We start from the raw sequence: 115,343 nt of genomic DNA, 5'->3' as shown, positions 1-115,343 counted from the left end.
TGGGTGGATTAATCCGCGGCGGTCGCTAAGCGCCACTTCAGGCTATTTTATTTGCCATTCTGGTCCCGGGCAGTGCTCACACAGGCTGCTTTAGCAACCTGAACGCCCGTCAGGGCGGCCCTGAAGGGGCGAGCACAGCGAGTAATCCTCACGTACTACGTGTACGCTCCGGTTGTTGCGCGCTGTCCGTGACCAGTCTGGCTGCAACAATGTACGCCTGACGGGTCAGACTCTGGGCGTTATCCGCGTTTACATTTGCGGGACAATTCACAAAACCGGCTGTGCTATGATGCGCAGCCTTAATTTATGTGCCTGACAACACCCCTTTTCAGGGTAGAAAAATAGACGGTGAATGATGAATAACGGCTATATTGCATTTCCGCAGTTCGATCCGGTGATCTTCTCGATTGGACCGGTTTCGCTTCACTGGTACGGTCTGATGTATCTGGTGGGCTTTGTTTTCGCCATGTGGCTGGCTGTCCGCCGCGCCAATCAGCCGGGCAGCGGCTGGAAAAAAGAGGAAGTGGAGAACCTGCTTTATGCCGGTTTCCTGGGGGTCTTCCTGGGTGGACGCATCGGCTATGTGCTGTTCTACAACTTACCGCTGTTCCTGGAAAATCCACTCTATCTGTTCAAAGTCTGGGATGGCGGCATGTCGTTCCACGGTGGCCTCATCGGGGTGATTGTCGTCATGCTGGTCTTTGCCCGCCGCACCCGACGTAATTTCTTCCAGGTGGCTGATTTCATCGCGCCGCTGATCCCGTTCGGTCTGGGTGCCGGTCGTCTCGGCAACTTCATTAACGGTGAGCTCTGGGGCCGTGTCGATCCGGGCTTCCGCTATGCCATGCTGTTCCCTGGCTCCCGCAGCGAAGATGTCGCGCTGGCCGCCACCAATCCGCAATACCAGGCGCTGCTCAACACCTACGGCGTGCTGCCGCGTCATGCTTCGCAGCTCTATGAACTGGTGCTGGAAGGGATAGTGCTGTTTATCATCCTGAATCTGTTTATTCGTAAGCCACGCCCGATGGGCAGCGTCTCTGGCCTGTTCCTGATTGGCTATGGCGCCTTCCGTATTATCGTTGAGTTCTTCCGCCAGCCGGATGCCCAGCTTGGCCTGTTTGAAGGCGGAATCAGTATGGGACAGATCCTCTCTGTGCCGATGATTATTGCCGGTATTATTATGATGATCTGGGCGTATCGTCGTCGCCCGCAGCCACAATTTCGCGAGGAAAAATGAAACAGTATCTGGATTTAATGCAACATGTGCTGCACGAAGGCACGCCAAAAGCTGACCGTACCGGCACCGGTACGCTTTCAATTTTTGGTCACCAGATGCGTTTCAATCTGCAGGATGGTTTTCCGCTGGTCACCACCAAGAAATGTCATATCCGCTCGATTATTCATGAGCTGCTGTGGTTTCTGAAAGGCGATACCAACATCGGTTATCTCAAAGAAAACAACGTCTCCATCTGGGATGAGTGGGCGGATGAGAATGGCGATCTCGGCCCGGTGTATGGCAAACAGTGGCGCAGCTGGGGAACGGCCAGCGGCCAGGAGATTGACCAGTTAAGCCAGGTGATGGAGCAGCTGAAGCGCGATCCCGACTCACGCCGGATTATCGTTTCTGCCTGGAACGTCGGCGAGCTGAGCGAGATGGCGCTGGCTCCTTGCCACGCGTTCTTCCAGTTCTACGTGGCGGACGGCAAACTCTCCTGCCAGCTCTATCAGCGCTCGTGCGACATCTTCCTGGGCCTGCCGTTTAACATCGCCAGCTATGCGTTGCTGGTACATATGGTGGCGCAGCAGTGCGATCTGCAGGTGGGTGACTTCGTCTGGACCGGCGGTGATACCCACCTCTACAGTAACCATCTGGAGCAGGCGCGCCTGCAGCTGACCCGCGAACCGCGTCCGCTGCCATCACTTGTTATCAAACGCAAACCGGCGTCGCTGTTTGACTATCAGTTCGAAGATTTTGAGATTGAAGGCTACGATCCGCATCCCGCGATCAAAGCCCCTGTCGCCATCTGATTCGCGATAAAAGATAACGCCCTGGCACTTCGCCGGGGCTTTTTTTTGCCCGCAAACCGGTAAATCTGCGGCAACGCTCGCACGCTTCTGCCAATTCATGCTGTTGGGGAAGATTCTCTGCGACGTGCTTTCCAGCCTGCCAAACCGCACCTTGTTTCATCTGTTCATCACCCGCATTCTGACGCTATGAAAACAGCATACTTACGCGGTTTTACCCTGCCGGAACTGCTGCTGGTGATGGTGATTGCCGGCATGCTGAGTCTTGCCGCGCTGCATGGCTGGCAGCGCTGGCAACAGCGGCTGCAACTGCGCGACAGCGTCCAGCAACTGCAGGGATTCCTGCTTCGGCTGCGTGCCCAGGCCAACCGGCAAAATAGCGATCTGGTTTTATGGTCACGGCCTGGCGATCCCTGGTGCATCGGTGCCGGAAGTCCCCCCGTTGCAGGGTGTGATAGCCGAAAACGGCTGCAATTCGTGGCGCCGCACGCTGGCGTTTCGCTCTATGGCATCCGGGGTGAACCGGGCTTCTATGGCCGACGTAATGTGGCCCGGGCGGGCAGCATTGAGCTGGGTAACAGCGCCGGACGAATGCGGCTGATTATCTCGGCCAGAGCCCGTATTCGCCTCTGCATGACGGATGAGGAGACGTGTCGTTGAAAATGGCCGGATTCAGCCTGCTGGAGATGCTGATCGCCCTGGCAATCAGCGCCGTCGTGATGTTAAGTGCTGGCCGTTTTCTGCCGCTGCTGCTGGCAGAGAACGCCGGCGTTATGCAACGGGCGCAGCTGCGTCAGGAGTTACAGCAGATGATGGCGACGCTGGAAAAAGCGGTGCGGCGTGCCGGTTATTGTCACGGTGAGTGTGGCAGTGGGGCGCTGCAAATCAGAGAGAACTGCCTGCTGCTGCGCTGGGATGAGAACAGCAACGGTAAATGGGAAGGGGTGAGCCATGCAGAGAGTGACTATTACGGTTATCGCCTGCGACAACAGCAGCTTGAGATGCAGCGAGGTGTTGACCAGTGTCAGTCAGCGGGCTGGGAGCGGCTCTCCGACCCCGCGTTTATGACGCTGGAGCAGTTCAGCGTCAGCCAGCAGGGCACGCAGGTCAGATTAGTGCTGCAGGGACGGGCCGGACGCTGGCTTGAAACGATGGAGAGCTGGATTGAGGCAGAGAACCTGTGAAGCAGCGAGGCAGCAGCGCTCTGGGCATGGTGTTGATGATTATGGTCATTGGCAGCTTTACGCTGCATGCCAGCCGTAAGATGTCTGAGCAGGGAATGCGACTGCTGGCGGATGAGCAGCAGTTTATTCAGGATTTCTGGCGGGCGCAGTCTGCGCTGCAATGGGGCTTCTCCCTGAGCTGGTCAGCCAGTGAGGCGACCAGCTGTCAGCAGGATGATCGCCAGGGCTGGCGCAGCTGTTTACAACGAGGTGAAAAGGATGAAGGTCTGCTTAAAGGGGAGGCCAGCGGCAGTGGCATGGCAGTCTGGCAGTGGGTGCGGTTACGGGGCAATCAGATTATCGCGTTGCCGCACGGCTGGATTGACTACTGCCCGCTCACGCCCCCGGCCACCTGCCAGTAAGCGCGGTGGATTCAGCCTGCCGGAAGTGTTGTTTGCTCTGCTGTTAATGGCATTAAGCAGCAGCACGCTGTTGCACTATCATCGCGCACTGGCACTGGGATTCAGCCAGCAGTGGTATCAGCGTGAGGCATGGCGGGTGGCTGAGCAGCAACTGATGGGACATGAGAGTCCCGGCTGGACTTCAATACTGCAACAGCAGAGCGGTCCTTCAGGCTGCACCCTGGATCGGGCTGACGTGACGGGACCTTATCAGCGCCGTGCCACCCTGACGCGGCTGCGATGTTAACTCTCCCCGGTCGCCCTTTTGATGGGTTTCAACCGCGATACGCGGTAAAGTGACAGAGCCGCAATACCGCAGTCACGTTCTGAGTTATCACAGGAGTTTTCATGTTTCACGTTTATCACTCAAATCAGCTTGATGTGCTGAAGATTCTGGCGGCTGCGGTGATTAAACATGACCCTCTTGATGATCCTTTCGCCTCAGAAATGGTGCTGGTGCAGAGTCCGGGTATGGCGCAGTGGCTGCAGATGGAGCTGGCGCAAACTTTTGGAATTGCTGCCAATATCGAATTCCCGCTGCCTGCCAGTTTTATCTGGGAGATGTTCGTCCGCGTACTGCCCGATATCCCGGTAGAAAGTGCTTTCAGTAAGGCCAGCATGGGCTGGAAGCTGATGCACCGGCTGCCGGAGATGCTGAAGCATGAAGAGTTTACCTCTTTACGCCACTATCTCCATGACGATGGCGACAAGCGTAAACTGTTTCAGCTCAGCTCCCGCGTGGCCGATCTGTTCGACCAGTATCTGGTCTATCGTGCCGACTGGCTCAACAGCTGGGAGCGTGGCGAAACCATTGAGGGGCTGGGCGAGGCGCAGCGCTGGCAGGCCGCCCTGTGGCGCGATCTGGTGAGTTATACCCAGGCCCTGCGCCAGCCTGAATGGCACCGCGCCAACCTCTATGCGCGATTTATCCAGACGCTGGATCAGGCGAAAAGCACGCCGGAAAATCTGCCCAAACGGGTCTTTATCTGTGGCATCTCTGCGCTGCCGCCGGTCTATCTGCAGGCGTTGCAGGCGCTGGGACGTCACATCGACATTCATCTGCTGTTCACCAATCCCTGCCGCGATTACTGGGGCGATATTCAGGATTATGCGTTTCTGGCGAAACTGCAAAGTCGTCAGCGCCGACGTCATGGTGCTGATGAATCACGCGGACTCTTCCGGGATGCAGAGCAGGCACCGGCGCTGTTTAACGACGCCGGTGAACAGCAACTGACCAATCCTTTGCTCGCCTCATGGGGCAAGCTGGGACGTGACAACCTGTTTCTGCTCAGTCAGATGGAGTCAAACGACGACATCGATGCTTTTGTCGATGTGGAGCCGGACAACCTGCTGCACTGTATGCAGCACGATCTTCTTAATCTGCAGGATAACGCCATCATCGGACTGAATGCGGCGGAACTGGCACACAGCGATCAGAAGCGCTGCCTGGATCCGGAGGATCGATCAATCGCGGTGCAGGTCTGCCACAGTGCCCAGCGCGAAGTTGAAGTGTTGCAGGATCATCTGCTGGCGATGATGGAGGCCGATCCGACGCTGAAAGCGCGTGACATCATCGTCATGGTGGCGGATATCGACGCCTACGCCCCTTTTATTCAGGCTGTGTTCGCCAATGCACCTGCCGATCGCTATCTGCCGTTTGCGATTTCAGATCGCCGTGCCAGTCAGGCTCATCCGGCCATTGTGGCGTTTTTGCATCTGCTGGCACTGCCGGACAGCCGTTTTGTCTCGGAGGATGTGCTGGCGCTGCTCGATGTCCCGGCGCTGGCTTCCCACTTTGCCATTGATGAAAGCGGCCTGCGTTTACTGCGGCGCTGGGTCAGCGAATCGGGGGTACGCTGGGGGCTGGATGATGCCAGCGTAGAAGCCCTGTCACTTCCGGTTACCGGCCAGCACACCTGGCGCTTTGGCCTGCAGCGTATGCTGCTGGGTTATGCGATGGAGAGCCACAACGGTGACTGGGAAGGGATTCTGCCTTATGACGAGTCGGGTGGTCTGGTGGGGGAGCTGGCGGGACATCTGGCTGAGCTGCTCTCCCGGCTTAATCACTGGCGGCAGCTGCTTGCCGAACCCCGGCCACTGGCGGCCTGGCTGCCCATGTGCCGGGAACTGCTCAATGCCTTTTTCAGCCCCGATGCAGAAACCGAGGCCGCCTTACTGCTGGTGGAAGAGCAGTGGCAGCAATTGATTGAATATGGCATGGATGCGCGGTTTGAAGAGGCGATTCCGGTGGCGCTGTTGCGTGATGATCTGCGTAGCCGGCTTGATCAACAGCGCATCAGTCAGCGTTTCCTGGCGGGGCAGATTAACTTCTGTACCCTGATGCCGATGCGCTCCATTCCTTTTCAGCTGGTCTGTTTGCTGGGCATGAACGACGGCGTCTATCCACGGACCTTAGCGCCGTTAGGTTTTGATCTGATGCAGCAGCAGTCCCGCAAAGGCGACCGCAGTCGCCGCGATGATGACCGCTATCTCTTCCTGGAGGCGATGATCTCGGCGCAGCAGCAGCTCTACATCAGTTATATCGGCCGGGCGATTCAGGATAATACGGAACGCTACCCCTCGGTGCTGGTCACAGAACTGCTGGATTACATTGGACAGAGTTTTTATCTGGACGGTGATGGCCATCTTGAACTGGATGAGAGTGCCGAACGAGTGCGGATGCACCTGCAGCACCTGCACAGCCGGATGCCGTTTGCTGCCGAAAACTTCCAGCCTGCTGCCAGACTGCAAAGTTTCGCCCGTGAGTGGTTGCCTGCCGCGCGGGGTGCGGGGCAGCCCCAGCCCGATTTTGTGCAGCCGCTGGAGGCGCCGTTAATTGATGCGCTCACGCTGGAGGCGTTCCTGCGCTTCTGGCGACATCCGGTCCGTGCCTGGTTCCACCAGCGGCTTGGCGTGAGTTTCTGGCTGGAGGAGAACGAACTGCCCGACAGCGAGCCGTTTGCGCTCGACAACCTTGAGCGTTATCAGATCAACGCGCAGTTGCTGAATGCGCTGGTCGAAGGCGAGGATACTCAGCGGCTTTATGCGCACCATCGTGCGGCCGGTAATCTGCCTTATGGCGCGTTCGGTGAGCTGTTCTGGCAGGCGCAGCGCGATGAAATGCAGGAAGTGGCGGCAGAAGTGGTCACCCAGCGCAGCGACGGCGAGAGCTGGGAAGTGAATCTGCAACTGGAGCAGGTCAGCTTAACCGGGTGGCTGACACAGGTACAGAGTGATGGATTGCTGCGCTGGCGGCCTGGCGTACTCAACATGAACGACGGACTGCTACTCTGGCTGGAACATCTGGTCTACTGCGCGCTGGGCGGCACCGGCAGTAGCCGGATGTTTGGCCGGCAGCAGAGCCGCTGGTGCTTCCTTGCCGTGCCGCAGGCAGAGGCGATTGCTGCGCTGAATGAGTATGTCACGGGGTATCTCGCGGGTATGCGTCAGCCGCTGATGCTGCTTAATAAAAGTGGCGGCGCATGGCTGACCGCCAGCTACGACAAAAAAAGTCAGCAGTTACTGACTGATGAGGCAACCCAGCTTAAGGCGCGTAATCGCCTGCTGACGGCCTGGTCAGGCAACTATCAGCTTGAGGGTGAAGGCAGCGATCCCTATCTGCAACGTCTTTGCCGGGTGCTGGATGAGCCACAACTACAGCAGATAACTGAGGCGGCACAGCGCTGGTATTTACCGGTGCTGGCTGCACATCAGGATGATGAATAGCCGATCAGAAGGCGTTTTTGCTGACTGACTCATTACACAGAAATTTTGCTCTGCTTTGAGCCGCCGCGTCCGACATTGGCGGTTTATCGGGAAACGAGAGGGGTTTACATGCGGGTACACGCACGCTGGATAGCGGCGCTAATGTTAAGCCTGATGGCTTGCACAGCGCAGGCGCAGGAGCAGGCATCATCAGGCTGGCAGCCGGTTAACGACACCATTCGCAAAAGTGAACAGGATCCCCGCCACTATCAGGCTATCCGGCTTGATAATGGGATGACGGTATTACTGGTTTCCGATCCCGTGGCACCGAAATCGCTGGCGGCGCTGACGCTGCCGATAGGATCGCTGGACGATCCCGATCAGCAGGCGGGACTGGCGCACTACCTTGAGCATATGGTGCTGATGGGTTCAAAGCACTACCCGCAGCCCGACAACCTGGCTGAATTCCTGAAAAAGCATGGCGGCAGCCACAACGCCAGCACAGCCTCTTACCGCACCGCCTTTTATCTGGAAGTGGAAAATGACGCGCTGGAACCGGCGGTTGATCGCCTGGCGGATGCGGTGGCTGAGCCGCTGCTGGATCCGGTTAACGCTGACCGCGAGCGCCACGCCGTGAATGCCGAGCTGACCATGGCGCGCTCGCGCGATGGCCTGCGTATGGCCCAGGTCGGCGCAGAAACCCTGAACCCGGCGCATCCGGCGTCACGTTTTTCGGGCGGCAATCTTGAGACCCTGAAAGATAAGCCAGGCAGCAAACTGCACCAGGCGCTGCAGGACTTTTATCATACGCATTACTCCGCCAATCTGATGAAAGCGGTGATCTACAGCAACAAACCGCTGCCGGAGATGGCGTCGATTGCGGCTAAAACCTTTGGCCGGGTACAAAATCATGACGCCAGCGTGCCGGAGATTACGGTGCCGGTGGTGACCGATGCGCAGCAGGGCATCATCATCCATTACGTTCCGGCTCAGCCGCGCAAGCAGCTCAAAATTGAATTCCGCATTGCCAACAACAGCGATCGGTTCCGCAGTAAAACCGACACGCTGATCAGCTATTTAATCAGTAACCGCAGCAAAAACACGCTGACTGACTGGTTGCAAAAACAGGGGCTGGCCGACGGGGTGAATGCGGGTGCTGACCCAATGACCGAGCGTAACAGCGGCGTGTTTGCGATTACCGCGTCACTGACTGATAAAGGGCTGGCGCAGCGCGACCAGGTCGTGGCGGCGATATTCAGCTACATCAATCTTCTGCGTCAGCAGGGGGATGATAAGCGCTATTTCGATGAAGTTTCGCATGTGCTGGCGCTCGACTTCCGCTATCCCTCAATTACCCGCGATATGGATTACATTGAATGGCTGGCCGACACCATGCTGCGCGTACCGGTTGAACATACGCTGGATGCACCCTATCTGGCGGATCAATACGATGCCGCCGCGATTAATGCCCGGCTGGAAGAGATGACCCCGCAGCATGCGCGTATCTGGTACATCAGCCCGCAGGAGCCGCACAACAAAAAAGCCTATTTTGTGGATGCGCCTTATCAGGTTGAGAAGATCACCCCACAAACCTTTGCAGACTGGCAGCAGCGCGCCAGCCAGATTACGCTGGCGATGCCCGTGCTGAACCCCTATATCCCGGACGACTTCACCCTGTTACCGTCAGACGGCAAAACGTATCAGCATCCGGTGAGACTGGATAACCAGGATGATATGCGTATTTACTGGATGCCCAGTCGTTATTACGCCAGCGAGCCAAAAGCGGCGATCACCCTGGCGTTACGCAATAAGCACACCATCAGTGATGCCCGTCAGCAGGTGCTGTTTGGCCTGAATGACTACCTTTCCAGCCTGGCGCTGGACGAGCTAAATTCACAGGCTTCAGTGGGCGGCATCAGCTTCTCAACGGGTGAAGATGAAGGGCTGGTGTTCAGCGCCAACGGCTTCACCCAGCGTCTGCCGACACTGCTGAAGAAACTGGTGGAAGGTTATGCCACTTTCCAGCCGACAGAACAGCAGCTGGAGCAGGCGAAATCCTGGTATCTGGAGCGGCTGGACGCGGCGGAAAAGGGCAAAGCGTTTGAACAGGCGATTCAGCCGATGCAACTGCTGTCGCAGCTGCCATATACCCAGCGCGAGGCTCGCCGCAAGCTGGTAAGCACACTCTCACTTAAGGATGTTACTGACTATCGCGATACGCTGTTCCGCGACGCGACGCCGGAGATGCTGGTAGTGGGCAACCTCAGTGCTGACAGCGTGACGCAGCTGGGGCATGAGCTCAAACAGCAGATGCAGAGTCATGCGACCCGCGACTGGCATAGTCAGTATGTCTCGATTAAAAAACCGCTGAAAGCCAACCTGCAACAAAAAGGCAGCAGCACCGACTCCGCCCTTGCCGCGCTCTATGTTCCACTGGGATACAGTGAATATCAGAGCATGGCGCACAGCTCCATGCTGAGCCAGATTGTGCAGCCGTGGTTCTACAATCAGCTGCGGACCAAAGAGCAGCTCGGCTACGCGGTTTTTGCCTTCCAGATGCCTGTGGGTCGCCAGTGGGGGATCGGCTTCCTGCTGCAAAGTAACAGCAAACAACCGGGCTGGCTGTTGCAGCGCTATCAGGCCTTCTACCCGCAGGCGGAAAAACGTCTGCGCAGTATGAGCCAGGCAGACTTTGCCCAGTATCAGCAGGCGATGATCAATGATTTGCAGCAGCGTCCTCAGACGCTCTTTGAGGAAGCGGATCGCTTTAGCCGCGACTTTGATCGGCAGAATGATCAATTTGATACCCGGCAAAAAATGACAGAGCAGGTTCAGCGGTTAACCCCGGCGAGCCTGGCAGACTTTTTCCGGCAGGCCGTGATCGAACATAAGGGCATGGTGATGACCTCGCAGATTGCAGGCACCGGCAATGGCAAAGTTGAGTTTGCCCGTCAGCCTGGCTGGAAAACCTGGAGTGAAGTGGCACAACTGCAGCAGTCGCTGCCGGTAAAGAGTGAGACCCAATGACGCAGTTACCTCCCGTATCGCTGAATCCTTTAACGCTGCCGCTCAGAGGCGAGCGGCTGATTGAGGCGTCAGCGGGCACCGGAAAAACCTTTACCATTGGTCTGCTCTATCTGCGCCTGCTGCTGGGGCTGGGCGGTGAAAACGCCTACAGCCGGCCGCTCTCTGTCGAAGAAATTTTAGTCGTGACCTTTACCGAGGCCGCGACCGCCGAATTGCGCGGGCGCATCCGCGAGAATATTCATCAGCTACGTCTGGCCTGTATCCGCGGCAAAAGCAGCAATCCGATGCACCAGTTACTGCTGGAGCAGATGCCTGAACTGGCTCAGGCCGCCGCGCAGCTGCTGGCTGCCGAGCGGCAGATGGATGAAGCCGCCATTTTTACCATTCACGGCTTCTGTCAGCGGATGCTGAATCTCAATGCCTTTGAGTCGGGCATGCTGTTCGAGCAGGAGTTGATTGAAGATGAGCAGGCGCTGCTGAAGCAGTCGACCGCCGATTTCTGGCGTCGTCAGTGCTATCCACTGAGTCTGGATGTGGCGCGGGTCATCGCCGCAGAGTGGAGCGGGCCGGACAGTCTGCTGGCCACGCTGCGCCCCTGGCTACAGGGGGAGTCCCCGGGGCTGAAACGTCCGCCTGCCGCCGATGAGACGCTGGCATCACGGCACGCCCGCAATCTGGCGCGCATCGAGGCCATCAAGCAGCAGTGGCAGGCGCTCAGCGCCGATGTTGAGGGCATTATCACTGCATCTGGCGTTGATAAGCGCAGCTACAGCAGTAAACATCTGCCCAACTGGGTCGCCCGCGTCACGCAGTGGGCCAGCAGTGACACGCTGGATTATCAGCTGCCCAAAGAGCTGGAGCGCTTTGGACAGCAGGTGCTGGAGGAGAAAACTAAAAAGGGTGAAGCGCCGCGTCATTCGCTTTTTGAGGCGATCGATCAGTTTCTGGCAGAACCGCTGTCGCTGCGGGATGTCATCATTGCGCAGGCGCTGACCGATGTGCGCGCCACGGTGCAGCGCGAGAAACGGTTACGTGCGCTGTTAGGCTTCGACGATCTGCTTAGTAAACTGGATGAAGCGTTGCAGCAGCCAGGTGGCGTTTTGCTGGCAGAAACCATCCGGGCGCGTTACCCGGTGGCCCTGATTGATGAATTCCAGGATACCGATCCGCAGCAATACCGCATCTTCCGCACGCTCTATATTAATCAGCCTGAACAGGCACTGTTTCTGATCGGCGATCCCAAGCAGGCGATCTATGCGTTTCGCGGTGCGGATATTTTTACCTATCTGCGGGCCAGAAACGAAGTCAGCGCTCACTACACGCTGGATACCAACTGGCGTTCATCACCTGAGATGGTCGGGAGCGTCAACCGCCTCTTTTCTCAGCTCGATTCGCCTTTTCTGTTCTCGGCGATCCCCTTTCAGCCGGTTAAGCCTGCTGCGCCCAATCAGTCGCTGAAACTGATTTTTGACGAGCAGCAGCAACCGGCTTTACGGTTCTGGCTGCAGCCTGGCGAGGGCGTGGGTAACAGCGATTACCAGCAGTTTATGGCACAGCAGTGTGCGGCCGATATCAGCCGCTGGCTGGTGGCCGGACAGCAGGGGCGCGCCCGCCTGGGCAAAGGCGAGGCGCTGCAGCCGGTGCGGGCTTCCGACATCACCGTGCTGGTGCGCAGTCGCAATGAGGCCGGTTTAATCCGCGACGCGCTGAATGCGCTGTCGATCCCTTCGGTCTATCTCTCCAGCCGGGACAGCGTCTACACCACGCCGGAAGCGCGCGAACTGCTCTGGTTACTGCAGGCGATACAGGCACCTGAGCAGGAACGTCTGCTGCGCAGCGCGCTGGCGACCTCAATCTTTGCTATTGATGCAGCAACGCTCGACGCGCTGACACAGAATGAACGCGAGTGGGATGCGCTGGTGGAGCAGTTTGCCGTCTGGCAGCAGCTGTGGCATCAGCGCGGCGTGTTACCGATGCTGCGTGATGTGATGATCAGGCGGCAACTGGCGGAGAATATGCTGGCCTCGGAGAACGGTGAACGTCGCCTGACTGACCTGATGCATCTGGGTGAACTGCTGCAGGAGGCTTCGGTGCAGCTGGAGAGTCCGCACGCCCTGGTGCGCTTCCTGGCGCAGCAGATTGCCCGGCCAAACAGCCAGGCCTCCAGCCAGCAGCTGCGTCTGGAAAGCGACCGCCATCTGGTGCAGATCATCACCATCCATAAATCGAAAGGACTGCAATATCCGCTGGTCTGGCTGCCATTTGCTGCCGGGTTCCGCGAGGCGGCCAGCGCGCTTTATCACGATCGCGACACCTTCACGGCACTGCTGGATGTGCAGGGTGATGCACAAAGTCTGGCGCTGGCCGAAGAGGAGCGCCTGGCGGAGGATCTGCGTCTGCTCTACGTGGCGCTGACCCGTTCGGTCTATCACTGCAGCGTCGGCATTGCGCCACTGATCAAAGGCACCCGCAAAAAAGAGGGCGAAAGCGATCTGCACAAGAGCGCGCTGGGCTACCTGGTGCAGCAGGGTGAGGCGGCGGATGCGCAGCAGCTCAGTCAGCGATTGAATGCGTTAACCGGTGAAGGGATTGCGCTGGTTGAAGAGGCTCTGCTGCCGGGAGAAATGTGGCAGGATGCGCAGCAGGGCGATGAGGTTTTAAGCAGCCGCGACATTACGCGCGCGCTGGCTGACGTCTGGCGGGTAACCAGTTATTCAGGCCTGCAACAGCATCACAGCTCGCCGCTGCTGGATGCGATGCCCAACTTTGATATTGATGCCGCGGGCGAAGAAGAGAAGGGTGAAGAGGCTGCATTAACACCCCACCACTTTCCGCGCGGAGCGGCACCCGGTACGTTTTTGCACGGTCTGTTTGAGTCGATCGACTTTACCGAACCGCCGGACAGCGTCTGGCTGGAAGATCAGCTGCAGCATAATGGCTATCCGCTGACCTGGTTGCCGGTTCTGGAACAGTGGATTGACCGGGTCTTACATACGCCGCTCAATGCTGAGGGGCTGACGCTGTCGGCGATAAAAAGCAGCGAACGCCTGATTGAGATGGAGTTCTATCTGCCGATCAACAATCTGCTGACTGCGGCGGATCTTGACGCTCTGCTGCGCCGGCACGACAGCCTCTCTCAGCAGGCCGCCCCCCTGGATTTTCGTCAGGTGCGGGGCATGCTGAAGGGCTTTATCGATCTGGTCTTCCGCTGGCAGGGAAAATATTATCTGCTCGACTACAAATCGAACTGGCTGGGGGATAGCCACGCCGCTTACACGCCAGAGGCGATGGCGCAGGCGATGATTGGCCACCGCTACGATCTGCAATATCAGCTCTATACGCTGGCGCTGCATCGCTATCTGCAGCATCGCCTGCCGGACTACGACTATCAGCGTCACTTTGGTGGGGTGTTTTATCTGTTTTTGCGCGGGATGGATGGCAGCTCGCCGGACAACGGCATTTTCGCCACACGACCTGCTGAAGCCTTTGTGGAAGAAATTGATGCACTGTTTGGTGAAACCGGGGAGATGTTATGAGTGACATGCTGAGTCTGCTGCTGCAGGCGGTAGAGAAGCGTCTCCTGCGACCGCTGGATATACAGTTTGCCCAACTGGTGGCCCCGGAATCACAGCCTGGGCTGCTGCTCGCTGCGGCCTGCGTCAGCGCTGACGCGGGTGAGGGGCACGTCTGTTTACCGCTGAGCAACCTCTGCGAAGCGAATCTGTTCGCTGGTCGCCAGCCTGCGCTGGCTCAGGCGATCTGGCACGCCGCTGGTGCGCCGGAAGACTGGACAGCACGCTTTGCTGACTGGTCGGCTGTCAGTGATGGCAGCCTGGTTACGCCGCTGGTGCTGAGCAACCAGCGTTTATATCTGCATCGGCTGTGGCAAAGCGAAGGCCGGGTCGCCGACTTCTTCGTTGCGCAGGAAGTAAAAACTGCGTTTGATATGCATGCTGCAGGCGACGTGCTGAACAGCCTGTTTGACGACCAGCCGGAGAACTGGCAGAAAATTGCGGCGGCCGTGGCGCTGACCCGCAAGACTGCGGTTATTTCCGGCGGGCCGGGTACCGGTAAAACCACCACAGTGGCGAAACTCCTCGCTGCCCTGATTCGCCTGAATCCCGGTGCACTGCGGATTCAGCTGGCGGCACCGACCGGCAAAGCCGCCGCGCGACTGACCGAGTCACTGGGCAGTGCACTGCAGGAACTGGCGGTCAGCGACGAAGAACGTCGGCGTTTTCCTGCCGAAGCCACCACGCTGCATCGCCTGCTGGGCGCACAGCCCGACACCCAGCGGCTGCGCTACCATGCCGGTAACCCACTGCACCTTGATGTCCTGGTGGTTGATGAAGCGTCGATGGTCGATCTCTCAATGATGGCAAAACTGATCGCCGCGCTGCCTGCCCATGCCCGCGTCGTGTTTCTGGGCGATCGCGATCAGCTGGCCTCGGTCGAAGCCGGTGCGGTGCTGGGCGACATCTGCCGCTGCACCGAAAGCGGTTACAGCCTGGCACGGGCTGAACAGCTTGCCCTGCTGACCGGCTGCACACTGCAGGGCAGTGACGATGTGCAGGCACCCGCAGTCCGCGACAGTATCTGTCTGCTGCAGAAGAGTTATCGTTTTGATGACTCATCTGGCATCGGCCAGCTGGCAAAAGCGATCAACCGTGGCGATGCAGAGCAGGTCAGAGCGGTGTTTGCTGCGGCTTATGAGGATATCAGTTACCAGCCGCTGAACAGCGCTGACGCTTATCAGGCGATGCTGGATGAGGTAGCCCAGGGTTATCAGCCCTTCCTGCAGCTCATCAGACAGCAGGCGCCGCCCGCAGAAGTGATTGCCGCTTTTGGCCGTTATCAGCTGCTGTGTGCATTACGTGACGGGCCATTTGGCGTGCAGGGTCTGAACCAGCGTATTGAGCAGCGACTGATGCAGCTGCAGCGCATCCGTCGTCCTGGCATGGGCAGCCGCTGGTATGAAGGGCGTCCGGTGATGATCACCCGAAATGACAGCGCGCTCGGCCTGTTTAATGGCGATATCGGCATGACGATGCGGGATGAAGAGGGCAACCTGAAGGTCTTTTTCCCGCTGCCGGATGGATCGATCAAGGCGATTCAGCCGAGCCGGTTACCCTCACATGAAACGGCCTGGGCGATGACGGTGCACAAATCACAGGGCTCGGAGTTTGATCATACCGCGCTGGTGATGCCCACGCAGTTTCTGCCGGTGCTGACCCGTGAACTGGTCTATACCGCGATTACACGTGCACGGCGGCAACTGACCATCTACAGCGAACCCGGCGTATTTCAGCGTGCCGTGCAGCTGCAAACGCAGCGTCGCAGCGGTCTGGTGGAGCGACTGGGGGAATCTGGCTGAGAAGAGAGGGGACAGACCACGCAGGGGGTGCCTGTCCCTTACGGATTGAATCAGGTGAGATCGGCCATCAACACTTTTGAACGGCGCTGATAGTTATACATCTCTTTTTTACTCTCGGGCAGGGACTCAATATCTACCGGCGTAAAGCCGCGTTCCTGGAACCAGTGGATGCTGCGGGTGGTTAACACAAACAGTTTTTCCAGCCCCATCTGGCGTGCCTGAAGTGCCACGCGCTGCAGCAACATCTCACCGCGTGAAGAGCTGCGATAGTCAGGATGAACCGCCACACAGGCCATTTCGCCAATCTTCTCATCCATAAACGGATAGAGTGCTGCACAGGCGATGGTCAGATTATCGCGCTGAATGATGGTGAACTTATCAATTTCCATTTCCAGCTGCTCGCGCGAGCGACGCACCAGAATACCCTGCTGCTCCAGCGGACGGATCAGTTCGAGGATGCCGCCGATATCATTGATATTGGCGCGACGGATCTGCTCTGCCGACTCCATAACGATCTGGGTACCGATACCGTCGCGTGAGAAGAGCTCCTGCAACAGCGCGCCATCTTCCTGATAACTGATTAAATGGCTGCGGCGTACACCACTGCGGCAGGCTTTCACCGCCCCACGCAGGAAGCGGACAGTCCCGGAAAGATAATCGCCTTCCTTTTCAATCTCATCGATACGGGCCTGCGCATCATTCGGGAAAAGCTCGGAGATGATTTCACCTTCGCTGTTCAGCACGCCCTGCTCAGAGCAGAAGCCGATCATTTTTTCCGCTTTGAGTTTAATCGCCAGCTGGGTAGCCACTTCTTCCGAAGTCAGGTTAAAGCTTTCGCCGGTAACAGAAACCGCAACCGGGCCCATCAGCACAATCGCATCGTTATCCAGCTGACGATGAATGGCCTCTTCATCAATACGACGGATACGGCCGCTGTGACAGTAATCCACGCCATCATCCACGCCCAGCGGCTGTGAAATAATGAAGTTGCCGCTGACCACGTTGATATGCGCGCCCTGCAGCGGCGTGTTGTTGAGACTCATTGAGAGGCGGGCCGTGATATCTAACTGCAGCCGGCCGGCGGCCTGCTTCACTAACTCCAGCGATTGCGCGTCGGTGACCCGGGTAAACTTATGATAAACCGGCTCCAGCTGCTGCTGAGCCAGGCTGGCATCAATCTGCGGGCGTGCGCCATACACCACGACGAGGCGAATGCCCAGGCTGTGCAGCAGGCCGATATCATTAACGATGCCAGAGAAGTTCTCATGCTCAATCGCTTCGCCACCCAGCATGATGACAAAGGTTTTACCCCGGTGGGCATTGATATAGGGAACGGTATGGCGAAAACCCTGAACCAGTTCGGTACTACGTTCCTTCACGGCCAACCCTCAGTGAATGTTTATTCGTATTTTTTGTATTTTTATGCTTTTACGCCCGGTTTTGCAAGTCTTAATCCTGACGAAAATTTACGTTTTTCTGGGTGTCAAAGCCGCTAACAGCCTGCATTATTTAGGGTTTCCGGGGTGACATCATGCTGCGGATTGGATAAAGTTTTCGCCGCCATTTTAGTAACTGGCGCTTTTTTAGACATTACACAGCAGCTGGAGCGGCATGTCAGACGTTAATTCCCATTTTTCACGCAGACGATTTTTACAGGGGACGGGCGCCTTACTGCTGTTAAGCGTCAGCCGGACAGGGTTGGCGGCGAAGAACCACATTGTGGCGGTGCGTATCTGGCCCTCATCGACCTACTCGCGGATGACGCTGGAGTCCAATGTTGCGCTGAAGTACAAGCAGTTTGCGCTGAGCAATCCCGAACGCCTGGTGATTGATATTCAGGGCCTACATCTCAATCCGGTTCTGAAAGGGGTAGATAAGCAGGTTCGGGTCGACGATCCCTTTATTAAAAATGCCCGTGTCGGCCAGTTCGACAGCAACACAGTGCGCGTGGTACTGGAATTAAAGCGCAACGTCGCGCCGAAGATCTTTAATCTCTCGCCGGTCGCCGGGATCAATCACCGGCTGGTGGTCGATCTCTATCCGAGCCAGAACCAGGTTGAGGATGATCCACTGCTGGCTCTGCTGAAAGATTATAACCAGGGCGATCTGGAGAAAGATGAAGGGGTGCAGGCGCCCTTACCCGGCAAAGCGGGGCGCGATCGTCCAATCATTATCATGATCGATCCCGGTCACGGCGGGGAAGATCCGGGCGCGCACGGCAAATATAAGACCCGCGAGAAAGATATTGTGCTGAAGATTGGACGGCGACTCAAAGCGCTGATCGATAAAGAGTCCAATATGAAAGCCTATATGACGCGCAATGAAGATGTCTTTATTCCGCTGCGCGTCAGGGTTGCCAAAGCCCGTAAACAGCGTGCCGACCTCTTTGTGTCGATCCATGCGGATGCCTTTACCAGCCGCGCGGCACGCGGCTCTTCAGTGTTTGCCTTATCAACCAGCGGTGCCACTTCGGCGGCGGCTCGTTTCCTGGCTCAGACTCAGAATGAATCAGACCTGATTGGCGGCGTCAGCAAAAGCGGTGACCGCTATCTCGATCACACCATGTTCGATATGATGCAGCGTCAGACGATTCATGACAGCCTTAAATTCGGCAAAGAGGTGCTGCATCGCATGGGGCGCATCAACCATCTGCACAAACGCACCGTGGATCAGGCCGGATTTGCGGTGCTGAAAGCGCCTGATATCCCGTCAATTCTGGTAGAGACAGCGTTTATCAGTAATGTGGAGGAGGAGCGCAAGTTGCGAACCACCCGTTACCAGCATCAGGTGGCAGAGGCGATTCTGAACGGCATCAAAGCGTATGTGGAGAGTGGGGCGGCGCTGGCCCATCGGTAAGGGAGTGCGGGTAGCCGGGCTATCCGCGCGCTTTTCAGGGCAGAGAGAGGCTGAAGCGGCTTTTGGGAACGTCAGAAACAAAAAAACACCCTTTCAGGTGTTTAAATGATTGGTTGCGGGGGCCGGATTTGAACCGACGACCTTCGGGTTATGAGCCCGACGAGCTACCAGGCTGCTCCACCCCGCGTCCGTATCATACTTTTTTCACATTGTGACTTCTGTAAAACAACTGCAGAAGTATTGGTTGCGGGGGCCGGATTTGAACCGACGACCTTCGGGTTATGAGCCCGACGAGCTACCAGGCTGCTCCACCCCGCGTCCGTATTGCTTCTATTACTTCTCACATTGTGACTTCTGTAAAACTGCTGCAGAAGTATTGGTTGCGGGGGCCGGATTTGAACCGACGACCTTCGGGTTATGAGCCCGACGAGCTACCAGGCTGCTCCACCCCGCGTCCGTGGAAGCGCACTATACTCTCCGCGCTAATTCATGCAACCCCTTTTTGCAGATAAAAGCCAAATTAACAGCCAGTTGCTGAAGGATTCAACCATCTGGTTAATTATTAAACTGATATGCGTGACGTCTGAGCGGATGCATTTCATTCTGTCGGGGGCTTTGCTATCGTCGCGGGGCGAACAGTTATAAAAAGAGAAGATAATGAAATCACATTGGGTGAAGTATGCACTCACTGGCGCGTTAATTACGCTGCTGGCGGCCTGTAGCTCCAAACCGACCGATCGCGGTCAGCAATATAAAGATGGCAAACTGGAACAACCGCTGGCGCTGGTGAATCAGCCCAATGCCAAAGGCGCACCGGTTAATGGCAGAGACTTTGGCGAGCAGGTCCGTCAGATTCAGTCCGCCTCATCCGCCCTGTATAGCCGTCAGAACGGCACCTATAGCGCGATTGAGAGCTGGCTGATGGCGGGTGCCGATACCCGACAGCTTCGTCAGTATGGGCTTAACGCCTGGCAGATGGAGGGTACGGATAACTACGGTAACGTGCAGTTCACCGGTTACTACACGCCGGTAGTGGAAGCGCGTTACACCCGTCAGGGTGAATTCCAGTATCCCATCTACCGCATGCCACCGCGCAAACGCGGAGAAAAATTACCGAGCCGCGCCTCTATCTATAGTGGCGGACTCGATGACCGCTACATCATCGCCTACAGCAATTCCCTGATTGATAACTTCATGATGGATGTGCAGGGCAGTGGTTATGTCGACTTTGGCGATGGCCGCCCGATGACCTTCTTTGGTTACGCCGGTAAAAATGGCTGGGGTTATCACAGCATTGGCAAAGAGCTGATCGATCGCGGTGAAGTGAAGCGCGAAGATATGTCGATGCAGGCGATTCGTCAGTGGGCGCAGGAGCACTCACCGCAGGAGGTCCGTGCGCTGCTGGAAACCAACCCATCATTTGTCTTCTTTAAGGCTGAGCCATTTACGCCGGTGCGCGGTGCCAGCGCAGTTCCGCTGGTGGCGAAAGCCTCCGTTGCGTCTGACCGCTCAATTATTCCGGCGGGCACCGTGCTGCTGGCTGAAGTGCCGCAGTTAAATGAGAAGGGCAAATTCAACGGCAAATATGAGATGCGCCTGATGGTGGCACTCGATGTGGGTGGCGCGATTAAAGGCCAGCACTTTGATATCTATCAGGGTATTGGCCCGGACGCTGCGCATCTGGCGGGCTTCTATAATCACTACGGACGCGTCTGGGTAATTAAAGCCGCGCCGGGTGCCGGACAGCCGCTGTTCTCCAGCCCGCAAAACGGTAATAATGGTTCACTGCTTCTCGGCGCTAACTAATTTCTTCTCTGCGGGCCTTCGGGCCCGCACGACGTAACAGGTTCAACTATGAAAGTGTTAAATGACGCCTGGCATCAGCGCTTTGGCGGCACGGCGCGTCTCTATGGCCAGGATGCGCTGCAACGTTTTGCTGACGCACACTTCTGCGTCATCGGTATTGGCGGTGTCGGATCCTGGGCGGCGGAAGCGCTGGTGCGCACCGGGATTGGTAAAATCACCCTGATTGATATGGATGATGTCTGTATTACCAACACCAACCGGCAGCTTCATGCGCTGCAGGGCAACGTCGGCAAAGCTAAAACGGACGTGATGGCAGAACGGCTGCGTGCGATTAATCCTGACTGCGAAGTGATCTGCATTGATGACTTTATTACGCCAGAGAACACCGCCGAACTGATGGCAGCCGGTTTCGACTATGTGATCGACGCTATCGACAGCGTGCGACCGAAAGCGGCGCTGATCGCCTGGTGCCGCCGGAATAAGATCCCGCTGATCACCACCGGTGGCGCGGGTGGGCAGATCGATCCGACTCAGATCCAGGTCGCCGATCTGGCGAAAACCATCCAGGATCCGCTGGCGGCGAAGCTGCGCGAACGACTGAAAAGCCTGGGCGTGGTGAAAAACAGCAAGGGCAAACTTGGCATCGACTGCGTCTTTTCTACCGAAGCGCTGGTCTATCCGCAGGCTGATGGCAGCGTCTGTGCTTCACGCAGCACAGCGGAGGGGCCGAAGAGAATGGATTGCACATCCGGCTTTGGCGCGGCCACCATGGTAACCGCCACCTTCGGCTTTGTTGCCGTCTCGCATGCGCTGAAGAAGTTTCTGGCGCGTGCTGCCCGTCAGGACGCCGTCAGCGCCTGACGCGCGGCGTGCTCCACTGCGGCGGCCAGCGCCTGCAGGCCGCTGCTGCGGGAGGCACTGAGCTGGGCGCGCAGGCCCAGTTCATCAAACAGTTTTAAGGGATCCATCGCCAGCAGCTGTTGCGGCGTCTGGCCCTCAGCGGCGGTCAGCAGCACGGCCAGCAGGCCGCGCACAATACGTCCTTCACTGTCACCATAGAAATGCAGCGTGCCATCTTCGCGTAACTGGCTGCCCAGCCAGACCCGATTTTCACAACCGCTCAGTTCAATTTCTGCTGTTTTCAGTTCCCCGGGTAAGGCAGGCAACTGGCGGCTCAGCTGGATCAGCTGACGATAACGATCTTCCCACTGATGAAAGCGGCCAAAGCTCTCTTTCAGGCTGGCAACGGTAATCTCTTCGCCAAACGGGTGTGGCGCTAACGGCGATGAATGCATAATCAAAACTCCGATAACAGCGAGATGGCGCTCTTCATAGCGCGCACCAGCGCATCAACATCCTGCAGATTATTATAGGGTGCAAAAGAGGCCCGCAGCGTGCCGCTGACGCCCAGCGCCGCCAGCAACGGCTGCGCGCAGTGCTGGCCAGCGCGCAGGGCGATTCTCTGCTCAGCCAGCAGCGTCACCAGATCGCTGTGATGCAGGCCAGCGAATTCAAATGCCAGCAGGCTGGCATTTGAACAGCGGAAGCTGCGGAAACCGGGTAATTCCGCCAGCTGCTCTTCCGCCAGCGTCGCAAGCTGCTGACTCCAGCGCTCCGCTTCGGGCAGATCGTACTGCGCCAGCCAGCTCAGTGCTGCACTCAGGCCCACCACGCCCGCCACATTCGGGGTGCCAGCCTCAAAACGCCACGGCACCGGCTGCGGCGTGAATCCGCTGAAATCGACATCCGTTATCATCTTACCGCCGCCCTGCCAGGGCTCCATCGCCTCCAGCAGTTCCGCTTTGCCATATAACGCGCCAATGCCCATCGGGCCGTAAATCTTATGTCCGGAAAAGGCGTAAAAGTCGATATCCAGCGCCTGTACGTCAGGCGGACAATGCACCACGCCCTGTGCGCCATCGACCATCACTTTCGCGCCCACGGCGTGAGCGAGCGGGATCGCCTGAGCGAGTGCGGGACATCCGCCGGTGACGTTCGACATCTGTCCGACCGCCAGCAGGCGGGTACGGCTGTTGAGCAGGGCGGGCAGCTGGCTGATATCCGGCAGGCGATCCGCGCCTAACGGCCATTTTACGACGCGGGCACCGCACGCCTGCGCGGTCATCAGCCAGGGCACCAGGTTGGCGTGGTGTTCTGCCTCGCTGACCACAATCTCATCACCAGGCTGTAAGCGCGGGCGCAGCCAGCTGTTTGCCACCAGGTTTATCGCTTCGGTGGTGCCGCGCGTCCAGACAATCTCACGATCGTCAGCGGCGTTAAGCCAGCGGGCAACCTGGTTGCGCGCCTGCTCATAGCGATGGGTTAAGGCCTGGGCGGCGGCAAACTGGCTGCGATGGACTGTACCCGCGCTGAGGCTGTAAAACTGCTGCGTGCTGTCAATGACGGCCTGCGGCTTCAGCGTGGTCGCTGCGCTGTCGAGATAAACGCCTGCGTCGGCGAGTGCGGGAAACTGCTGGCGAAATGCGGTGGGATTGAATGCGGTCATGCCTGGTCCATGATAAGAAAAATTAGGACCACACTGAAAGAATGGTCTGCGTCTGGCAAAGCTGGAAAAGCGCGTTATGCTGAATATTGCAAGGTTTGAACCAAACCCGCATAACGATCGGACGTTTACTAGTCGATCTCACTTATCGGCTGCCTCTGGTTAGCGTAACGCGGGTGGTTTGATGCAATCAATCTACAAGGAGATAGCAGATGAAAAAATTAACCGCAGTACTGGCCGTGTGTACCCTGGCTTTTACCCTGAGCGCCTGTTCAAGCAATTACGTGATGCATACCAATGATGGTCGCACCATTGTGGCTGCCGGCAAGCCTAAAGTCGATAACGATACCGGCATGATCAGCTATAAAGATGCGAATGGCAACGAGCAGCAAATCAACCGCTCTGATGTCAAAGAGATGGTAGAGTCTGGCAACTAAGCAGCAAAAAAAAAGCACCGCAATTTGCGGTGCTATTTAAAAATCACTATGGACAGACAGGGTAAATCTACAGGAATTAAGAGTTCGATCCGCAATCGTCGGATCAAAAATTGCAAACACAACATCACGACCACAAGCCAAAAGCTTTCAGAAAATCTGCGAACTCACTCACAAATCTAAAAACTTTTCGTTCCGGCTCAGGAAGTGCGGCAACTATAGGTATTTGCTGGAGGTTCCTCAACGGACAAATTATAATGCCTCGGATTAAAAATTCTAATACGTAAACGCTTTGTATAAGCCAGCGTGTTTTTTGCCGATCCGGATACGGAAAACCATGTCGAAACGCCTTCCTCCTCTCAACGCACTGCGTGTTTTTGATGCAGCTGCACGCCATTTAAGCTTTACCAAAGCCGCAGAAGAGCTGTTTGTCACCCAGGCTGCTGTAAGCCATCAGATTAAATCTCTGGAAGATTTTCTGGGGTTAAAGCTATTTCGCCGGAGGAATCGTTCGCTATTACTGACCGAAGAAGGACAAAGCTACTATCTCGATATCAAAGAGATTTTCTCGGCAATCAACGAAGCGACCCGCAAACTGCAGGCACGCAGTGCCAAGGGTGCGCTGACCGTTAGTTTACTGCCGAGCTTTGCCATTCAGTGGCTGGTTCCCCGCCTCTCCAGCTTTAATATGGCTTATCCGGGAATCGACGTGCGTATCCAGGCGGTTGACCGCGACGAAGAGAAACTGGCCGACGATGTCGACGTGGCGATTTTTTACGGCCGGGGTAACTGGCCCGGCCTGCGGGTTGAAAAACTCTACGCCGAATATCTGCTGCCGGTCTGTTCACCGTCGCTGATGACCGGGGATAATCCGCTGAAAACGCCGATGGATCTGTCGCGTTTTACTCTGCTGCATGATGCCTCCCGCCGGGACTGGCAATCTTATATCCGGCAACTGGGCCTGCAGCATATCAATGTGCAGCAGGGGCCAATCTTCAGCCACAGCGCCATGGTATTGCAGGCGGCGATTCATGGTCAGGGCGTGGCGCTGGCGAATAACGTCATGGCGCAGAGCGAAATAGAAGCCGGGCGATTAATCTGCCCGTTTAATGATGTATTAGTCAGTAAAAACGCTTTTTATCTGGTTTGTCATGACAGTCAGGCAGAACTGGGTAAAATAGCCGCCTTCCGACAGTGGATCCTGGAAAAAGCTGCAACCGAACAAGAAAAATTCCGCTTTCGCTATCAACAATAACATATTGATTTATTTGCATTCAGATGCAAAAGGACTCTGAGGATCGGTTAATGTCCAGTCGTGCCATGTTTGTTTTTTCGGCTATCAGCGGATTTCTGCTGGTGGCTTTTGGCGCATTTGGTGCCCACGTTTTAAGTCAGTCGCTTGGTGCGGCTGAAATGGCCTGGATTCATACCGGGCTGGAATATCAGGCTTATCACACCTTAGCGGTGATGGGGCTGGGTGCTGCGATGTTACGCCGCGCCAATATCTGGTTTTACTGGAGCAGTGCGCTGATGGCTCTCGGCACCGTGCTGTTTAGTGGCAGCCTCTATTGTCTGGCGCTGTCACATCTGAAGTTTTGGGTTTTTATCACACCCGTGGGCGGGGTCTGTTTCCTCGCCGGTTGGGTATTGATGTTGATTGGCGCGCTGCGTCTTAAACGAAAGGCAGAACGCCATGAATAAAGTTTTACTCTATTGTCGCCCCGGTTTTGAAAAAGAGTGTGCGGCGGAAATCAGCGCCAAAGCGGCTGAACGTGAAATCTACGGCTTTCCACGGGTTAAAGATGACTCTGGCTACGTGCTGTTTGAGTGCTATCAGTTTGAAGATGCCGAGCGGCTGGCACGTGAGTTGCCATTTGACGAGCTGATTTTTGCCCGTCAGATGCTGGTCGTCGGCGAAATGCTGCGTGACCTGCCGCAGGAAGATCGCATTACTCCGATTGTCGGCATGCTGACCGGCGTAGTGGAAAAGGGCGGCGAACTGCGTGTTGAAGTGCCAGACACCAACGAAGCCAAAGAGCTGACTAAGTTCTGCCGCAAGTTCACCGTGCCGCTGCGCTCGGCACTGCGGGAAAGCAAAATCCTGTTGAATTATGAGAGCCCGAAACGCCCGGTCGTGCATGTGTTTTTCATCGCGCCGGGCACCTGTTACGTCGGCTACTCCATCCGGGAAAACAGCTCGCCGTTTTACATGGGTATTCCACGCCTTAAGTTCCCCTCCGATGCGCCAAGCCGTTCCACCCTTAAGCTGGAGGAGGCTTTTCACGTCTTTATCCCTGCGGATGAGTGGGATGAGCGTTTAGCCAGCGGCATGTACGCCGTGGATCTCGGTGCCTGTCCGGGCGGCTGGACTTATCAGCTGGTGCAGCGCAGCATGATGGTATATGCGGTGGACAACGGACCGATGGCACCGAGCCTGATGGATACGGGCCAGGTGATGCACGAGAAAGCGGATGGCTTTAAATTCCGTCCGCCACGCACCAACATCAGCTGGCTGGTGTGTGACATGGTGGAGAAGCCGGTGCGCGTGGCTAACCTGATGACCGACTGGCTGGTTAACGGCTGGTGCCGTGAAGCGATCTTCAACCTTAAGTTGCCCATGAAAAAGCGCTATGAAGAGGTGACGCAGAATCTGGCCATGATGCAGGAACGATTCGATGATAATGGTATTAACGTGCAGATTCGCGCTCGTCAGCTTTACCATGACCGCGAAGAGGTGACCGTACATGTGCGCCGAATCTGGGCGGCTGCCGGTGGTCGTCGCGACGAACGTTAATCGCCGGGCTGAGTGCAAGGGCACTCAGCCGGTATAACGCAGCGTATTCAGATTGCCCTGCAGCACCAGATCCCGCTTCAGGGTTGCGACCTGACGGCTGGTCTCTGCCATCTGCCGACCCTCAGCGAGCTTCTCCCGCCATCTGGCTGGCACCTGATCCAGTTGCTGATAGATTCCCTCAAGCGTGTGAAACTCTGTCAGCAGCTGTTTCGCGCTTTTCGGACCGATGCCGGTGATGCCCGGAATTTTACTGCTGCTGATGCCGCACAACCCCCAGTAGTCGGGTAACCGCTGTGGCGCCACACCAAATTCAGCCTCAATAAAAGGCAGATCAAGCCAGCGTTTCTGGAAGTAGTCGCGGATGCGGATCTCGGGTGCCAGCAGCTGACAGTAGCCTTTGTCGGTTGAAACAATGGTGGCCTGATGTCCGGCCTGAGCCATTTTCACCGCCAGCGTCGCCGCTAAATCGTCCGCTTCATCCTCGCCCGCTATCCAGCAGCTTACGCCTGCGGCGCGAAAGGCCTCCTGTAACGCCGGCATCTCTGCCTGTAAATCGTCTGGCATCGGCGGGCGACCACTTTTGTAATCGGGTAGCAGCTGATGACGCCAGCCCTGATGACGTGCTTCGCCATCAAACACCGCCACCGCATGAGTCGGATGGGCGTGACCCAGTATCTGGCGCAGCGCGGCCACGCAGCCTTCGACACAGGGTGAGCCCTGTACCGCATGCAGACGGCGAATCAGATTCAACGCGTCAACAATAACAAGATGAAGAGCCATGAGAGTATGGGCAGCCCGGGGGCTGCCTCCTGGTTTATTTGATAATTTCGTAGCAGGGAATGTAGGCGGTGCCTGGCAGTTTCATGCGTTGCTGTGCAACGAATCCCTGAAGCAGCTCATCCATGCGGTGCATGATGTCGGGGTCGCCATGGAGTTTGTAGCGTCCCTTCTCACGGATTTCGCGGATGCCCATCTCTTTAACGTTACCGGCTACGATACCTGAGAAGGCGCGGCGCAGGTCAGCAGCCAGCTTTTCGGGTGGCTGATTGGTGTAGAGATTGAGATTCGCCATATTTTCATGGGTTGGCAGGAACGGCACCTGCAGATCGGGTTCAATGCGAATCGACCAGTTAAAGCTGTAAGCATCGCCGGTTTCGCGACGATTCTCTTTTACCTGTGGCATCGCTTTCTTCATCAGACGCGCCACTTCGGCTGCATCGTTGATGATGATCTGATAATGCTTACGCGCCTGTTCGCCCAGCGTGTTAACGATGAAATCATCCAGTACGCGGAAGTAGTCGGCGCTCTCTTCCGGCCCGGTCAGGATCAGCGGTAATACCTGATCGCTGTTCTGCGGATTCATCAGGATGCCCAGCAGATAGAGCAACTCTTCTGCGGTCCCTACGCCGCCCGGGAAAATGATGATGCCATGGGCAATGCGCACAAAAGCTTCCAGACGTTTTTCGATGTCCGGCATGATGATCAACTCATTCACCAGCGGATTCGGCGGTTCTGCCGCAATGATGGAGGGTTCGGTCAGGCCGATAAAGCGGCTGTCACGATAGCGCTGCTGAGCATGGCCTACGGCGGCCCCTTTCATTGGCGCTTCCATCACGCCCGGCCCGCAGCCGGTACAGATGTTCAGTTCACGCAGTCCAAGCTGAGTTCCGACATTGCGGCAATACTGGTACTCAACGGCGTTGATCGAGTGACCGCCCCAGCAGACCACGGTGTTGGGATACTCGCCGATATGCAGCGCCCGCGCGTTACGCAGAATGGAAAACACGGTGTTGGTGATAGTGGCGGAGTCATTTTCTTCAGCCGCAGTGAACCGACCCGGCATGTTGAGCTGACCGCTGACAAACAGGATGTCACGCAGCACCGCAAACAGGTTAGCCTGCAGTGAACGGATGATGCGGCCATCCACAAACGCCTCCTCCGGTGGATTGATCAGCTCCAGTTTGACGCCGCGCTCACGGCGCAACACATTGATGTCGAAATTTTCAAAGCGGGAGAGCAGCTCCTGGCTGCTGTCAGTCTGGCTGCCGGAGTTAAGCACGGCAAGAGAGCAGTTGCGAAACAGCTGGTAGAGGTCGCTGCTGGCTGTGCGCTTGAGCATATCGACTTCCAGCTGTGAAAGCAGATCCATTGAGCCAAGAGGGCTGATATGGGTAATCAAATGAACTCCTTTACACCCGCCTGGGTGCGTGTTGGCACTGCAACGGCAGTGACGAAAATCCCTGGTCGGCCACCCGCAGGTAGCCGCCATCACCAGAGTAGCCTTGTCGGCCCGCACAGCTCAAGCGGAACTGCGCTTAGTGCATGCAGCCTGCGAGAAGTCTCGCAAACTACTGACGGACCAGCCGCGAAAAACCGGGCGAGAAGGGCACATTAGTGCGCCATGGATTGATATCCAGTCCGCCACGACGGGTGTAGCGTGCATACACCGTCAGCGCTTCCGGATGGCAGAAACGCATCAGATCATTAAAAATGCGTTCGACACACTGCTCGTGAAATTCGTTGTGCTGGCGGAATGAGACCAGATAGCGCAGCAGCGCTTCACGGTCGATACGCCGGCCTTTATAACGAATCATCACGGAGCCCCAGTCGGGCTGATTGGTAATCAGACAGTTTGACTTGAGCAGGTGGCTGACCAGCGTCTCTTCTACGATTTCGCTGCCCGCAGCATCGGCCAGATAGTCAGCATTGAAGCGGTAATCCTCTATGGCGATATCCTGCTCATCAATACAAACCCCCTCAAAATGGCCGATGGGCTGACCTTCCACTTCATTGAGACGGAACAGCGCGACCCGCGCTTCACCTTCAGCACAGGCACTCAGGTCCCGCTCCAGCGTCTGACGAACCTCGCCCCAGTCGGCAAAGCGGGTCTGGTTGAAACTGTTAAGGTAGAGCTTGAAGCTTTTTGACTCGATAAGGTTGCGGCTCTGCGCATCGAGCACCACTTCGCCAACGGCAACCTGTGGCAGACCTTTGCTGTTGAGCCACGAGAGTTCATACAGGGTCCAGATATCACTGCCGGTAAAGGGCAGGCTGTCGGGAAACAGGCCAAGGGGTTCACGATTCAGGCTGCGCGGTACCGCCTGCAGTAAGCTGTTGTCATAATGATCGTGATAGGCTGTGGGTTTGCCCAGCGTCAGGTTGCTGAGTGCCTGATCCTGTTCGTGAGTAGTCATTGCGGTTACCACCAAAATTAATCAAAGTGGCTAAGTGTAACCCATCAGAAGTGAGAATATGAATGATGCAGCAAACTGCCGCCGCGTTGCGCGACTTTACCACCCGATACTGCCAGCACTGGCTTCAGCAGGCCGGGCATGCGCCGGCCAGCAGCGATCTCTTTGGCGTACCTTCGCCCTGTGCCCTGGAGGATCGCGATCAGCGGGTCGTCTGGCAGCCGCAGCCTTTTACTCTGCCACAGACGCTGGATGCGGTTGAGCGGGCGATCGACATCCAGCTCCAGCCGCAGATCACGGCTTTCTATACCACGCAGTTTGCCGGCGATATGCAGGCCAGTTTTGGTGAGAATCAGCTGACACTCTTACAGGTCTGGAGTGAGGATGATTTCCTGCGTTTACAGGAGAATCTGATCGGGCATCTGGTGATGCAGCGCCGCCTTAAGCAGTCGCCTACGCTGTTTATCGCCACCACCGAGTCAGAACAGGAGATCATCTCGCTTTCTAATCTCAGCGGGGAAATGATTCTGGAGCAGCCCGGCGGTAAACAGCGTGTGAAATTAGCGGAAACGCTTGAGATATTTCTTAAGTCATTACAACCGGTTATCATCTGAGTTGCAGTGATTTGCCTCTGACCTTGTGAGACATCTCTTACATGTGCTGTGAGAGATCGCTATATAACAGGTGAGACTTCCGGAAGGCTGAGATGTAAAAATATTGTGAATCATCAACTTAATGGCGTTTATCTGAATTTACGCCGCACATTTCGTAAAGTTCTGCTGTGAGTACCTTGTGCGCGTAACGAGTTCTGTCAAAATGTTTCGCACTGCAGGAGGCTCAGGAAAAAGATATCGTCAGGATGATGATAAGCCATGAGGCAGGAACGTAACGGAGCTTACGGCACACGGAAGGTTTCAGGACGAAACAGGATCGCTCAGGATTGAGCAAGGGACACCTCCAGGATGGAGAATGAGAACCCCCTCAGAAGAGGTGGTGGGCCAGGATGCTAAGGATACATCAGGACGATGCGCGACAGGAGTTCGCACTGGACAAGTTGTCATGGAAGAGCAGGGAGCATTAACGTGGCGGGATGGCTGCAAACGAACCGGGAGCACTGTTTATACAGTGCTCCCTTTTTTTGTGCCTGTGCCAACAAGTGATATGCTTGCCGCCCATTTTTGACTGCTCGCGGAGGTGGCGCATGACGCCTGAACAATTGATTACGCAACGGCTGGAACAACTGGAAGCGGTGATGCGTGAGCATCATCTCTGGCAGAGTACCCCGCCGGCCGAGGGGGCGCTCGAGAGCCGCGAACCCTTTTGCCTGGATACGCTGGAGCCGCTGCAGTGGCTCCAGTGGGTGTTAGTCCCGCGGATGCATGCCCTGATTGCGGCCCGACATCCGTTACCACAAAATTTTGCCGTGGCCCCCTATTATGAGGTGGCTCTGGTGCCTGACCAGCCGGGTATTGCACCGCTGTTGCTGACCCTGCGTCAACTTGATGCGTTAATCACGGATGCTGCCCACTGATGCTGGAGATACTCTATCAGGATGAGTGGCTGGTTGCCGTCAACAAGCCCAGCGGCTGGCTGGTTCATCGCAGCTGGCTGGATCGCCATGAAACGGTGTTTGTGATGCAGACCGTTCGTGATCAGATTGGACAGCATGTGTTTACGGCGCATCGTCTCGACAAGCCCACGTCAGGGGTACTGCTGATGGGGCTCTCCAGTGAAGTCGGACGTCTGCTTTCCCTGCAGTTTGAACAGCACCAGATGCAGAAAACCTACCACGCTGTGGTTCGCGGCTGGCTGGAGAGCAGCGGGACGCTCGATTATCCGCTGGTGGAAGAGCTGGATAAGATTGCCGATAAACACGCCACGGAAGCGCGCACCGCACAGCCCGCGGTCACCGATTATCAGTCACTGGCAACGGTCGAGATGCCGGTCGGCATTGGCCGTTATCCCACTTCGCGTTATAGCCTGGTTGAACTGGCTCCTAAAACCGGTCGCAAGCATCAGCTGCGTCGTCATATGTCACACCTGCGTCATCCGATTATTGGCGATTCGGCGCACGGCGATCTGCGTCAGAACCGGGGTGCTGCCGAACATTTTGGCGCTAACCGCCTGATGCTGCACGCCAGCAGCCTGGCATTAACTCATCCGGTAACCGGTGAACCGTTGCTGCTTCGCGCCGGACTGGATGGCGTCTGGCAGAATCTGATGAACCAGTTTGGCTGGCAGGATCGCATTCCTGAGGTGCCGCGGGTTGAGTTTGACGCAGCGCCAGGACAGGATAACGTTTCAGAATAAGGGAGAAAGCAGATGGCAAAGATTGGCATTTTTGTAGGTACGGTATATGGCAATGCGCTACTGGTCGCGGAAGAAGCAGAGCCCATTCTGCAGCAGCAGGGGCACAGCGTAACGGTGTTTGACGATCCGACGCTGGCTGACTGGCAAAACTATGCCAGCGACGTGGCGTTAATTGTCACTTCTACTACCGGGCATGGCGATTTTCCCGACACGATTTCAGGTCTGTTCCATGCGATTAAAGATCAGCTCGGTCATCAGCCCGCGCTGCGCTATGGCGTGATTGCGCTGGGTGACAGCAGCTATGACCATTTCTGTGGCGCGGGTAAAACCTTTGACGCGCTGCTGCAGGAGCAGGGCGCTCAGCGGGTTGGTGAGGTGTTACTGGTTGATGCCACTGAAAATCCGGAACCGGAGGCGGTAACCTCGCCGTGGGTTGAAGCCTGGGGCACGCAGCTCTGATTGCAAGGCCAGGCTTATCTCTGCCTTACAGAGATAAGCCTGTAGTGTGCGCACGGCGATGTCCGTTGAGTGCACTGTCAGGTGACAGGCGCCGGGTTAAACACCGCCAGCTGATTACGAATGCCCCAGCGATCGGACCAGGTCTGCTTTCTGCCACTGGCGATATCCAGAATCAATTCAAACAGTCGCCAGCCCACCTGCTCAATACTCTCTTCACCGGTAGCAATCGTCCCGGCATTGATGTCCATCAGATCGTGCCAGCGCTCTGCCAGCGCATTACGCGTCGCCATCTTGATCACCGGAATCGCGGCCAGACCGTAAGGCGTACCGCGACCAGTAGTAAACACCTGCAGGGTGATACCGGATGCCAGCTGCTGTGTACCGCAGACAAAATCGCTGGCGGGCGTCGCTGCGTAGATCAATCCGCGTCGCGTGGGCCGCTGGCCGGGCGAGAGCACTTCAACAATGGCGCTGCGTCCCGATTTTGCGATCGAGCCAAGCGCTTTTTCCACCACGTTCGCCAGCCCGCCTTTCTTATTGCCCGGCGACGGGTTAGCGCTGCGATCGGTCTGGCCCTGGTCGAGGTAATTATCATACCAGGCCATCTCCTCCAGTAAGCGCTTACCGACTTCCTGATTAATCACCCGCGGCGTCAGCAGGTGAATCGCATCACGCACTTCAGTGACTTCGGAGAACATCACGGTGGCACCGCAACGCACCAGCAGATCAGAGGCAAAGCCCACTGCAGGATTTGCCGTCACGCCCGAAAACGCATCGCTGCCACCACACTGCATGCCGACAATCAGTTCTGCTGCAGAGCAGGTTTCGCGCTGGCGCTGATTCAGCCGCTGGAGATGACGCTCCGCCACCTGCAGAATCTCATTGACCATCGCGCCAAAGCCCACCAGCTTTTCATCCTGCAGACGCACGATGTCATGGTCGTCCAGCGAAATCGCCTGCACGTCGGGGGTGCCAGTCAGCAGACGCTCTGGCTGTAACTTTTCACAGCCGAGGCTGACGATCATCACTTCGCCGCCGAAATTTGCATTCAGCGCCAGGTTATGAATGGTGCGAATCGGCACGACCGCCGCCGGTGCGTTGATCGCCACCCCACAGCCATAAAGGTGGTTCAGGGCAACCACACCATCCACGTTCGGATAGCGCGGCAGTAAATCCCGTTCAATGATCTGTACGACATGATCCACCACACCGGCCACGCAGTGGACGCTGGTGGTGATGCCGAGCAGGTTACGCGTGCCTACGCTGCCATCCGCATTGCGGTAACCTTCAAAGGTATAGCCCTCCAGCGGCGGCAAATCAGGCGGAACCTGAGTGGCTAACGGCAGACTCTCCAGCGGAGGGGCTTCCGGCAGCGCAACCAGTGATTCATCAATCCAGCTGCCCTGGGCAATATCCCGCAATGCATAGCCAATGACTTCGCCATAACGCACGATCTCTGCACCCTGATTAATCGCGCTCAGCGCCACTTTGTGGCCCTGCGGCACATGCTCTGTGAGGGTCAGGCCATCCGCAAACTGCGTACCGGCTGGCAGACCCAGGCTGTTAACCACAATCGCCACATTGTCGTGCTCATGGACTTTGATATAGAGCGGTTGTTCATCTGTTTTTGGGTTCATCGCTCACCTTCCCGTCTGTCGTACCGTACTTGTGCGGCACGCTGTAATGATCTGACCTGTCACGCCCTTGTTTGCCAGCTTCAGTATAGGGAGGCGGGGCGGGTCGCGCATTGTGCAAATGACCACCATTAAGGCAATTCGTCTCGCTGTTTTGGGTCGATTATCCAAAAGCAAGTGAAGACCCTCACAAACAGCGTGGGAAAGCGTTATCCGGGGCGGATTTTGCACGGGTATTTGCCACTTTCGTGAGCTATACCGCAGGCTTTTGTGCATTCGCCAGACAATCACTTCTATAAGGCGATTATTCCAGGGCGATGCGCCAATGTGATCGCCTCAGGCTGTTCTTATACTGAGTTCCGTTAGCCAAAGTCAGGTTATCTGTCACGACGTATTATTCATCCGAAAGAGGTTGCCTGGAGTTATTACCGGCCGCGGCTGCCAGACGCCGGATGGATAAATAAAGTTTGCCAAAACAAAAAGATCGCCGTGTTTAACCCAACTTCTCTCTGATACCCAACGCGATGTGTATGCAGTCAGAGCGAATGTAGCTCACGCTATATTTCAGGAGTGCATCATGAATAGTTTCAGCCAGACCGCGGAAACGGTGCAGAAACGCACCAATGCCCGTTACTGGATTGTGGTGATGTTATTTATCGTCACCTCATTCAACTACGGTGACCGCGCAACGATTTCGATTGCCGGTTCGGCCATGTCAAAAGATATTGGCCTCGATTCGGTCGGACTCGGCTATATCTTCTCAGCCTTCTCATGGGCGTATGTTATTGGTCAGATTCCGGGCGGCTGGCTGCTTGACCGCTTCGGCTCAAAACGCGTCTATTTCTGGAGCATCTTTACCTGGTCGCTCTTTACCTTTTTGCAAGGGTTCGTCGATCTGTTCAGCGGCTTCGGCATCATCATGTCGCTGTTTATTCTGCGCTTCCTGGTGGGACTGGCCGAAGCGCCCTCTTTCCCTGGCAACAGCCGCATCGTCGCGGCCTGGTTTCCGGCGCAGGAGCGCGGCACGGCCGTGGCGATCTTCAACTCGGCCCAATACTTCGCCACCGTTATCTTCGCGCCCATCATGGGCTGGCTGGTCTCTTCCGTGGGCTGGGCGCACGTGTTCTGGTTTATGGGCGGCCTGGGCATCATCCTCAGTTTCATCTGGCTGAAAGTGATCCACGATCCCACCGATCACCCTGGCGTGAATAAAGCCGAACTGGAGTACATGGAGCAGGGCGGTGCGCTGATCAACATGGATGTCAAAAAGGATAGCCGCAAAGTGAGCTGGAGCGAGAAGTGGTTCCAGATCAAACAGCTGCTGACGTCACGCATGATGCTGGGTATCTACCTCGGTCAGTACTGCGTTAACGCCTTAACCTACTTTTTTATCACCTGGTTCCCGGTCTATCTGGTACAGGCGCGCGGCATGTCGATTCTCAAAGCGGGCTTTATTGCCTCGATTCCGGCGGTGTGCGGCTTCCTCGGCGGCGTACTGGGCGGGGTGATCTCCGACTGGCTGATGCGTAAAACCGGCTCGCTGAATATCGCGCGTAAAACGCCGATCGTGCTCGGCATGCTGCTCTCTATTTCGATGGTGATGTGTAACTACACCGATACCGAATGGGTGGTGGTGTTCTTCATGGCACTGGCGTTCTTTGGTAAAGGCATCGGTGCGCTGGGATGGGCGGTGATGGCAGATACTGCGCCGAAAGAGATCAGTGGCCTGAGCGGCGGTCTGTTCAACATGTTCGGTAACTTCTCTGGCATCGTGACGCCTATCGCCATCGGTTACATCATCGCCACCAGCGGCTCCTTTGAAGGCGCGCTGATCTATGTCGGTATTCACGCCTTTGTCGCCGCATTCAGCTTCCTGGTGATCGCGGGCGATATCAAACGTGTCGAACTGAAAACCTGGCCCGGTAAGGATGCATTATGAATACGCAAAGTTCGCCGGTGATTACTGAGATGCAGGTCATCCCGGTCGCCGGCTATGACAGCATGCTGCTCAATATTGGTGGTGCGCACAACGCCTGTTTTACCCGCAATATTGTGGTTCTCACCGACAGCGCCGGTCACACCGGCGTCGGTGAAGCCCCCGGCGGCGACACCATCTATCAGACGCTGGTAGAGGCGATTCCGCAGGTGCAAGGCCAGCAGATTGCGCGAATGAACCGTCTGGTACAACAGGTGCACAAAGGCAATCAGTCGGCTGACTTCACCACCTTCGGCAACGGTGCCTGGACTTTTGAGTTGCGGGTCAACGCGGTAGCGGCGCTGGAAGCGGCGCTGCTCGATCTGCTGGGACAGTGTCTGGGCGTACCGGTGGCTGAACTGCTGGGGCCAGGTAAACAGCGTGATGAAGTGACGGTGCTGGGCTATCTGTTCTATCTCGGCGACCGCCGCAAGACCGATCTGCCCTATCTGAGTGGTGAGCAGGCCAGCCACGACTGGTATCACCTGCGTCATCAGGAAGCGCTGACCAGCGATGCCGTGGTTCGGCTGGCTGAGGCGGCTGCGGATAAATATGGCTTCAAAGATTTTAAGCTCAAAGGCGGCGTGTTGCCGGGCGAGCAGGAGATTGCCACCGCGGCGGCGCTGAAGCAGCGCTTTCCCGACGCCCGCATTACGGTCGACCCGAACGGCGCCTGGCTGCTGGACGAGGCGATAGCGCTGTGTAAAGGGATGCAGGATGTGCTGAGCTACGCCGAAGATCCGTGCGGCGCGGAGCAGGGCTATTCGGGACGTGAAGTGATGGCCGAGTTCCGGCGCGCAACCGGCTTACCGGTGGCCACCAATATGATCGCCACCAACTGGCGCGAGATGAATCACGCGGTGATGCTCAATGCGGTCGATATTCCGCTGGCGGATCCTCACTTCTGGACGCTGAGCGGTGCCGTGCGGGTCGCGCAGCTCTGCGATGAGTGGGGCCTCACCTGGGGCTGCCACTCCAATAACCACTTCGATATTTCGCTGGCGATGTTTACCCATGTGGGTGCGGCGGCGCCAGGTAATCCTACCGCGATTGATACCCACTGGATCTGGCAGGAGGGCGATCAGCGCCTGACGAAAAATCCGCTGCAAATCCGCAACGGGAAAATTGCCGTACCGGATGCGCCGGGTCTGGGCATTGAGCTCGACTGGGAGCAGGTAAACAAAGCCAATCAGCTTTATCAGTCACTGCCCGCCGGCGCGCGTAACGACGCCACGGCGATGCAATATCTGGTCCCCGGCTGGACATTTGATCGCAAACGCCCGGCATTTGGCCGTGCAACAGCATAAGGAGCAGGAGATGAGTTCAACACCGAAAGTCACCGCCATGCAGGTTATTCCGGTCGCAGGCTACGACAGCATGCTGCTGAACCTCAGCGGCGCTCACTCGCCATTCTTTACCCGCAACATTGTGATTATCAAAGATAACGCCGGACACACCGGCGTCGGCGAAATCCCGGGCGGCGAAAAAATCCGCCAGACGCTGGAAGACGCAGCGTCGCTGGTGATTGGCAAAACCGTGGGCGAATACAAAAACATTCTCAGCCTGGTGCGCAGCACCTTCGCCGACCGCGATGCCAGCGGGCGCGGCACCCAGACCTTCGATTTGCGCACCACTATTCATGTGGTGACCGGCATTGAAGCGGCGCTGCTCGACCTGCTGGGTCAGCATCTGGAGGTTAATGTGGCCTCGCTGCTGGGCGACGGACAGCAGCGCGACCGCGTTGAGATGCTCGGCTATCTGTTCTACATCGGCGACCGCCGCAAAACGTCCCTCTCTTACCAGAGCCAGGAGAGCGATCCCTGCGACTGGTATCGCCTGCGCCACGAAGAAGCGCTAACCCCGGAGACGGTGGTGCGGCTGGCGGAAGCGGCGTATGAGAAATATGGCTTCAACGATTTCAAACTCAAAGGCGGCGTACTGCGCGGCGGCGAAGAGGCCGAAGCGGTTACTGCGCTGGCTAAACGTTTTCCTGAAGCCCGTATCACCCTTGATCCCAACGGGGCCTGGTCGCTCAACGAGGCGATCATGCTCGGCAAACAGCTCAAAGATGTGCTCGCCTACGCAGAAGATCCCTGTGGCGCAGAGCAGGGCTACTCCGGCCGTGAAGTGATGGCGGAGTTCCGTCGCGCCACCGGCATGCCAACCGCCACCAATATGATCGCCACCGACTGGCGTCAGATGGGCCATACCCTGTCGCTGCAGTCGGTGGACATTCCGCTGGCGGATCCGCACTTCTGGACCATGCAAGGTTCGGTGCGGGTAGCACAGATGTGTCACGACTTCGGCCTGACATGGGGCTCGCACTCCAATAACCACTTCGACATTTCGCTGGCGATGTTCACCCACGTCGCCGCTGCCGCGCCGGGCGCGATCACCGCCATTGATACCCACTGGATCTGGCAGGAGGGCAATCAGCGCCTGACCAAAGAGCCATTCCAGATCAAAGGCGGCATGGTGCAGGTACCGCAGAAGCCCGGTCTCGGCGTCGAGCTGGATATGGATCAGGTGATGCAGGCCAACGCGCTCTATCAGAAGCAGGGGCTGGGCGCGCGTGACGATGCCGAAGCGATGCAATTTTTAGTGCCGGGATGGACCTACGACAACAAACGTCCCTGCCTGGTACGTTAACCTTTTCGGCTCCCCACGGGGAGCCATCGTCACAGGAGTTTAACCATGAGTAATGCAGCCTGGCCAAATGGATTTCGTCGTCGTTTGTTAGCGGGTGAAACCCTGATCGGCAGCTGGTGTGCGCTTGCCAGCCCGATCTCAACCGAGATTTTAGGGCTGGCCGGTTTTGACTGGCTGGTCCTGGATGGCGAACACGCGCCCAACGATATCACCACGTTTGTGCCGCAGCTGATGGCGCTTAAAGGCAGCCACAGTGCGCCCGTGGTGCGTCCGCCCTGCAACGAGCCGGTGATCATTAAGCGTCTGCTGGATATCGGGTTTAACAACTTCCTGGTGCCATTTGTCGAGACCGAAGAGGAAGCAGTGCGTGCCGTCGCCTCAACGCGCTATCCGCCAGCCGGCATTCGCGGTGTCTCGGTTTCGCATCGCAGCAACATGTACGGCACCCTGCCGGATTACAACAGCACCATCAATGACAACATCACGGTGCTGGTGCAGATCGAAACCCAGCAGGCGGTCGACAACATTGACGCCATCGCGGCGGTGGACGGTGTCGACGGTATTTTTGTCGGGCCGGGCGATCTCTCTGCTGCGCTGGGCTATCTCGGTCAGCCCGCCCATCCTGAAGTGCTGAAAGTGATTAAACACATTTTTGAACGCGCCAAAGCCGCCGGTAAGCCGAGCGGCATTCTGGCACCGGTGGAAGCGGACGCGCGTCGTTATCTGGAGTGGGGGGCCACTTTTGTCGCCGTCGGCAGCGATGTCGGTATGTTCCGCAACGCCTCTCAGGCGTTATGCGACAAATTTAAGCGCTAATCAATCAAGGGGAAACGCAATGAAAATTGGATTTATCGGCCTGGGTATTATGGGCAAACCAATGAGTAAAAATCTGGTGAAAGCCGGTTATTCGCTGGTGGTGCGCGATCATAACGCTGACAACGAAGCGGAACTGACTGAACTGGGCGCGACCGTGGCGAAATCGCCAAAAGAGGTGGCTGAGCAGTGCGATGTGGTGATTACCATGGTGCCCAACTCGCCGCAGGTCATCGAAGTCTGTCTGGGTAAAAATGGCATTATCGAAGGGGCGAAGCCAGGCCTGGTGGTCATCGACATGAGCTCCATTGCGCCGCTGGCGAGCCGTGAAGTCCACGATGCGCTGGCAGAAAAAGGGATCAAAATGCTGGATGCGCCGGTCAGTGGCGGTGAACCTAAAGCGATTGAAGGCACGCTCTCTGTGATGGTCGGCGGTGATAAAGCGGTGTTCGATACCTGCTACGACATCATGAAATCGATGGCGGGATCGGTGGTGCATACCGGCGACATCGGTGCGGGTAACGTGACTAAGCTGGCCAACCAGGTGATTGTGGCGCTGAATATTGCGGCGATGTCCGAGGCGTTATCACTGGCGACCAAAGCGGGTGTGAATCCGGATCTGGTCTATCAGGCGATTCGTGGCGGCCTGGCCGGCAGTACGGTACTGGATGCCAAAGCGCCCATGGTGATGGATCGCAACTTCAAACCCGGCTTCCGCATTGACCTGCATATCAAAGATCTGGCGAACGCGCTGGATACCTCGCACAGCATCGGCGCGCATCTGCCGCTAACGGCGGCGGTGATGGAGATGATGCAGGCGCTGCGTAACGACGGACAGGGTAGCGCCGACCACAGCGCGCTGGCCTGCTATTATGAGAAGTTAGCGAAGGTTGAAATCGCCCGCTAAAACCCGGTGTCGGTCTCTGCGGAAACCGGACTGGTTCAGAGCCGTTTCAATTACTCAACTGCGCTCGGATTGCCTATGAAAATCGTAATCGCACCGGATTCATATAAAGAGAGTTTATCCGCCCTGGATGTGGCATCGGCGATTGAAGCGGGTTTCCGTGACATCTTTCCCGATGCGCATTACGTGAAAATACCGGTCGCCGACGGCGGTGAAGGAACGGTAGAAGCGATGGTGGCGGCGACGAAGGGAAAAATCGTCAGTCTGAAGGTGACGGGGCCGCTGGGAACAGAGGTCGACGCCTTCTATGGCCTGTCCGGCGATGAGTCCACCGCCTATATCGAAATGGCAGCGGCCAGTGGACTGGAGCGGGTGCCTGCATCGCAGCGTGACCCGCTGATAACGACCTCATTTGGCACCGGCGAGTTGATCAGACATGCGCTGGATAAGGGGGTCGGCCACATCATCATTGGTATCGGCGGCAGCGCCACCAATGATGGCGGAGCCGGCATGATGCAGGCGCTGGGCGCCCGGCTGCTGGACGACCAGGGCTGCGAGATCGGTCACGGTGGCGGTGCACTCGCCGATCTTGCCAGCATCGATATTGACGCGCTGGACGCCCGCATTCATCAGTGCCGCATTGAAGTGGCCTGTGACGTCACGAATCCGCTGACGGGCAAAGAGGGTGCATCGGCCATTTTCGGCCCGCAAAAAGGGGCGACACCGGCGCTGGTGCAGCAGCTCGATCAGGCGCTGGCCCATTACGCCGCGATTATTCACCGCGATCTCGATATTGATGTGCTGCATATTCCGGGCGGCGGCGCAGCGGGCGGTATGGGGGCGGCGCTGCACGCCTTCTGTCAGGCAGAGCTGCGGCGCGGCATTGAGATTGTTACTGAAGCGCTGGGGCTGGCGGAAGAGGTAAAAGATGCTGACCTGGTAATTACCGGTGAAGGGCGTATCGACAGCCAGAGTATTAATGGCAAGGTGCCGATCGGGGTCGCCAGCGTGGCAAAGCGCTTTAATAAGCCGGTGATTGGCATCGCCGGAAGTCTGACGGCCGATGTCGGCGTGGTGCATCAGCACGGGATCGATGCGGTATTCAGCGTGCTCTACAGCATCTGTACGCTGGATGAGGCTCTCGCCAGCGCCGGAAAGAATGTTGAGATGACGGCGCGTAATGTGGCAGCCACGTTAAAGCTGGCCGGGTTTAACTAACCACCAGCATTACCCGGCCACTCCACATCGGCCGGGTTTAATTCACCGCCAGCCTTATCCAATCCCTAACAGCTGGCGGGCTTCTCGGGCGACGTTCTCCATCTCATCCTGCAGCTCCAGCAGTTCCGGCTCCAGCGCAGCGATATCGCTGGCCTCCAGCAGCTCTCTTTCCAGCTGATGGCAGAGTTGCTTCATGCGCGGCACGCCGCTGTAGCTGGCACTGCCGTGCAACTTGTGAATAATCTCACGCAAGGCGTTGACCTCATTGGTCGACATAAACTGCGCCATCTTCGCATGCACTTCCGGTAAAAATTCCAGCAGCATCCGCAGCAGATCGCGCGCCAGATCGGCTTTGTTCGCCGCCTGTCGCAGCGCCAGTTGCCAGTCCAGCGTGGGTAATATTGGCAGCAGTTCCGGCACGGTGACCACCGGTGGTGGCGTATAGCGCGCCAGCAACTGTCTTAACTTGCTCTCATCAATCGGTTTGGCAAGATAGTCATTCATGCCCGCCTTGATCAATTGCTCACGCTCGCCATCAATTGCATGGGCGGTGACCGCCACAATCGGTGTACTGGCATGATGCGGCATGCTGCGGATAATTTCGCTGGCGCGAATGCCATCGATGTCCGGCATCTGAATATCCATCAGAATCACATCCAGCGACTGCTGACGTGCTTCGCGGATGGCGTGTTCGGCGCTGCTGCACAGCAGGATGTTCTGCACCTGCTCCTCCAGCAGCGCGCCAATCAGCTTGAGGTTGGCGGGATTATCATCCACCGCCATCACCGTCAGCGGCAGCCGGGGTGAAAGCGGCAGTTCACTGATCTGACGGGTATGCAGATCCAGTAACATCGGCAGGAGTCGCGTCAGGGAGATCGGTTTAGCGATGCAACCGTCAATGCCGCGTACCTTCAGTTCATCCGCCAGCAACATCATCGGGCTGGGGAGCGCCATCAGCACGTTGTCGGCCCGATCCAGCAGCGCATTAATCATGCGTTCATTGAGCAGCTCGGGCTGACTGATGTCGACCGGCATCGCCATCAGCAGCAGCGGATAGTGAGACGCTTTTAAACCCTCCAGCGTTTCGCTGTAATCGATCTGCAATGGTGTGGCGCTCAACATCTCCAGTGCTGCGCTGGCAACGTTAGCATCCGCTTCAACATAGGCAATGCGCGCATGTGACAGCGCATCCAGCACGCGTGGCATGCCGGGCGCATTGGGATTGAGATCCAGCTGCACGCGAATCACAAAGGTGGAGCCCTTGTCCGGCTGGCTGCTGAAGGTGATTTCGCCGCCCATCTCCCGCACCAGTTTCTGGGTGATCACCAGCCCCAGCCCGGTGCCGCCATGACGGCGCGAAATGCTGGCGTCAGCCTGACGGAACGCCTGGAACAGCTGTGTCTGTTGCTGCTCAGAGATGCCGATACCGCTATCTTCAACCTGAATCTCCAGCTCGACGCGCGACTGCGTAATCACCCGCTGTCCGACACGCAGGCCGATATACCCTTTCTCGGTAAACTTGATCGCGTTACCGATCAGGTTAATCAGAATCTGTTGCAGGCGCAGCGCATCGCCAATCACGTTGTCCGGCACGCTGCTGTCACACACCACCGTCAGCTCCAGCCCTTTGTCATGCGCCGACGGGGCCAGCAGCACCAGCGTTTCATCCAGTGTGGCACGCAGCGGGAAGGGGATCGCCTCCAGCATCAGTTTGCCCGCTTCCAGCTTCGAGAAATCGAGCACGTCATTGATAATACTAAGCAGGTTATTGGCTGAACGTTCAATGGTCTGCATATAGTCGCGCTGGGTGGTGCGCAGCTGGGTTTTCAGCATCTGCCGGGTAAAGCCCAGCACGCCATTAAGCGGCGTCCGCAGCTCATGCGACATATTGGCCAGAAACTCAGATTTGATACGCGCCGCTTCCTGGGCGCGTTTCTTCGCCAGATCCAGCTCAACGTTCTGAATCTCCAGCTGTTCCAGCGTCTCTCGCAGATCGTAGGTCGCCTGATCGATATTGTGCTGCATCTCTTCGTGATAGGCGGTCAGCGACATCGCCATCGCATTAATCCCGTTTTTCAGAATGCTGAGTTCACCCAGCATGTATCCCTCAACGCGGCTGTCGAGCTGGCCGCGACGGATGCGGTCAACGGTGGTGACCATATTGCGGATCGGGCCGGTGACATCACGCATCAGACGATAGGCAAATAGCATGGCCAGGCAGAGGCAGAAGAGCAGCATCAGCGTGGCAACAAACACCTCTTTGTACTGCTGCAGGCGCACCGACTGCAGATCCAGCTCTATCGCCACATAGCCCAGCGGATTGCCCGACGGCTTGGCATCTTCGTCCGGCAATTCATCCACATCGTAACGCTCGGTGGTGATCGGTGTGCGCAGAATCAATACGTTGCCGTGACGCTCCATGGAGACATCGTCGGGCAGGGCGCGGATATCATCCTGCTGCAGCAGGCTGAGGTTCTGCTTGTGATTGGAGGTGACGTAGAGTTGGTTGTGATTATCAAACACCGAGATCGCCCGGACGATGCCCGAATGGCGGCGGTGCAGCAGGCTGACCAGTTCACGCATGGCGTCACGGTTGTGCCAGGTCATGCTGTATTCGCTGGAGATCGCCAGCGGTTCAATGATATTGGCTCCGGCATCGATAACCTGGCGCTGCAGTTCATTGTAGCGGTGCACCACAAAAAATGAGCTGAGCAGCAGGCCAACCATCAGCGTGGGTGCCAGAATTAAAATCATCATTCGCGCCCGCAGGCTGTATTTGGTCATAATAGTCGCCTGGCTACTCCGGCATTAACGTCCCTGTGCATGCTATCGACAAAAACAATGCAGGTCGTTTTCGATAAAGAGAATTAATAACACTATGGCGCAATTTTACGTTGCAAAACAGCGCGTGACGACGCAACAACGGATCACCGTCACCATTGAGGCGCTCGATCCGTTCGGACAAGGGGTGGCGCGTCACAAGGGCAAAACCCTTTTTGTCGCCGGTGCCCTGCCTGGGGAACAGGCGGAGGTCATGCTGACAGAGGATAAACGTCAATTTGCCCGGGCGAAAGTGACACGACTGATTAGCCGCAGTCCGGCGCGCGTCACGCCGCGCTGCCCACATTATGAACGCTGCGGCGGCTGCCAGCAGCAGCATGCCGATGTGGCGCTGCAACAGCAGAGCAAAGCCCAGGCGCTGAGCCGGATGCTGCGTCAGGCCGCCGCACAAGACGTGGCGGTGGATGAGGTGATCGCCGGTCAGCCCTGGGGCTATCGTCGTCGCGCCCGTCTGGGGCTGCAATGGCAAAATAAGGCGCAGCGGTTGCAGATGGGCTTCCGTCAGGAAGCCAGCAACGATCTGGTTGATATTCAGCAATGCCCCATTTTAGTGCCCGAACTTGAGGCTTTACTGGTTCCATTGCACCAGTGTCTCAGTGACTTACGCGCCGTCAGGCGTCTCGGGCATGTGGAGCTGGTGCTGGCAGACAACGGGCCGCTGATGATTCTGCGCCATCTTGATGCGCTGCATGCGGATGACCGTGAAAAACTGGAACAGTTTTCGCATAAGCATCAGCTGATGCTGTTCCTGGATGCGGGCGAGGAAGAGTTGAGTGCGTTAAATGAGTCGACGCCGTTTTATCAATCTCACCAGCTTAAGCTAACCTTCAGCCCACAGGATTTTATTCAGGTTAACGATGGTGTTAATCAGCAGATGGTCGCGAAGGCAATTGCCTGGCTCGATCTGCAGCCGGAAGACCGGGTGCTGGATCTGTTTTGCGGCATGGGAAACTTCACACTTCCTATAGGAATCTTCGTACATAATGTGGTTGGTGTGGAGGGGATTGCAGCATTAGTGCGGCAGGCAGCGTATAATGCTGATTTGAATAATCTTAAAAATGTCAGTTTCTATCAGCATAATCTGGAAGAAGAAGTGTCGCGCCAGCCGTGGGCGGCACAGGGATTTAACAAGGTATTACTCGATCCGGCACGCGCCGGGGCTGCGGGCGTAATGGCGCATGTGGTTAAACTTGCACCAGATCGCGTGGTCTATGTTTCGTGTAATCCCACCACACTCGCCCGCGACAGCCAGACATTGCTGTCGGCAGGCTACCAATTGGAAAGGGTCGCGATGCTGGATATGTTCCCACATACCCGTCATCTCGAATCCATGGTGCTGTTCAGAAAAACATAAGCGATGTATGTCGTTGTGCAGGAGAGGTTATGGTTGCGGTCAGAAGTGCGCATTTAAATACTGAGGGGGATTTCGCCCTCGACCAGTGGATCGCCAGTCTCGGTATTGCCAACCCGCAATCATGTCAACGTGTGGCCGAGACCTGGCGCTACTGCGAAGCGCAGACGCAGGGCCATCCTGATCAGTCGCTGCTGCTGTGGCGCGGTATTGAGATGGTTGAAATCCTCTCAATGCTCAGCATGGATATCGAAAGCCTGTGTGCGGCGCTGATTTTCCCGCTGGCTAACGATGAAGTGGTGAGTGAAGAGGAGCTGGAAACCGCCGTCGGCAAAGGCATTGTCTCGCTGGTACACGGCGTGCGCGATATGGACGCTATCCGCCAGCTGAAAGCGATCCACAACGACTCCATGGCCTCTGAACAGGTGGATAACGTTCGCCGCATGCTGCTGGCGATGGTGGAAGATTTCCGCTGCGTAGTGCTGAAGCTGGCTGAACGCATCATGAACCTGCGCGAAATGAAAGATGCGCCGGAAGATGAGCGGGTACTGGCCGCCAAAGAGAGCACCAATATCTATGCGCCACTGGCCAACCGTCTCGGTATTGGTCAGCTCAAATGGGAGCTGGAAGATTACTGCTTCCGCTACCTGCATCCCGACGAATATAAGCGCATCGCCAAATTACTGCATGAGCGGCGTATTGACCGTGAGCAGTACATCGAAAACTTCGTCAGCAATCTGCGCAAAGAGATGGTCAAAGAGGGCGTGCGCGCCGAAGTCTATGGCCGTCCGAAACATATCTACAGCATCTGGCGCAAGATGCAGAAAAAATCGCTGGCCTTTGATGAGCTGTTTGACGTGCGGGCGGTGCGCATCGTCGCCGATCGCCTGCAGGATTGCTACGGTGCGCTGGGTACGGTGCATACGCTCTATCGCCATCTGCCCAGCGAGTTTGATGACTACGTCGCTAACCCCAAACCCAACGGCTACCAGTCGATTCATACGGTGGTGTTAGGGCCGCAGGGCAAAACGGTGGAGATCCAGATCCGTACCCGCCAGATGCATGAAGATGCCGAGCTGGGCGTGGCGGCGCACTGGAAATATAAAGAGGGGCCAACTTCCAGCAGCGCGCGTGGCGCGGCCGGTCATGAAGAGCGGATCGCCTGGCTGCGTAAGCTTATCAGCTGGCAGGAAGAGATGGCGGACTCCGGCGAACTGCTGGAAGAGGTCCGCAGCCAGGTGTTCGATGACCGGGTCTACGTCTTTACCCCGAAAGGCGACGTGGTGGATCTGCCCGCTGGATCGACGCCGCTCGACTTTGCCTATCATATTCACAGCGACATCGGTCACCGCTGCATCGGCGCGAAAATCGGTGGCCGCATCGTGCCGTTCACCTACCAGCTGCAGATGGGCGATCAGGTTGAGGTGATCACCCAGAAGCAGCCGAACCCGAGCCGCGACTGGCTCAATCCGAATCTGGGCTACATCACCACCAACCGTGGACGCTCGAAGATCCACAACTGGTTCCGCAAGCAGGATCGCGACAAGAATATTATCGCCGGACGGCAGATTCTGGATAACGAACTGAATCAGCTGGATATCAGCCTGCGCGAAGCCGAAAAACTGCTGTTGCCGCGCTATAACGTGACCTCGCTTGAAGAGCTGCTGGCGGCGATTGGCGGCGGCGATATTCGTCTTAACCAGATGGTTAACTTCCTGCAGGCGAAGCTGAACAAGCCGAGCGCCGAAGAGGAAGATCGCGAAGCGCTGCGTCAGCTGACCCAGAAATCGTACACTCCCTCTTCACGCAAAGAGAGCGGACGCGTCGTCGTGGAAGGCGTGGGCAACCTGATGCACCACATTGCCCGCTGCTGCCAGCCGATTCCGGGGGATGATATTGTCGGCTTCATCACCCAGGGGCGCGGCATCTCTATTCACCGCGCCGACTGCGACCAGCTGGCTGAACTCATTTCGCATGCGCCGGAACGTATCGTCGATGCGGTGTGGGGCGAAAGTTACTCCAGCGGCTATTCGCTGGTGGTGCGCGTGACCGCCAACGATCGCAGCGGCTTACTGCGTGACATCACCACCATTCTCGCCAACGAGAAAGTGAATGTCCTGGGCGTCTCAAGCCGCAGCGACACCAAAAAACAGCTGGCGACCATCGACATGGATATCGAGATCTACAACCATCAGGTACTGGGACGTGTCCTGGCGCGTCTGAACCAGGTCTCTGATATCATTGACGCCCGTCGCCTGCACTGATATTCAGGCAGGCACTGAGGCAACCGGCAGCTGGAGGTTGCGCAGGCGTTTTCTGCACCACCAGACACGGCCGGACGCGGTGAATAGCGTCCTGCCGTGTTGTACGCTTTGCCTCTTCGCCCGTTGCCTGTCATCTCACTAATCAAGGATCCTCCTGAATGAACGCTATTGAGCGCCTGCTTGGCATAATGAAAACCCTGCGCGATCCACAACATGGCTGTCCGTGGGATCGTGAACAGACCTTCGCCACCATCGCGCCCTATACGCTGGAAGAGACCTACGAAGTGCTGGACGCTATCCAGCGCGAAGATTTTGACGATCTGCGCGGTGAGCTGGGCGATCTGCTGTTTCAGGTGGTGTTCTATGCGCAGATGGCCAGCGAACAGGATCGCTTTAATTTTGAGGATGTCTGCCACGCAATCAGCGACAAGCTGGAGCGCCGTCATCCACACATTTTTGGCGATGCCACAGCAGAAACCAGCAGCGAAGTGCTGAAAAACTGGGAAGCGATAAAAACCGCTGAGCGGGCTGACAAAGCCCAGCATTCGGCGCTGGATGATATCCCTAAGGCACTGCCCGCACTGATGCGCGCCCACAAGATTCAGAAGCGTTGTCACAATGTCGGATTCGACTGGACCACGCTGGGGCCGGTGGTGGCTAAGGTGCATGAAGAGATTGATGAAGTGATGCACGAGGCACAGCAGAGCGTGGTGGATGGTGAGAAGCTGGAAGAGGAGATTGGCGACCTGCTGTTCGCCACGGTTAACCTGTCGCGCCATCTGGGCAGCAAAGCGGAAACTGCGCTGCAAAAGGCCAACGACAAGTTTGAGCGCCGCTTCCGCGAAGTCGAAGCGATCATCGCTGCACAGGGGTTAAGTATGCCGGGTGCCACGCTGGAGCAGATGGAGGCCGCCTGGCAGCAAGTGAAACGGGGCGAGAAGCGCTGATTATTCCAGCGCTGTGCATAAAGTCACCGCTTTCGCTTACTCGATTCAGCCTGACGGCAACTTTGTGACGCACGTCAACATTTCATTGGCGGCTATCGGCTATGTTAGCCGCAGCAATGCGTTGGAGGATGGCGGTGATTCATCAATTGTGGCTGATAGCGGTTTCCAGTATACTGTTTTCCCGTCCTGGTTATTCCACCGTCTTTAAACCTAAACTCTCAGGTTCAGCATGACAACGAATTATATTTTTGTGACCGGCGGGGTCGTTTCCTCTCTGGGTAAAGGCATTGCCGCAGCCTCCCTCGCAGCCATTCTCGAAGCCCGTGGTCTGAACGTGACCATCATGAAGCTGGACCCGTATATCAACGTGGATCCAGGCACCATGAGCCCGACGCAGCACGGTGAAGTTTTCGTCACTGATGACGGCGCTGAAACCGATCTGGATTTGGGTCACTACGAGCGCTTCATCCGTACCAAAATGTCGCGTCGTAACAACTTCACCACTGGCCGTATCTACTCAGAAGTCCTGCGCAAAGAGCGCCGTGGCGACTATCTGGGCGCAACCATTCAGGTTATTCCGCACATCACCAACGCCATCAAAGAACGCATTATTGAAGGCGGTGAAGGTCATGATGTGGTACTGGTCGAAATCGGCGGCACGGTCGGGGATATCGAATCACTGCCGTTCCTGGAAGCGATTCGCCAGATGGCCGTTGATGTGGGCCGCGAACACACCATGTATATGCACCTGACGCTGGTGCCGTATATGGCGGCTGCCGGTGAAGTGAAAACCAAACCGACCCAGCACTCGGTGAAAGAGCTGCTGTCGATTGGTATTCAGCCAGACGTGCTGATTTGCCGTTCTGACCGTGCCGTACCGGCCAACGAACGCGCTAAAATCGCCTTGTTCTGTAACGTCCCTGAAAAAGCGGTTATCTCGCTGAAAGACGTTGATTCCATTTACAAGATTCCTGGCATGCTGAAATCGCAGGGCCTGGATGACTATATCTGCAAGCGCTTCAACCTGAATGCACCGGAAGCCAACCTGGCCGAATGGGAGCAGGTGATCTACGAAGAAGCCAATCCGGGTGGTGAAGTCACCATCGGTATGGTGGGCAAGTATGTGGAATTGCCGGATGCCTACAAGTCGGTCATCGAAGCGCTGAAACATGGCGGCCTGAAAAATCGCGTCACCGTGAACATCAAACTGATCGATTCGCAGGATGTTGAATCACGCGGTGTCGAATTACTGAAAGATCTGGATGCGATTCTGATCCCGGGTGGCTTCGGTTACCGTGGCGTGGAAGGCAAGCTGATGACCGCGCAGTATGCACGTGAAAATAACGTGCCGTACCTGGGCATCTGCCTGGGCATGCAGGTTGCGCTGATGGAGTTCGCCCGCAATGTCGCCGGGATGCCGGGCGCAAACTCCACGGAATTTGTGCCAGACTGTAAATATCCGGTGGTGGCATTAATCACCGAATGGCGTGACGAAGATGGCAACGTCGAAGTCCGCAGCGAGCAGAGCGATCTGGGCGGCACCATGCGTCTGGGCAGCCAGCAGTGTCAGTTAACGCCGGGCAGCCAGGTTCGCCAGCTCTACGGCTCTGACACTATCGTTGAGCGCCATCGCCACCGCTATGAAGTGAACAATATGCTGTTAAAGCAGATTGAAGCAGCCGGTCTGCGCGTAGCAGGTCGCTCTGGTGATGATCAACTGGTTGAGATTATTGAGATCCCGAACCATCCGTGGTTTGTGGCCTGCCAGTTCCATCCTGAGTTTACCTCGACCCCACGCGACGGCCATCCGTTGTTTGCCGGCTTTGTTAAAGCCGCACATGAGCATCAGAAGCGTTTAGCGAAGTAAGTTTCACAGGCAGCGCGCGAACTTTTCGCGCGTTGCTTGTCTTAGGATTGACTAACTTGTACTGAGGAAAATCGTAATGTCCAAAATCGTAAAAGTCATCGGTCGCGAAATTATCGACTCACGTGGTAACCCGACTGTTGAAGCTGAAGTGCATCTGGAAGGCGGTTTCGTAGGCCTGGCAGCTGCGCCATCAGGTGCCTCTACCGGTTCACGCGAAGCGCTGGAACTGCGTGACGGTGACAAATCACGTTATCTGGGCAAAGGCGTAACCAAAGCCGTTGCTGCAGTAAACGGTCCGATTGCTGAAGCGGTAAAAGGCAAAGACGCGAAAGATCAGGCGAACATCGATAAGATCATGATCGACCTGGACGGTACTGAGAACAAATCTAACTTCGGTGCTAACGCCATTCTGGCTGTTTCACTGGCAGCTGCTAAAGCCGCTGCAGCCTCTAAAGGTCAGCCGCTGTACGAGCACATCGCTGAACTGAACGGCACCCCAGGCAAATACTCTATGCCACTGCCAATGATGAACATCATCAACGGCGGCGAACATGCCGACAACAACGTCGACATCCAGGAATTCATGATCCAGCCGGTTGGTGCTCCGAACCTGAAAGAAGCCATCCGTATGGGTTCTGAAGTGTTCCACAGCCTGGCAAAAGTGCTGAAAAGCAAAGGCATGAGCACTGCAGTGGGTGACGAAGGCGGCTACGCGCCTAACCTGGGTTCCAACGCCGAAGCGCTGGCTGTTATCGCTGAAGCGGTAAAAGCAGCAGGCTACGAGCTGGGCAAAGACATCACTCTGGCGATGGACTGTGCGGCATCTGAGTTCTACAAAGATGGCAAATACGTTCTGGCCGGTGAAGGCGGTAAATCGTTTACCTCTGAAGAGTTCACCCACTTCCTGGAAGATCTGACTAAACAGTATCCGATCGTTTCTATCGAAGATGGCCTGGACGAATCTGACTGGGACGGCTTCGCTTACCAGACCAAAGTACTGGGCGACAAAATCCAGCTGGTGGGTGATGACCTGTTCGTTACCAACACCAAAATCCTGAAAGAAGGTATCGATAAAGGTATCGCTAACTCCATTCTGATCAAATTCAACCAGATCGGTTCTCTGACCGAAACTCTGGCTGCGATCAAAATGGCGAAAGACGCGGGCTACACTGCCGTGATCTCTCACCGTTCAGGCGAAACCGAAGATGCGACCATCGCTGACCTGGCGGTAGGTACTGCAGCGGGCCAGATCAAAACCGGTTCAATGAGCCGTTCTGACCGTGTTGCTAAGTACAACCAGCTGATCCGTATCGAAGAAGCGCTGGGTTCTAAAGCGCCATTCAACGGTCTGAAAGAAGTTAAAGGTCAGTAATGACTGTGCGTTGATGTCGCGCTAAGTGACATCATCGACCCCTGAAGCCCCGCCTTGTGCGGGGCTTTTTGTTGGTGGCGGTGTGCAGACGCAGATGGCAAGGCCCGATCGTATAAGCGGCATCTCTGCCGGCCCGGTCCGCGCGATTACATACCTCATCCCTGAGGTGCGACCATTACCGGGCCAACGCTTTGCGTTGTTCAAAAACGCTCCCGGCGTTTTTTTCCTGAGCGCGGGACGCTTTGCTCTTCGGTCCTGGCCATCCACGTTCTGAGCCTGTCAGCCGTCTGAAGCCCCTCTTTTGTGTTTTGTCCGGCGCGGAGAAAAGGCACAACGCGTGGTTGAGCTGCGCGGCAAATCTGCCATAATCAGCGCCCTGTTTTTTTCAAGCGAGTCCGTAATGCAATACCCGATTAACGAAATGTTCCAGACACTGCAGGGCGAAGGTTATTACACCGGCGTGCCTGCCATTTTCATTCGTTTGCAGGGATGCCCGGTGGGCTGTAGCTGGTGCGATACCAAACACACCTGGGAAAAGCGGACAGATCGGGAAACGTCGCTGGGCGATATTTTGATCAAGACGGTGGAAAGCGACGCATGGGGGGATGCCGACGCGGCGACCCTGGTGAGTGCCATTGCGCAGCAGGGCTGGACGGCACGTCATGTGGTCATCACCGGTGGTGAACCGGCGATTTACGATCTGCGTCCGTTAACCACTGCGCTGGAGCAGCACGGTTTCCAGTGCCAGATTGAGACCAGCGGAACCCACGAGATTCACTGTTCTGAACGGACCTGGGTGACCGTCTCGCCGAAGGTCAACATGCGCGGCGGCTACGATGTGCTGCCCCAGGCGCTGAGCCGGGCCGATGAAATCAAGCATCCGGTGGCGCGCGAGCGTGATGTGGAAGCGCTGGATCGGCTGCTGGCAGGCATTGATGACACCAAAGCGCGTATCATCGCCCTGCAGCCAATCAGCCGCAAAGATGATGCAACCCGGCTCTGTATTGAGACCTGCATTGCCCGTAACTGGCGTCTGTCGATGCAGACCCATAAATATCTCAATATCGCCTGATCCTGATAACGCGGCACGCAATGAGCCGTTAACCACAGGGAAGCGTTGAGCGTCAGAGGCGGGATGGAGAGAAGAGCCGTGTCGGATCGAAGGGTTCGATCCGACAGGGTTAGCCGCGGTAAACGCAGCCTGCGGTGCAGGTTTCTTTGATCATCACCGCGCTAAGCAGCGGCAGTTGCGGCTTCATCTGATCCCAGATCCATTTCGCCAGCACTTCGCTGGTGGGATTTTCCAGGCCGGGAATATCATTCAGATAGTAGTGGTCCAGCCGATTGTAGACAGGCTTAAACGCCGCCTTCAGCTCAGCAAAATCCATAACCCAGCCGGTATGCGCATCCACTTCGCCGGTAATCTCCAGACGAACCAGGAACGAATGACCGTGCAGACGGCCACATTTGTGTCCGGCCGGCACATTCGGTAGATGATGCGCGGCTTCGAACTGGAACTCTTTAAACAAGGTGGTAGACATAATGGTTCTCAGACATTAAAAAACCGCTGAATTCTACCTGATTACCGCTTTTTTCGCACCCGAACCGCACAAACCGATACTTTTCCTGCGCGTTTATACAGTGTCGTCCAGCTAATTAACTGATATATCACCGCTTTGCTTACCACTTTTAACGATTATTCCTACCTGGAAAACCATTTAGTCATTTTGGTTATTTGATATGTCGAAGGTGTATTTAATCGTTAATATACGGACCGGTAACCTACGCACTCTTCCGCCATTTTACGGTCCGGACTTCTGATACTGGAATTTTTAACGCAATGACGACTCAGGCACCTGGTTCAATGCTTCCGCTCTCCCCGGAACAACTCGCTCGCTTACAGGCGGCGACGACAGATTATTCCCCGACTCAACTGGCGTGGCTGTCAGGCTATTTCTGGGGCAGGGTGGAACAGACCCCGGGTAGCGCCGTCGCCAGCACTGCATCTGCTCCGGCTCCGGCTCCGGCTCCGGCCGAAGCGCCCGCCATTACGCTGCTTTCCGCTTCCCAGACCGGCAACGCACGTCGTCTGGCTGAGCAGTTGCGTGATGACCTGCTGGCCGCAAAGCTGAACGTAAACCTGGTGAATGCCGGTGATTACAAGTTCAAACAGATTGGCCAGGAAAAAATGCTGGTGGTTGTAACCTCCACCCAGGGCGAAGGCGAACCGCCAGAAGAGGCGGTGGCGCTGCATAAATTCCTGATGTCAAAAAAGGCACCGAAAATGGAGGGTGCCGCCTTCGCAGTGTTTGGCCTGGGCGACACCTCTTATGAATTCTTCAGCCAGGCGGGTAAAGATTTTGACAGCCGACTGGCGGAGCTGGGCGGCGAGCGTCTGCTGGATCGCGTCGATGCAGATGTTGAGTATGCAGAGCAGGCCGCCGCCTGGCGCAATGCACTGACGGAAATTATCAAGAAACGCGTGCCGACCGAATCCCCGGCGCAGGCTGCGGCGACAGCAGCCGGCAGCGTCAACGAAGTCACCACCAGCCCCTATACTAAAGAGTCGCCGCTCAGCGCGAGTCTGGCGGTGAATCAGAAAATTACCGGACGGGATTCAGATAAAGATGTGCGCCATATCGAAATCGATCTGGGCGATTCCGGTCTGCGCTACCAGCCTGGCGATGCGCTGGGCGTCTGGTATGAGAACGACGCGGCGCTGGTCAGCGAACTGCTGGAGCTGGTCTGGCTGAAAGGCGATGAGCCGGTAGAGGTTCAGGGGAAAACCCTGCCGCTGGCGGAGGCGCTGCAGAAGTATTTCGAGCTGACGGTTAACACCGCGCAGATCGTGGCGCAGTATGCCCAGCTGTCACGCAACGCGGAGTTGCTCTCACTGGTGGATGATAAAGCCAGGCTGCAGCACTATGCGCAGCACTATCCGATTGTGGATATGGTGCGCCTGGCACCGTCCGAACTCAGCGCTGAACAGCTGACCGGACTGCTGCGACCGCTGACGCCGCGACTCTACTCTATCGCCTCTTCGCAGGCTGAAACCGATACCGAAGTGCATATCACCGTCGGTGCCGTTCGCTTTGATATTGAAGGTCGCCAGCGTGGCGGCGGTGCATCGACCTGGCTGGCCGATCGCATCGAAGAAGAGGGCGAAGTCCGGGTCTTCATCGAACACAACGACAACTTCCGCCTGCCGGCTAATCCGGATGCGCCAGTGATCATGATTGGTCCGGGCACCGGCATCGCGCCGTTCCGCGCCTTTATGCAGCAGCGCGACAACGACGATGCCAGCGGCAAAAACTGGCTATTCTTTGGTAATCCGCACTTCACCGACGATTTCCTCTATCAGGTGGAGTGGCAGAAATATGTGAAGGATGGTCTGCTGACCCATATCGACCTCGCCTGGTCACGCGATCAGGCAGAGAAGATTTACGTACAGGATAAGATCCGCGCGAAAGGGGCCGAAGTGTGGCGCTGGATTGAAGAGGGCGCGCATCTTTATGTCTGTGGCGACGCGAATCGTATGGCAAAAGACGTCGAGCAGGCATTGCTGGATGTGGTGGTCGAACACGGCGGAATGGATCGTGAAACGGCCGACGAATTTTTAAGTGAGCTGCGCATTGAGCGCCGTTATCAGCGAGACGTTTACTAATGAGCGATAAACACCCTGGACCGCTGGTTGTAGAAGGCAAATTAGCAGACGCTGAGCGTCTGAAGAAGCAGAGCAACTATCTGCGCGGCACCATTAAAGAAGATCTGGAAGAGGGTCTGACCGGCGGTTTTACCGGCGACAACTTCCTGCTGATTCGTTTTCACGGCATGTACCAGCAGGACGATCGCGATATTCGTGCCGAACGTGCGGAGCAGAAGCTGGAGCCGCGCCACGCCATGATGCTGCGTTGCCGGTTGCCGGGCGGCATCATTACGCCGACTCAGTGGCTGGCCATCGACAAATTTGCCACCGATAAAACCATCTATGGCAGCATCCGTCTGACTAACCGTCAGACCTTCCAGTTTCACGGCATTCTGAAGAAGAACGTCAAGCCGACGCATCAGATGCTGCATGAGGTGGGGCTGGATGCGCTGGCGACCGCCAACGACGTTAACCGTAACGTGCTCTGTACGTCGAACCCGGTTGAGTCGGAACTGCATCAGGAAGCGTATGAGTGGGCGAAGAAACTCTCTGAGCATCTGCTGCCACGCACCCGAGCCTATGCGGAGATCTGGTGGGATAAAGAAAAAGTCGCCACCACCGACGAAGAGCCGATCCTCGGTGAAACGTATCTGCCGCGTAAATTCAAAACTACCGTGGTGATCCCGCCGCATAACGACGTGGATCTGCACGCCAACGATCTGAACTTTGTCGCTGTCGCCGAGCACGGCAAGCTGGTGGGCTTTAACCTGCTGGTGGGTGGCGGGCTGTCGATTGAGCACGGTAACAAAGCGACCTATGCGCGCACCGCCAGCGAGTTTGGCTATTTCCCGGTGGAGAAGATCCTCGACGTTGCCGAGGCGGTGGTCACGACGCAGCGCGACTGGGGCAACCGTACCGACCGTAAAAACGCCAAAACCAAGTACACCCTGGAACGCGTTGGCGTCGAGACCTTTAAAGCAGAAGTTGAAAAACGGGCAGGCGTGACGTTTGAGCCGATCCGTCCTTATGAGTTCACCACCCGTGGCGATCGCATTGGCTGGATTAAAGGCATCGACAACAAATGGCACCTGACGCTGTTTATCGAAAATGGTCGCCTGCTCGACTATCCGGGCCGACCGCTGAAAAGCGGCATCGCTGAAATTGCGAAAATCCATCAGGGCGATTTCCGCCTGACCGCTAACCAGAACCTGATTGTGGCCGGCGTGCCGGAAAGCGAAAAAGCGCAGATCGAAGCAATCGCGCGCGAACATGGTCTGATGGATCACGTTACGGCACAGCGCGAAAACTCGATGGCCTGCGTGGCGTTCCCGACCTGTCCGCTGGCGATGGCAGAAGCCGAGCGCTTCCTGCCTGCCTTCGTGACCAAAGTGGAAGGGATCATGCATGCGCATGGCGTTGGCGATGAGCACATAGTGTTACGCGTTACCGGTTGTCCCAACGGCTGTGGCCGTGCCATGCTGGCTGAGCTGGGGCTGGTGGGTAAAGCGCCAGGTCGCTACAACCTGCATCTGGGTGGAAACCGCAGCGGAACGCGTATTCCCCGCATGTACCGTGAAAACATTAACGAAAGCGAAATTCTCGCCACCATTGATGAGCTGGTGGGACGCTGGGCCACTGAGCGCCAGGCCGCTGAAGGCTTTGGTGACTTCACCATCCGCGCGGGCATTGTTGCGCCGGTGCTGGACCCGGCACGCGATTTTTGGGAGGAAGCAAAATGAGTCACCCCGACCTCGCAGCACTGAATGAGATGTCCAAAGTCCAGCGTGCTATGGCGCTGGCCGCGACCAATGCGCAGCTGGAGAAGTCATCAGCGGAAGAGCGGGTCAGCTGGGCACTGGAGAATCTGCCGGGTGCCTACGTGCTCTCCTCCAGTTTCGGTATTCAGGCCGCGGTGTCGCTGCATCTGGTGACGCGTCAGCAGCCCGATATTCCGGTGATCCTGACCGACACCGGCTATCTGTTCCCGGAGACCTATCGTTTTATTGATGAGCTGGCGGACCAGCTCAATCTCAACCTTAAAGTGTTCCGCGCCGAAACCTCACCGGCCTGGCAGGAAGCGCGCTACGGCAAACTGTGGGAGCAGGGCGTCGAGGGGATTGAGAAATATAACGAGATCAACAAAGTTGAGCCGATGAATCGCGCCATTGAAACCCTGGGCGCACAGACCTGGTTTGCCGGATTGCGCCGCGACCAGTCGGGCAGCCGGGCGAATCTGCCGGTGCTGGGCGTCCAGCGTGGCGTCTTTAAGCTGCTGCCGATTATCGACTGGGATAACCGCCAGATTCATCAGTATCTGGAGCAGCATAAGCTGAAGTACCATCCGCTGTGGGATGAAGGCTATCTCTCGGTGGGCGATACCCATACCACCCGCAAGTGGGAGCCGGGTATGGCAGAAGAAGAGACGCGCTTCTTCGGCCTCAAGCGCGAGTGTGGTCTGCACGAAGGCTGACGCAGGACTTCTCTCCCCGCACACAGGGAGAGAAGTTTTTGGCTGCAGTCAGGCGGAAAGCTAAGCGCCTTTTAATCCGGCAAACGCCTCTGCTGCACGGGTCACATTCACTTTCGTCACCTCATACTCTGCCACCGTGACAAACGGATCTTCCGCTAAAATTGCATCCAGCTCTTCTCGTTCCATCTCCCTGACCAGTAACATGCCGCCCGTGCGCGGATCTTTACGTCCCGCTGCAATAAAAAAGCCCGCGTCAAAATAGCGATCCAGCCATTCGATATGGGCTGCCAGCAGCGCTTCAACTTCTTCTACCGGACGAACGTAATTCAGAAAGACCACGTACATGTCAGATCCTTACACTTTGGGGTTGGTCAGTTCACTGAGCAGCGGCAGTAGCACGCGAACGCTGTCGCGGGTTCGCAAGGTTATCTGCCCCGGCAGCCAGCGGTCGAGATAGCTCAGATTATCCAGGTCAGTCTGATGGCGGGTAACGCCATCAGGAAAGTGGGGACTACGATGACGCTGCAGCGCACCATCTTTATTACCCAGCGTCCAGTTGCTGGCGGTCACATCCAGCAGCGGAAAGCCCGCCTTGTCGAAGGCATTAAGAGCGTCAAAATCTTTACGGTTCAGCTGATGACTGGCGGCGGGAATGCCCTGCTGGCGTGCCAGTAACAGGGCTCGTTCGCTGGTCTGCTTGCGCACCGCCCGGGGCGTATTCATGCCGCTGTTAAAATAGAGATGATCGCCGGTGATCAGGCTATTCAGATCGATGACCAGCAGGGTATTCTTCTTCTCACGCGTGCTCATCCGCTCAACATAATCATCCATGCCGTGCAGATCTGCCTCTCCGGCGCTCAGCGCCACAAAGCGTATGCCGTAGTGCAGCGGTTTGCGGCTCAGCTGCTGCGCCAGCTCCAGCATCACGCCAAGACCCGATGCATTATCATCGACGCCCTGCAGGCGTAAGCCGCCCAGGTTGTGCTGGGCCTGGCTGCTATTTTGCGGCGTCCAGGTATCCAGATGTGCCACGATCAGAATCTCCTGCGGCACGCTGCCTGCACGCGCGGCAATCACCGAGGTTGCCGTGAGCTTATGCCAGCGCTGCGTGCCGTCCTCTTCCTGCCACTTATAGCCGGTCCTGAACTGGCGGGTATTGGTCTTATACCCCAGCGCGGTAAATTGCTGTTGCAGGTAGTCGGCTGCCATCAGCTCAGCCGGGCTGCCGCTCATCCGGCCAGGAAACAAGGTGGCGATGTGCCGGACCTGCTGTTCGGCAAACTGGCCAGGCGGAGTGGCCAGAGCCAGCGGAGAAATGAGTGCGCCAAATAAAATTGTCGCTACCCTCAAGCGGAGGGAATAAAACATAGTGCATCCTTTTTCATTATTCGGGAGCCGTTCCGCATGGGGGCCAGGGCCAGCCATGCCGCGCGCATTATATCCTTTTTGTCCCGTGACTTTGTTAGTGGAATCGGGCGCTGTCACTACCGAAAGGCGTAACGGACCATTATCGCTGGCACTTATCTGCTTTTGCTGCCGCAGGTGTGGCTTTCAATATGTGAGCCTGTTCACGAAAAAGCCATTAAATTTCATCTGTTAAGACCAAATTGTTCTGTGCTTTGCGGCGTCGTTATTCCATTCGGTAACTACTCATTCCAATTCGTAATTTCATCTGGATAAACTCAGCGACGTATAGTCGCGTTAATACAAAGTTAAAACATCAGGGTTAACGTGGACTATTTGCCTCTTTTTGCCGATCTTTCTGGCCGCCCGGTTCTGGTTGTCGGCGGGGGAGATATTGCGGCGCGAAAAATTGAACTGCTGCGCCGTGCACGCGCGCGCATTCTGATCGCATCTCGTGAACTCTGCCCTGAACTGCAGGCACTGCTGGATAAGCAGGAGCTGGAGTGGCTGGCGACCGAATTTGACCCGGCCCAGCTGGATGGCGTTTTCCTGGTGATTGCCGCCACCGACGACAACCATCTCAACAGCCAGGTGTTTGAAGCCGCCAACGCGCGGCATAAGCTGGTTAACGTGGTGGATGACCAGCCAAAATGCACCTTTATCTTCCCCTCGATTGTTGACCGCTCACCGCTGGTGGTGGCGATCTCCTCCAGCGGCACCGCACCGGTGCTGGCACGCATGCTGCGCGAAAAAATCGAAACGCTGCTGCCTGCCAGTCTGGGTCAGATGGCTGAAGTGGCCGGACTCTGGCGCGATAAAGTCAAACAGCGCTTCAGCCGCATGTCTGACCGTCGGCGCTTCTGGGAACGCGCTTTCGACGGCCGGTTCGCCAGTGAGATGTCTGCCGGTAACGTCGAAGAGGCGAAACGCACGCTGGACCGCGAACTGCAGGAAGAGCCGACCCGTCAGGGCGAGATCTTTCTGGTGGGCGCCGGGCCGGGCGACAGCGGTCTGCTGACGCTGCGTGGCCTGCAGGTGATGCAGTTAGCCGATGTGGTGCTCTACGACCATCTGGTCAGCGAAGAGGTGCTGGATCTGGTGCGCCGCGATGCCGATCGCATCTGCGTCGGCAAACGGGCCAGCGCGCACACGTTGCCGCAGGAAGAGATCAATCAGATGCTGGTTTCACTGGCGCTGAAAGGCAAGCGCGTCGTGCGCCTCAAGGGCGGCGATCCCTTTATCTTTGGCCGCGGCGGCGAAGAGCTGCAGGCGGCTCAGCAGGCGGGTGTGCCGTTCCAGGTGGTGCCGGGCGTCACCGCGGCTGCCGGTGCGACGGCCTATGCCGGTATTCCGCTGACCCACCGCGACTACGCGCAGAGCGTGATGTTTATTACCGGTCACTGCCGTCCCGATGGGGATGACATTGACTGGCCATCGCTGGCGCGTGCGCGTCAGACGCTGGCTATCTACATGGGAACCGTTAAAGCCGCTGCCATCAGCGAGGCGCTGATTCAGCACGGTCGCGCGCCATCAACGCCGGTGGCGGTGATCAGTCGCGGCACCCGTCAGGATCAACAGGTGCTGACCGGCACCTTGGAACAACTTGAGGCGCTGGCCGCCTCGGCACCCACTCCGGCGCTGCTGGTGATCGGAGAGGTGGTTAATCTGCACGGGCAACTCGCCTGGTTTAAACATTCAGCACAGCAGGGGGCTCGCGAGTCCGCCGTTGTCAATCTGGCTTGAGGGAAAATCATGGACCAAAAACGACTCACTCATCTGCGTCAGCTGGAGGCGGAGAGTATCCACATCATTCGCGAAGTGGCGGCGGAGTTCAGCAATCCGGTGATGATGTATTCCATCGGCAAAGACTCCTCGGTCATGCTCCATCTGGCGCGTAAAGCCTTCTACCCAGGCACGCTACCCTTCCCGTTGCTGCATGTGGATACCGGCTGGAAATTCCGTGAAATGTACGAATTTCGCGACCGCACCGTGAAAGCGATGGGTGCAGAGTTGCTGGTTCACCGCAACCCGGAAGGCGTGGCGATGGGCATCAACCCCTTTGTTCACGGCAGTGCCAAACACACTGACATCATGAAAACCGAAGGGCTGAAGCAGGCGCTGAACAAATATGGTTTTGATGCAGCCTTTGGCGGCGCACGTCGTGATGAAGAGAAGTCACGCGCCAAAGAGCGTATCTACTCATTCCGTGACCGCTTCCATCGCTGGGATCCGAAAAACCAGCGCCCTGAGCTGTGGCACAACTACAACGGTCAGATCAACAAGGGTGAAAGCATCCGCGTCTTCCCGCTGTCGAACTGGACCGAACTGGATATCTGGCAGTACATCTTCCTGGAAAACATCGAGATTGTGCCGCTCTATCTCGCCGCACCGCGTCCGGTGCTGGAGCGTGATGGCATGCTGATGATGATCGATGACGATCGCATCAACCTGCAGCCGGGTGAAGAGATCACCGAACGGATGGTCCGTTTCCGTACGCTCGGCTGCTGGCCGCTGACCGGCGCGGTAGAGTCCGAGGCGCAGACGCTGCCGGAGATCATCGAAGAGATGCTGGTTTCCACCACCAGCGAGCGTCAGGGCCGCATGATCGATCGCGATCAGTCCGGTTCGATGGAACTGAAAAAACGTCAGGGTTATTTCTAAGGAGACGCCAGATGAATACCGTAATTGCACAACAGATTGCCGACCAGGGCGGCGTTGAAGCCTGGCTGACCACGCAACAACACAAGAGCCTGCTGCGTTTTCTGACCTGCGGCAGCGTTGACGACGGAAAAAGTACCCTGATTGGACGTCTGCTACACGACACCCGTCAGATCTATGAAGATCAGCTCTCGTCGCTGCACAACGACAGCAAACGTCACGGCACCCAGGGCGAGAAGCTCGATCTGGCGCTGCTGGTAGATGGTCTGCAGGCTGAGCGTGAGCAGGGCATTACCATTGATGTGGCCTACCGCTACTTCTCGACCGAAAAGCGTAAATTTATTATCGCCGACACGCCGGGACATGAGCAGTACACCCGTAACATGGCGACCGGTGCGTCAACCTGCGATCTGGCGATCCTGCTGATCGATGCGCGTAAAGGCGTACTGGATCAGACCCGCCGCCACAGCTTTATCTCGACGCTGCTGGGGATCAAACACCTGGTGGTGGCGATCAATAAGATGGATCTGGTGGAGTACAACCAGGAGCGCTTCGAGCAGATCAAACAGGATTACCTCGACTTTGCTGCGCAGCTGCCGGAAGACCTCGATATCCGCTTTGTGCCGATGTCGGCGCTGGAAGGGGATAACGTCGCCTCTGCCAGTCAGACCATGCCGTGGTATAGCGGCCCGACGCTGCTGGATGTGCTGGAGACCGTGGAGCTGAAGCGCGTCGTCGATCATCAGCCGATGCGTTTCCCGGTGCAGTATGTCAACCGTCCGAACCTCGATTTTCGTGGCTATGCCGGCACTCTGGCGTCGGGCAGCGTGCAGGTAGGCCAGCGCGTTAAAGTGCTGCCTTCTGGCGTGGAGTCGACCATTGCCCGCATTGTGACCTTCGATGGCGATCTGCAGGAAGCGGGTGCAGGCGAAGCGATTACCCTGGTGCTGCAGGATGAGATTGATATCAGCCGTGGCGATCTGCTGGTGGATGCCAGTGAAGAGCTGGCAGCGGTTCAGTCTGCCAGCGTTGACGTGGTCTGGATGGCAGAGCAGCCGCTGCAGGCCGGTCAGAGTTATGACCTGAAAATCGCCGGTAAGAAAACCCGTGGCCGGGTAGAGAAGGTGCTGCATCAGGTCGAGATCAACTCACTGGAGACGCGCCAGGTCGATACGCTGCCGCTGAACGGTATCGGTCGCATTGAGATCACCTTTGACGAACCGATGGTGCTCGACAGCTATCAGCAGAACCCGGTAACCGGCGGCATGATCTTTATCGATCGCCTGAGCAACGTCACCGTGGGTGCCGGCATGATCCATCAGCCAAACCATGATGCCCCGGTTAATACCGGCGAGTTCAGCGCGTTTGAGCTGGAACTGAATGCGCTGGTGCGCCGCCACTTCCCACACTGGAATGCGCGCGACCTGCTGGGCGGTCAGTAATGGCTCAGCACGACGATAATGTGGTGTGGCATGATCATCCGGTGACACGCGCCTCTCGCGAACAGCAGCATGGCCATCAGGGCGTGGTGCTGTGGTTCACCGGGCTTTCGGGCTCGGGGAAATCCACCGTTGCCGGTGCGCTGGAGCAGGCGCTGCACCGCATCGGCGTCAGCACCTATCTGCTGGATGGTGATAATGTGCGTCACGGCCTCTGTCGTGACCTCGGTTTCAGCGATGATGACCGTAAAGAGAATATCCGTCGCGTCGGTGAAGTGGCGAAACTGATGGTGGATGCCGGACTCGTGGTGCTCACTGCCTTTATTTCGCCGCATCGCGCCGAGCGTCAGATGGTGCGCGATCTGCTGGAGCCGGGACAGTTTATCGAGGTATTTGTCGATACGCCGTTAGCCGTGTGTGAAGCGCGTGATCCGAAAGGGTTGTATCGCAAAGCGCGGGCCGGTGAACTGCGTAATTTCACCGGCATCGACAGCGTCTATGAGGCGCCCGATAGCCCGGAAATCCAGCTGGATGGCGAACAATTGGTTACAAAACTGGCCGCCCAATTGTTAGACCTGCTGCGTGACCGCGATATCATCAGATCCTGAAGAGACAGCGGCAAATCGTTTCTGATTTGCCGCCCTCGCGCCAACAGGATGCCTATGCAGAACATTACCCCAATGCTCGCCCGAAAAGATGACTCCTCCCCGGATGAGCCGCGCTCATTGCTGCCGGGCGGCGTTATCGGCTTTCTCGCTTACTGGTGCGCGCTGGCGATTCCTTTCCTGCTGTTCGGCTCTAACACGCTGTTCTTCTTTCTTTATACCTGGCCATTCTTTCTGGCGCTGCTGCCGGTTGCGGTGGTCACGGGTATCGCGCTGAATACGCTGCTGAGTGGACAGTGGCTGTGGGCCGCGCTCGCCACGGTGATCATGGTGGTCACGCTCTTCTGGTTAATGTTCTCTTTTCTCTCTGGCTGGTAAGCCCTCAGTGCGCCCGCGCTGATGTGCAAACGCATCGGCAGGTTACAAATCTTTTCCCGTCTGAATCGGTACTGATTCATATTTTGCGCAGACGCGCAGCAAAGCGCGCCATTTTCTCCGCTGGTGTGGAGTCCTGTGCAAAGTTATGGGATGATTGGGCCGTTTTTAGGGGGCGGGATGGGAAAACTGACGTTACTGTTATTGGTGCTGCTTGGCTGGCTGCAATATTCGTTGTGGCTGGGGAAAAATGGCATCCATGACTATACGCGCGTCAATGATGATGTCGCGGTGCAACAGGCAAACAATGCCAAACTGAAATCGCGAAACGATCAGCTGTTTGCCGAAATTGACGATCTCAATGGCGGCTCGGAAGCGATCGAGGAGCGTGCACGCAATGAACTGGGCATGATTAAGCCCGGTGAGACTTTCTATCGTCTGGTGCCTGACCAGAACAAACGCAACGCGCAACAAGCAGCGCTTAACCAACAACGATAAAACATGAACACTCTGGCCTCCCTTGCGGATGTGATTGCCGTGGTGCCCGCTGCCGGGATCGGCAGCCGCATGCAGGCAACCTGTCCGAAGCAGTATCTGACGATTGGTCAGCACACCCTTCTGGAACACAGCATTGCGCGTCTGTTTTCCCATCCCGCTATCAAACAGGTGATTGTCGCCCTCAGTCCTGATGACCAGCACTTCGCTTCACTGCCGCTGGCACGCGATCCGCGCGTGCTCAGGGTGACAGGCGGAGAGACCCGCGCCGAATCGGTGCTGGCCGGATTGCAGGCTGCACAGGGTTCCGCCTGGGTGCTGGTCCATGACGCCGCGCGTCCCTGTCTGCATCCCGACGATCTCCAGCAACTGCTCAACGTGCGTGAAAAGAGCCACGTTGGCGGGATTCTGGCCGCGCCAGTGCGTGACACCATGAAACGGGGCGAGCCGGGCAAAGCCGCGGTGGCCCATACCGTAGAGCGCGACGATCTCTGGCACGCCTTAACGCCGCAATTTTTCCCTCATGCGCTGCTCACCGCCTGCCTGACGCGGGCGCTGGCAGAAGGCGCGACCATCACCGATGAAGCCTCGGCGCTGGAGTATTGCGGCTACCACCCGCTGTTAGTCAGCGGACGCAGTGATAACATCAAAGTCACCCGGCCAGAAGATCTGGCGCTGGCGGCTTTTTATCTGAGTCAGATTCAATTAAAGGAGAGCGCATGATGCGTATCGGTCACGGTTTTGACGTTCACGCCTTTGGCGGAGAGGGTCCGTTAGTGATTGGCGGTGTGCGGATCCCGTTTGAGCAGGGTTTTATCGCCCATTCGGATGGCGATGTGGCGCTGCATGCGCTGACTGACGCGCTGCTGGGCGCAGTGGCGATGGGCGATATCGGCAAGCTGTTTCCTGACACCGATCCGGCCTTTAAAGGGGCGGACAGCCGCGGCCTGCTGCGTGAGGCCTGGCGCCGTATCGAAGCCAAAGGCTATCGCATCGGTAATGTCGACGTCACGATTATTGCTCAGGCACCGAAAATGCTGCCGCACGTGCCACAGATGCGGATCAATATTGCAGAAGATCTGGGCTGCCATATGGATGCGGTCAACGTCAAAGCGACCACCACCGAGAAGCTGGGCTTTACCGGGCGCGGCGAAGGCATCGCCTGTGAAGCGGTGGCGTTAGTCCTGAAAGCTGACAGCCAATGATGCTGAATTACCTGCACGGCACACCCGTGGCCTCCGGCGTGATCAAAGCCAATCCGGAAGATTTCGTGGTAGTTGAAGATCTCGGTTATGGCGCGGATGGTGAAGGTGAGCACCTGCTGGTGCGCATCCGTAAAGTGGGGGCCAATACCCGCTTTGTGGCTGAGGCACTGGCGAAGTATCTCGGTATTCATCAGCGCGACATGAGTTATGCCGGAATGAAAGATCGCCATGCGGTGACGGAACAGACTCTCTGTTTTCGCCTGCCGGGTAATGCGATGCCCGATCTGCGCGGTTTTGAGCTGGAAGGGGTCGAGATTCTGCAGGCAGTGCGTCACAAACGTAAGCTGCGCATCGGCGCACTGGCGGGGAACGCGTTCCGGCTGATCATCCGCCAGATCAGTGACCGTGATGCGGTTGAAACGCGTCTGGCGCAGATTCGCGATGCGGGCGTGCCGAACTATTTTGGTGAACAGCGTTTTGGTCGCGGCGGCAATAACCTGGTGATGGCAGAAAAGTGGGCGAGCAATGAGATCATTATTCGCGACCGCAACAAGCGCAGCCTGATGCTCTCTGCCGCGCGCAGTGCGCTGTTTAATCAGGTGACCAGTGCGCGTCTGCAACAGCAGGGTGGGCTGACTCAGGTGCTCAACGGCGATGCGTTGCAGCTGACCGGACGAGGCAGCTGGTTTGTCGCCCAGCCTGATGAACTGGCAGAGTCACAGCGCCGGGTTGATCAGCATGAGCTGCGCATCACCGCGCCGCTGCCGGGACGGGGCGAGCCTGGCCCGCAGGCTGACGCGCTGGCCTTTGAACAGCAGGCGCTGGCTGATGAGACGCTGCTGCTGGGACTGATTGAACGTGAGAAGGTTGATGCTGCACGCCGTGCCATGCTGGTGGTGCCGCGCGATATGCAGTGGAGCTGGTGGGATGATGTCACGCTGGAACTGGCATTCTGGCTGCCAGCGGGCAGCTTTGCCACCAGCGTGGTCCGGGAGCTGCTGACCCACGCGGACTCGCCCGATCAGATTGATGAGTAATCTTCGCCGCAACCTGACCCGCAGTGTGGGTAATGTTGCGGCAAACCCCCACCGTCGTGTGATTTACGCCTACCACTTCCTTGCGCGCCTCGCTAGAATGCAAAAATCGCCGTCTATTCCTCACCTGTTGCCATGCCGTTAAAACAGGTTCCGTCACGGCGACCAGTCGAATAAAAAAAGGTCAGAACGAAATGCGGATATTGCTCAGTAACGATGACGGCATTCATGCGCCAGGCATTCAGACTCTGGCGAAAGCCCTGCGGCAGATTGCTGACGTGCAGGTTGTTGCCCCCGATCGTAACCGAAGCGGTGCCTCGAACTCATTAACGCTGGAAACGCCTCTGCGCACCTTCACCCATGAAAACGGCGATATCGCCGTCCAGATGGGGACGCCGACCGACTGCGTCTATCTGGGGGTGAATGCGCTGATGCAGCCGCGTCCCGACATTGTGGTGTCGGGCATCAATGCCGGCCCCAATCTGGGCGATGATGTGATCTACTCCGGCACGGTGGCGGCAGCGATGGAAGGGCGACACCTTGGCTTGCCGGCTATCGCGGTTTCGCTCAACGGCCATCAGCATTACGCCACCGCGGCGGCCGTGACCTGCGCGCTCCTCAGGGCGCTGACGCATGAACCGCTGCGCACCGGCCGCATTCTCAACATCAACGTTCCCGATCTGCCGTTGTCAGAACTCAAAGGCATCCGCGTGACGCGCTGTGGCAGTCGCCATCCGGCGGATCAGGTGATTGCGCAGCAGGATCCGCGTGGCAATACACTCTACTGGATTGGTCCGCCAGGCGAAAAACTGGATGCGGGCCCGGATACGGACTTCGCCGCCGTGGATCAGGGCTACGTCTCTGTCACGGCACTCCATGTCGATTTAACGGCGCACAGCGCGCAGAACGTGCTCAGTGACTGGCTGGCTAAAGCTGAGGTGAACCTGGCATGGTGAATCGGCGTATTGAGACGTTGCTGTCACAACTGCGTCAGCAGGGCATCGATGATGAAAACCTGCTGAAAGCCATCAGCGAGGTGCCGCGCGAACGTTTTATCGACGAAGCGTTCGAGCATAAAGCCTGGGACAATGTTGCCTTGCCCATCGGCTCCGGTCAGACGATATCACAGCCCTACATGGTCGCGCGGATGACTGCGCTGCTTGGACTTAATCCGCATTCGCGTGTGCTGGAGATTGGTACGGGTTCAGGTTATCAGACGGCGATTCTTGCCCATCTGGTGGACCATGTTTATTCAGTGGAACGCATTAAAGGGCTGCAGTGGCAGGCCAAGCGCCGTCTGAAACAGCTGGATCTGCATAATGTCTCAACCCGTCATGGTGATGGCTGGCAGGGCTGGCCTTCACGTGGCCCCTTCGATGCCATCATCGTCACGGCTGCACCGCCTGAAATTCCGATTGCGCTGATAGCACAACTGGCAGAAGGCGGCATCATGGTGCTGCCGGTTGGTGAAGATCAGCAGGTACTGAAGCGCCTGCGTCGTCAGGGCGAAGAGGTGATGGAAGAGACCATCGAACCAGTGCGTTTTGTCCCGCTGGTGCAGGGCGATCTGGCCTGACCCTCTTCGTATTTCTTCACAACTGTTTCATAGCACCACGTACCTGATGTTGTTACTATCCAGTTTATTCATCGAAAACGCAGATTTTATCGCGCCGCGCAGAGTATCCTGCTGGCAGATACAGTGAAACAGATAGATCAGAGTTGCCATCACGGGGGATTAATGAGCACGGGAAGCACACTTTTTCAGTTACGCCGTCTGGCGGCGCTTTCACTGGTAGGTTTTTGGCTGGCAGGCTGTAGCTCCAGCGACAACTCACAGGCACCCATCAGTCGCGTTGGCGACAATGGTGGCATGAACACTAACCAGTCTGGAGCAGACATGAGTTCAGGCGGCGTTCCTGCCACGCCAGCCCAGGGACAAATGTTAAGCAAAAATTCAGCATCTGCCCCCGCTAGTGGTGGAATGATTAGTACCAACAGCAATGTTGAGACGCAGAATGGCCGGATTGTTTACAATCGCAGTTATCAGAACATTCCTAAGGGTAGCTACTCCGGTGAAACTTATACCGTTAAGCGTGGCGACACATTGTTTTACATCGCCTGGATTACCGGCAACGATTTCCGTGATTTAGCCCAGCGCAACAATGTTCCGGCGCCATATGGCCTGAATGTCGGACAAACTTTGCAGATTGGCAATGGGTCGGGTCAGCCGATTACTGGCGGCAATCCCATTACCGTTGCTGATGCAACGCAGGGCGGCGTTCCGGCGGCGCCACAAATTAAATCGCCTGCTGTTGCACAGCAACCTGTTATTACGTATTCTGATGATTCAGGTAATTCGGGTGGCAGCAAAATGTTGCCTTCGAATGGAGCAAATGTTGCAACGACAACAGCTCCAGTCGTTACCGCACCCCCAACGGTTAGCAGTACAACCAACAGTTCAACGCCGGTCGGAAGCTGGCGCTGGCCGACTGACGGGAAGATCATCGATAACTTCTCTGCCGCCGAAGGTGGCAATAAAGGTATCGATATCGCCGGGACGCGCGGACAATCTGTGGTCGCCACTGCTTCAGGACGAGTGGTTTACGCAGGTAACGCACTCCGGGGTTACGGTAATTTAATCATCATTAAACACAACGATGATTACCTGAGCGCCTACGCCCACAACGATACAATGCTGGTCCGGGAACAACAGGAAGTTAAGGCGGGGCAAAAGATCGCTACCATGGGTAGCACCGGAACCAGTTCAGTCAGATTACACTTTGAAATTCGTTACAAGGGGAAATCCGTAAACCCGTTGCGTTATTTACCGCAGCGATAATCCGGCAGAACAAAACAGGTTTATGTTCTGCCCTGGAATCACGGGTAGGAGCCGCTTATGAGCCAGAATACGCTGAAAGTAAACGAGTTACATGAGAACGCGGAATTCGATGAGAACGGAGCTGAAATTTTTGACGAGAAGGCACTCGTTGAAAATGAAGCCAGTGATAGCGACGTAGCGGAAGAAGAGTTGCTATCACAGGGTGCGACGCAACGTGTGTTAGATGCGACGCAGCTCTATCTCGGGGAGATTGGCTATTCTCCGTTGTTAACGGCAGAGGAAGAAGTCTTCTTCGCTCGCCGTGCATTGCGGGGTGATATCCCTTCCCGTCGCCGTATGATCGAAAGTAACTTACGCCTGGTGGTGAAAATCGCTCGTCGTTACAGCAATCGTGGTTTAGCTCTGCTGGACCTGATTGAAGAAGGTAACCTCGGCCTGATTCGCGCCGTAGAGAAATTTGACCCGGAGCGCGGGTTCCGTTTCTCAACGTACGCCACCTGGTGGATTCGTCAGACTATTGAACGGGCGATCATGAATCAAACCCGTACCATCCGTCTGCCGATTCACATTGTGAAAGAACTGAATGTTTATCTGCGTACTGCGCGTGAACTTTCCCACAAGCTCGACCATGAGCCGAGTGCGGAAGAGATCGCAGAGCAGCTTGATAAACCGGTTGATGACGTAAGCCGCATGTTACGTCTTAACGAACGCATTACCTCGGTTGATACGCCATTAGGCGGTGATTCTGAAAAAGCGCTGCTGGATATTCTGGCCGATGAGAAAGACAACGGACCGGAAGACACCACGCAGGACGATGATATGAAACAAAGCATCGTTAAATGGCTGTTCGAACTGAACGCCAAGCAGCGTGAAGTGCTGGCACGTCGTTTCGGCCTGTTGGGCTATGAAGCGGCAACACTTGAGGATGTGGGTCGTGAAATCGGCTTAACCCGCGAGCGTGTACGCCAGATTCAGGTTGAAGGTTTACGCCGTCTGCGTGAAATCCTGCAGGCGCAGGGCCTCAGCATTGAAGCACTGTTTCGTGAATAATCGTTAACAGTAAATCTGAGTTTGAATGCGAAAAGCGATGGTGAAAACCATCGCTTTTTTTATGTCTGCAGAAAAGTGATTTGCGGGCGAGCAAGCATCGCACCGCGCATTAACGCGGTGCGATGTAAGGGATGTAATATCAGACCAGCGATTTAAGACGATAAATCCAGTCGAGTGCCTGACGCGGTGTCAGCGTATCGGGATCCAGCGCCTCAAGCGCCTCCATGGCAGGCGAGGTCTCTTCAACCAGCAGCGGCAGCTGAGAGCCATCGACCGTCGATGACGCGGAGTGGTTTGAAACGGTCTCAAGTTCCTTCAGCTTATTGCGTGCCCGCTTAATCACCTCTTTGGGTACGCCGGCCAGCGCCGCCACCGCCAGACCATAGCTCTTACTTGCCGCACCCTCCTGGACGCTGTGCATAAAGGCGATCGTGTCGCCATGCTCAACGGCATCCAGATGGACGTTGACCACGCCTTCCATTTTTTCCGGCAGGGTTGTCAGCTCGAAGTAATGGGTGGCAAACAGCGTCATCGCCTTGATGCGGTTCGCCAGGTTTTCGGCGCAGGCCCAGGCGAGCGATAAACCGTCGTAGGTGGATGTTCCGCGTCCAATCTCATCCATCAGCACCAGGCTGTTTTCGGTGGCGTTGTGCAGGATGTTAGCGGTTTCGGTCATCTCAACCATAAAGGTCGAGCGCCCGGAGGCGAGATCGTCAGCGGCACCGACACGGGTAAAGATGCGATCCAGCGGGCCAATCAGCGTCTCATCGGCAGGAACAAAACTGCCAATCCATGCCATCAGCGCAATCAGTGCCGCCTGGCGCATATAGGTACTTTTACCGCCCATGTTGGGGCCGGTAATAATCAGCATTCTGCGCTGGGATGCCAGTGACAGTGGGTTGGCAATAAACGGCTCTTTCAGAACCTGTTCCACCACCGGATGGCGTCCGCCGCTGATTTTAATCCCGGCTTTATCCTGCAATACCGGGCGGCAATAGTTCAGGGACCAGGCACGTTCTGCCAGGTTGCTTAACACATCCAGCTCTGCCAGCGCGGCGGCACTCAGCTGCAGCGCTTCAAGATGCGGCAGCAACTGATCGAACAGCGCTTCATACAGGCTTTTTTCCAGCGACAGCGCTTTACCCTTGGAGGTGAGTACTTTGTCTTCGTACTCTTTCAGCTCCGGAATGATATAGCGTTCAGCATTTTTCAGGGTCTGACGACGGACATAGTGCATCGGTACCTGATGGCTCTGTCCGCGGCTCACCTGAATGTAATAACCATGCACGCCGTTAAAGCCGACCTTCAGGGTATCCAGTCCCAGCTTCTCGCGTTCGCGGATCTCCAGCCGGTCAAGATAGTCGGTTGCGCCATCTGCCAGTGCACGCCACTCATCCAGCTCCGCGTTGTAGCCGGGCGCAATCACTCCGCCGTCGCGGATCAGCACCGGCGGTGACTCAATCACCGCCTGTTCCAGCAGCTCACGTAACGCAGTGAACTCGCCCATCTGCGTGCGCAGCTTCTGCAACTGGGGCGCCTCAACATCGGCCAGCAGCTGGTTAAGTTCCGGCAGTTGCTGAAACGCATGACGCATGCGAGCCAGATCGCGCGGACGTGCGGTGCGCAGGGCCAGGCGAGCCAGGATTCGCTCCAGATCGCCGACCTGACGCAGCACCGGTTGCAGCACGTCGCTGAGATTTTGCAGCTCAGCAATCGACTCCTGACGCTGGTTAATAATGCGCGCATCGCGCAGCGGCATATGCAGCCAGCGTTTCAGCATCCGGCTACCCATCGGGGTGACCGTTTTATCCAGCACCGCCGCTAAGGTGTTGTCGGTGCCGCCTGCCAGGTTCTGGGTGATCTCCAGATTACGGCGGGTGGCCGCATCCATGATGATGCTGTCCTGCTGCCGCTCCATGCTCAGCGAGCGGATGTGGGGCAGCGTGGTGCGCTGGGTATCTTTAACATACTGCAGCAGGCAGCCCGCCGCGCTCAGTCCGAGGTGCGCATTCTCCACGCCGAAGCCATTGAGATCGCGGGTGCCGAACTGCAGGTTCAGCTGCTGGCGTGCGGTGTCGATCTCAAACTCCCACAGCGGACGGCGTCGCAGGCCGCGTCGCTGATCGATCAGCGACATCGCCTGGAATTCTTCGGGGTAGAGCAGCTCCGCCGGATTGGTGCGCTGCAGTTCTGCCGCCATGGTTTCAGCATCGGCAGGTTCGCTGAGGCGAAAACGGCCTGAGCTGATATCCAGCGTGGCGTAGCCAAAACCGCGCGGGCTTTGCACGATCGCCGCCAGCAGATTGTCGTGTCGCTCCTGCAACAGCGCCTCATCACTGATGGTGCCCGGGGTAACGATGCGCACCACTTTGCGTTCGACCGGGCCTTTGCTCAGCGCCGGATCGCCTATCTGCTCGCAGATGGCAACGGATTCACCCAACTGCACCAGTTTAGCCAGGTAACCTTCAACCGCATGATAGGGCACACCCGCCATCGGGATCGGTTCGCCCGCTGACGCACCGCGCTTGGTGAGTGAAATCTCCAGCAGCTGCGAGGCACGTTTTGCGTCGTCATAAAACAGCTCGTAGAAGTCACCCATACGGTAAAACAGCAGAATGTCAGGATGCTCCACCTTGAGGCGCAGGTACTGCTGCATCATCGGCGTATGGGAAGGAAAGTCCTTTTCGGTTGGCTCTTGCATAAGGTTTTAGCTCATTTTTAATGCGGTAAATTTCTGGCGGTCAACGCCCATGAAACCGAAAGGGATTCCAGGCGCGCAGGATAATCAGATGATAACGAATAGGGCAGGGCATATGCCAGCGTGATGCACAACCGCAATCCTGACCGGGTGTAACCTGACAGGCATCCTGGCAAATGTGGCGGCGGCTGGCGACAAAAAAGTGCCTGTTCTCATGACGCTGATGCGGGGCTGCGAGGCGGCTCGCGATTTCTGCGGCAGTTTATGGCCGGCAGGACGGCACTGCGCCGCATCGGGAAGGGGGAAAAGTCAGTGCAGCCCGTTCTGCAGCGCCCAGACGGCGGCTTCAAGTCGGGATTTAAGGTTCATCTTTTTCAGCAGATATTTAACGTGAACCTTAACCGTGCTTTCACTGATGGCCAGCTTGCGGGCAATCGCTTTATTGGTCATCCCGTCGCTGATCAGTTGCAGAATATCGCGTTCGCGCCGGGTCAGCTGATTGATGTCGCGCGTCTGAGCAGGCTGCGCTTCACGCAACCGGGCGACCAGAATCGGGGTTAACGCCTCGCTCAGCACGATCTGACCGGCAGCAGCCTGATGCAGCGCTTTCAGTAAGGCTTCCGGTTCCATATCTTTCAGCAGATAACCATCAGCGCCGCGCTTCAGCGCGCTGACCACATCCTCTTCATTATCTGAAACGCTGAACACCACCACCCGGCCAGAAAGGGCTATCTCACGCAGCTGGGTCAGGGTATCCAGTCCGTTCAGACCTGGCATATTAAGATCAAGCAGGATCAGGTCGGGATCATGCTGCTGTGCCAGCGCCAGGCCATCAATGCCATTACCCGCTTCGGCAACCACCTGCAGCCTTTCATCCAGCGCAATCAGCTGCTTCAGGCCATTGCGCAGCATGGGATGGTCGTCGATCAATAAAAGCGTAAATTTCTCTGCCGTCACAATGGCTCCTGTTCCTGTCACATACGCCAGCCCTGAGCGGGCGGAGAGCCTATCTTACCGGTGAAGCGGGGTCGCTATATACCCCCAATGGACTACTCCTTTATTTCCAGTCGGACACCCTTTTACAGAAGGCATTCGCGGCCGCGTTTAAACCCTATGATTTATAAGGGTTATCTGAATTCAGTCAACTACTTAACCGGGGTGAAGAGAGGGCGCCGCGCCTCTGTAACCTGCATTGCCGTTGATTTGTATCAAGCCCGACACCACGGCGGATGCGCAGGATACGCACAATTATTATTCTGCTGATGAGAGATTTATGACCCAATCCACCTCTTTGCAAACCCCGACGCGCGGCGCGTTAATTCAGGACTGGCAACCGGAAAACGACGCGTTCTGGCAGGCGCGTGGTAAACGTATCGCCAGCCGTAACCTGTGGATTTCTGTCTTCTGTCTGCTGCTGGGCTTCTGCGTCTGGATGCTGTTCAGCACCGTTGCGGTTAACCTGAATAAAGTTGGCTTTACCTTCAGCACTGAGCAGCTCTTTTTACTGACCGCACTGCCGTCGGTTTCTGGCGCGTTGCTGCGTGTGCCTTACTCTTTTGTTATTCCCATCTTTGGAGGACGTCGCTGGACCGCCTTCAGCACCGGCATCCTGATCATTCCCTGCCTTTGGCTCGGCTTTGCCGTACAGGACAGCCAGACCTCATTCACCACTTTTATGGTGATTTCCCTGCTGTGCGGTTTTGGTGGCGCTAACTTCGCGTCGAGCATGGGCAATATCAGCTTCTTCTTTCCCAAAGCCCGTCAGGGCGGCGCGCTGGGTATCAACGGCGGCCTCGGTAACCTTGGCGTCAGCGTAATGCAGTTTGTCGCCCCGCTGGCGATCTCCTGTGCCATTTTTGGTTTTGCCGATGTGGGTCAGACCACCATCACCGGCGACAGCATCTGGCTGGAAAATGCCGCCTGGATCTGGGTGCCGTTCCTGGCGATCGGCACGCTGGCGGCCTGGTTCGGCATGAACGACCTGGCGGCGGCGAAATCCTCGCTGCGTGAGCAGTTACCGGTGCTGAAACGTCCCCACCTGTGGGTTATGGCGCTGCTCTATCTGGCCACCTTTGGCTCATTTATCGGTTTCTCTGCCGGTTTTGCCATGCTGACGAAGACGCAATTTCCTGATGTCGTGATAATGCATTACGCCTTTTTCGGCCCCTTTATTGGCGCGCTGGCCCGTTCAGGAGGCGGCATCATTTCTGACCGCTTCGGCGGTACCCGCGTCACGCTGATCAACTACGTGCTGATGGCGCTGTTTGCTGCGCTGCTGTTCCTTACCCTGCCGGGTGCCGGACATGATGGCTCGTTCGTGGCCTTCTTCGCCGTGTTTATGGGCCTGTTCCTGACGTCCGGGCTGGGCAGCGGCTCCACCTACCAGATGATTGCGGTGATCTTCCGTAAGCTGACGCTGGAACGTATCAAAGCTGAGGGCGGCGACGATGCGCTGGCACAGCGCGAAGCGGCAACAGAAACCTCTGCTGCGCTCGGCTTTATCTCCGCCATTGGCGCGCTGGGCGGTTTCTTTATTCCGCAGACTTTTGGCCTGTCGCTCGCCATGACCGGTTCACCCGCCGGCGCGATGAAAATCTTCCTGGTCTTTTATCTCTGCTGCATCGCGGTGACCTGGCTGGTTTACGGCCGAAAATCACGCGCCTGATAACGACAAAGCCGGTGTGGCGCACCGGCACAATTTCACTTTCTGTGTCGGGACAGATGCAGAGTCAGCAATGTCACATTAAGCCTTCAGGAGTATTCCGGATGAGCAAGTTTCTTGATCGGTTTCGCTATTTCAAACAGCTGGCCGAACCCTTTTCTGGCCAGCATGGCCAGACGTTAAACAGCAACCGCGACTGGGAAGATGGCTATCGCAGTCGCTGGCAGCACGATAAAATCGTGCGCTCCACGCACGGCGTTAACTGTACCGGCTCATGCAGCTGGAAAATCTACGTCAAAAATGGACTGGTCACCTGGGAGACCCAGCAGACCGACTATCCGCGTACCCGTCCCGATCTGCCAAACCATGAGCCGCGTGGCTGCCCACGCGGTGCCAGCTACTCGTGGTATCTCTACAGCGCTAACCGCCTGAAATATCCGTTAATGCGCAAGAAGCTGATTCAGCTCTGGCGCGACGCGAAAGCGCAGCACAGCGACCCGGTGGACGCCTGGGCATCCATCATCAGTAATACTGAAAAGGCCAGAAGCTACAAACAGGCGCGTGGACGCGGCGGCTTTGTCCGCTCCAGCTGGCAGGAAGTCAACGAGATGATCGCCGCCGCGAACATCTGCACCGCGAAGACCTACGGCCCTGACCGCATTATGGGATTCTCACCGATTCCGGCGATGTCGATGGTCTCTTACGCTGCGGGCGCACGTTACCTGTCACTGATTGGCGGAACCTGTCTGAGCTTCTACGACTGGTACTGCGATCTGCCGCCGGCCTCACCGATGACCTGGGGCGAGCAGACCGACGTGCCGGAATCGGCTGACTGGTACAACTCCTCCTACATTATTGCCTGGGGCTCTAACGTGCCGCAGACCCGTACCCCGGATGCGCACTTCTTTACGGAAGTCCGCTATAAAGGGACGAAAACCGTGGCGATCACGCCGGACTATGCTGAGGTCGCGAAGCTGTGTGACCAGTGGCTGAGTCCGAAGCAGGGCACCGACAGCGCGATGGCGCTGGCGATGGGCCACGTGATGCTGAAAGAGTTTCATCTTGATCGCGAAGTTGGCTATTTCCGCGACTATGTGCGCCGTTACACCGATATGCCGATGCTGGTACTGCTGGAACCCCGTGAGGGCGGGTTTTACGCCGCCGGCCGTCAGCTGCGCGCCAGCGATCTGGTGGATGGGCTCGGTCAGGAGAATAACCCGGAGTGGAAAACCGTCGCGATTAACGAGGCGACCGGGGAACTGATTGCGCCGCAGGGATCTATCGGCTTCCGCTGGGGCGAAAAAGGCAAATGGAACCTCGAGCAGCGTGATGGGGCATCACATCAGGAAGTTGAACTGCAGCTCAGCCTGCTCGGCAGCCATGATGAGGTGGTGGAGGTCGGTTTCCCTTACTTCGGTGGCATTACCAGCGAGCATTTCAACAGCGTTGCGCTGGACGAAATCCTGCTGCATAAGCTGCCGGTGAAACGCCTGCAACTGGCGGATGGCAGTGAAGCGCTGGTCACCAGCGTCTACGATCTGACGCTGGCGAATTATGGTCTGGATCGCGGTCTGGATGATGCCAACTGCGCGCAAACCTACGACGACATCAAAGCGTACAGCCCGGCCTGGGCGGAGCAGATTACGGGTGTCTCCCGTCAGAACATCATTCGCATTGCCCGTGAATTTGCCGAAAACGCCGAGAAAACCCGCGGTCGTTCGATGATCATCGTCGGTGCCGGTATGAACCACTGGTATCACATGGACATGAACTATCGTGGCCTGATGAACATGCTGATTTTCTGCGGCTGCGTTGGTCAGAGCGGCGGTGGCTGGGCGCACTATGTCGGCCAGGAGAAACTCCGTCCGCAGACCGGCTGGACCCCGCTGGCCTTTGGCCTGGACTGGCAGCGTCCGCCACGCCAGATGAACAGCACCTCCTTCTTCTACAACCACTCCAGTCAGTGGCGCTATGAAACCCTGGCCACCAGCGAATTGCTCTCCCCGCTGGCGGATAAAAGTCGCTACAGCGGCAGCCTGATTGACCTTAACGTCCGTTCCGAACGTATGGGCTGGCTGCCTTCAGCGCCGCAGCTTAACGTCAACCCGCTGCACATCGCGGCGCAGGCGAAAGCCGCCGGTCAGTCGCCGCTGGATTACACCGTGGAAAGCCTGAAGCAGGGCACCATGCGGTTTGCCGCTGAACAGCCGGACGATCCGCAGAACTTCCCGCGTAACCTGTTTGTCTGGCGCTCCAATCTGCTCGGCTCATCCGGTAAAGGGCATGAGTACATGCTGAAGTATCTGCTGGGCACGGAAAACGGCATTCAGGGCAAAGATTTAGGCCAGCAGGGCCGCGTGAAGCCGGAAGAGGTGGAGTGGCTGGATCAGGGCGCCGAAGGCAAACTGGATCTGGTGGTCACACTCGACTTCCGCATGTCGAGCACCTGTCTCTACTCTGATGTCGTGCTGCCAACGGCGACCTGGTATGAAAAAGACGATATGAATACCTCGGATATGCATCCGTTTATTCATCCGCTTTCGGCGGCCGTCGATCCTGCCTGGGACTCAAAAAGTGACTGGGAGATCTACAAAGGTATCGCCAAAGCCTTCTCCGATCTCTGCCCGGGTCATTTAGGCGTTGAAACGGACGTCGTTACTCTGCCGGTATTGCATGACTCGCCCGCGGAACTGGCGCAGCCTTTTGAGGCGAAAGACTGGAAAAAAGGCGAATGCGATCTGATTCCGGGTAAAACCGCGCCACACATTATGGTGGTGGAGCGCGACTATCCGGCGACCTGGGAGCGCTTTACCTCGCTGGGACCGTTGCTGGAGACCCTGGGTAACGGCGGCAAAGGTATCAGCTGGAACACCAGCAAAGAGGTCGATTTCCTCAAGCAACTGAACTATGTCAAAGCCAATGGCCCGGCAGCGGGGCGGCCGAATATCGACACGGCGATCGATGCGGCAGAAGTGATCCTGGCGCTGGCACCGGAAACCAATGGTCAGGTGGCGGTGAAAGCCTGGCAGGCGCTGGGCGTAATTACCGGTCGTGACCACACCCACCTGGCGCTCAATAAAGAAGATGAGAAGATTCGCTTCCGCGATATCCAGGCGCAGCCGCGCAAAATTATCTCCAGCCCGACCTGGTCAGGGCTGGAAGATGAACATGTCTCTTACAACGCCTGCTACACCAACGTTCATGAGCTGATCCCGTGGCGAACCCTGAGCGGCCGTCAGCAGCTCTATCAGGATCATGAGTGGATGCGCGCCTTTGGCGAGAGCCTGATGGTCTATCGTCCGCCAATCGATACCCGTGCGGCGAAGCCGTTGCTGAACAGCAAACCCAACGGTAACCCGGAGAAGGCGCTGAACTTCCTGACGCCACACCAGAAGTGGGGCATTCACTCCACCTACAGCGACAACCTGCTGATGCTGACACTGTCGCGCGGCGGACCGATTGTCTGGATGAGTGAAGATGACGCTCGTGAGCTGGGTATTGTGGATAACGACTGGATCGAGGCGTTCAACGCCAACGGTGCGCTGACTGCACGTGCAGTAGTGAGCCAGCGCATCCCGGCCGGTATGACCATGATGTACCACGCGCAGGAACGTATCGTGAATATCCCTGGCTCGGAGATCACCAGCCAGCGCGGCGGGATCCATAACTCGGTGACGCGTACCTGCCCGAAACCGACTCATATGATCGGCGGTTATGCGCAGCTCTCCTGGGGCTTTAACTACTACGGCACCGTTGGCTCTAACCGCGATGAGTTCGTGGTAGTGAGAAAAATGAACAACGTTAACTGGTTAGATGGGGAAGGCAACGATGCCTGCCAGGGCAGCCAGCAGGAGGTAAAACCATGAAAATTCGTTCACAGGTCGGCATGGTGCTGAACCTCGACAAATGTATCGGCTGCCACACCTGCTCGGTAACCTGTAAAAATGTCTGGACCAGCCGCGAGGGCATGGAGTACGCCTGGTTTAACAACGTCGAAAGTAAACCGGGCGTTGGTTATCCGCACGCCTGGGAAGATCAGCAGAAGTGGAAGGGCGGCTGGATCCGTAAGATCAATGGTAAGCTGGAGCCGCGCATGGGCAGTCGCATCGGCCTGCTGTCGAAGATTTTCGCCAACCCGGATGTGCCCGCGCTGGATGATTACTACGAACCGTTCGATTTTGATTATCAGCATCTGCACAATGCGCCCGCCGGTAAGCATCAGCCGATTGCGCGTCCGCGCTCGCTGATCACCGGTCAGCGGATGAAAAAGATCGAAAACGGCCCGAACTGGGAAGAGATCCTCGGCGGCGAGTTTGCCAAACGTTCGCAGGATAAGAACTTCGATAACATCCAGAAGGAGATTTACGGTCAGTTTGAGCACACCTTCATGATGTACCTGCCGCGCCTGTGTGAGCACTGCCTCAACCCGGCGTGTGTGGCGACCTGCCCAAGCGGCGCGATCTACAAACGCGGCGAAGATGGCATCGTGCTGATCGACCAGGATAAATGTCGCGGCTGGCGGATGTGCCTCACCGGCTGTCCGTACAAGAAGATCTACTTCAACTGGAAAAGCGGCAAATCAGAAAAATGCATTTTCTGTTATCCGCGCATTGAAGCGGGCCAGCCCACCGTCTGTTCAGAAACCTGTGTCGGCCGTATCCGCTATCTCGGCGTGTTGCTCTATGACGCTGACCGCATTGAACAGGCGGCCGCAGCGGAAAACGAGAAAGATCTCTATCAGAGCCAACTGGATATCTTCCTTGATCCCAACGATCCGGCGGTGATTGCGCAGGCGCTGAAAGATGGCGTTGCGCAGAGCGTGATCGATGCAGCACAGCGTTCACCGGTCTATAAAATGGCGATGGAGTGGAAGCTGGCGCTGCCACTTCACCCTGAATACCGCACGCTGCCGATGGTCTGGTATGTGCCACCACTGTCACCGATTCAGTCGGCGGTGGATGGCGGGGCGCTGGCGCACACCGGCGTGCTGCCGGATGTGGAGAGCCTGCGCATTCCGGTTGAGTATCTGGCGAACCTGCTGACCGCAGGCGACACCGCACCGGTGCTGCTGGCACTGAAGCGGATGCTGGCAATGCGTCATTACAAACGCGCAGAAAGCGTGGACGGTGAGCATGATATCCGGGCGCTGGAGCAGGTCGGCCTGACCGAAGCGCAGGCGCAGGAGATGTACCGCTATCTGGCGATCGCGAACTATGAAGATCGCTTTGTGGTGCCTTCCAGCCATCGCGAACTGGCGCGTGAAGCCTTCCCGGAAAGCAAAGGCTGCGGCTTTAGCTTTGGCGATGGCTGTCACGGCAGCGACAGCAAATTCAACCTGTTCAACAGCCGCCGTATTGATGCCATCGACGTCAGTAAGAAAACCATTCGTCCGGAGGATGCCTCATGATGACGTTACGGATTCTTTCGCGGCTGCTGGACTACCCGGACGAGGCGCTGTTTACCCACTCTTCCGACCTGATCGCGGCGCTGGATGACGCCACTGAACTCAACCTGCAGCAGAGCGCACGGCTGGTGCGTTTTATCAATCAGCTCTGTGCCCGGCCACTGCTCGACGTGCAGGCTGACTACTGCGAACTGTTTGATCGTGGCCGCGCCACCTCGCTGCTGCTGTTTGAACACGTGCACGGTGAGTCACGCGATCGCGGTCAGGCGATGGTTGATCTGCTGGAACAGTATCGTGCCGATGGTCTGGAGCTGGACAGCAAAGAGCTGCCCGATTTCCTGCCGCTCTACCTGGAGTATCTCGCCTGTAAAAGCGATGAGGCCGCGCGTCAGGGACTGGACGACATCGTGCCTATCCTGGCCTTGCTGGCGGCGCGGCTTGAAGAGCGTCAGAGCCCCTACGCCGATCTCTTCACAGTATTACTGACGCTGTCCGGTAGCGCGGTTGATCCTGCGGCCCTCAAGCCACAGGTGGCGCAGGAAGCGCGCGACGATACGCCGGCAGCACTGGATGCTGTCTGGGAAGAGGAGCAGATTAAATTTCTCGGCGAGCAGGGCTGCGCCTCGGCGCAGCAGGCGATGCATCAGCGTCGCTTCGCCGAGGCGGTCGCGCCGCAGTATCTGGACATCGCCGCGACGACGGCGCGTACCACAGGAGAATCAGCATGAATTTTATTAACACTTTCTTCTTCGATATTTACCCCTATCTCGCCGGAACGGTCTTCCTGGTGGGAAGCTGGCTGCGCTATGACTACGGGCAGTACAGCTGGCGTGCCGGTTCCAGTCAGATGCTGGACAAAAAAGGGATGCGTCTCGCCTCCAACCTGTTTCACATCGGCATCATCGGTATTTTCTTCGGTCACATCGTCGGGATGCTGACGCCGCACTGGATGTATGAATCCTTCCTGCCGATCGACGTGAAGCAGAAACTGGCGATGATTGCCGGTGGCCTGTTCGGGGCGATGACACTGGTGGGCGGTGGACTGCTGCTGAAGCGCCGTCTGACCAATCCACGGGTGCGGGCGACCAGTAGCGTCGGTGATATTCTGATCATGACCCTGCTGGTGGCTCAGGCGACGCTGGGCCTGCTGACCATTCCCTTCTCCGCCCAGCATATGGACGGCAGTGAAATGATGAAGCTGGTGGGCTGGGCGCAGGCGGTGGTGACCTTCCACGGTGGGGCTTCGCAGCATCTCGACGGCGTGGCGTTTATCTACCGCGTGCACATGGTGCTGGGAATGACGCTGTTCCTGCTGTTCCCGTTCTGCCGGCTGGTGCATATCTGGAGCGCGCCGGTTGAGTATCTGACCCGTCGCTATCAGCTGGTGAGAAACCGCCGCTAAGCGCATGATGGCTGCGGGGCAGAGAGAGCCCCGCAGCCATTTTAGCCCACGGCTGCCTTGACGTTTTTTTAAGATTTTGCCCTGTATGTCATTGCGCTGAACGTCTACTATTACCGCATCTGAAATTACCCCTCGTTTATGGATAACCGATGCGCCTCAAGTTAGCCTTCCTTGCGTTCATCCCGCTTCTGGCCTCCTGCAGCAGCAAACCTGAAGTCCAGTCCCAGCAGAAGATGCTGGCTGCGCCACAGGGCGGTTTTTTACTGCAGCCGTCGCACAGCGGACAGGCGATGTTTGGCGACTTTGCCGGTAACCCGGCAGCAGAGCAATTTATCGATAAGATGGTGGAGAAGCATGACTTTGACCGTCAGCAACTGCACAACATCATCGGTCAGGCCAAACGACTGGATTATGTGCTGCGACTGATGGACCGTCAGGCACCAAGCTATACGCCAGCGCCAGGGCCTAATGGCGCCTGGATCCGCTATCGCAACAAGTTCATTACGCCCGATAACGTGCAAAATGGGGTGGCGTTCTGGAATCAGTATCAGGATGCCCTGCAACGCGCACAGCAGGTTTATGGCGTGCCACCGGAAATTATCGTGGGCATCATTGGCGTGGAAACCCGCTGGGGTCGTGTGATGGGGAAAACGCGGATTCTGGATGCGCTTGCGACCTTATCCTTTAACTATCCGCGCCGCGCAGAGTACTTCAGCAGCGAGCTGGAAACCTTTCTGTTGATGTCGCGCAAAGAGCAGGATGACCCGCTGGCGCTGAAAGGCTCCTTTGCCGGGGCGATGGGCTATGGTCAGTTTATGCCCTCCTCTTACAATGATTATGCGGTTGATTTCAACGGAGACGGTCATGCAAACCTGTGGGATCCGGTGGATGCTATCGGCAGCGTGGCGCACTATTTTCAGAAGCATGGCTGGCGCAGCGGCGAAAATGTGGCGGTACCGGCCAGCGGTCAGGCACCGATGCTGGAAGATGGCTTCAAAACCCGTTACAGCGTGAGCATGCTGGCGGCGTCAGGATTGTCACCACAGGGCTCGCTGGACGGTAACGATCAGGTCAGTCTGCTACGCCTGGATTTGGGCACCAGCTACCAGTACTGGTACGGCTTACCCAATTTCTATGTCATTACCCGCTACAACCACAGTACCCATTATGCGATGGCGGTGTGGCAGCTGGGTGAGGCGGTGAGCAAGGCGCGCCAGGGCGGCCTGTTATAAAGGCTATCCTTGTTAACTGTAAGGTTATATGATGACACCCTTTTTCAGGCCACACAGCCACTGATATTTCTGGAGTCATTATGTCTTTACCTGCCTGCCCGGCTTGTCACGCCGATTACACCTGGCAAGATGGCGATAACCTTAACTGCCCCTCCTGCGGTCACATCTGGACCGAGGGAGAAGGTGACAGCAGCAACGCATCACTGGAAGTGCGTGATGCCAACGGCAATCTGCTGGCAGATGGCGACAGCGTCACGGTGATCAAAGATCTCAAGGTGAAGGGCAGTTCTTCATCGCTGAAGATCGGCACTAAAGTGAAAAGCATTCGTCTGGTTGAAGGGGACCACAACATCGATTGTAAAATCGACGGTTTTGGCCCGATGAAATTAAAATCTGAGTTTGTGAAAAAGAACTGAGATCGGGGGCGCAGGGATGCGCCCGCTTTCCTGCTTAGCTGAACAGCTTATCAATTGCGGCACACTGTTCCGCATTCAGCGTGCCACCGTAGTTTCGTGAGCCGCTGCTCATCGAGTCATAGCGCCGTGCCACGGCCGTTTTAATTGTCGTTACGAAATCATCTCCGATATTGTAAATCGCCATCAGACGGCCGATCTGCTGCTGCAGGCGCGTCAGCTCCGGCAGATTGCCACTTCGCCATGCCGTCATCATCTGCGCAAAGTACTCCGGCACAATATTATTCAGTCCTGAAATTACACCGGCACCGCCCGCCAGCAGGTTCGGGAGCAGGTACTCGTCATACCCCGACAGTACGGCGAAATCGCTACGCACCTTGCGGGTCTCTTCAATCATCATCCGGTTATGCGACAGGCAATCCACCGTATCTTTAATGCCGGCGAAGTTGGGCAGCTTTGCCGCCAGGGCGGCAATCAGCGCGGGCGTCAGATCGCAGCCGGTGCGGGCCGGAAAATTGTAGGCAAACCATTTACCACCCAGTTGGGCGTCCAGTGCTTCGAAGTAGTGCATCAGCTGGTTTTGCGTCTGGCCATAATAGTAGGGCGGCAGCACCATCACCGCGTCAAAGTCATTTTTCCAGGCGGCTTCAGCCAGCTCCAGCATGTCAGGGATGCAGGTTGCCGAGACGTTCGCGACCATCTTCAGCGATGACAAGGGTCTGGCTTCCTGAATCAGTTGTAAGCGTTCCTGCTGCGTCAGTGAGGCGAACTCGCCAATGCTGCCCATTACCAGTAAGGTATCGATACCGGAGTCATTGAGGCGGGAGAAATGTCGCCCGAGCGCATCAATATCGACCGCACCCTGCGCATTAAACGGGGTGACTGAAGGGCACCAGACACCGGCAAAGGGCGATTTTTCACTCATAAATGACTCCTGAATCGGATGTTAAAAAAATGAAACAGCGTTTTAACTTAATGACTCCGGCCGGTCTCTGCCAGCGCATGATTCAAAAATGAGCAACGGGTCGCACTTTTTCCTCTTTCATCCGTCTCAGTAAGCGGATGCATCTGATAACTGAGCGAGAGGTCATGATGAAAGAGTGGGATCCTGTGCTGTACCGTAAGTTTGAAGCAGAACGAACCCGTCCAGCCCGCGAACTTCTGGCGCGCCTCAGCCTGGAACAGGTTGAGCAGGTGACCGATCTGGGATGCGGGCCCGGTAACAGCACCGAGCTGCTCGCTGATGCCTGGCCACTGGCGCAGATTACCGGGCTGGACAGTTCCGCCACGATGTTAACTCAGGCCGCTGAACGCCTGCCGCACTGTCGTTTTATCCAGGCGGACATCCGCAACTGGCAGGCCGATGTGCCGCAGCAGGTGGTCTACGCCAACGCGTCTCTGCAATGGCTGAATAATCACGCAACGCTGTTTCCCCATCTGGTCAGCCAGCTGGCGCCCGGTGGCGTGCTGGCGATCCAGATGCCTGATAACCTCAATGAGCCGTCGCACCGGCTGATGCGCGAGGTGGCGGCAACGGATCGCTGGCGTTCACGCATCAATGCCGATGCCGCTGAACGTACACAGCTGCTTTCCACGGGCGAGTATTACGATCTGCTGACGCAGGCCGGCTGTGAGGTGGATATCTGGCGTACCACCTATTATCACGTGATGGCCGATGCGCAGGCGATTATCAGCTGGCTGCAGGCGACCGGTTTACGGCCTTTCCTGGCAACGCTGGATGAGACCGAACAGACGGCGTTTCTGACCGATTATCATCAGCGTTTGCTCGCGGCTTATCCGGCTCAGGCCGATGGTCAGGTGTTGCTCGCCTTCCCGCGTCTTTTTATGGTTGCGGTGAAAAACCGGTAAGCGCAGTGGAAAGCTGGCCGCAAAAACAGCGTAATAATGGTGAGTGACCTTGAAAAAGCGGTTTTTCTGCACCACCTTCAACCCACAGCCAAAGGGAGAGTCGCAATGGATGATCAGCAATTGCAGGCGCTTAGTGCGCAGATAGGTGAGAAGCTGAAGCAGCGCAATGCCACCGTAACCTGTGCGGAATCCTGCACGGGGGGATGGATTGCCAAAGTCTTTACCGATATCAGCGGCAGCTCCGCCTGGTTCGAGCGGGGTTTTGTGACCTACAGTAACCAGGCCAAACAGCAGATGGTCAGTGTTCAGGCTGCTTCGCTGTTGCAGTATGGTGCGGTAAGTGATGTGGTGGTGCGGGAGATGGCGCTGGGTGCCCGCAGGGCGGCCCATGCTGACTACGCGATCTCCGTCAGCGGTATTGCCGGTCCGGATGGCGGCAGTGAAGAAAAACCGGTGGGCACGGTGTGGTTTGGCTTTGCCGGGCCGCAGGATAACGTATTGACTTTTCAGCAGCATTTTAGCGGCGATCGTGATGCCGTACGCCGCCAGTCGGTGGCATGGGCCCTGCAGAAACTGTATGGCGAATTTCTGACAAATTAAACTTGATACTGTATGACTATACAGTATAATTGTCGGCAACAGAAAGAGTACAGGCACCCTGAGTGCGTGTTTACCCGGCTTGATTAGGAGTTGAAATGGCGATTGATGAAAACAAACAGAAGGCTTTAGCTGCCGCGCTTGGCCAGATTGAGAAGCAATTTGGTAAAGGCTCCATCATGCGCTTGGGTGAAGACCGCTCAATGGATGTGGAAACTATCTCTACCGGCTCGCTGTCGCTGGATATCGCATTAGGCGCAGGCGGTCTGCCAATGGGCCGTATCGTTGAGATCTACGGACCCGAGTCTTCAGGTAAAACCACGCTGACTTTGCAGGTTATCGCATCTGCACAGCGTAAAGGTAAAACCTGTGCCTTTATCGATGCCGAGCATGCGCTTGATCCGGTTTACGCCAAGAAACTCGGCGTAGACATTGATAACCTGCTCTGCTCTCAGCCAGACACTGGTGAGCAGGCGCTGGAAATCTGTGATGCGCTGGCGCGCTCTGGTGCCGTTGACGTGATCATCGTCGACTCCGTCGCGGCGCTGACGCCTAAAGCGGAAATCGAAGGTGAAATCGGTGACTCACACATGGGCCTCGCGGCACGTATGATGAGCCAGGCGATGCGTAAACTGGCCGGTAACCTGAAGCAGTCCAATACCCTGCTGATTTTCATCAACCAGATCCGTATGAAAATTGGTGTGATGTTTGGTAACCCGGAAACCACCACTGGTGGTAACGCGCTGAAGTTCTACGCCTCTGTCCGTCTTGATATCCGCCGTATCGGTGCAATCAAAGAGGGCGATAACGTGGTCGGCAGTGAGACCCGCGTTAAAGTGGTGAAAAACAAAATCGCCGCGCCATTCAAACAGGCTGAGTTCCAGATCATGTACGGCGAAGGTATCAATACCTTTGGTGAGCTGGTCGACCTGGGCGTGAAGCACAAGCTGATTGAAAAAGCGGGTGCATGGTACAGCTACAATGGCGACAAGATTGGTCAGGGTAAATCGAATGCCGGCAACTTCCTGAAAGAGAATGCTGCTGTGGCAAACGAGATTGATCTGAAGTTACGTGAGATGTTGCTCAACGGCGCGGATGAAAAACTCGCAGCAGCCGACAAGGCTGCTGAGAAAGAAGACGCGGCTGAAGCGAACGAAGACTTCTAATCTCTGATGCGGGAGGGGCGAAAGCCTCTCCCGTAGTTTTTATCCCCCTCTATTGCCTTTCTTGCCTTCCCTCTGTCCTGTTCTGTCGCCATAATCTCCCTCTGTTTGTACAAGGTGCGCAGTATGACTGAACCCTCTCAGCCCCAACCTAATGTCGTCTCTTACTCTCGTCTGCTTGACCGTGCGATGCGTATTCTGGGTCAGCGCGATCACAGCCGTGCAGAGTTAGCGCGTAAACTGCAACAATCAGCGCAGCGTGCTGCGTGGGCGCAGAAAAAAGAGCCCGAAATTGTTACCGAAGCGTTGCTGGAACAGGTTCTTAACTGGTGTCAGGAAAGCGGCTGGTTAAACGACGAGCGTTTCACCGAACGATTTATTCAGAGCCGGAGCCGTAAAGGCTTTGGATCGCAGCGCGTGCGCCTTGAACTGGGCCAGAAAGGCATCGACCGTGAAGCCATTGATCTTGCAATGGAAGAGACTGAGGTAGACTGGGCGGCGTGCGCGGCTCAGCTGGCTGAACGAAAATTCGGACACCCGCTGCCCACAGAGTGGAAAGAGAAAGCGAAAGTACTACGCTATCTGCAGTCAAAGGGTTTTATGAGCGAAGATATCCAGTCCATTTTCAGAAATTTTGATGACTAAAAGCCGATGTAATTTTACTTCCCACTGAAGAAAATTTATCTTATTCCCACTTTTTGTTCCGCTAATCAGGCACCACCAGAATGTGGTCGCGCCGATCAGAGGGAACGTTCGTTAGCGTGATTCCAGGATATATATGAGCAAGAGCACTGCTGAGATCCGTCAAGCGTTTCTCGACTTTTTTCATAGCAAGGGACATGAGGTTGTAACCAGCAGCTCCCTCGTACCGAATAACGATCCAACGTTGTTGTTTACTAACGCCGGGATGAACCAGTTTAAAGATGTGTTCCTCGGTCAGGACAAACGTGACTACACACGTGCGACCACGTCACAGCGCTGCGTACGCGCAGGCGGCAAACACAACGATCTTGAAAACGTCGGTTACACCGCACGTCACCACACCTTCTTTGAAATGCTGGGTAACTTCAGCTTTGGTGACTATTTCAAGAGAGAGGCGATTGGTTTTGCCTGGGAACTGCTGACGAGCGAGCAGTGGTTCAGCCTGCCAAAAGAGCGTCTGTGGGTGACGATCTATGAAACCGACGATGAAGCCTTTGATATCTGGGCGAATGAAATCGGTGTGCCACGTGAACGCATTATTCGCATCGGCGACAACAAGGGCAGTGCGTATGCGTCAGATAACTTCTGGCAGATGGGCGATACCGGTCCTTGTGGTCCGTGCAGCGAGATTTTCTACGATCATGGCGATCACATCTGGGGTGGCCCGCCGGGCAGCCCGGAAGAAGATGGTGACCGTTACATTGAGATCTGGAACATCGTCTTTATGCAGTTCAACCGTCAGGCTGATGGCACCATGCTGCCGCTGCCAAAACCGTCGGTTGATACCGGAATGGGCCTTGAGCGTATTTCTGCCGTTCTGCAACACGTCAACTCCAACTATGAAATCGACCTGTTCCAGAAACTGATTCAGGCCGTGGCACAGGTTACCGGTGCCACTGACCTCAGTAACAAATCGCTGCGTGTCATTGCCGACCACATTCGCTCCTGTGCATTCCTGATTGCCGATGGCGTCATCCCGTCTAATGAGAACCGTGGCTACGTGCTGCGTCGTATCATTCGTCGTGCCGTGCGTCATGGCAACATGCTGGGCGCCAAAGAGGCCTTCTTCTATAAACTGGTTGCGCCACTGATTGAGGTCATGGGTGCCGCAGGTGAAGAGTTACAGCGCCAGCAGGCTCAGGTTGAGCAGGTGCTGAAAAGCGAAGAAGATCAGTTTGCCAGAACCCTGGAGCGCGGACTGGCGCTGCTGGACGAAGAGCTGGAAAAACTGCAGGGCGACACGCTGGATGGTGAAATCGTCTTCCGTCTCTACGATACCTTTGGTTTCCCGGCTGATTTAACGGCTGACGTCTGTCGCGAACGCAATCTGAAGATCGACGAAGCCGGCTTTGAGCGGGCGATGGAGCAGCAGCGTCAGCGCGCACGTGAAGCGAGTGGCTTCGGCGCTGACTACAGCAACGTTATTCGTATTGATGCCGCCTCATCCTTCAAAGGCTACGACCAGCTCGATTTAGCTGCCACGGTGAAAGCGCTCTATGTTGCAGGCGAGGCGGTTGATGAAGTGACCGCGGGTCAGGATGCCGTGGTCGTGCTGGATGAAACGCCATTCTATGGCGAATCGGGTGGCCAGGTAGGCGATACCGGTCTGCTGAAAGGGAAGAATGCTGAATTTAGCGTCCAGGATACACAAAAATATGGTCAGGCAATCGGTCATGTCGGTAAGCTGACCGCAGGGCAGTTGCGTATCGGTGATCACCTTGAGGCGCAGGTTGATGCGGCACGCCGTGCGCGCATCCGTCTTAACCACTCTGCTACTCACTTACTGCATGCCGCCTTGCGTCAGGTTTTAGGTGAGCATGTGGCGCAGAAAGGCTCGCTGGTTAACGACAAGTACCTGCGTTTCGATTTCTCGCATTTCGAAGCGATGAAACCTCAGGAGATTCGTCAGGTCGAAGATATCGTCAATGCGCAAATTCGTCGCAACCTGCCGGTTGAAACCGAAGTGATGGATCTGGATGCGGCGAAGTCTAAAGGGGCAATGGCACTGTTTGGCGAGAAATATGATCAGCGCGTGCGTGTTCTGACCATGGGTGATTTCTCTGTTGAGCTGTGTGGTGGTACCCATGCTGCGCGCACGGGTGACATCGGGCTGTTCCGTATTCAGGCGGAGTCAGGTACCGCAGCCGGTATTCGTCGTATCGAAGCGATTACGGGTGAAGGCGCGCTGGCGCAGGTCAATGCGCAGAGCAGCCAGCTGCAGGATCTTGCGCAGCTGGTAAAAGCGAACAGCAGCAACCTGAATGAGAAAGTGCGTGGTCTGGTCGATCATGTACGGGCTCTGGAGAAAGAGTTGCAGCAACTGCGCGATCAGCAAGCCGCGCAGGAGAGCGCTTCACTGAGCAGCAATGCTATCGACATTAAGGGAGTGAAACTGTTAGTCAGTGAGCTCAACAATGTTGAACCTAAAATGTTGCGTACCATGGTTGATGATCTTAAGAATCAGCTGGGGTCGGCGATTATTGTGCTGGCAACGGTTACTGAAGGTAAGGTGTCGCTGATTGCGGGTGTGACCAAAGATCTGACTGACCGTGTTAAAGCGGGTGAGTTGATTGCCGGTCTGGCTCAGCAGGTTGGCGGTAAGGGCGGTGGCCGTCCTGATATGGCACAAGCTGGTGGTAACGATGCGGGTGCTCTGAAAGGCGCATTAGCAGGGGTTGAGGACTGGGTCAGCAGCCGTCTGTAAGTGAATTAAAACAAGGCATCGTAAAAAGCGTCAGAACGGTTGTTCCGGCGCTTTTTAATACGATGCTAAAGCAGCAAATGACAAAGTCAGGTTGATGTAGTGTATTTCGGCTAAACTAACTATCAGCAGAATGTATTGGCGCATCGATGTGCATTGGTGTATTTCTCATACACATTGTGCAGCGTTAAATGATGGATAATGCCGGGAGCCTGTACAAGCCCGACTCTTTTAATCTTTCAAGGAGCAAAGAATGCTTATTCTAACTCGTCGAGTTGGTGAAACCCTCATGATCGGTGATGAGGTAACTGTAACGGTGCTGGGTGTTAAGGGTAACCAGGTTCGTATCGGTGTTAACGCGCCGAAAGAAGTGTCTGTGCATCGCGAAGAGATCTATCAACGCATCCAGGCTGAAAAAACGCAACAAACCAGCGTTTAACGGATTCAGCGTCTCGCACCTGTGCGAGGCGCTACCGCTTTCTGTAAAAATCCTGCCTTTTCTTTCTACCTGTTCCTCCTCTGTTTTGTTAACGCCATCATCTTTCATTGTTGATAATTCACTCTTTTTGTCGCCATTTTGTCCCAATTGTGTGTGATTTGCTCAATCAAACAAAGTTTCGGAAAAATTGTTTGACTTAAAAGTCCGGGAAAGTAATATGTGCGCCACGCAGTGCCGATGAGCAGAAACAACGTTCAGACGCACAGTTCGAAAGAAAGCGTAAGGTGAGGTGGCCGAGAGGCTGAAGGCGCTCCCCTGCTAAGGGAGTATACGGTCAAAAGCTGTATCGAGGGTTCGAATCCCTCCCTCACCGCCATTTTCGATGCATCCATAGCTCAGCTGGATAGAGTACTCGGCTACGAACCGAGCGGTCGGAGGTTCGAATCCTCCTGGATGCACCATCGAAACAAAGCGAATTAGCAATTCCTTTCATGGTGAGTAGTTAGCACCCTGCGTTGTACAAGAATTTGTTTTATGCATCCATAGCTCAGCTGGATAGAGTACTCGGCTACGAACCGAGCGGTCGGAGGTTCGAATCCTCCTGGATGCACCATTCTTTGTAACATCCTTAGGTTGGTTTCTGTAAGTCCATAAAAAGTTGTACCTCAAAAGATAGACCCCAATGCATCCATAGCTCAGCTGGATAGAGTACTCGGCTACGAACCGAGCGGTCGGAGGTTCGAATCCTCCTGGATGCACCATCTTCTTCTTTAGCCTCAAAATCCCTCAAAGTATCATGGCGCGATGATCGCTAAGACCTCACTAAACACGATAGCGTTACTTCCGTAACCGCCCGTACAGCAAACGCTGAGTGAGTATCCTGAAAAACCTCTGCAGTTTCCCTCTGGCTTCACACGCACTCTTTTCCTGTTTAATCTGCCCCATTGATTCATCATCCTGACTTAAGCGATCCGAAACGCCTGTTTCCCGCATCAACGCCTTCTGTTTTGCTGCCCATGCCCGTCCGCCGCCGCTTGTCTGCCAGAAGAATGTTAAAAAAACGCTGGAATTTCGTACGTTTATCGCTGGTCGTGCACGATCACCTTTATCTGAAAACAAAAATTGTTAATGCTTTCAAAGCATTTGCTGTTCATCCCCCCTGGCGACAACCTGTCCACATTAGGCTAAAGTAATGTCTCATTTGATGAATGTCCGGAGTGACAATGTACGATCAATATGACGCCCTGATTTTCGATATGGACGGCACGATTCTTGATACTGAGCCGACACATCGAAAAGCGTGGCGTCAGGTACTGACGCGTTATGGATTAACGCTGGATGAAGCACGTATTATCGACTTCAATGGCGCACCAACCTGGCGGCTGTCGCAGTTCATCATTGAATCCAATCAGTCGTCACTCGACCCTCATCTTCTTGCCGCAGAAAAAACCGCTGCCGTGAAAGCGATGCTGCTGGAAAACGTGAAGCCACTGCCTTTAATGGAGGTGGTGAAAGCGTATCACGGGCGTCGTCCGATGGCGGTCGGTACCGGAAGCGAACACAGCATGGCAGAGGCGTTACTGACGCAGCTGGGCGTACGTGAGCTCTTTTCGGCCGTCGTCGGTGCTGACGACGTACAGCGTCATATACCTGAGCCTGAAACCTTCTTACGCTGCGCTGAGCTGATGGGTGTGACGCCGGCACGTTGTGTGGTGTTTGAGGATGCGGACTTTGGTATTCAGGCAGCGAAGGCGGCAGGTATGGCTGTGGTGGATGTCCGCTTACTGTGAGTGACGTTCTTACCTATGCCTCGATGTTCGGCAGCAGCTTTTTAAGTGCAACGCTCCTGCCGGGAAGTTCTGAAGCACTGCTGATAGCACTATTGATAGCAAAAAAGACATCAGTTTACGGGTTGCTTTTGGCCGCATCACTGGGAAACACCTTGGGCGGCTTAACCAACATTCTTATTGGTCGCTTGCTGCCGTTAAAACGTCAGGGGCGATGGCATGACACAGCAATGACGTGGTTGCACCGACTGGGACCTGCAGCACTGTTATTCAGCTGGCTGCCAGTGATAGGTGATCTGCTCTGCGTTCTGGCAGGCTGGTTACGTTTCGCCTGGCTACCCGCGATGCTGTTTCTCGCTGTCGGCAAAACACTGCGTTATATCGTTATCGCGACTGCCACATTACAGGGTATGCAATGGTGGCATTGATTCGCACAGATTCGAGGCTACGGTTAACATTATGCTGAACAAAAATAAATTATTATCACAGCGGGGGGGTAATGTGATCCCGGACGTATCTAAAGCGCTCTCCTGGCTGGAAGCGCATCCCAATGCCCTTAAAGGTATTGGCCGTGGCATCGAGCGTGAAACGCTGCGTGTACAGGCAAATGGCGAGCTGGCAAAAAGCGGCCACCCGGAATCTCTGGGTTCGGCGCTGAAACATGACTGGATCACCACTGACTTTGCCGAAACGTTGCTGGAGTTTATTACGCCAGTGGATCACAGCATTGATCATATGCTGGCATTCCTGCGCGATATTCATCGTCACGTTGCCCGTGAACTGGGTGATGAACGCATGTGGCCATTTAGTATGCCATGCGTGATTGACGATGCGGACAATATTGAACTAGCGCAATATGGCACGTCCAATATTGGTCAGATGAAGACGCTCTACCGCGAAGGACTGAAAAACCGCTACGGCGCGTTGATGCAGACCATCTCCGGCATTCACTATAACTTCTCACTGCCACTCTCATTCTGGCAGGAGTGGGCTGACGTGAAAGATAAGGAAAGCGGAAAAGAGACGATCTCGGCGGGCTATCTGCGGCTGATCCGCAACTATTATCGCTTCGGCTGGGTGATCCCCTATCTGTTTGGCGCATCGCCTGCTATCAGCTCCAGCTTCCTGCAGGGCCGTGAGAGCGCGCTGCCATTCGAAACCAACGACAAAGACACGATGTGGCTGCCGTATGCTACCTCACTGCGTCTGAGCGATTTAGGCTACACCAATAAATCGCAGAGCTCTCTGGGCATCACGTTTAACTCACTGGAAGGCTATGTCACTGCGCTGAAGAAAGCGATTAAGACGCCGTCAGAAGAGTATGCAGCGATGGGCACTAAAGATGCCGACGGTAACTGGCTGCAGCTCAACACCAACGTGCTGCAGATTGAAAACGAGCTCTATGCGCCAATCCGGCCTAAGCGTGTGACACGCTCGGGTGAAGCGCCCTCTGATGCGCTGCTGCGTGGTGGTATTGAGTACATTGAAGTGCGTTCGCTGGATATCAATCCGTTCTCTGCGATCGGCGTAGATGAGAATCAGGTTCGCTTCCTCGACCTGTTCCTGATCTGGTGTACCCTGGCCGATGCGCCGGAAATGAGTGCAGATGAGTTGCAATGCACCCGTATAAACTGGAACCGGGTTGTGCTGGAAGGGCGTAAACCGGACCAGAAAATTGCCGTAGGCTGCGGAGAAGCGGAACATTCGCTGGTTGAAGTGGGCAAAACCCTGTTTGCCGATCTGCGTCGGGTTGCTGAAGTGTTAGACAGTCATAATCAGGACAGCACGGAATATCAGCAGGTTTGCGATCAACTGGTAGCATCGTTCGACGATCCTGAGCTAACCTACTCGGCGCGCATCCTTCAGGCAATGAAGGACAATGGTGTAACCGGAACCGGCGTGGCGCTGGCTGAACAGTATCGCCATCTGCTCTGCGAAGAGCCGCTGGAAGTGCTGACAGAAGAAGATTTCACGCGTCAGGCGCAGGCGTCTGTTGCTGCACAGCAGCAGCTGGAAGCAAATGATAAGCTGGATTTTGAAGCGTATCTGGCGAGCCGGGAAGGGTAGAAAAGAAAAAGGCCACATCAATGTGGCCAAATTAACATCTCTGTTGTCAGGGATGATGATAACAAATGCGCGTCTTTCATATATTCAGACGTTGGGCGAACAGAAAAGTTTCATCGTTTTAAAAAAAAATTCTCAGAACAGGAGGTGACGTATGCCACTACTGGACAGTTTTACCGTTGATCACACCATCATGGGCGCACCGGCAGTTCGCGTGGCGAAAACCATGAAGACTCCGCATGGCGATACGATTACCGTTTTTGACCTGCGTTTTTGCCGCCCGAACATTGATATTCTCACTGAGCGTGGCATTCATACGCTGGAGCATCTCTTTGCCGGCTTCATGCGTGATCACCTGAATGGTGATGGTGTGGAAATCGTCGATATCTCGCCAATGGGTTGCCGCACCGGCTTCTACATGAGCCTGATTGGTACACCAGACGAGCAGCGCGTTGCCAAAGCGTGGAAAGGGGCGATGGAAGATGTTCTGAAAGTGAAAGATCAGAACCAGATCCCTGAGCTGAATGAATACCAGTGCGGCAGCTACAAGCTGCACTCACTGGATGAAGCGCAGCAGATCGCCCGCAATGTGCTGGCGCATGAGATCGGTGTTAACCGCAACGAAGATCTGAAACTGCCTGCTGAAAAGCTGAAAGAACTGCACATCTAGTCAGGGCTTTGCTGCTAAAAAAAACGCCGCATCATGTCGATTGCGGCGTTTTTTTATCGCTTCAGGAACCTACCGATTTTTTCAGTGGCGTCTTCGGCGTGATGCGCACTTGTTTAATCATGTTGTCCTGCACGTCCAGAATATCGACGTTGTAGTGGCCGATCTGAACACGGGTGGCGATGGCAGGGATCTCTTCCAGCGCTTCCAGCAGCATGCCGTTGATGGTGCGCGCTTCCTGCTCTGGCAGTTGCCAGTTAAACGCCTTGTTAATTTCACGCACACTGGCGCTGCCTTCAATCAGCACGGACCCATCATTCTGCGGCATCACTTCTTCTGCCAGTGATGGTGACATGGAGGTGGTGAAGTCACCCACGATCTCCTCCAGAATGTCCTCTATTGTCACCAGCCCTTTGATGTCGCCATACTCATCCACCACCACGCCCGCTTTCTCTTTGTTGCGCTGGAACTTCACCAGTTGGGTGTTCAGCGGTGTCCCTTCCGGGATGTAGTAGATCTCATCGGCGGCGCGCAGCAGCGTCTCTTTGGTGAACTCTTTTTTCTCCGTCATCATGCGCCAGGCTTCGCGCACCCGCAGCATGCCGACGCAGTCATCCAGCGAGTCCCGGAACAGCACAATGCGGCCGTGTGGCGAGTGGCTCAACTGGCGCACCACCGACTTCCAGTCATCGTTGATATTAATGCCGACGATCTCGTTACGCGGAACCATGATGTCATCAACGCTGACTTTCTCCAGGTCGAGCACGGAGAGCAGCATGTCCTGATTACGGCGTGACATCAGGCTACGTGACTCATAGACGATGGTACGCAACTCCTCTTTGCTCAGCGCGGAGTTAATGGCACCGTCAGCGCGGATACCCGCCATCCTCATCAGCAGACGCGTAATGGTGTTCAGTAGCCAGACCAGCGGCAGCATGATGTATTGCAGCGGGACCAGCAGCAGGCTGCTGGGAAAGGCGACGCGTTCGGGATAGAGGGCCGCCACTGTTTTTGGCAGCACTTCAGCAAATACCAGCACCACAAAGGTCAGGATACCGGTTGCGATCGCGACCCCTTCGTCACCGTGAATACGCATGCCAACAATGGTGGCAAGTGCGGAAGCCAGAATATTCACCAGGTTATTGCCGATTAATACCAGGCTGAGCAACCGGTCAGGGCGACGCAGTAACTTCTCCACCCGGCGTGCGGGGCGGCTGCCGTTTTTAGCCTGATGGCGCAGCTTATAGCGGTTAAGCGTCATCATTCCGGTTTCCGACCCGGCAAACCAGGCGGAAACCAGTACCATGACGCAGAGAATAATAATCAGCGTGGTGGTTGAAACATTCTCCAACGCAGAACTTCCTTTTTAACGAGAGGTGGGGACAAGCAGATGCTGCAGGATGCGACTGCCGAAGTAAGCCATGGTTAACAGCACCGCACCGCTGCAGTTAAACCAGACGACGCGGCGACCACGCCAGCCTTCATGATAGTGCCCCCAGAGCAAAACGATATAAACAAACCACGCGATGATGGAAAGCACGGCTTTATCGACGTTTTCTGCGCTGAAGAGATCCTGCATATAAAACAGACCGGTGCAGAGCACCAGCGTCAACAGCACGACGCCCACCTGGGTGATGTGAAACATCTTACGTTCAATGGTCAGCAGCGGCGGCATATCCTGTGTGAACGCCAGGCGCTTGTTTTTTAACTGGTAATCGATCCACGCCAGCTGCAGTGCATAGAGCGCGGCAATAATCAGCGTCGCGTAGGCGAACAGCGACAGGCCGATATGGATCATCATGCCTGGCGTGGTTTCCAGATGGGTGATAAACGCATTGGGCACAAAAGTGGCGAAGGCCAGATTGATCAGCGCGAAGCTGTAGACAATCGGCAGTAGCAGCCAGCCACGGTTGCGTGACGCCACAATGGTCATGATGGCGCAAATCAACAGGCTGACCAGCGAGCCTATGTTGAGCAGGCTTAAATTCTGTCCGCTATCAACAGCAAATATGCGTTGCTGCAAGGCCACCGCGTGTGTCACCAGCGCCACACAGGCAGAGAGCATCGCCATTCGCCGCCAGCCGCCGTTACGTTTCAACAGGCTGGGAATGATCAGGGCAAGACTTAAGGAGTAGGCGAATAGCGCCACTATCGCGAAAACGAACATAGATCCTTTCAGGTTCAGTCAGATAAGGAAAAAGGCAGTATAGCGCCAGCCGAAGCAGGCTCCAAACGATCTGAGGGGCAATTGCAGAGATCGCTGAGGCTTCGTGTTATAATCCGCCGCATTCTGCCGATCAGGCGCCTCGCGATCTTTTTTTTAGTGAGAGACCATGTTTGATAATTTAACCGATCGTTTGTCGCAAACCCTGCGAAACATCAGCGGCCGCGGAAGGCTGACTGAAGAGAACATCAAAGAGACCCTGCGTGAAGTGCGCATGGCACTGCTTGAGGCTGACGTTGCGCTGCCGGTGGTGCGTGACTTCATCAACCGTGTGAAAGAGAGCGCGGTCGGCCATGATGTGAATAAAAGTCTGACTCCAGGTCAGGAATTTATCAAAATCGTTCGTAACGAACTGGTTACGGCGATGGGTGCAGAGAACAATGCTCTCGACCTGGCTGCTCAGCCGCCAGCCGTGGTGCTGATGGCGGGTCTGCAGGGTGCCGGTAAAACGACCAGCGTCGCTAAGCTGGGTAAGTTCCTGCGTGAGAAGCACAAAAAGAAAGTCTTAGTGGTTTCTGCCGACGTCTATCGTCCGGCGGCAATCAAACAGCTGGAAACGCTGGCACAGCAGGTGGGTGTGGATTTCTGCCCATCCGATCTCAGCCAGAAGCCGGTCGATATCGTTAACAATGCGCTGCGTGAAGCTCGCCTGAAGTTCTACGATGTACTGCTGGTGGATACCGCCGGTCGTCTGCACGTTGACGAAGCGATGATGGACGAAATCAAACAGGTTCATGCCGCGATCAATCCGGTAGAAACGCTGTTTGTGGTCGATGCCATGACCGGTCAGGATGCGGCAAACACGGCTAAAGCTTTTAATGAAGCGCTACCGCTGACCGGTGTTATCCTGACCAAAGTCGATGGTGATGCACGAGGCGGTGCGGCGCTGTCGATTCGTCATATCACCGGTAAGCCGATTAAATTTATGGGTGTCGGTGAAAAAACCGATGCACTTGAGCCGTTCTATCCGGAGCGTATTGCTTCGCGTATCCTCGGCATGGGTGACGTGCTGTCACTGATCGAAGATATCGAAAGCAAGGTTGACCGCGATCAGGCTGAGAAACTGGCTAAGAAGCTGAAAACCGGCGACGGTTTTGATCTCAACGATTTCCTTGAGCAGCTGAAGCAGATGCGCAACATGGGCGGCATGGCCAGCCTGATGGGCAAACTGCCTGGTATGGGACAGTTGCCTGACAATGTGAAGTCACAGATGGATGACAAAGTGCTGGTGCGCATGGAAGCGATCATCAACTCGATGACACGCAAAGAGCGTGAAAAACCAGAGATCATCAAAGGCTCACGCAAGCGCCGCATTGCGACCGGCTCCGGTATGCAGGTGCAGGACGTTAACCGCTTATTGAAGCAGTTTGACGACATGCAGCGTATGATGAAGAAAATGAAGAAGGGCGGCATGGCGAAAATGATGCGCGGCATGAAGGGTATGATGCCGCCAGGTTTTCCTGGCCGCTAAAGCGTTCCACAAAAAAGCCCGAAATGGCACGGTTTAGGTTGCTTTTTTCGCCAAAATGAGTAAAATTTTCGGGCTTTTTATACAGCACCCGGACCCCGTTCCTCGATGGGGGCCGGGTGTTTTATTAACTGAAGAGGATGTTATGGTAACAATTCGTTTGGCACGTCACGGCGCTAAAAAGCGTCCGTTCTATCAGGTCGTCGTCACTGACAGCCGCAATGCACGCAACGGTCGTTTTATCGAGCGCGTTGGTTTCTTCAACCCGATCGCATCTGGTCAGGCTGAAGGTCTGCGTCTTGATCTGGATCGTATCGAGCACTGGGTTGGCCAGGGCGCAACGCTTTCTGATCGCGTTAACGCGCTGGTCAAAGAAGCTAAGAAAGCAGCTTAATCTGTCACGGTGGTGAGCATGAGCAGACAAATTGCCGCACAGCCTCCTGTTAACCCGATTGTATTGGGTAAGATGGGAGCCGCCTACGGTATTCGCGGCTGGCTCAAAGTGTTTTCCTCCACTGAAGACGCTGAAAGCATCTTCAACTACCAACCCTGGTTCATCCAGCGCGCCGGTAAATGGCAGCAGGTCGAACTGGACGGTTGGAAGCACCACAATCAGGACCTGATCATCAAAGTCAAAGGCATTGAAGATCGGGATGCGGCGGCTCAGTTAACCAATTGCGAAATTCAGGTTGACTCGACGCAGTTGCCATCGCTGGAAGAGGGCGACTACTACTGGAAAGACCTTATGGGCTGCCAGGTAGTTAACCTTGAAGGCTACGAGATGGGTAAAGTCATCGATATGATGGAAACCGGCTCGAACGACGTTCTCGTCGTTAAGGCAAACCTGAAGGATGCATTCGGTGCTCAGGAGCGGTTAATTCCGTTTCTTGATGAACAGGTTATCAGGAAAGTCGATCTCTCTACTGGCATCATTGAGGTAGATTGGGATCCTGGTTTTTGATCTCCGAATCGAACGGTAACGTAACGGCGAATACAATGTGGATTGGTGTTATTAGCCTGTTTCCAGAAATGTTTCGCGCTATTACCGATTACGGGGTAACTGGCCGGGCTGTAAAAAACGGTCTGCTCAGCATTCAGAGCTGGAGTCCTCGTGACTTCACGCACGACCGGCACCGTACCGTGGATGATCGTCCTTACGGCGGCGGACCGGGAATGCTGATGATGGTACAACCCTTACGGGATGCCATCTCCGCAGCGAAAGCAGCGGCAGGTGATGGGGCCAGGGTGATATATCTTTCACCTCAGGGTCGCAAACTGGACCAACAGGGCGTTTGCGAACTGGCGGCACGGGACAAGTTAATTCTGGTCTGTGGCCGTTATGAAGGGATTGATGAGCGCGTAATCCAGACCGAAATTGATGAAGAATGGTCAATCGGTGATTACGTTCTCAGCGGCGGGGAACTGCCAGCGATGACGATGATTGACGCAGTCGCCCGGTTTATTCCTGGCGTGCTCGGCAAGCAGGCGTCAGCCGATGAGGATTCGTTCTCGGAAGGTTTGCTGGATTGTCCGCACTATACCCGACCTGAAGTGTTAGACGGCGTGGAGGTCCCGGCAGTATTACTGTCAGGCAACCATGCTGATATTCGCCGCTGGCGTCTGAAGCAGTCGCTAGGCCGTACCTGGCTGAGAAGACCTGAACTTCTGGAAAACCTGGCTCTGACTGAAGAGCAAGCAAGGTTGCTGAATGAGTTCCAGCGGGAATCTCAGCAGCAACAAAACGATGATGTGGAAGAGTAAGCTCTTCCCCGACTATCAGTTTACCCAGGATATGAGATTTAATTATGAGCAACATTATCAAGCAAATTGAACAAGAGCAGATGAAACAGGACGTACCTTCCTTCCGCCCGGGTGATTCCGTGGAAGTGAAAGTATGGGTCGTTGAAGGTTCTAAAAAACGTCTGCAGGCATTCGAGGGCGTGGTTATCGCTATCCGTAACCGCGGTCTGCACTCTGCATTCACTGTTCGCAAAATTTCTAACGGCGAAGGCGTTGAGCGTGTATTCCAGACTCATTCACCTGTAATTGACAGCATCGCTGTTAAACGTCGTGGCGCTGTGCGTAAAGCCAAACTGTACTACCTGCGTGAGCGTACTGGTAAGTCTGCTCGTATTAAAGAGCGTCTTAACTAAGGTATCGCTAACGCGACATCTAAAAGTTAATAGCAAACAAGGGGTTGGCATCTGCCAGCCCCTTTTTTATGTCACTGCCAACCTTGCTGCCTACAGTTAACCGTCGTCCGGCCGCTGAAAATGATAAATCGCGGTATTAACCGGCCCTTCCTCTAAGACGATCAGGCCATAGCGACAGCCAATGAACTGACCACCGCACTTCTCAGCCACGCCCCGACTGGCCAGGTTATCCTCTGCTGCCAGAATCTCAATCACCCGGGTCTCTGGGCGTGAAAACCCCAGCGGCAGCAACGCGGCCACCGCGCGGCTGGCGATTCCCTGACGCTGGGCATCACTGCGAACCCAGTAGCCAATTGCGCTGGTGTCACCCGGATGACGGGCAAAGCGTATTCCTGCGCCCCCCAGCAGCTGGTCATGCTGATCAACGATGGCAAACTCTTCCGCTTCCTCTTTCATCCGTTGCCAGTGGGTAAAGCGGATCCAGCTTTCTGCTTCATGAGGCTGATAATCGTGATGCGCCCAGACCATCCATGGGATAAGGCTATCCAGCGAGGCATTAACCGCAGTGGTAAACGCAGATACGTCGCTGAGCTCAAAAGGTCGCAGATAAATATTTTGTGGTGATGGGTACATAACTCTCTCAGCGCGAACAGAATGATTCTTTTATTCTGCCTGTGGGTAGAAGAAAGGCAATAACCTTAACTGTAAACTTATTTGTACAATTGTCTTTGGTTTTTTGTGGTTGAGGTTTTTATTATATGCATGATTTTATTGTTTATTTTAAGTATATTTCGCACCCTTCTTCATCCGTGGTAATAAAACTGTACATATAATATTGCGCTATGTATTGCCTGTGATACAGTATTTGCATTCCTCAGTGAGGAGTCCATGACTGCCAATACGAGCCAAAGGATCGCCATCATGCAAAAAGACGCGCTGAACAATGTGCATATCGCCGGTGAACAGGTATTAATCACGCCTGAAGAGCTGAAAGCGAAGTTTCCACTGACCACTGAACAGCAGGATCAGGTCGCGGCGTCGCGCCAGACTATCTCTGACATTATTGCCGGCCGCGATCCGCGTCTGCTGGTGGTGTGCGGACCCTGCTCAATTCACGATACCGAAGTGGCACTGGACTATGCACGTCGTCTGCAAACCCTTTCTGAACAGCTGAAAGATCAGCTCTTTATCGTGATGCGCGTCTATTTTGAAAAACCTCGTACCACCGTCGGCTGGAAAGGGCTGATCAACGATCCTTTCATGGATAACTCGTTTGATATGGAAGCGGGTCTGCACATTGCGCGCCAGCTGCTGGTGAACCTGGTTGAAATGGGTTTGCCTCTGGCCACTGAAGCGCTGGATCCCAATAGTCCGCAATATCTGGGCGACCTGTTCAGTTGGTCTGCCATTGGCGCACGTACCACTGAATCTCAGACGCACCGTGAAATGGCCTCGGGCCTGTCGATGCCGGTAGGCTTTAAAAATGGCACCGATGGCAGTCTGGGAACGGCAATCAACGCCATGCGTGCAGCCGCAATGCCACACCGTTTTGTCGGGATTAATCAGGCCGGTCAGGTCTGCCTGCTGCAGACTCAGGGCAATCCGGATGGTCACGTGATCCTGCGTGGCGGCAAAGCGCCGAACTACGGTCCTGAAGATGTCGCGCAGTGTGAAAAAGAGATGCTCAAGGCGGGACTGCGTCCAGCCTTAATGATAGATTGCAGCCATGGTAATTCGAACAAAGACTACAGCCGTCAGCCTGGCGTAGCGGAATCCGCTATTGCGCAGATCAAAGACGGGAACCGTTCAATCATTGGTTTGATGCTGGAAAGCCATATCAATGAAGGTAACCAGTCTTCTGAGCAGCCACGCAGCGAAATGAAGTATGGCGTTTCCGTAACCGATGCATGCATCAACTGGGAAGTGACCGAAACGTTGCTGCGTGAAATGCATCAGGATCTGCAGGGAGTGCTGTCGGCGCGTCTGTCACAAGAGGTGTAAGAGCAATGGTGGCTGAACTGACCGCGTTACGCGATCAAATTGACAGTGTTGATAAAGCGTTGCTGGATCTGCTGGCTAAGCGACTGGAACTGGTGGCCGAGGTAGGTGAGGTGAAGAGCCGTTACGGCCTGCCTATTTATGTGCCTGAGCGTGAAGCGACGATGCTGGCTTCCCGTCGTAAAGAGGCCGAAGCGCTCGGCGTCCCACCGGATCTGATTGAGGATGTGCTGCGTCGCGTGATGCGGGAATCCTATACCAGCGAGAATGACAAAGGCTTTAAAACCCTCTGTCCTGAACTGCGCCCGGTGGTGATTGTCGGTGGTAAGGGCCAGATGGGCCGGCTGTTTGAAAAAATGCTCGGGCTATCAGGCTACACGGTTAAAACGCTGGATAAAGAGGACTGGCCTCAGGCTGAGACTCTGCTCAGCGATGCCGGAATGGTGATCATTAGCGTGCCGATTCACCTGACCGAGCAGGTGATTGCCCAACTGCCACCACTGCCGGAAGATTGTATTCTGGTCGATCTGGCGTCGGTCAAAAACCGGCCTCTGCAGGCAATGCTGGCTGCCCATAACGGGCCTGTGCTGGGTCTGCATCCGATGTTTGGCCCGGACAGCGGCAGCCTGGCAAAACAGGTGGTGGTCTGGTGTGATGGAAGACAACCGGAAGCGTATCAGTGGTTCCTGGAGCAGATTCAGGTCTGGGGTGCGCGTCTGCATCGTATCAGCGCTGTTGAGCATGACCAGAACATGGCATTCATTCAGGCGCTGCGTCACTTTGCTACCTTCGCTTATGGTCTGCATTTAGCCGAAGAGAACGTCAATCTGGATCAGCTGCTGGCGCTCTCGTCGCCCATTTACCGGCTTGAACTGGCGATGGTGGGGCGGTTGTTCGCTCAGGATCCGCAACTCTATGCGGATATCATCATGTCTTCAGAGAGTAATCTGGCGCTGATAAAACGCTATTACCAGCGGTTTGGTGAAGCGATTGCGCTGCTGGAGCAGGGCGACAAGCAGGCGTTTATCGCCAGCTTTAACCGGGTTGAACAGTGGTTTGGCGATCACGCAAAACGCTTCCTGGTCGAAAGCCGAAGCCTGTTGCGATCGGCCAATGACAGCCGCCCATAAATGACAGCCATCCATCAATGAAAAAGGCATCCAGTTGGATGCCTTTTTTCTTCTTTTTATTCGCCAGGTTCAGCGGGCACCACATTTTCGCTGGGGTAACAGCCCAGTACCTTCAGAGAGCGGGTCATGGTCTGTAATTCCTGCAGCGCCTGCTGCATCCGCTCTGATTGCAGGTTGCCCTGCACATCAATGTAAAACATCTCTTCCCACGGATTACCATTAATCGGGCGGGACTCCAGCTTGCTCATAATCAGGTTGTGCTGACGCAGTACCAGCAGCGCGTCGACCAGCGCACCCGCCTGCTGGCCGGTTGCCATAATCAGCGTGGTTTTCGCTGGCACCTGGTCAGAAACCTCGATTGCTTTGCGGGCCAGCACGATAAAGCGGGTGTGATTCTGCTGCTGATTCGCCAGATTACGTTCCAGCACCTGCAGCTGATACAGTTCGCCGCCGGCCTCACTGCCCAGCGCCGCCACCTTAGGTGAGTTGAGCGCAGCCACTTTCTCCATCGCTGCCGCGGTACTCTCGGTGTATTCGATTTTCCAGTGCGGGAAACGATTAATAAACTGGCTGCACTGCTGGAACGGTTGAGGATGGCTGTAAACCGTCTCAATCTGCTGAAGATCGGTGGGGCCATTCACCAGCACGCAGTGGTCGATAGGCAATGTCAGCTCGCCCACGATTGAGAGGCTTGTCTGTTGCAGCAGATCGTAGACATCGTTGATCGAGCCTGAACTGGTATTCTCAATCGGCATCACGGCGTAATCAGCTACGCCATTTTCGACCTGTTTGATGATGTCGTGAAACTTCAGGCAGCCACACTCCACCATGCTATCGAAATGGCGCGACGCGTAGTTGCGTGCTGCAAGATGCGAATAAGAGCCTTTCGGGCCCAGGAAGGCGATACGGGCGGCATGCGCATGGGGATGGTTGAGGTTTTTTTGCAGCAGCGCTTGCTGAGTCAGCACGGAATCTTCAATTACCAGCTGGAACAGACGGGTGATGTAGTGCGCATCCAGGTTGTGTGCCTTACCCAGTACGATGAGATTCTCCAGTAGCGCGCGTTCGCGCTCCACATCCCGAATCGGGCGATGCGTCGCCAGTTTCGCTTGTGCAACTTCCACTGCCAGCAAACGACGCTCGGCCAGCAGCGTCAGAAGTTTTTTATCCACGGCGCTGATTTTATCGCGTAGCGCCAGCAATGGATTATCGGGATTCATAGGGCTCACCTGTATGCTATCCAAAAAAAAGCCTCCCGGTTGGGAGGCTTCGGTGTTCGTCTTCGCTTTCATTTTCACACGACGAATGGCCTCCCGTTCAGGGGAAGGTAAAAAAGAAAGCGAAGAAAAACAGATCAGGTTTCATTGTCATGTCCGAAAAGAGAGTGACCTGAGAGTAACCGTACTGCTTAAAAGCTGTCAATAAAAAACGCGCCCGCAGGCGCGTTAAGAAACAGCGTTAAGAAAATCAGGACTCTTCGTCGGCGGGAATGATGTCTTTCACGCTGGCACTGGCGCGGCGTGCTTCAGACTTATGCTGAACTTTATTCAGCTGACGCTCGAGCTTGGCAATCAAATCGTTGATAGCGGTATACATATCATCGTGCTTGGCGCTGGCCACCAGAGTCCCGTTAGGTGTGTTAATAGTGGCGTCAGCCACGAATTCTTTGGGCTCTTTGGAAAGGACAATATGTGGATTAATCAGGTCGGTTTGCCATTTTTCGAGCTTGGCGAGACGGTCTTCAACATGGCTTCGGATTGCCGGAGTGATGTCCATTTGTTTACTGGTAATGTTCAGAATCATCGTTCTTACCTCTCTGTCATTTCCGTCTTGGTCTTCTCAGCATAGCGCGAAAAAGCGTTCAATGTGGGATTTCGATCACGAAAAAATGTCACTTTTTGTCAGTCACAACATTCTGTGAGAAAGGCAGAGAAACTGGCCGAAATGGCTTGAAGCGAAACGATTAACACGGCATGCTTGATGAGTTAGCTCGCTGAGAACAGATCCAAATCTGACTGTTCTGTGAGCAAAAAAAAGCAGCCCTGAGAGGCTGCTTTTTTTATGGCTGAAAATCCTTCGAACGATCAGCTTTTGTTAGCTGCAATGATTTTCGCCACTTTATCGGCTTCAGCGTTCAGCTGCAGATTGCGGTAAGCATTCTCCATCAGCGGCAGGGCATCGTGTGTTGCCTGCGTATCCGGATAATCGCGCATCATACCTTCGACACGGTTAACAACCGCGACATAAGCCTCACGCTTAGTATAGAATTGCGCCACTGACAGCTCATATTTAGCCAGACGGTCTTTCAGATAGACCAGGCGTTTCTGAGCATCAGCCGCATACTGGCTGTTCGGGTAACTCCGCAGCAGCTGAGAGAAGTCGCGGAAAGCATCACGAGCGTGCGTCGGATCGCGGTCAGAACGATCAATACCAAAGAAGCCCTGCAGCGCGGAGTCATCCAGCGCCATGTCCGTCAGACCTTTCATATAGATGACATAGTCAATGTTCGGATGCGTGGGGTTCAGACGCATAAAGCGAGCAATGGCAGCCTGCGCCAGGGGCAGATCGGCATTTTTATAGTACGCGTAGATTAAATCCAGCTGCACCTGCTGCGAATAAGGACCGAACGGATAACGATTATCCAGCGCTTCCAGTTGCTTAATCGCAGCTTTAAAGTTACCGTCCTGCAGCTTTTGCTGCGCTGTAGCATAGATTTCAGAAGGCGGGCTGTCCGGTACCGCGTCATTTGAGCCGGAACAACCAACAAGTGCCAGGCTCAGTGTGGCAGCAGCCACCAGATGTTTCATACGCGTCATGACGAAGTGATTATCCTCAAATGTTATGGCGGAAGCTGTCCGTATAGCTCCCGGTAATGACCAGGTACGATAGCACATTATATTAAACGGCATCGCCGTGAAAACCCAACGTTAACGAAGAAGCTGTATATGGCACAACAAGTTCAACTCACCGCAACGGTATCCGAATCACAACTCGGACAACGCTTAGATCAGACTTTGGCGGAATTGTTCCCTGATTATTCACGTTCTCGCATAAAAGAGTGGATCCTCGATCGTCGCGTTACTGTAAACGGCGTCATGGTCGATACACCCAAAGAAAAAGTGCTGGGCGGCGAGCTGGTCGCGATTGACGCTGAGATCGAGGAGGCGCAGCGCTGGGAACCGCAGAATCTGCCACTCGACATCGTTTATGAAGATGAAGACATTATTGTCATCAACAAACCACGCGACTTCGTGGTTCACCCTGGCGCCGGTAATCCGGATGGCACGGTATTAAACGCCTTACTTCATCACTATCCGGCGATTATGGATGTGCCGCGCGCGGGCATCGTACACCGCCTGGATAAAGACACCACCGGTTTAATGGTGGTCGCGAAAACCGTTCCGGCTCAGACGCATCTGGTGGACTCGCTGCAGCGTCGCGAAATCACCCGCGAATATGAAGCGGTTGCGATTGGCAACATGACTGCGGGCGGCACCGTTGAGCAGCCTATCAGCCGTCACTCAACCAAACGCACCCACATGGCGGTACACCCAATGGGTAAACCGGCGGTCACTCATTACCGCATCATGGAGCACTTCCGGGCCCATACCCGTCTGCGCCTGCGTCTGGAAACCGGTCGTACTCACCAGATCCGTGTGCATATGTCTCACATCAGCCATCCGCTGGTGGGCGATCCGCTTTACGGTGGCCGTCCGCGTCCACCAAAAGGCGCGTCTGAAGCATTTATTACTACGCTGCGCGGTTTCGATCGTCAGGCACTGCACGCCACGATGTTGCGCCTCTATCACCCCATCAGCGGTATTGAAATGGAATTCCATGCTGCGCTTCCGCAGGACATGGTTGATCTCATCGCGGCGTTAAAAGCAGACACTGAAGAATTTAAAGACCAGTTGAATTGGTGATGAATCTGATGACTCCTCAATGGCCCGCTCCGTCACGCGTTCGGGCCTGCTCGACGCAGCGACAGGGCGGCATCAGCACATCGCCCTGGGATGCACTGAATCTCGGCGGGCATGTGGGAGATAATCCGGATGCGGTGGCGCGTAACCGGCAGTTGCTGTTGGAAGAGGCGGGTTTAACTGCCATGCCGCAGTGGCTGGATCAGGTTCATGGCACTGAGGTTGTGCGTCTGACTGCAGGGGGAAGTACGCCATTACCTGCTGATGCCTGTATTACCGATCAGCCCGGCGTCGTCTGTGCCATCATGACCGCTGACTGTCTTCCGGTCCTGTTCTGTTCGCAGGATGGCACGGAAGTGGCGGCGGCACATGCAGGCTGGCGCGGACTTTGTGCGGGTATACTGGAAAATACGCTGGCGCAGTTTCGTTCGCCGCCTGATCAGATTCATGCCTGGCTTGGACCGGCAATCGGACCTGATGCGTTTGAGGTCGGCGAAGAAGTCCGTCAGGCCTTTATGGCTCAGGATCCCAGGGCTGTGCAGGCTTTCCGTCCATCAGGTGACCGCTTTTACGCCGACATCGGCCTGCTGGCGCAGATGCGACTACAGGCAGCGGGCGTGAATTCAATCAGCGCCAGCAGCCGTTGTACCTTTACGCAGCGCGACGATTTCTTCTCTTTCCGCCGCGATGGGATCACCGGGCGTATGGCAACTTTGATCTGGCTGTTATAACCTTACGCCATAAGACGGTCCAGTTAGCGTATTTTTTACTCAAATCTCAGGTCATTAACCTTGAAATTTTGAGGGATGACCTCATTTAATCTCCAGTAGCATTTTGACCTGTAATGGGAGGAATTATGCGTCTGGATCGTCTTACTAATAAATTTCAGCTGGCTCTCGCCGACGCTCAGTCCCTCGCTCTGGGACACGACAATCAATTCATCGAACCTCTGCATCTGATGAGCGCATTGCTCAAACAGGAAGGCGGATCGGTTTCACCTTTACTGACTTCGGCCGGTGTCGACGTTACGCCATTTCGCGCTCAGGTTGAGCAGGCTATTGATCGCCTGCCACAAGTTGAAGGCAGCGAAGGCGATGTACAACCCTCATCTGACCTCGTCCGGGTATTAAACCTGTGCGACAAGCTGGCACAGAAGCGCAACGATAACTTTATTTCATCCGAATTATTTGTTCTGGCCGCCCTGGAATCGCGGGGCTCACTGGCCGATCTGCTCAAAGCAGCGGGCGCAACGCGTGAAAAAATCACCAGTGCGATTGAACAGATGCGGGGAGGAGACAACGTGAACGATCAGGGGGCTGAAGATCAGCGCCAGGCTTTAAAAAAATACACTATCGACCTGACCGAGCGGGCAGAGAAGGGCAAACTCGATCCGGTCATCGGTCGTGACGAAGAGATTCGCCGCACCATCCAGGTTCTGCAGCGCCGTACCAAAAACAACCCGGTACTGATTGGTGAACCTGGCGTGGGTAAAACCGCGATTGTCGAAGGGCTGGCGCAGCGCATCATCAATGGTGAAGTGCCTGAGGGTCTGAAAGGACGTCGGGTACTGGCACTGGATATGGGTGCGCTGGTGGCCGGGGCGAAATATCGCGGTGAATTCGAAGAGCGTCTGAAAGGCGTACTGAGTGACCTGTCGAAACAGGAAGGCAACGTCATTCTGTTTATCGACGAGCTGCACACCATGGTGGGAGCCGGTAAAGCTGACGGTGCGATGGACGCCGGCAATATGCTTAAACCTGCGCTGGCGCGTGGTGAACTGCACTGTGTGGGTGCCACTACGCTTGACGAATATCGCCAGTACATTGAAAAAGATGCCGCGCTGGAGCGTCGTTTCCAGAAAGTCTTTGTGGCTGAGCCAAGTGTGGAAGATACCATCGCCATTCTGCGTGGTCTGAAAGAGCGTTATGAACTGCATCACCATGTGCAAATCACTGACCCGGCGATTGTCGCGGCGGCGACCCTGTCTCATCGTTATATTGCTGACCGGCAGCTGCCGGATAAAGCGATTGACCTGATCGATGAGGCAGCTTCCAGCATTCGTATGCAGATGGACTCGAAGCCGGAGTCACTGGATCGCCTTGAGCGCCGTATCATTCAGCTGAAGCTGGAGCAGCAGGCGCTGAAGAAAGAGGCGGACGATGCCAGCATCAAGCGTCTTGAAATGCTGGAAACCGAGCTCAACCAGAAAGAGCGCGAATACGCCGAGCTGGAAGATGAGTGGAAGACAGAGAAAGCCTCGCTGTCCGGCACGCAGAACATTAAAGCGGAACTTGAGCAGGCGCGTCTGAATTTAGAGCAGGCACGTCGCCAGGGTGACCTCGCTCAGATGTCAGAGCTGCAGTACGGTAAAATTCCGGCACTGGAAAAACAGTTAGCCGCAGCGACTCAGGCGGAAGGCAAGACCATGAAGTTACTGCGTAACCGGGTAACCGATGTGGAGATTGCCGATGTTCTGGCACGCTGGACCGGTATTCCGGTCGCACGAATGATGGAAGGTGAGCGCGATAAGTTACTGCGCATGGAGCAGGACTTACATGGCCGGGTCATCGGACAGGATGAAGCGGTTGAGGCGGTATCAAATGCTATTCGCCGTAGTCGCGCAGGCCTTTCTGATCCAAACCGGCCTATCGGTTCCTTCCTGTTCCTGGGGCCCACCGGGGTCGGTAAGACGGAGTTGTGTAAAGCGCTGGCTAACTTCCTGTTCGACAGTGACGATGCGATGGTTCGTATCGACATGTCTGAATTTATGGAAAAACACTCAGTATCACGGCTGGTGGGTGCACCTCCGGGTTATGTCGGCTATGAAGAGGGCGGTTATCTGACCGAAGCTGTGCGCCGTCGGCCTTATTCGGTCATCCTGCTGGATGAAGTAGAGAAAGCGCATCCTGATGTCTTTAACATTCTGCTGCAGGTGCTGGATGATGGGCGTCTGACGGATGGGCAGGGCCGGACGGTCGATTTCCGTAACAGCGTGGTGATTATGACCTCTAACCTGGGATCAGATTTAATCCAGGAGCGGTTCGGCAATCTCAGTTACCCGGAAATGAAAGATATCGTGATGGGTGTGGTCGGACAGCATTTCCGTCCTGAGTTCGTCAACCGTATTGATGAGGTGGTGGTGTTCCATCCGCTGGCTGAGAAACATATTGCGTCTATTGCGCAGATTCAGCTGCAGCGGCTGTACAAACGTCTGGATGAACGGGGTTATCAGCTGCACATCTCTGATGATGCGATCAAACTGCTGGCGGAGAACGGATATGATCCGGTCTACGGTGCACGTCCGCTGAAACGTGCGATACAGCAGCAGATCGAGAACCCGCTGGCTCAGCAGATCCTTGCTGGTTCACTGGTGCCAGGCAAAACCATCGAAATGGATGTGGAGAACAACATCATTACTGCACATCAGTAAGGGTGTGGAATGAAAAACGGGCCTCTGGCCCGTTTTTTTTGCCCTTTTGAGGGGTTTTTGCTTATTTAATACTCCTTTTGAGTGCAAAATGAACGGTCAGTAAAAAAGTCTCAATTTGCACTTGCGCTATCTGAGCCGTTCCCTATAATGCGCCTCCACTGACACGGCAAACCGGAAACGGAAAACGGGTCAGGAGGCACAGGAGACTGCGCCGCCGGAGAAAAACTTCTGAGAAAGAGGTTGACTCTGCAGGAGGAAAGCGTAATATACGCCACCTCGCGACAGGACGCTAACGCACTGTTCGCACTGCTCTTTAACAATTTATCAGACAATCTGTGTGGGCACTCGCAGGATTGATATCAGCGTCTCCGGACGTAAAAAAATATCAAGCCTCACGAGTGAACACATAATGAAATTCATTATGACGTTTTACAGATGAGCACCGCTTAACTTGTTTAAGCAAATCAAACTTAAATTGAAGAGTTTGATCATGGCTCAGATTGAACGCTGGCGGCAGGCCTAACACATGCAAGTCGGACGGTAGCACAGAGAGCTTGCTCTTGGGTGACGAGTGGCGGACGGGTGAGTAATGTCTGGGGATCTGCCCGATAGAGGGGGATAACCACTGGAAACGGTGGCTAATACCGCATAACGTCGCAAGACCAAAGAGGGGGACCTTCGGGCCTCTCACTATCGGATGAACCCAGATGGGATTAGCTAGTAGGCGGGGTAATGGCCCACCTAGGCGACGATCCCTAGCTGGTCTGAGAGGATGACCAGCCACACTGGAACTGAGACACGGTCCAGACTCCTACGGGAGGCAGCAGTGGGGAATATTGCACAATGGGCGCAAGCCTGATGCAGCCATGCCGCGTGTATGAAGAAGGCCTTCGGGTTGTAAAGTACTTTCAGCGGGGAGGAAGGCGATGCGGTTAATAACCGCGTCGATTGACGTTACCCGCAGAAGAAGCACCGGCTAACTCCGTGCCAGCAGCCGCGGTAATACGGAGGGTGCAAGCGTTAATCGGAATTACTGGGCGTAAAGCGCACGCAGGCGGTCTGTTAAGTCAGATGTGAAATCCCCGGGCTTAACCTGGGAACTGCATTTGAAACTGGCAGGCTTGAGTCTTGTAGAGGGGGGTAGAATTCCAGGTGTAGCGGTGAAATGCGTAGAGATCTGGAGGAATACCGGTGGCGAAGGCGGCCCCCTGGACAAAGACTGACGCTCAGGTGCGAAAGCGTGGGGAGCAAACAGGATTAGATACCCTGGTAGTCCACGCCGTAAACGATGTCGACTTGGAGGTTGTTCCCTTGAGGAGTGGCTTCCGGAGCTAACGCGTTAAGTCGACCGCCTGGGGAGTACGGCCGCAAGGTTAAAACTCAAATGAATTGACGGGGGCCCGCACAAGCGGTGGAGCATGTGGTTTAATTCGATGCAACGCGAAGAACCTTACCTACTCTTGACATCCAGCGAACTTAGCAGAGATGCTTTGGTGCCTTCGGGAACGCTGAGACAGGTGCTGCATGGCTGTCGTCAGCTCGTGTTGTGAAATGTTGGGTTAAGTCCCGCAACGAGCGCAACCCTTATCCTTTGTTGCCAGCGATTCGGTCGGGAACTCAAAGGAGACTGCCGGTGATAAACCGGAGGAAGGTGGGGATGACGTCAAGTCATCATGGCCCTTACGAGTAGGGCTACACACGTGCTACAATGGCGCATACAAAGAGAAGCGACCTCGCGAGAGCAAGCGGACCTCACAAAGTGCGTCGTAGTCCGGATCGGAGTCTGCAACTCGACTCCGTGAAGTCGGAATCGCTAGTAATCGTGGATCAGAATGCCACGGTGAATACGTTCCCGGGCCTTGTACACACCGCCCGTCACACCATGGGAGTGGGTTGCAAAAGAAGTAGGTAGCTTAACCTTCGGGAGGGCGCTTACCACTTTGTGATTCATGACTGGGGTGAAGTCGTAACAAGGTAACCGTAGGGGAACCTGCGGTTGGATCACCTCCTTACCTGAAGATACCTTCCCGCGCAGTGTCCACACAGATTGTCTGATA

Annotated in this window: 98 protein-coding genes, 7 tRNA genes, 1 rRNA gene and 1 other annotated feature (1 of these 107 running past the window's edge); of the genes, 82 read left to right on the top strand and 24 right to left on the bottom strand. The window is 55.9% G+C overall.

Features of this window, described 5'->3' with window-relative positions:
* From ptsP to recD, 11 genes are all read left to right on the top strand, one after another.
* Positions 1-29, top strand: the 3' end of a protein-coding gene (gene ptsP, locus ACO6VX_RS11655; protein WP_010248647.1) for a phosphoenolpyruvate--protein phosphotransferase. It extends 2,218 nt beyond the left edge of the window; the window shows 29 of its 2,247 coding nt (coding positions 2,219-2,247); its start codon lies beyond the left edge, outside the window; its stop codon occupies positions 27-29.
* 326 nt (positions 30-355) lie between these two features.
* On the top strand, positions 356-1,237 hold the full coding sequence (gene lgt / locus ACO6VX_RS11650) for a prolipoprotein diacylglyceryl transferase (protein WP_010248645.1): 882 nt from the start codon (positions 356-358) through the stop codon (positions 1,235-1,237).
* Positions 1,234-2,028 (top strand): thymidylate synthase, encoded by a 795-nt coding sequence (gene thyA, locus ACO6VX_RS11645; RefSeq protein WP_010248642.1) that lies wholly within the window; start codon positions 1,234-1,236, stop codon positions 2,026-2,028. Before lgt ends, thyA begins: the two co-directional genes overlap by 4 nt.
* Before the next feature lie 186 nt (positions 2,029-2,214).
* Positions 2,215-2,685 carry a prepilin-type N-terminal cleavage/methylation domain-containing protein gene (locus ACO6VX_RS11640; protein ID WP_422431839.1) on the top strand — a complete coding sequence of 157 codons (471 nt, stop codon included), beginning with the start codon at positions 2,215-2,217 and terminating at the stop codon, positions 2,683-2,685.
* Positions 2,682-3,209 (top strand): prepilin peptidase-dependent protein, encoded by a 528-nt coding sequence (locus tag ACO6VX_RS11635; protein WP_187501498.1) that lies wholly within the window; start codon positions 2,682-2,684, stop codon positions 3,207-3,209. The genes ACO6VX_RS11640 and ACO6VX_RS11635 overlap by 4 nt, the downstream gene beginning before the upstream one ends.
* The gene (locus ACO6VX_RS11630) at positions 3,206-3,610 is read left to right on the top strand and encodes a DUF2509 family protein (RefSeq protein WP_422458135.1); all 405 of its coding nucleotides are present in this window, start codon (positions 3,206-3,208) and stop codon (positions 3,608-3,610) included. Before ACO6VX_RS11635 ends, ACO6VX_RS11630 begins: the two co-directional genes overlap by 4 nt.
* Positions 3,570-3,896 (top strand): prepilin-type N-terminal cleavage/methylation domain-containing protein, encoded by a 327-nt coding sequence (locus ACO6VX_RS11625; RefSeq protein ID WP_232526489.1) that lies wholly within the window; start codon positions 3,570-3,572, stop codon positions 3,894-3,896. The genes ACO6VX_RS11630 and ACO6VX_RS11625 overlap by 41 nt, the downstream gene beginning before the upstream one ends.
* Positions 3,897-3,997: 101 nt before the next feature.
* Positions 3,998-7,375: an exodeoxyribonuclease V subunit gamma gene (recC, locus tag ACO6VX_RS11620; protein ID WP_052271504.1), complete on the top strand. Its 3,378-nt coding sequence runs from the start codon at positions 3,998-4,000 to the stop codon at positions 7,373-7,375.
* A 108-nt stretch (positions 7,376-7,483) separates the two neighbouring features.
* On the top strand, positions 7,484-10,381 hold the full coding sequence (ptrA, locus tag ACO6VX_RS11615) for a pitrilysin (protein WP_029519405.1): 2,898 nt from the start codon (positions 7,484-7,486) through the stop codon (positions 10,379-10,381).
* The gene (recB, locus tag ACO6VX_RS11610; RefSeq protein WP_422431834.1) at positions 10,378-13,917 is read left to right on the top strand and encodes an exodeoxyribonuclease V subunit beta; all 3,540 of its coding nucleotides are present in this window, start codon (positions 10,378-10,380) and stop codon (positions 13,915-13,917) included. The genes ptrA and recB overlap by 4 nt, the downstream gene beginning before the upstream one ends.
* The gene (gene recD, locus ACO6VX_RS11605; protein ID WP_422431832.1) at positions 13,914-15,755 is read left to right on the top strand and encodes an exodeoxyribonuclease V subunit alpha; all 1,842 of its coding nucleotides are present in this window, start codon (positions 13,914-13,916) and stop codon (positions 15,753-15,755) included. The genes recB and recD overlap by 4 nt, the downstream gene beginning before the upstream one ends.
* 50 nt (positions 15,756-15,805) lie before the next feature.
* Here the strand turns inward: recD and argA are convergent, their stop codons facing one another.
* Complete coding sequence (gene argA / locus ACO6VX_RS11600) at positions 15,806-17,134, bottom strand: amino-acid N-acetyltransferase (RefSeq protein WP_010248624.1); 1,329 nt, start codon at positions 17,132-17,134, stop codon at positions 15,806-15,808.
* A 232-nt stretch (positions 17,135-17,366) separates the two neighbouring features.
* On the opposite strand from argA, the gene amiC reads away from it, so the two are divergent.
* Entirely contained in the window at positions 17,367-18,611 is a 1,245-nt protein-coding gene (gene amiC / locus ACO6VX_RS11595; RefSeq protein ID WP_422431830.1) for an N-acetylmuramoyl-L-alanine amidase AmiC, read from the top strand.
* 110 nt (positions 18,612-18,721) lie between these two features.
* On the opposite strand, the gene ACO6VX_RS11590 is transcribed toward amiC, so the two are convergent.
* The 3 genes from ACO6VX_RS11590 to ACO6VX_RS11580 form a co-directional block, all read right to left on the bottom strand.
* Positions 18,722-18,798 (bottom strand) — tRNA-Met (locus ACO6VX_RS11590).
* Positions 18,799-18,852: 54 nt separating this feature from the next.
* A tRNA-Met gene (locus ACO6VX_RS11585) sits at positions 18,853-18,929 on the bottom strand.
* A 59-nt stretch (positions 18,930-18,988) separates the two neighbouring features.
* A tRNA-Met gene (locus ACO6VX_RS11580) sits at positions 18,989-19,065 on the bottom strand.
* A gap of 203 nt (positions 19,066-19,268) precedes the next feature.
* On the opposite strand from ACO6VX_RS11580, the gene mltA reads away from it, so the two are divergent.
* Positions 19,269-20,417: a murein transglycosylase A gene (gene mltA / locus ACO6VX_RS11575; RefSeq protein ID WP_010248620.1), complete on the top strand. Its 1,149-nt coding sequence runs from the start codon at positions 19,269-19,271 to the stop codon at positions 20,415-20,417.
* Between the two features lie 48 nt (positions 20,418-20,465).
* Positions 20,466-21,278: a tRNA cyclic N6-threonylcarbamoyladenosine(37) synthase TcdA gene (tcdA, locus tag ACO6VX_RS11570; protein WP_033786744.1), complete on the top strand. Its 813-nt coding sequence runs from the start codon at positions 20,466-20,468 to the stop codon at positions 21,276-21,278.
* On the opposite strand, the gene csdE is transcribed toward tcdA, so the two are convergent.
* Both csdE and csdA read right to left on the bottom strand, forming a co-directional pair.
* On the bottom strand, positions 21,257-21,712 hold the full coding sequence (csdE, locus tag ACO6VX_RS11565) for a cysteine desulfurase sulfur acceptor subunit CsdE (protein ID WP_045139661.1): 456 nt from the start codon (positions 21,710-21,712) through the stop codon (positions 21,257-21,259). The genes tcdA and csdE overlap by 22 nt on opposite strands.
* Positions 21,713-21,714: 2 nt before the next feature.
* Complete coding sequence (gene csdA / locus ACO6VX_RS11560) at positions 21,715-22,923, bottom strand: cysteine desulfurase CsdA (protein WP_422431827.1); 1,209 nt, start codon at positions 22,921-22,923, stop codon at positions 21,715-21,717.
* A gap of 209 nt (positions 22,924-23,132) precedes the next feature.
* Here csdA and ACO6VX_RS11555 point away from each other — a divergent pair, with 209 nt between their 5' ends.
* The 4 genes from ACO6VX_RS11555 to rlmM all read left to right on the top strand — a co-directional run bounded on the left by ACO6VX_RS11555 (position 23,133) and on the right by rlmM (position 26,148).
* Positions 23,133-23,357, top strand: coding sequence for a YgdI/YgdR family lipoprotein (locus tag ACO6VX_RS11555; protein ID WP_010248613.1), 225 nt, complete (start codon positions 23,133-23,135; stop codon positions 23,355-23,357).
* 334 nt (positions 23,358-23,691) lie between these two features.
* Positions 23,692-24,609, top strand: coding sequence for a transcriptional regulator GcvA (locus ACO6VX_RS11550; protein ID WP_003854641.1), 918 nt, complete (start codon positions 23,692-23,694; stop codon positions 24,607-24,609).
* 50 nt (positions 24,610-24,659) lie between these two features.
* Positions 24,660-25,055 (top strand): DUF423 domain-containing protein, encoded by a 396-nt coding sequence (locus ACO6VX_RS11545; RefSeq protein ID WP_010248611.1) that lies wholly within the window; start codon positions 24,660-24,662, stop codon positions 25,053-25,055.
* Positions 25,048-26,148, top strand: coding sequence for a 23S rRNA (cytidine(2498)-2'-O)-methyltransferase RlmM (gene rlmM, locus ACO6VX_RS11540; protein WP_010248609.1), 1,101 nt, complete (start codon positions 25,048-25,050; stop codon positions 26,146-26,148). The genes ACO6VX_RS11545 and rlmM overlap by 8 nt, the downstream gene beginning before the upstream one ends.
* Positions 26,149-26,172: 24 nt before the next feature.
* Here rlmM and xni read toward each other — a convergent pair whose 3' ends face one another.
* From xni to queF, 3 genes are all read right to left on the bottom strand, one after another.
* Entirely contained in the window at positions 26,173-26,928 is a 756-nt protein-coding gene (gene xni, locus ACO6VX_RS11535) for a flap endonuclease Xni (RefSeq protein ID WP_409390177.1), read from the bottom strand.
* Positions 26,929-26,962: 34 nt separating this feature from the next.
* Positions 26,963-28,327, bottom strand: a complete 1,365-nt coding sequence (ppnN, locus tag ACO6VX_RS11530) for a nucleotide 5'-monophosphate nucleosidase PpnN (protein ID WP_010672144.1) — start codon at positions 28,325-28,327, stop codon at positions 26,963-26,965.
* 169 nt (positions 28,328-28,496) lie between these two features.
* Positions 28,497-29,342 (bottom strand): NADPH-dependent 7-cyano-7-deazaguanine reductase QueF, encoded by an 846-nt coding sequence (gene queF / locus ACO6VX_RS11525; protein ID WP_422431823.1) that lies wholly within the window; start codon positions 29,340-29,342, stop codon positions 28,497-28,499.
* 62 nt (positions 29,343-29,404) lie between these two features.
* On the opposite strand from queF, the gene syd reads away from it, so the two are divergent.
* The 4 genes from syd to ACO6VX_RS11505 all read left to right on the top strand — a co-directional run bounded on the left by syd (position 29,405) and on the right by ACO6VX_RS11505 (position 32,108).
* Positions 29,405-29,953, top strand: coding sequence for a SecY-interacting protein (gene syd / locus ACO6VX_RS11520; protein ID WP_422431821.1), 549 nt, complete (start codon positions 29,405-29,407; stop codon positions 29,951-29,953).
* A 587-nt stretch (positions 29,954-30,540) separates the two neighbouring features.
* Positions 30,541-30,870 carry a YqcC family protein gene (locus tag ACO6VX_RS11515; RefSeq protein ID WP_022623807.1) on the top strand — a complete coding sequence of 110 codons (330 nt, stop codon included), beginning with the start codon at positions 30,541-30,543 and terminating at the stop codon, positions 30,868-30,870.
* A complete protein-coding gene (gene truC / locus ACO6VX_RS11510; RefSeq protein ID WP_033772508.1) occupies positions 30,870-31,649 on the top strand; it encodes a tRNA pseudouridine(65) synthase TruC in 780 nt (259 codons plus the stop codon). Before ACO6VX_RS11515 ends, truC begins: the two co-directional genes overlap by 1 nt.
* Before the next feature lie 12 nt (positions 31,650-31,661).
* Positions 31,662-32,108: a flavodoxin gene (locus ACO6VX_RS11505; protein ID WP_187511446.1), complete on the top strand. Its 447-nt coding sequence runs from the start codon at positions 31,662-31,664 to the stop codon at positions 32,106-32,108.
* Between the two features lie 77 nt (positions 32,109-32,185).
* On the opposite strand, the gene garD is transcribed toward ACO6VX_RS11505, so the two are convergent.
* The gene (gene garD, locus ACO6VX_RS11500; protein WP_010672140.1) at positions 32,186-33,745 is read right to left on the bottom strand and encodes a galactarate dehydratase; all 1,560 of its coding nucleotides are present in this window, start codon (positions 33,743-33,745) and stop codon (positions 32,186-32,188) included.
* A 574-nt stretch (positions 33,746-34,319) separates the two neighbouring features.
* Between garD and ACO6VX_RS11495 the strand changes: the two genes are divergently transcribed.
* The 6 genes from ACO6VX_RS11495 (at position 34,320) to ACO6VX_RS11470 (ending at position 41,301) form a co-directional block, all read left to right on the top strand.
* Positions 34,320-35,681, top strand: a complete 1,362-nt coding sequence (locus tag ACO6VX_RS11495) for an MFS transporter (RefSeq protein ID WP_010248591.1) — start codon at positions 34,320-34,322, stop codon at positions 35,679-35,681.
* Entirely contained in the window at positions 35,678-37,024 is a 1,347-nt protein-coding gene (locus ACO6VX_RS11490) for an enolase C-terminal domain-like protein (protein ID WP_122457779.1), read from the top strand. Before ACO6VX_RS11495 ends, ACO6VX_RS11490 begins: the two co-directional genes overlap by 4 nt.
* Before the next feature lie 10 nt (positions 37,025-37,034).
* Positions 37,035-38,366 (top strand): glucarate dehydratase, encoded by a 1,332-nt coding sequence (gene gudD / locus ACO6VX_RS11485; RefSeq protein ID WP_010248587.1) that lies wholly within the window; start codon positions 37,035-37,037, stop codon positions 38,364-38,366.
* Between the two features lie 45 nt (positions 38,367-38,411).
* Positions 38,412-39,182, top strand: a complete 771-nt coding sequence (gene garL, locus ACO6VX_RS11480) for a 2-dehydro-3-deoxyglucarate aldolase (protein ID WP_010248585.1) — start codon at positions 38,412-38,414, stop codon at positions 39,180-39,182.
* A 19-nt stretch (positions 39,183-39,201) separates the two neighbouring features.
* Positions 39,202-40,086, top strand: a complete 885-nt coding sequence (gene garR, locus ACO6VX_RS11475) for a 2-hydroxy-3-oxopropionate reductase (RefSeq protein ID WP_010248583.1) — start codon at positions 39,202-39,204, stop codon at positions 40,084-40,086.
* 75 nt (positions 40,087-40,161) lie between these two features.
* Positions 40,162-41,301 carry a glycerate kinase gene (locus ACO6VX_RS11470; RefSeq protein ID WP_010248582.1) on the top strand — a complete coding sequence of 380 codons (1,140 nt, stop codon included), beginning with the start codon at positions 40,162-40,164 and terminating at the stop codon, positions 41,299-41,301.
* 54 nt (positions 41,302-41,355) lie between these two features.
* Here the strand turns inward: ACO6VX_RS11470 and barA are convergent, their stop codons facing one another.
* Positions 41,356-44,085 (bottom strand): two-component sensor histidine kinase BarA, encoded by a 2,730-nt coding sequence (gene barA, locus ACO6VX_RS11465; protein WP_010248580.1) that lies wholly within the window; start codon positions 44,083-44,085, stop codon positions 41,356-41,358.
* Between the two features lie 94 nt (positions 44,086-44,179).
* On the opposite strand from barA, the gene rlmD reads away from it, so the two are divergent.
* The 6 genes from rlmD to queE all read left to right on the top strand — a co-directional run bounded on the left by rlmD (position 44,180) and on the right by queE (position 53,015).
* Positions 44,180-45,496, top strand: coding sequence for a 23S rRNA (uracil(1939)-C(5))-methyltransferase RlmD (rlmD, locus tag ACO6VX_RS11460; RefSeq protein WP_022623802.1), 1,317 nt, complete (start codon positions 44,180-44,182; stop codon positions 45,494-45,496).
* 29 nt (positions 45,497-45,525) lie between these two features.
* Positions 45,526-47,757: a GTP diphosphokinase gene (gene relA, locus ACO6VX_RS11455; protein ID WP_010248576.1), complete on the top strand. Its 2,232-nt coding sequence runs from the start codon at positions 45,526-45,528 to the stop codon at positions 47,755-47,757.
* Positions 47,758-47,915: 158 nt separating this feature from the next.
* A complete protein-coding gene (gene mazG, locus ACO6VX_RS11450) occupies positions 47,916-48,704 on the top strand; it encodes a nucleoside triphosphate pyrophosphohydrolase (protein WP_010248574.1) in 789 nt (262 codons plus the stop codon).
* A gap of 229 nt (positions 48,705-48,933) precedes the next feature.
* Positions 48,934-50,571 carry a glutamine hydrolyzing CTP synthase gene (gene pyrG / locus ACO6VX_RS11445; protein WP_010248572.1) on the top strand — a complete coding sequence of 546 codons (1,638 nt, stop codon included), beginning with the start codon at positions 48,934-48,936 and terminating at the stop codon, positions 50,569-50,571.
* Between the two features lie 76 nt (positions 50,572-50,647).
* The gene (gene eno / locus ACO6VX_RS11440; RefSeq protein WP_010248571.1) at positions 50,648-51,943 is read left to right on the top strand and encodes a phosphopyruvate hydratase; all 1,296 of its coding nucleotides are present in this window, start codon (positions 50,648-50,650) and stop codon (positions 51,941-51,943) included.
* Between the two features lie 400 nt (positions 51,944-52,343).
* Entirely contained in the window at positions 52,344-53,015 is a 672-nt protein-coding gene (gene queE, locus ACO6VX_RS11435; RefSeq protein WP_010248569.1) for a 7-carboxy-7-deazaguanine synthase QueE, read from the top strand.
* Between the two features lie 109 nt (positions 53,016-53,124).
* Here queE and queD read toward each other — a convergent pair whose 3' ends face one another.
* Positions 53,125-53,484 (bottom strand): 6-carboxytetrahydropterin synthase QueD, encoded by a 360-nt coding sequence (gene queD / locus ACO6VX_RS11430; protein WP_010248568.1) that lies wholly within the window; start codon positions 53,482-53,484, stop codon positions 53,125-53,127.
* Positions 53,485-53,783: 299 nt separating this feature from the next.
* Here queD and cysJ point away from each other — a divergent pair, with 299 nt between their 5' ends.
* From cysJ to ACO6VX_RS11415, 3 genes are read left to right on the top strand one after another with little or no spacing between them, the layout of a single operon-like run.
* On the top strand, positions 53,784-55,607 hold the full coding sequence (gene cysJ / locus ACO6VX_RS11425) for an NADPH-dependent assimilatory sulfite reductase flavoprotein subunit (protein WP_422431813.1): 1,824 nt from the start codon (positions 53,784-53,786) through the stop codon (positions 55,605-55,607).
* Positions 55,607-57,328 (top strand): assimilatory sulfite reductase (NADPH) hemoprotein subunit, encoded by a 1,722-nt coding sequence (gene cysI / locus ACO6VX_RS11420; protein ID WP_022623798.1) that lies wholly within the window; start codon positions 55,607-55,609, stop codon positions 57,326-57,328. The genes cysJ and cysI overlap by 1 nt, the downstream gene beginning before the upstream one ends.
* Positions 57,325-58,059 (top strand): phosphoadenylyl-sulfate reductase, encoded by a 735-nt coding sequence (locus ACO6VX_RS11415; protein ID WP_010248562.1) that lies wholly within the window; start codon positions 57,325-57,327, stop codon positions 58,057-58,059. The genes cysI and ACO6VX_RS11415 overlap by 4 nt, the downstream gene beginning before the upstream one ends.
* Before the next feature lie 60 nt (positions 58,060-58,119).
* On the opposite strand, the gene ACO6VX_RS11410 is transcribed toward ACO6VX_RS11415, so the two are convergent.
* The gene (locus ACO6VX_RS11410) at positions 58,120-58,404 is read right to left on the bottom strand and encodes a YciI family protein (RefSeq protein WP_010248560.1); all 285 of its coding nucleotides are present in this window, start codon (positions 58,402-58,404) and stop codon (positions 58,120-58,122) included.
* A 9-nt stretch (positions 58,405-58,413) separates the two neighbouring features.
* Positions 58,414-59,427, bottom strand: coding sequence for an aminopeptidase (locus ACO6VX_RS11405; RefSeq protein ID WP_010672132.1), 1,014 nt, complete (start codon positions 59,425-59,427; stop codon positions 58,414-58,416).
* A gap of 363 nt (positions 59,428-59,790) precedes the next feature.
* On the opposite strand from ACO6VX_RS11405, the gene cysG reads away from it, so the two are divergent.
* From cysG to rpoS, 13 genes are all read left to right on the top strand, one after another.
* Positions 59,791-61,206 carry a siroheme synthase CysG gene (cysG, locus tag ACO6VX_RS11400; RefSeq protein WP_422431809.1) on the top strand — a complete coding sequence of 472 codons (1,416 nt, stop codon included), beginning with the start codon at positions 59,791-59,793 and terminating at the stop codon, positions 61,204-61,206.
* 9 nt (positions 61,207-61,215) lie between these two features.
* Positions 61,216-62,124, top strand: coding sequence for a sulfate adenylyltransferase subunit CysD (gene cysD / locus ACO6VX_RS11395; protein WP_010248554.1), 909 nt, complete (start codon positions 61,216-61,218; stop codon positions 62,122-62,124).
* An 11-nt stretch (positions 62,125-62,135) separates the two neighbouring features.
* Positions 62,136-63,563, top strand: a complete 1,428-nt coding sequence (cysN, locus tag ACO6VX_RS11390) for a sulfate adenylyltransferase subunit CysN (protein WP_010248552.1) — start codon at positions 62,136-62,138, stop codon at positions 63,561-63,563.
* Entirely contained in the window at positions 63,563-64,168 is a 606-nt protein-coding gene (gene cysC / locus ACO6VX_RS11385; protein WP_013358869.1) for an adenylyl-sulfate kinase, read from the top strand. The genes cysN and cysC overlap by 1 nt, the downstream gene beginning before the upstream one ends.
* Positions 64,169-64,222: 54 nt before the next feature.
* On the top strand, positions 64,223-64,543 hold the full coding sequence (locus ACO6VX_RS11380) for a DUF3561 family protein (protein ID WP_010248547.1): 321 nt from the start codon (positions 64,223-64,225) through the stop codon (positions 64,541-64,543).
* Between the two features lie 177 nt (positions 64,544-64,720).
* A complete protein-coding gene (ftsB, locus tag ACO6VX_RS11375; RefSeq protein ID WP_010248545.1) occupies positions 64,721-65,038 on the top strand; it encodes a cell division protein FtsB in 318 nt (105 codons plus the stop codon).
* Between the two features lie 3 nt (positions 65,039-65,041).
* Complete coding sequence (ispD, locus tag ACO6VX_RS11370) at positions 65,042-65,758, top strand: 2-C-methyl-D-erythritol 4-phosphate cytidylyltransferase (RefSeq protein ID WP_031593988.1); 717 nt, start codon at positions 65,042-65,044, stop codon at positions 65,756-65,758.
* Entirely contained in the window at positions 65,758-66,240 is a 483-nt protein-coding gene (gene ispF, locus ACO6VX_RS11365; protein ID WP_010248541.1) for a 2-C-methyl-D-erythritol 2,4-cyclodiphosphate synthase, read from the top strand. Before ispD ends, ispF begins: the two co-directional genes overlap by 1 nt.
* Entirely contained in the window at positions 66,237-67,277 is a 1,041-nt protein-coding gene (truD, locus tag ACO6VX_RS11360) for a tRNA pseudouridine(13) synthase TruD (RefSeq protein WP_187484744.1), read from the top strand. The genes ispF and truD overlap by 4 nt, the downstream gene beginning before the upstream one ends.
* A gap of 191 nt (positions 67,278-67,468) precedes the next feature.
* Entirely contained in the window at positions 67,469-68,230 is a 762-nt protein-coding gene (gene surE / locus ACO6VX_RS11355; protein WP_003849099.1) for a 5'/3'-nucleotidase SurE, read from the top strand.
* Entirely contained in the window at positions 68,224-68,850 is a 627-nt protein-coding gene (locus ACO6VX_RS11350) for a protein-L-isoaspartate(D-aspartate) O-methyltransferase (RefSeq protein WP_010248537.1), read from the top strand. The genes surE and ACO6VX_RS11350 overlap by 7 nt, the downstream gene beginning before the upstream one ends.
* Before the next feature lie 162 nt (positions 68,851-69,012).
* Positions 69,013-70,113 carry a murein hydrolase activator NlpD gene (gene nlpD / locus ACO6VX_RS11345; protein WP_010248535.1) on the top strand — a complete coding sequence of 367 codons (1,101 nt, stop codon included), beginning with the start codon at positions 69,013-69,015 and terminating at the stop codon, positions 70,111-70,113.
* Positions 70,114-70,170: 57 nt separating this feature from the next.
* The gene (gene rpoS, locus ACO6VX_RS11340; RefSeq protein WP_003849090.1) at positions 70,171-71,163 is read left to right on the top strand and encodes an RNA polymerase sigma factor RpoS; all 993 of its coding nucleotides are present in this window, start codon (positions 70,171-70,173) and stop codon (positions 71,161-71,163) included.
* A gap of 139 nt (positions 71,164-71,302) precedes the next feature.
* On the opposite strand, the gene mutS is transcribed toward rpoS, so the two are convergent.
* Complete coding sequence (gene mutS / locus ACO6VX_RS11335) at positions 71,303-73,864, bottom strand: DNA mismatch repair protein MutS (RefSeq protein WP_422458134.1); 2,562 nt, start codon at positions 73,862-73,864, stop codon at positions 71,303-71,305.
* A gap of 306 nt (positions 73,865-74,170) precedes the next feature.
* Entirely contained in the window at positions 74,171-74,818 is a 648-nt protein-coding gene (gene narL / locus ACO6VX_RS11330) for a two-component system response regulator NarL (protein WP_010248531.1), read from the bottom strand.
* A 316-nt stretch (positions 74,819-75,134) separates the two neighbouring features.
* Here narL and ACO6VX_RS11325 point away from each other — a divergent pair, with 316 nt between their 5' ends.
* The 7 genes from ACO6VX_RS11325 to ACO6VX_RS11295 all read left to right on the top strand — a co-directional run bounded on the left by ACO6VX_RS11325 (position 75,135) and on the right by ACO6VX_RS11295 (position 84,977).
* Positions 75,135-76,526, top strand: coding sequence for a NarK family nitrate/nitrite MFS transporter (locus ACO6VX_RS11325; RefSeq protein ID WP_422431801.1), 1,392 nt, complete (start codon positions 75,135-75,137; stop codon positions 76,524-76,526).
* A gap of 101 nt (positions 76,527-76,627) precedes the next feature.
* Positions 76,628-80,389, top strand: a complete 3,762-nt coding sequence (locus ACO6VX_RS11320; RefSeq protein WP_422431799.1) for a nitrate reductase subunit alpha — start codon at positions 76,628-76,630, stop codon at positions 80,387-80,389.
* Complete coding sequence (gene narH / locus ACO6VX_RS11315) at positions 80,386-81,930, top strand: nitrate reductase subunit beta (protein WP_010248525.1); 1,545 nt, start codon at positions 80,386-80,388, stop codon at positions 81,928-81,930. The genes ACO6VX_RS11320 and narH overlap by 4 nt, the downstream gene beginning before the upstream one ends.
* A complete protein-coding gene (gene narJ / locus ACO6VX_RS11310; RefSeq protein WP_346460669.1) occupies positions 81,927-82,655 on the top strand; it encodes a nitrate reductase molybdenum cofactor assembly chaperone in 729 nt (242 codons plus the stop codon). The genes narH and narJ overlap by 4 nt, the downstream gene beginning before the upstream one ends.
* Positions 82,652-83,329 carry a respiratory nitrate reductase subunit gamma gene (gene narI / locus ACO6VX_RS11305; protein ID WP_022623789.1) on the top strand — a complete coding sequence of 226 codons (678 nt, stop codon included), beginning with the start codon at positions 82,652-82,654 and terminating at the stop codon, positions 83,327-83,329. Before narJ ends, narI begins: the two co-directional genes overlap by 4 nt.
* A gap of 149 nt (positions 83,330-83,478) precedes the next feature.
* Positions 83,479-84,561 (top strand): lytic murein transglycosylase B, encoded by a 1,083-nt coding sequence (gene mltB / locus ACO6VX_RS11300; protein ID WP_422431796.1) that lies wholly within the window; start codon positions 83,479-83,481, stop codon positions 84,559-84,561.
* An 80-nt stretch (positions 84,562-84,641) separates the two neighbouring features.
* Positions 84,642-84,977: a zinc ribbon domain-containing protein YjdM gene (locus ACO6VX_RS11295; protein ID WP_033770017.1), complete on the top strand. Its 336-nt coding sequence runs from the start codon at positions 84,642-84,644 to the stop codon at positions 84,975-84,977.
* A 34-nt stretch (positions 84,978-85,011) separates the two neighbouring features.
* On the opposite strand, the gene ACO6VX_RS11290 is transcribed toward ACO6VX_RS11295, so the two are convergent.
* Entirely contained in the window at positions 85,012-85,899 is an 888-nt protein-coding gene (locus ACO6VX_RS11290) for a dihydrodipicolinate synthase family protein (RefSeq protein ID WP_287061372.1), read from the bottom strand.
* A 167-nt stretch (positions 85,900-86,066) separates the two neighbouring features.
* Between ACO6VX_RS11290 and tam the strand changes: the two genes are divergently transcribed.
* The 14 genes from tam (at position 86,067) to luxS (ending at position 96,966) form a co-directional block, all read left to right on the top strand.
* Positions 86,067-86,843 carry a trans-aconitate 2-methyltransferase gene (tam, locus tag ACO6VX_RS11285; protein ID WP_157353810.1) on the top strand — a complete coding sequence of 259 codons (777 nt, stop codon included), beginning with the start codon at positions 86,067-86,069 and terminating at the stop codon, positions 86,841-86,843.
* A gap of 105 nt (positions 86,844-86,948) precedes the next feature.
* Positions 86,949-87,443, top strand: coding sequence for a nicotinamide-nucleotide amidase (gene pncC / locus ACO6VX_RS11280; RefSeq protein ID WP_010672121.1), 495 nt, complete (start codon positions 86,949-86,951; stop codon positions 87,441-87,443).
* A 95-nt stretch (positions 87,444-87,538) separates the two neighbouring features.
* Positions 87,539-88,606 carry a recombinase RecA gene (recA, locus tag ACO6VX_RS11275; protein WP_010248510.1) on the top strand — a complete coding sequence of 356 codons (1,068 nt, stop codon included), beginning with the start codon at positions 87,539-87,541 and terminating at the stop codon, positions 88,604-88,606.
* Positions 88,607-88,729: 123 nt separating this feature from the next.
* Positions 88,730-89,248 (top strand): regulatory protein RecX, encoded by a 519-nt coding sequence (locus ACO6VX_RS11270; protein WP_010248508.1) that lies wholly within the window; start codon positions 88,730-88,732, stop codon positions 89,246-89,248.
* A gap of 133 nt (positions 89,249-89,381) precedes the next feature.
* Entirely contained in the window at positions 89,382-92,009 is a 2,628-nt protein-coding gene (alaS, locus tag ACO6VX_RS11265) for an alanine--tRNA ligase (protein WP_422431791.1), read from the top strand.
* Positions 92,010-92,259: 250 nt separating this feature from the next.
* Positions 92,260-92,445 (top strand): carbon storage regulator CsrA, encoded by a 186-nt coding sequence (csrA, locus tag ACO6VX_RS11260; RefSeq protein ID WP_008927091.1) that lies wholly within the window; start codon positions 92,260-92,262, stop codon positions 92,443-92,445.
* Positions 92,446-92,728: 283 nt separating this feature from the next.
* A tRNA-Ser gene (locus ACO6VX_RS11255) sits at positions 92,729-92,821 on the top strand.
* Between the two features lie 8 nt (positions 92,822-92,829).
* A tRNA-Arg gene (locus ACO6VX_RS11250) sits at positions 92,830-92,906 on the top strand.
* Positions 92,907-92,981: 75 nt separating this feature from the next.
* Positions 92,982-93,058: transfer RNA gene (locus ACO6VX_RS11245), tRNA-Arg, on the top strand.
* 71 nt (positions 93,059-93,129) lie between these two features.
* Positions 93,130-93,206 (top strand) — tRNA-Arg (locus ACO6VX_RS11240).
* Between the two features lie 462 nt (positions 93,207-93,668).
* Positions 93,669-94,235, top strand: coding sequence for a fructose-1-phosphate/6-phosphogluconate phosphatase (gene yqaB / locus ACO6VX_RS11235; RefSeq protein WP_422431789.1), 567 nt, complete (start codon positions 93,669-93,671; stop codon positions 94,233-94,235).
* Positions 94,232-94,660 carry a YqaA family protein gene (locus ACO6VX_RS11230; protein WP_010248498.1) on the top strand — a complete coding sequence of 143 codons (429 nt, stop codon included), beginning with the start codon at positions 94,232-94,234 and terminating at the stop codon, positions 94,658-94,660. The genes yqaB and ACO6VX_RS11230 overlap by 4 nt, the downstream gene beginning before the upstream one ends.
* Positions 94,661-94,691: 31 nt before the next feature.
* The gene (gshA, locus tag ACO6VX_RS11225) at positions 94,692-96,299 is read left to right on the top strand and encodes a glutamate--cysteine ligase (RefSeq protein ID WP_033770020.1); all 1,608 of its coding nucleotides are present in this window, start codon (positions 94,692-94,694) and stop codon (positions 96,297-96,299) included.
* A gap of 151 nt (positions 96,300-96,450) precedes the next feature.
* The gene (gene luxS / locus ACO6VX_RS11220; RefSeq protein WP_009086888.1) at positions 96,451-96,966 is read left to right on the top strand and encodes an S-ribosylhomocysteine lyase; all 516 of its coding nucleotides are present in this window, start codon (positions 96,451-96,453) and stop codon (positions 96,964-96,966) included.
* Between the two features lie 61 nt (positions 96,967-97,027).
* Here the strand turns inward: luxS and ACO6VX_RS11215 are convergent, their stop codons facing one another.
* The gene (locus tag ACO6VX_RS11215) at positions 97,028-98,314 is read right to left on the bottom strand and encodes an HlyC/CorC family transporter (protein ID WP_022623780.1); all 1,287 of its coding nucleotides are present in this window, start codon (positions 98,312-98,314) and stop codon (positions 97,028-97,030) included.
* A 15-nt stretch (positions 98,315-98,329) separates the two neighbouring features.
* Entirely contained in the window at positions 98,330-99,130 is an 801-nt protein-coding gene (locus ACO6VX_RS11210; protein ID WP_010248489.1) for a cytochrome C assembly family protein, read from the bottom strand.
* Positions 99,131-99,296: 166 nt separating this feature from the next.
* Between ACO6VX_RS11210 and ffh the strand changes: the two genes are divergently transcribed.
* The 5 genes from ffh to rplS all read left to right on the top strand — a co-directional run bounded on the left by ffh (position 99,297) and on the right by rplS (position 102,808).
* Positions 99,297-100,658 (top strand): signal recognition particle protein, encoded by a 1,362-nt coding sequence (gene ffh, locus ACO6VX_RS11205; RefSeq protein WP_010248486.1) that lies wholly within the window; start codon positions 99,297-99,299, stop codon positions 100,656-100,658.
* Positions 100,659-100,800: 142 nt separating this feature from the next.
* Positions 100,801-101,049, top strand: coding sequence for a 30S ribosomal protein S16 (gene rpsP / locus ACO6VX_RS11200; protein WP_003849041.1), 249 nt, complete (start codon positions 100,801-100,803; stop codon positions 101,047-101,049).
* 18 nt (positions 101,050-101,067) lie between these two features.
* Positions 101,068-101,616, top strand: a complete 549-nt coding sequence (gene rimM / locus ACO6VX_RS11195) for a ribosome maturation factor RimM (protein ID WP_010248480.1) — start codon at positions 101,068-101,070, stop codon at positions 101,614-101,616.
* A gap of 35 nt (positions 101,617-101,651) precedes the next feature.
* Positions 101,652-102,416 (top strand): tRNA (guanosine(37)-N1)-methyltransferase TrmD, encoded by a 765-nt coding sequence (gene trmD, locus ACO6VX_RS11190; RefSeq protein ID WP_010248477.1) that lies wholly within the window; start codon positions 101,652-101,654, stop codon positions 102,414-102,416.
* 44 nt (positions 102,417-102,460) lie between these two features.
* On the top strand, positions 102,461-102,808 hold the full coding sequence (gene rplS, locus ACO6VX_RS11185; RefSeq protein WP_003849035.1) for a 50S ribosomal protein L19: 348 nt from the start codon (positions 102,461-102,463) through the stop codon (positions 102,806-102,808).
* A gap of 96 nt (positions 102,809-102,904) precedes the next feature.
* Here rplS and ACO6VX_RS11180 read toward each other — a convergent pair whose 3' ends face one another.
* A complete protein-coding gene (locus ACO6VX_RS11180; RefSeq protein ID WP_010248470.1) occupies positions 102,905-103,441 on the bottom strand; it encodes a GNAT family N-acetyltransferase in 537 nt (178 codons plus the stop codon).
* Between the two features lie 288 nt (positions 103,442-103,729).
* Here ACO6VX_RS11180 and ACO6VX_RS11175 point away from each other — a divergent pair, with 288 nt between their 5' ends.
* Both ACO6VX_RS11175 and tyrA read left to right on the top strand, forming a co-directional pair.
* Positions 103,730-104,809 (top strand): 3-deoxy-7-phosphoheptulonate synthase, encoded by a 1,080-nt coding sequence (locus tag ACO6VX_RS11175; protein WP_010672116.1) that lies wholly within the window; start codon positions 103,730-103,732, stop codon positions 104,807-104,809.
* A 5-nt stretch (positions 104,810-104,814) separates the two neighbouring features.
* Entirely contained in the window at positions 104,815-105,936 is a 1,122-nt protein-coding gene (tyrA, locus tag ACO6VX_RS11170) for a bifunctional chorismate mutase/prephenate dehydrogenase (RefSeq protein ID WP_033758683.1), read from the top strand.
* Between the two features lie 56 nt (positions 105,937-105,992).
* Here tyrA and pheA read toward each other — a convergent pair whose 3' ends face one another.
* The 4 genes from pheA to bamD form a co-directional block, all read right to left on the bottom strand.
* Positions 105,993-107,156 carry a bifunctional chorismate mutase/prephenate dehydratase gene (pheA, locus tag ACO6VX_RS11165; RefSeq protein ID WP_010248448.1) on the bottom strand — a complete coding sequence of 388 codons (1,164 nt, stop codon included), beginning with the start codon at positions 107,154-107,156 and terminating at the stop codon, positions 105,993-105,995.
* Positions 107,157-107,177: 21 nt separating this feature from the next.
* Positions 107,178-107,302 (bottom strand) — a sequence feature (Phe leader region).
* On the bottom strand, positions 107,254-107,301 hold the full coding sequence (pheL, locus tag ACO6VX_RS11160; protein WP_193555295.1) for a pheA operon leader peptide PheL: 48 nt from the start codon (positions 107,299-107,301) through the stop codon (positions 107,254-107,256). It overlaps the preceding feature by 48 nt.
* 101 nt (positions 107,303-107,403) lie before the next feature.
* Positions 107,404-107,739, bottom strand: coding sequence for a ribosome-associated translation inhibitor RaiA (raiA, locus tag ACO6VX_RS11155; protein WP_003849030.1), 336 nt, complete (start codon positions 107,737-107,739; stop codon positions 107,404-107,406).
* Positions 107,740-108,020: 281 nt separating this feature from the next.
* Positions 108,021-108,752, bottom strand: coding sequence for an outer membrane protein assembly factor BamD (gene bamD, locus ACO6VX_RS11150; RefSeq protein WP_010248444.1), 732 nt, complete (start codon positions 108,750-108,752; stop codon positions 108,021-108,023).
* A gap of 129 nt (positions 108,753-108,881) precedes the next feature.
* Here bamD and rluD point away from each other — a divergent pair, with 129 nt between their 5' ends.
* The 4 genes from rluD to ACO6VX_RS11130 all read left to right on the top strand — a co-directional run bounded on the left by rluD (position 108,882) and on the right by ACO6VX_RS11130 (position 115,298).
* On the top strand, positions 108,882-109,859 hold the full coding sequence (rluD, locus tag ACO6VX_RS11145) for a 23S rRNA pseudouridine(1911/1915/1917) synthase RluD (RefSeq protein ID WP_010248442.1): 978 nt from the start codon (positions 108,882-108,884) through the stop codon (positions 109,857-109,859).
* The gene (gene yfiH / locus ACO6VX_RS11140; protein WP_422431779.1) at positions 109,859-110,587 is read left to right on the top strand and encodes a purine nucleoside phosphorylase YfiH; all 729 of its coding nucleotides are present in this window, start codon (positions 109,859-109,861) and stop codon (positions 110,585-110,587) included. The genes rluD and yfiH overlap by 1 nt, the downstream gene beginning before the upstream one ends.
* Before the next feature lie 113 nt (positions 110,588-110,700).
* Positions 110,701-113,286 (top strand): ATP-dependent chaperone ClpB, encoded by a 2,586-nt coding sequence (gene clpB / locus ACO6VX_RS11135; RefSeq protein ID WP_029519628.1) that lies wholly within the window; start codon positions 110,701-110,703, stop codon positions 113,284-113,286.
* A gap of 472 nt (positions 113,287-113,758) precedes the next feature.
* Positions 113,759-115,298 (top strand): 16S ribosomal RNA (locus tag ACO6VX_RS11130).
* Positions 115,299-115,343 lie beyond the last annotated feature (45 nt).

Origin of the sequence: Pantoea sp. BJFS-204, from assembly GCF_049310725.1 — a bacterium.
In the GTDB taxonomy this organism is placed as follows: Bacteria; Pseudomonadota; Gammaproteobacteria; order Enterobacterales; family Enterobacteriaceae; genus Pantoea; species Pantoea agglomerans.
This window is presented reverse-complemented; position numbering and strand designations above follow the sequence as displayed.

Excerpts from the sequence above, each read along its gene's own strand:
- lgt (WP_010248645.1), top strand. The coding sequence starts at position 356 with ATGAATAACGGCTATATTGCATTTCCGCAGTTCGATCCGGTGATCTTC.
- thyA (WP_010248642.1), top strand. The coding sequence starts at position 1,234 with ATGAAACAGTATCTGGATTTAATGCAACATGTGCTGCACGAAGGCACG.
- ACO6VX_RS11640 (WP_422431839.1), top strand. The coding sequence starts at position 2,215 with ATGAAAACAGCATACTTACGCGGTTTTACCCTGCCGGAACTGCTGCTG.
- recC (WP_052271504.1), top strand. The coding sequence starts at position 3,998 with ATGTTTCACGTTTATCACTCAAATCAGCTTGATGTGCTGAAGATTCTG.
- ptrA (WP_029519405.1), top strand. The coding sequence starts at position 7,484 with ATGCGGGTACACGCACGCTGGATAGCGGCGCTAATGTTAAGCCTGATG.
- recB (WP_422431834.1), top strand. The coding sequence starts at position 10,378 with ATGACGCAGTTACCTCCCGTATCGCTGAATCCTTTAACGCTGCCGCTC.
- recD (WP_422431832.1), top strand. The coding sequence starts at position 13,914 with ATGAGTGACATGCTGAGTCTGCTGCTGCAGGCGGTAGAGAAGCGTCTC.
- amiC (WP_422431830.1), top strand. The coding sequence starts at position 17,367 with ATGTCAGACGTTAATTCCCATTTTTCACGCAGACGATTTTTACAGGGG.
- mltA (WP_010248620.1), top strand. The coding sequence starts at position 19,269 with ATGAAATCACATTGGGTGAAGTATGCACTCACTGGCGCGTTAATTACG.
- tcdA (WP_033786744.1), top strand. The coding sequence starts at position 20,466 with ATGAAAGTGTTAAATGACGCCTGGCATCAGCGCTTTGGCGGCACGGCG.
- csdE (WP_045139661.1), bottom strand. The coding sequence starts at position 21,712 with ATGCATTCATCGCCGTTAGCGCCACACCCGTTTGGCGAAGAGATTACC.
- csdA (WP_422431827.1), bottom strand. The coding sequence starts at position 22,923 with ATGACCGCATTCAATCCCACCGCATTTCGCCAGCAGTTTCCCGCACTC.
- ACO6VX_RS11555 (WP_010248613.1), top strand. The coding sequence starts at position 23,133 with ATGAAAAAATTAACCGCAGTACTGGCCGTGTGTACCCTGGCTTTTACC.
- ACO6VX_RS11550 (WP_003854641.1), top strand. The coding sequence starts at position 23,692 with ATGTCGAAACGCCTTCCTCCTCTCAACGCACTGCGTGTTTTTGATGCA.
- ACO6VX_RS11545 (WP_010248611.1), top strand. The coding sequence starts at position 24,660 with ATGTCCAGTCGTGCCATGTTTGTTTTTTCGGCTATCAGCGGATTTCTG.
- rlmM (WP_010248609.1), top strand. The coding sequence starts at position 25,048 with ATGAATAAAGTTTTACTCTATTGTCGCCCCGGTTTTGAAAAAGAGTGT.
- xni (WP_409390177.1), bottom strand. The coding sequence starts at position 26,928 with ATGGCTCTTCATCTTGTTATTGTTGACGCGTTGAATCTGATTCGCCGT.
- queF (WP_422431823.1), bottom strand. The coding sequence starts at position 29,342 with ATGACTACTCACGAACAGGATCAGGCACTCAGCAACCTGACGCTGGGC.
- syd (WP_422431821.1), top strand. The coding sequence starts at position 29,405 with ATGATGCAGCAAACTGCCGCCGCGTTGCGCGACTTTACCACCCGATAC.
- ACO6VX_RS11515 (WP_022623807.1), top strand. The coding sequence starts at position 30,541 with ATGACGCCTGAACAATTGATTACGCAACGGCTGGAACAACTGGAAGCG.
- truC (WP_033772508.1), top strand. The coding sequence starts at position 30,870 with ATGCTGGAGATACTCTATCAGGATGAGTGGCTGGTTGCCGTCAACAAG.
- ACO6VX_RS11505 (WP_187511446.1), top strand. The coding sequence starts at position 31,662 with ATGGCAAAGATTGGCATTTTTGTAGGTACGGTATATGGCAATGCGCTA.
- garD (WP_010672140.1), bottom strand. The coding sequence starts at position 33,745 with ATGAACCCAAAAACAGATGAACAACCGCTCTATATCAAAGTCCATGAG.
- ACO6VX_RS11495 (WP_010248591.1), top strand. The coding sequence starts at position 34,320 with ATGAATAGTTTCAGCCAGACCGCGGAAACGGTGCAGAAACGCACCAAT.
- ACO6VX_RS11490 (WP_122457779.1), top strand. The coding sequence starts at position 35,678 with ATGAATACGCAAAGTTCGCCGGTGATTACTGAGATGCAGGTCATCCCG.
- gudD (WP_010248587.1), top strand. The coding sequence starts at position 37,035 with ATGAGTTCAACACCGAAAGTCACCGCCATGCAGGTTATTCCGGTCGCA.
- garL (WP_010248585.1), top strand. The coding sequence starts at position 38,412 with ATGAGTAATGCAGCCTGGCCAAATGGATTTCGTCGTCGTTTGTTAGCG.
- garR (WP_010248583.1), top strand. The coding sequence starts at position 39,202 with ATGAAAATTGGATTTATCGGCCTGGGTATTATGGGCAAACCAATGAGT.
- ACO6VX_RS11470 (WP_010248582.1), top strand. The coding sequence starts at position 40,162 with ATGAAAATCGTAATCGCACCGGATTCATATAAAGAGAGTTTATCCGCC.
- barA (WP_010248580.1), bottom strand. The coding sequence starts at position 44,085 with ATGACCAAATACAGCCTGCGGGCGCGAATGATGATTTTAATTCTGGCA.
- rlmD (WP_022623802.1), top strand. The coding sequence starts at position 44,180 with ATGGCGCAATTTTACGTTGCAAAACAGCGCGTGACGACGCAACAACGG.
- relA (WP_010248576.1), top strand. The coding sequence starts at position 45,526 with ATGGTTGCGGTCAGAAGTGCGCATTTAAATACTGAGGGGGATTTCGCC.
- mazG (WP_010248574.1), top strand. The coding sequence starts at position 47,916 with ATGAACGCTATTGAGCGCCTGCTTGGCATAATGAAAACCCTGCGCGAT.
- pyrG (WP_010248572.1), top strand. The coding sequence starts at position 48,934 with ATGACAACGAATTATATTTTTGTGACCGGCGGGGTCGTTTCCTCTCTG.
- eno (WP_010248571.1), top strand. The coding sequence starts at position 50,648 with ATGTCCAAAATCGTAAAAGTCATCGGTCGCGAAATTATCGACTCACGT.
- queE (WP_010248569.1), top strand. The coding sequence starts at position 52,344 with ATGCAATACCCGATTAACGAAATGTTCCAGACACTGCAGGGCGAAGGT.
- queD (WP_010248568.1), bottom strand. The coding sequence starts at position 53,484 with ATGTCTACCACCTTGTTTAAAGAGTTCCAGTTCGAAGCCGCGCATCAT.
- cysJ (WP_422431813.1), top strand. The coding sequence starts at position 53,784 with ATGACGACTCAGGCACCTGGTTCAATGCTTCCGCTCTCCCCGGAACAA.
- cysI (WP_022623798.1), top strand. The coding sequence starts at position 55,607 with ATGAGCGATAAACACCCTGGACCGCTGGTTGTAGAAGGCAAATTAGCA.
- ACO6VX_RS11415 (WP_010248562.1), top strand. The coding sequence starts at position 57,325 with ATGAGTCACCCCGACCTCGCAGCACTGAATGAGATGTCCAAAGTCCAG.
- ACO6VX_RS11410 (WP_010248560.1), bottom strand. The coding sequence starts at position 58,404 with ATGTACGTGGTCTTTCTGAATTACGTTCGTCCGGTAGAAGAAGTTGAA.
- ACO6VX_RS11405 (WP_010672132.1), bottom strand. The coding sequence starts at position 59,427 with ATGTTTTATTCCCTCCGCTTGAGGGTAGCGACAATTTTATTTGGCGCA.
- cysD (WP_010248554.1), top strand. The coding sequence starts at position 61,216 with ATGGACCAAAAACGACTCACTCATCTGCGTCAGCTGGAGGCGGAGAGT.
- cysN (WP_010248552.1), top strand. The coding sequence starts at position 62,136 with ATGAATACCGTAATTGCACAACAGATTGCCGACCAGGGCGGCGTTGAA.
- cysC (WP_013358869.1), top strand. The coding sequence starts at position 63,563 with ATGGCTCAGCACGACGATAATGTGGTGTGGCATGATCATCCGGTGACA.
- ACO6VX_RS11380 (WP_010248547.1), top strand. The coding sequence starts at position 64,223 with ATGCAGAACATTACCCCAATGCTCGCCCGAAAAGATGACTCCTCCCCG.
- ftsB (WP_010248545.1), top strand. The coding sequence starts at position 64,721 with ATGGGAAAACTGACGTTACTGTTATTGGTGCTGCTTGGCTGGCTGCAA.
- ispD (WP_031593988.1), top strand. The coding sequence starts at position 65,042 with ATGAACACTCTGGCCTCCCTTGCGGATGTGATTGCCGTGGTGCCCGCT.
- ispF (WP_010248541.1), top strand. The coding sequence starts at position 65,758 with ATGCGTATCGGTCACGGTTTTGACGTTCACGCCTTTGGCGGAGAGGGT.
- truD (WP_187484744.1), top strand. The coding sequence starts at position 66,237 with ATGATGCTGAATTACCTGCACGGCACACCCGTGGCCTCCGGCGTGATC.
- surE (WP_003849099.1), top strand. The coding sequence starts at position 67,469 with ATGCGGATATTGCTCAGTAACGATGACGGCATTCATGCGCCAGGCATT.
- ACO6VX_RS11350 (WP_010248537.1), top strand. The coding sequence starts at position 68,224 with ATGGTGAATCGGCGTATTGAGACGTTGCTGTCACAACTGCGTCAGCAG.
- nlpD (WP_010248535.1), top strand. The coding sequence starts at position 69,013 with ATGAGCACGGGAAGCACACTTTTTCAGTTACGCCGTCTGGCGGCGCTT.
- rpoS (WP_003849090.1), top strand. The coding sequence starts at position 70,171 with ATGAGCCAGAATACGCTGAAAGTAAACGAGTTACATGAGAACGCGGAA.
- mutS (WP_422458134.1), bottom strand. The coding sequence starts at position 73,864 with ATGCAAGAGCCAACCGAAAAGGACTTTCCTTCCCATACGCCGATGATG.
- ACO6VX_RS11325 (WP_422431801.1), top strand. The coding sequence starts at position 75,135 with ATGACCCAATCCACCTCTTTGCAAACCCCGACGCGCGGCGCGTTAATT.
- ACO6VX_RS11320 (WP_422431799.1), top strand. The coding sequence starts at position 76,628 with ATGAGCAAGTTTCTTGATCGGTTTCGCTATTTCAAACAGCTGGCCGAA.
- narH (WP_010248525.1), top strand. The coding sequence starts at position 80,386 with ATGAAAATTCGTTCACAGGTCGGCATGGTGCTGAACCTCGACAAATGT.
- narJ (WP_346460669.1), top strand. The coding sequence starts at position 81,927 with ATGATGACGTTACGGATTCTTTCGCGGCTGCTGGACTACCCGGACGAG.
- narI (WP_022623789.1), top strand. The coding sequence starts at position 82,652 with ATGAATTTTATTAACACTTTCTTCTTCGATATTTACCCCTATCTCGCC.
- mltB (WP_422431796.1), top strand. The coding sequence starts at position 83,479 with ATGCGCCTCAAGTTAGCCTTCCTTGCGTTCATCCCGCTTCTGGCCTCC.
- ACO6VX_RS11295 (WP_033770017.1), top strand. The coding sequence starts at position 84,642 with ATGTCTTTACCTGCCTGCCCGGCTTGTCACGCCGATTACACCTGGCAA.
- ACO6VX_RS11290 (WP_287061372.1), bottom strand. The coding sequence starts at position 85,899 with ATGAGTGAAAAATCGCCCTTTGCCGGTGTCTGGTGCCCTTCAGTCACC.
- tam (WP_157353810.1), top strand. The coding sequence starts at position 86,067 with ATGAAAGAGTGGGATCCTGTGCTGTACCGTAAGTTTGAAGCAGAACGA.
- pncC (WP_010672121.1), top strand. The coding sequence starts at position 86,949 with ATGGATGATCAGCAATTGCAGGCGCTTAGTGCGCAGATAGGTGAGAAG.
- recA (WP_010248510.1), top strand. The coding sequence starts at position 87,539 with ATGGCGATTGATGAAAACAAACAGAAGGCTTTAGCTGCCGCGCTTGGC.
- ACO6VX_RS11270 (WP_010248508.1), top strand. The coding sequence starts at position 88,730 with ATGACTGAACCCTCTCAGCCCCAACCTAATGTCGTCTCTTACTCTCGT.
- alaS (WP_422431791.1), top strand. The coding sequence starts at position 89,382 with ATGAGCAAGAGCACTGCTGAGATCCGTCAAGCGTTTCTCGACTTTTTT.
- csrA (WP_008927091.1), top strand. The coding sequence starts at position 92,260 with ATGCTTATTCTAACTCGTCGAGTTGGTGAAACCCTCATGATCGGTGAT.
- yqaB (WP_422431789.1), top strand. The coding sequence starts at position 93,669 with ATGTACGATCAATATGACGCCCTGATTTTCGATATGGACGGCACGATT.
- gshA (WP_033770020.1), top strand. The coding sequence starts at position 94,692 with ATGCTGAACAAAAATAAATTATTATCACAGCGGGGGGGTAATGTGATC.
- luxS (WP_009086888.1), top strand. The coding sequence starts at position 96,451 with ATGCCACTACTGGACAGTTTTACCGTTGATCACACCATCATGGGCGCA.
- ACO6VX_RS11210 (WP_010248489.1), bottom strand. The coding sequence starts at position 99,130 with ATGTTCGTTTTCGCGATAGTGGCGCTATTCGCCTACTCCTTAAGTCTT.
- ffh (WP_010248486.1), top strand. The coding sequence starts at position 99,297 with ATGTTTGATAATTTAACCGATCGTTTGTCGCAAACCCTGCGAAACATC.
- rpsP (WP_003849041.1), top strand. The coding sequence starts at position 100,801 with ATGGTAACAATTCGTTTGGCACGTCACGGCGCTAAAAAGCGTCCGTTC.
- rimM (WP_010248480.1), top strand. The coding sequence starts at position 101,068 with ATGAGCAGACAAATTGCCGCACAGCCTCCTGTTAACCCGATTGTATTG.
- trmD (WP_010248477.1), top strand. The coding sequence starts at position 101,652 with ATGTGGATTGGTGTTATTAGCCTGTTTCCAGAAATGTTTCGCGCTATT.
- rplS (WP_003849035.1), top strand. The coding sequence starts at position 102,461 with ATGAGCAACATTATCAAGCAAATTGAACAAGAGCAGATGAAACAGGAC.
- ACO6VX_RS11180 (WP_010248470.1), bottom strand. The coding sequence starts at position 103,441 with ATGTACCCATCACCACAAAATATTTATCTGCGACCTTTTGAGCTCAGC.
- ACO6VX_RS11175 (WP_010672116.1), top strand. The coding sequence starts at position 103,730 with ATGCAAAAAGACGCGCTGAACAATGTGCATATCGCCGGTGAACAGGTA.
- tyrA (WP_033758683.1), top strand. The coding sequence starts at position 104,815 with ATGGTGGCTGAACTGACCGCGTTACGCGATCAAATTGACAGTGTTGAT.
- pheA (WP_010248448.1), bottom strand. The coding sequence starts at position 107,156 with ATGAATCCCGATAATCCATTGCTGGCGCTACGCGATAAAATCAGCGCC.
- raiA (WP_003849030.1), bottom strand. The coding sequence starts at position 107,739 with ATGATTCTGAACATTACCAGTAAACAAATGGACATCACTCCGGCAATC.
- bamD (WP_010248444.1), bottom strand. The coding sequence starts at position 108,752 with ATGACGCGTATGAAACATCTGGTGGCTGCTGCCACACTGAGCCTGGCA.
- rluD (WP_010248442.1), top strand. The coding sequence starts at position 108,882 with ATGGCACAACAAGTTCAACTCACCGCAACGGTATCCGAATCACAACTC.
- yfiH (WP_422431779.1), top strand. The coding sequence starts at position 109,859 with ATGAATCTGATGACTCCTCAATGGCCCGCTCCGTCACGCGTTCGGGCC.
- clpB (WP_029519628.1), top strand. The coding sequence starts at position 110,701 with ATGGGAGGAATTATGCGTCTGGATCGTCTTACTAATAAATTTCAGCTG.